The organism is Sandaracinaceae bacterium (assembly GCA_020633055.1).
GTDB lineage: Bacteria > Myxococcota_A > Polyangia > Polyangiales > Houyiibacteriaceae > JADJJE01.
Genome location: JACKEJ010000013.1, coordinates 1 through 115343, shown reverse-complemented (window position 1 = coordinate 115343; position 115343 = coordinate 1). Strand labels below are relative to the sequence as shown.

Below are 115343 nucleotides of genomic sequence, written 5' to 3'. Positions count from 1 at the left end.
CCAGGTCCCCGAAGAGGTCAGCGCCGAAGATGTCCGTGTCGTCCGAGGGGGTCGGGTCCCCGAGGCCGCTCGCGGGCAGGTCGTCCATGAGGTCCGTCAGGGGGCTGCTGCCTTGGCTCGGAGCGTCTGCTGCGGCTGTCGTCGCGGGGGGCGCGGCCGCCTTCGAGCTCTCCTCGTCGTGCGCGCGCTGGGCGGCAGTGACCGCGAGGGCCTCGGCCTCACGCTGCGCGCGTTGGGCGGCAGCGGCCTCGAGGGCCTGCGCTTCCCGCTGAGCGCGCGCCGCCGCAGCCGCTTCCCGCTCCTGCGCTTCCCGCTGGGCCCGCTCTGCACGCTCGGCCCGCGCGGCGTCCTGCTCGGCGGCGAGCGCAGCCACGCGCGCCTCGGTCTCTGCGCGCGCCGCCGCCGCCGCCGCAACACGCTCCGACGCGATGGAGGCCACCTCCGCCGCTCGCGAGGCCGCCTGCTGCTTCGCGGCGTCCAGCACGGCGTCCAGCCCTGCGACGTCGGCAGCCAGCGCCTCGAGCTCGGCGTCGACGGCGGCGAGGTCCGTGCTGCGCGCGCCGAGCACGCGGGAGCGCACGTCTTCGAGTGCAGCGGGGTCCGTGGTGAGGGCGTCCAGCTCGCTGTCGAGCTGGGCCAAACGTTCGGCGAGGGACATGGACGCACAGGGTCCCACTCTTCCCCGTTCGCGTAAAGTCGGGTGTGCATGCCGAGCGCCTTGCGCCATGCTGCGCGCATGCTGCGGTTGGTCTCGGGTCCCCTGAACTACTCCTCTTGGTCCATGCGCCCTTGGCTCGCCCTCCATCACGCGGGCGCGGCCTTCAAGACGCACACCATCCACCTCTTCACGGCCCCCGACTGGCGCGACGAGGTCCTCTCGTTTTCCGGAGCGGGCAAGGTCCCGATCCTGGTGGACAGGAACCTCAGCATCCACGAGTCACTCGCCATCTGCGAGTACGTCGCCGAGCTGCACCCGGAGGCGCAGCTGTGGCCGGCCGACCGCGCGCTCCGGGCCCGTGGTCGTGCCATCGCGGCGGAGATGAGCAGCAGCTTCGGCGCGCTGCGTGAAGAGATGCCCACCAACCTGCGTGCCCGACGCGCGGCCCCGCGTCCGCCCAGCGAGGTCGCGCAGCGCGACATCGACCGCGTGTTCGACATCTGGCGCGCCAGCCTGGCCACGTCGCCCGGCGAGTTCCTGCTGGGCGCGTTCAGCATCGCGGACGCCATGTACTTCCCCGTCTTGTCGCGCTTCCGCACGTACGGCGTGCCCCTCCCGAGCGATGTCTTGGGCTGGGCCGAGCGCATGTGGGCGCACCCCTCCGTGGTGGCGCTCGAGGCCGAGGCCGTCCACAGCGAGCCGCTCCCCCGCTACGACGCGCTGCTATGAACGCCCCTGCGGACTGTCCTTGCGGACGCGGCGCGCCCTATGCCGCGTGCTGCGCGCGCTTCCACCAGGGCGCCGAGCCGAACGAGCCGCGTGACCTGATGGCGTCACGCTACGCGGCGTTCGTGCTCGGCGATGCCGCGTTCCTCTACAAGACGCTCCATCCCCAGCACGACGAGCACGCGCATGGCCTCGAGGCGCTGGCGCGTTCCGTGCGGGCGCAGAAGCAGGTGCGCTACTTGGGGCTGACCATCCTCGACGCCCGCCCGGCGGACACAACGGGCGCGGCGACCGTACTGTTCCACGCTCAGGTGCGGGCGCGCGGGCGTGACGTGAGCTTCGTGGAGCTCAGCTACTTCCTCCATGACGGCACGGGCTGGCGCTACCTGGCGGGGGAGACGCGCCCCGCGCGCGACATGCCTCGTTGGCGCGAGGCCACCATCGACAGCTTCGCTCAGGGCTGATGCACGCGGCGCGCGCCGTAGCGTTCGCGCAGGGTGCGCTTCAGCACCTTGCCGCTCGGCCCGAGGGGGAGCGCGTCCGTGAACACGTACTCTGCGGGGAGCTTGTTCTTCGCGAGGTGCAGGCGCGCGTGCTCGGTCAGCTCGTCCGTGCTCGGCGCCTCCCCTCGCGGCACGACCACGGCCACGACCTCCTCGCCGTAGTAGTCGTCGGGCCGCCCGATGACCGCCACCTCCAGAACGCTCGGGTGCAGGCTGAGCGCGTCCTCCACCTCGGAGGGATACACGTTGGCCCCGCCGCGCAGGATCAGGTCCTTGAGCCTATCCACCAGCACCAGTTGCCCGTGCGCGTCGAGGCGCCCCAAGTCTCCAGTGCGCAACCACCCTTGCTCGAACACGGCCGCAGTCGCCTCGTCGTCGTCCAGGTACCCGGCCATCACGTTCGCGCCGCGCACCCACACCTCGCCTTCGCTGCCAGACGGCAGGTCATGGCCCTCGGCGTCTCGGATGCGCAGCTCCACTCCCCACACGGGGGGGCCCACGTGCTCGGCGTCGTCTCCCACGCGCCCGTCGTCGACGGTGGAGAACGTCGCCTCCGTCAGCCCGTAGCCCTGACGCACGGGGCAGCCCAGTCGTGCGGCGGCGCGTCGACGAAGCTCGGCTGGCAGCGGCGCGCCGGCGGAGAGCGCCGAGCGCAGGCCGCGCGCCACGGGTCCTCCTCCGGGGGTGCCCGTCCAGGCCGCAAACATGGTCGGGACGGCTGGGGCCCACGTCACGCGCCCCGCGTCGAGCGCGGCGAGCGTCCGTGCACGATCGAAGCGCGGGAAGACCAGCACGGACGCTCCCGCGTACAAGGGCGCGAGCACGCTCATGCGCAGGCCAAACGAGTGCGTGAAGGGGAGCGCCCCCAGCACCACGTCGTCCGCGCTCAGCTGCAGTGTGTGGTGCACCAGCGCGGCCGTGTGCGTGAGCAGCGAGGCGTGCGTGATGCGGGCCGCCTTGGCACCCCCGGTGGTCCCGCTGGTGAAGAGCAGCAGCGCGTCGGCGCTGGAGTCGAGATCGACCGGGACGTCGGTCGGCCAGTCGCCGTCGCGCGTGCGCGCGGTCAGGTCCGCGTTCGTCCCTGCTGCAGTCGTCACCAGGGCATCGACGCGCAGCACCCCGAGCTTCGGACAGGCCCCCTGCACCAACGGCTCGCGCGCCTCGTCCACCAGCGCCGCCGCACACGAGGCGCGCTGCACGCGCAGCGCCACCTCGGCGGGCGCCGAGAGGATGGGGATGGGCACGACCGTGCAGCCTGCGTAGCAAGCGCCGAAGAAGCCCGCCAAGAAGCCGTCCCCATTCTCGGCCGAGAGCGCGACGCGGGCTCCCTGCGGAAGACCTCGGGACAGGAGCGCGCGCGCCACGCTTCGCGAGGCGGCGTCCAGCTCGCCGTACGTGAGCGTACGGTCCGGGCCATGGCCCGCAGCGTCGACGAGCACGCAGGCGACCCGCTCGCCATGTCGCAGGGCGCCTTGGCGCAACACTTGTCCTATCTGGAAGCCCACGCGCGGAGTGTAGTGACAATCGCTGCGAGGGCGAGGGCGACGGGGGTGCCGCCCGGCACCTGCGCCATCAGCGACCGAGGAACACCAGTGCCATCCAGGTGAGCTGAGCGAGCGACAGACACACTGCGAGGAACACGGTCTGCGTCACGCCCCGTCCTGGGGTCGCCTCGCGCCGTCGGGGCGACGCTCCCAACAGGGCAGGGCGCCCCACCACGGCCAGCGCGACCAGCGCCAGCAGCACGACCCATGCGCACCGTGTGCTCGCCGTGCCGCGCAAGACGCGCTGCGCCACATCGTCGTCCAGTCGGTAGCCGTCGGGCGCCAGCGTGAGCACGTATCCGACTCCACGCCCCCTAGGCTGCGACGCCTGGGGGACGGCGTCGTCCGCACACAGGGTCACCTGCACGCGTGCGCGCTGCGACGTCACCCAGGCCCACCGCGGCTCCCGCGCGACCTCTCCGCCCAGCCCCCGGGCCAGCGCGACCGCGCCAGGACCGCCGCCATCGTCCGTCTCGAGCCACAGCGTGTCCCCCGAAGCGCGCGCGCGGAGGGGGGTCCCCACGATCGGCCCAGGGAGCGCGACCCGTGCGGCTTGCCCACGCGGAGGACACATCCCCTCGCGTCTCGCTGGCGTGGACTGTGTGACGAGGAAGAGCATCGCCGCGACCATCATCGCGGAGGTGAGCGTGGCTCCACCGAGCGCCCGCTGCGCACGTCGGCGGATCGTCCACGCCTCGTCGTGCAGCGCCTCGAGCGCCGCGGCGTGGGCCTGCGTCGCCGCGGCGACGCGCGTCCTCAGGCGCCCTGCTGCCCAAGGAGCGCCTAGCACGCCCAGCGCTGGCAACCCCCACGCGGCTCCACCCAGCGCGAGCGCGAGCGCCGCCCCGAGCGCTGGCGCCTGCAGCGCGGCATGGAGCCGGAGCGCGTCACCCAAGGCCGCCTTGCGCGCCTGCGCGTCGCGATGAACCAGGCGTGCGATGCCGAGTGCGCGCTGGCCCAGCGTCCTGGCGCCATGTTCGGCGTCCGTCGACCACAGCCACCACGGCGCCTCGGGCACGAGCCACGTCAGCGTCGCGACGACTACCGCACTCGCCACGAGGCCCAGCAGCGCAGCGTGTCCGGCGACGACCGGCCGCAAGCCCTCCAGCACCAGCGCGAGGAGCAGCCCGTGCAGTGTCCATCCCGCCACCCACAGCGCCGCACGGACAACGCGGGGGGTGCGGGCCTCGCGGCGCGGCGGTGGCTCACGGTCGGTCACTTGCGGATTCTACGGGTTCGGTCGCCGGACTCCAGCGTCGCGGCCATCGAGCCGTCGTCGTGCGCGTCGTACGACCTCGCTCAGCGTCGAATGGTCAGCGTGTCCAGGCCCGGCTCGGCGTCGACCATGCGCAGCTCCGCTTGGGCGGACCACGACAGACAGGGGGTCTCTGGGCGCAGCGGCACGACGCCCACGAACGCGTGGCACTCGAAGGCACCGTAGTGTTCCGTGTTCATGGGGACCCCTCGCTCATGAGCGGCAGGTTACCATCGTGGACCGAGGAGGTGCCGACGCGCTCAGGCGGGCGGCGCGAGTTGCCCGGACGCGTCGATCCCGGGTACAAGTGCCCCCTGGCTTCGCATGACCACTCCTGGCACGACTCCCCTCAGTACGCCGCCTGCCGGCGCCGAACCCACTCCCGAGCAGCGCCACCTGATCGAGCGCTTCGGCTGCACGTTCCAGGCTGGCGCCGAGATCTTCGCAGAGGGGGCGTTGGCCGATGCCTGCTACCTGCTGCACGAGGGCCGCGTGCGCATCCTCAAGGACGTCCGTGGCGCGCCGCGTAGCCTGTCGGTGCTGCGCGCCGGCGATCTGTTCGGCGAAGACGCGCTGCTGCCGCGCGCGCGCAGGTCGGCCTCCGCCGTGGCGCTGGTGGACGTCCAGGCGCTGCGCCTCGAGCGGGACGCGTTCGACTCGCTGATGCAGAGCGACCCCGCCATCACGCAAAACGTCCTGGCTCAGCTGGTGCGGCGCCTGCGCGACGCAGAGGAGCAGCTCGAGAACGCCATGCTGCGGGACCACCCCTCGCGCGTGGTCAACACCCTGCTGCGCATGTCCGCCAGCGCGGAGGTCGCGGCAGAGGGCCACGTGCTCCACATCTCACCGCTCGAACTCTCGAGCCGCGTGGGCCTCGATGTGGAGGCGGTCAAGCGCACCATCCAGCAGCTACGCGATGGAGCGTACCTGCAGATCGTCAACGAGCGGATCGTGCTGCCCGACCTCGAGGCCCTCGCGCAGCTCTACCAGCTGCTGGGGGTCAAGGAGGAGGTGCGCGGCGGCCCCGCGTAGGTTCACGCTGGCATCTCGCACGCCCCGGGCGTAGAACCACTGGGCCGCGCGTCGGCCCTGTCCTCCATGAAGTCTTCGTCTCCCCGCTCCCCGCTCGTGTCGCTCGTGCTCACCCTCTCCGTGAGTCTCGCGGCGTGTGGTGTCCGCGGGACGAGCACGCAGAACATCGAGCAGGCCCAGCGCGAAGTGCAGCTGGCCACCGCTCTCTACATGGAAGAGGGCCGCGTGGCGGAGGCCATCGAGCACCTGCGCGAGGCCATCGAGCTCGACCCGGAGAGCTACGACGCGTTCACGGTGCTCGGCACCATCCACTTGGGTCAGGGTGACGTCTCGGCGGCCGAGGGGGACTTCCGCCGCGCCATCGACCTGATGGTCGAGCAGCACGCCGCCGGCCACGACATCGCCACCGCGCGCAACTACCTCGGGGCCACGCTCATGGCGCAGTCCCGATTCGAGGAGGCCCTCGAGCCCATCACGCTCGCCGCGAACGACGAACTCTTCCAGACTCCGCACGTCGCGTGGGGCAACCTCGGCCTCTGCTATCTGGAGCTGCGCCGCTATCCGGAGGCGATCGCCGCTTTGGTCCGCTCGATCGAGCTCGGGCCGCGCTTCTGCACTGGTTACTACTGGCTCGGCCGAGCCTACTTCGAGACTGAGCAGCTCGAAGACGCGGAGATCGCGCTGGTCCGGTCCGTCGAAGTCGATCCCTCTTGCAGTACTTCGCCGCGTCTGCAAAATGCATGGCGGTTGCGCGGGGAAGTCCGCGCTCAGCTTGGTTATCGTGATGACGCGCTCGCCGACTTCGAGCGGTGCGTCGAGCTAGGTCCGAACAGCCCAGACGGGCGCGCGTGTCAACGTCAGCTAGACGCCACGCCGTGATGCCCCCACACTCCGAGCAACCTATGGAATCCATTGGCCAGACGCTCCGCAACGAGCGCCAACTGAAGCAGCTCTCCCTCGAGGAGCTGGCGCAGACCACGCGCATTCCAATCAAGTCGCTGCAGCAGATCGAGGCGGACGACTTCGCGCAGCTGCCGGGAGACGTCTTCGTTCGCGGGTTCGTGCGCTCCTATGCGAAGGCGCTGGGGATGGACAGCGATCCACTCCTGCAGCGCATCGAGGCGGACCGTCGTCAGCAAGACCAGCTGGCCGTCGTCGGCCTGGTCGGTGAGCCCGAGCGTGCGCGCCGTGTGGGCGTGGCCGTGGCCATGATCATCCTGCTGTTCCTGTTCACCCTGGCGCTCTCCATCGTGTTGCGCCCGCGTCGCCACGACCGCCCCGCCGAGCTCTCACAGGCGCCGGCTCAGGTGTTGGAGACGGTCGCCATCGGGTGACACCCACGCGAGACGGTGCAGTCACCACCCGCGCCGTCGTGCTCAGGCGCGTGGACTACCGCGAGAGCGACCGCATCGTCACGCTCTTCACCGAGTCGCTCGGCAAGGTGGGCGCCATCGCGCGCGCTGCGCGCAGCAGCCAGAAGCGTTTCGCAGGTGGGCTCGAGAGCCTGTGCGTGGTGGAGGTGACGCTCGAACCCGGCCGGGGTGAGCTCTCGACGCTGCGGGAGGCGCGCCCCGTGTTGCCCTGCCTCGCGCTCCTCGCCTCACTGGAACGCATCGAAACGGCAGGTGCGGGGCTCGAGCTGGTCAGGGTCTCCCTCGCCGACCGGCACCCCGAGCCCGAGCTGTTCGAACACGTGGTCCAGTTCCTCCTGGACCTCGACGCCGGCGTCAGCGTCCCGACACGCCTGCTGCGCTTTCAGCTCGACGTGCTGGACGCGCTGGGTCTGTCCCCAGAGCTCGAGCAGTGCGCCCTCTGCGGCAAGGCCGTGCCAGCGGCGAGGGTGGTCCTTTTCCGGGCGGCGGCAGGTGGGGTCGTGTGCCGCGCGTGTGGTGGTGGCGCGGTGCGCGTGTCGGCAGCCACACGAGAGGCCCTCCTGGCGCACCGGCGCGGAGACGAGGAGGGCTCGGATGCCTGGCCCTCGGACCAGCAGGCCGAGGCGCGCGCGCTCATCGCTGCCCTGCGCGAGCAGCATGGCCTGCGCGCCCACCCTCGCTGAGCAGCTCAACGAGGGAACGTGCGCGTCATGATGTCGTCTTCCCTACACGCCTCGCCCAGCGCACGCAGATAGGCGAAGCCGTACAGGCCGGTGTTGTGGCCGTCACCCCAGATGAGCTTGATGGCGTACTGACCGACCTCGCTGACGTCGACCAGCCGCAGGTCACCACCGTCCATGAACGAGATGGGTCCCGAGTGCCCCTGGCACCCCGCGCACGGGCAGAAGCCGCGTAGGTAGCGGTGTGGCAGGATGGTCGTCGCGCCGTCCTCCCAGTCGATTTCGAGCTGCACGGCACCGATGGGTGCGCGCAGCTCCACGGGGGATGTGGCGGGGGTCGGGGCGTCGGCGGTCATCTGCACCACATGCCCAAGCTCGCCGCGTGGCGCAACCCATAACGGCGCAGGCTCGGCAGGCGATCCACGGGCGCGATGGCGCCGCGAGCGCTTCCGTCGCCCGACGGCCTGGCGCGCGCGGCCTCACGCGCGCAGCCCGGCGCCCACAGGCTCCCGCAGCCTCTGGTGCCACGTGTCCCCGAACTTTGGCTCGCAAGTCGCGCTCGCCCCGCGGAGTCTGGTACGCTCGTCCCCTCGGAGCCACAGTGACCCAGCGCGTTCTCGTCGTCGAAGACAGCAGCGCCATGCGCGCGTTCGTACAAGCCGCCCTCGAAGTGTCGGGCGATGTGTTGGTGACCCAAGCCAGTAGCGGCTTCGAGGCGCTGCGCATCCTCCCGCGGGAGTCCTTCGACGTGGTGGTCGTGGACATCAACATGCCCGACATCAACGGGCTCGAGCTGGTGTCGTTCATGCGGCGCAACGAGGCGCACCAACGCACCCCCATCATTCTCATCAGCACCGAGGCGGGAGAGCGCGACCAAGCGCGTGGCCTCGCCATCGGCGCCAACGCGTTCCTGAGCAAGCCCTTCACGGCGGACGCCCTACGCGCCCTGGTGGCGGAGCTGCGCGCCAAGGCGGAGGCCTAGCGTGAGCGACAACGTCCGCGACGAGTTCCTGGCCGAGGCCCAGGAGATCATCGAGAGCCTGTCGCGGGATCTCTTGCTGCTCGACCAGGCCCAGAAGGAGTCGGGCGGCGACCCCGATCTGGTGAACGAGGTGTTCCGCGCGGTGCACACGCTCAAGGGCATCGCGGGCATGTTCGGCTACCACCAGCTCGGCGCGGTGGCCCACGCCCTCGAGGACCTGCTGGACGACCTCCGGCTGGGCCGGGTCGCGCTCAGTCAGGAAGTACTCGACGTCCTGTTCGAGGGCGTGGAGAATTTTCAGCGCCTGCTCTCCGACGAGGAGAACGCGCTGGCGGGGGTGAACCTCGACGCCTACGCCGCCAGCATCGAGCGTGTCTCCGGCAAGGGCCGCGCCGCGGTGCACGATCCGCTCTCGGACTACGACATCGATCCGGGCGTGATGGCGGTGCTCACGGAGTACGAGGAGCACCGGCTGCGCACGAACCTGCAGCAAGGGCTCACGCTCTACCGGCTCCACGTGCGCTTCTCGCTCGCTTCCATCGACACGCTGCTCGAGGACCTCAAGCGTCGCGCCAAGCCGGTGGCAGAGATCATCACCTACCTGCCCTCGATGGACGGCGGCGACGGCGACCACATCGAGCTCGACGTCCTGCTGGCGAGCGGTGTCTCCGCCGCCCAGCTGTCCGAGGTCCTGGACGCGCGGGACGAGGCGCTCCGCGTGGTGCCCCGCGTGCGCGGGGGGTCGCGCACGCAGGTGGACACGCCCGTGCCCGACGGTGGCTCGGACACGCCGATCCCCGACGCGCCCATCCCTGCCCCACCCGTGCCGCGCGAGCTCAACGACGCCGCGCGTGGCGAGGACCGCGGGCACGACCGCGACGTCACGGCCGACCAGCTCTCCCTCCGCTCGGTCGCCAACACCGTGCGCGTCGACATCCGCAAGCTGGACCACCTCATGAACGTGGTGGGCGAGCTGGCCATCGTGCGCAGCTCGGTGGCGCGCCTGACCGAGCGCATCCGCCGCAGCCCCGAGCTGCGGCACCTGGCCCTCGAGCTCCACCGCGTGAACCGGGGCTTCGAGCGGCACCTCGAGGAGCTTCAAGACGGCATCCTCGACGTGCGCATGGTCCCGCTGGGGCAAGTGTTCGACAAGCTCGCGCGCATCGTGCGGCAGGTCGCCCGCGAGCACGAGAAGGAGGTGCGCCTCGTCGTCACCGGCGCGGAGACCGAGGTCGACAAGCTCATCGTCGAGGAGCTCAGCGACCCGCTGATGCACATCATCCGCAACGCCATCGACCACGGCATCGAGCCGCCCAAGGCGCGCGAGCTGGCGGGCAAGCCAGCGACGGGCACGCTCGCGCTGAATGCCTTCCAGAAGGGCAACCACGTCCTGATCGAGATCGAGGACGACGGGGCGGGCATGGACGAGGCCAAGCTGCTCGAGGCTGCGGTGCGCAAGGGCATGATCTCGCGCGAGCTGAGCAGCGAGATCTCCCGCGAGGAGGCCTTCAACTTCATCTTCGCTCCGGGCTTCAGCACCAGCGCGGCCGTCACGGACATCTCCGGCCGCGGCGTCGGCATGGACGTGGTGAAGACCAACATCTCGCGGCTGGGTGGCGTCATCGACGTCCAGTCCGAGACGGGCATCGGCTCGAAGTTCACGATCACCCTTCCGGTGACGTTGGCCATCATCAGCGCGCTGCTCGTGCGGGTGCGCGATCGCTGGTATGCGCTGCCCATCACGTCAGTGCAGGAGGCCATCGCGTTGGACGAGCACGCCGTTCGCACCGTAGAGGGCCGCGAGGTGCTCACCTTGCGCGGTAGCACGCTGCCGATCTGCCGGCTCGAGCGCCTCTTCGATCTGGCCCACATTCCCCGTGTGGACGCCGGTCGGCAGTACGTGGTCGTGTCGGCCCTGGGCCATCGTCGCCTCGGCTTCGTGGTGGACGCGCTCGCCGGTCAACAGGACATCGTCATCAAGGCGCTCGGCCCGAGCCTGCGCGACATCCGCGGCTTCGCGGGGGCCACCGACCTCGGCGACCAGCGGGTCGCGTTGGTGCTGGACGCGCCCGGCCTGCTGGAGGAGGTGCTCTCGGGCAGTGAGGCGGCGCGCATGAGGGTGCGGGCATGAGCGACGCGATGGCGCGCAGCAAGACCATCATGCCGGGCGCGATCACGCCCAGCGCGACGCCCACATCGGATCCCGATGCGCTGCGTGAGTACCTCGCGTTCCAGCTCGCCGACGAATATTACGCTCTGCCGCTGGGCGCCATCCGGGAGATCCTCAAGCCCCCGGCCATCACGCCCGTCCCACGCACGCCGGGACACGTGCTCGGCATCATCTCGGTGCGCGGCCGCGTGACCACGGTGTTCGACCTGCGCCGCAAGCTGCGCGTGGCCGAGGCCCCCCACGACAAGCACACGCGCGTGCTGCTGGTGGACAAGGGCGACGAGATCATGGGCCTCCTCGTCGACCGCGTGCTGCAGGTGTATCGCCTTGCGCCCGACGAGATCGAGCTCTCCGGTGTCGTCGCGGGCGACATGAGCGAGTTCGTCCACGGCATCGGGCGCCCGCGGGTCAACCGCACGCGCGAGATGCGCGGCGACGTCGCCACCGAGTCCGACATCCTCATCCTCCTCGAACCCACGCCGCTGCTACGCAAATGATCGTCAAGCACACCGGACAAGCGTCACGTCGCGCCGACCGCTCCAAGAACCTCGTCGGGTTCCTGGTGGGTAGCGTCCAGTACGCCGTGTCCATCTTCGAGGTGCGCGAGATCATCAACCCCATGCCCGTCGTGGAGCTCCCCCACGCGCCGGCCGTCGTGCTGGGCGTGACCGACCACCGCGGGGAGGTCGTGCCCATCGTCGACCTGCGGCTCCGTTTCGGGCTCGAGGTCGCGGCCCGCACGCGGCGCACCAAGTGGGTGGTGGTCGAGCTGGACGGACGGGCGGTCGGGTTGGTGGTGGATGCGGTGACCGAGGTGTTCGGCACCACGAGCGCCGACGAACGCAGCGTCCCCGCGCTCGGCCGCGGCGACGACGTGCGCGGCATCGCGCAGGTGTTCAACCACGGCGGCAAGCTGGTGTTCGTCATCGACGTGGCGCGCGTGGCAGCGCCGGCCCGCGGGCTCGACATCGACAGCGCGACCCTGACTGGGCTCTCCGAGCTTCCGCCGTCCAGCACACCATCTTCCGTGGCGCCCGCCAGCTCAGCGCCGAAGACCCCAACGCCCAAGCGCGGGAGGAGCCGGCGGACATGACGGCGTCCAACGGTCGCCCCGAGCTCGCTGCCCACGAGGTCCAGCAGGAGGGGGAAGGTCAGGACGCCGAGGCCCGTCGGCGTGAGGTGATCCGCTTGGGGCAGCTGTCGCCGACGGACGCCTCCGGCATCGCGGGACTCGTCGGAGCGCTCGGCGACACCGACTGGCGCGTGCGCAAGGAGGCGGCCGCGCTGCTGGGTCAGCGAGCGGGCCCACCCGCGCTGATCGAGCGCTTGGTGGATGCGGTGGTGCAGGGGGAGAACGTGGGGCTGCGCAACTCGGCGCTCGAGGCGCTCGCCAAGCACGGGGGCACGGTGGCGGACGCGCTCCTTCGACGCCTCCCCCTGGTGGACGTGGCGGCCAAGAAGTTCATCGTGGAGGGGCTCGGCAACACGGGGGCGGTCGGCGCCGTGCCGGCCTTGGTGGATGCGGTGCACCAGCCCGACGCCAACACCGCCGCGGCAGCCGTGGAGGCCTTGTCGCGCATCGGCGGGCGAGAGGCCGAGCTGGCGCTGCGAGGGCTGCTGCGCTCCGCGGACCCCTTCCAGCGCCTGGCGGCGCTCGACGCGCTGACGCGCCTGTCGAGCGAGGTGCCGTACGACGAGCTGGCACCCCTCATGGGCGACCGCATGACGCAGCGCGTGGCCCTCGAGCTGCTCGGACGCACCGGCCGGGTCGAGGCCCTGGACCCGCTGGTGGAGGCCCTCGAGGACCGTTCGCTGACAGTGGCTGGGAGCGGGGCGGTCGGCCTCGTGCGCTTGTTCGATGCGTCTCCGGAGCTGACGCGGGCGGTGAGCGCGCGTGCGCGTCAGCTGACACCTCGGGCGCGCGAGTCGCTCCGGCTGCTGGTCGTGGAGGGCGCCCTGGCCGTCCGTCAGGCCGCCGCGCACCTCGCGATCCTGGGCCAAGATCCAGGCATCCTGGAGGTTGCGTTGGGCCTCGCCTCGGAGGGGGCGCTCCCCAGCGAGGCGCTTCAGGCGTTCTTGCACTGGGGGCCGAGCGCCATCGAGCCGCTCCTGGAGGTCCACGGTCAGACCTCGGGGCTGGTCAGCGGGCTCTCGCTGGAGCTCGCCTGCGACCTGCTGCAGCACGCCGACGCCGCGGGCGCGGCGCCATCGGAGCAGCTGACGCGAGCCGTCCGCGCCTCGCTCTCGGCCGCGCTCGACGCGCACGACGAGGCCGTGCGACGGGCGGCCGTGCGCAGCCTGACGGCGTGCCCGGAGGAGGGCGACGCCGCGCGCCTGGTGACGATGCTGCAGGCGGCGGGCGAAGAGCTCGCGACCGCCGTGGGGGTCGCGCTGCGCCACCTGCTCGCGGTGCATCCGGCGGCCGTGGGTCGCGCCCTGCAAGGCATCTCGTTCGACTGGCCAGGCGCGGCCGTCGTCTGCGACATCATCGCCGACGTGGATGACGCGCAGCGCCTCGAGGGGCTTCGCGCAGCGCAGGCCAGCGCGAGTCCGGTCGTGCGTCGCGCGGCCGTCCTCGCGCTCGCGAAGGTGCACCACGACGACTCCGCCGAGTGCGTCAGATTGTCCCTCTCGGACGACGACGTGAACGTGCGGGTGGCCGCCGCCGAGGCGCTCGGGGTCTTGGGCCGCGTCTTGGGCGCGGACAGCCTCCGCGGTGCCCTGCGCGTCGCGCTCGAAGCGGACACCCCGGCGGTGGTCGCCGCCGCCGCGCGCGCGCTCGCCCTCGCCGGAGACACCCGCTCGGTTCCGGTGTTGCGGGAGAAGCTGCAGAGCGAGCGCCCCGGGGTCGCCCTGTCGGCCCTCGAGGCGCTGCGTGTGCTGCAGGCCCCGCTCGACGATGCGCTGGCCGATCTGGCGCGCCACTCGGACGAGGAGGTGGTGAAGCAAGCCCTCTCGTTGTCGCTGCGCGGCGATCCAGAGACGGCCCTCCGCGTTGCCGGAGAAGCCCTGCGCCACGTCGCGTGGCACGTGCGCGCCGTGGCGGTCAATGCACTGGCGGATGTCCCCGGGGGCGTGGACGTCTTGCGCGCGCACGCCGACGCGGAGACCGACCCCCACGTGCGCCGCGCGCTCGACCAGCACCTGACCCCCAACCGCGTGGAGGAGGGCTGAGTGCCGCTGCTCTTCGACGACGGTCCCGGCCTCGGCGTCGAGGATTTCCGGATGATCCGGGACCTCATCAACCGCTTCTGCGGCATCTATTTCTCCGACGACGCGCGCTCCATCGTGGCGCGCCGCCTGCGGGAGCGCTTGGACGCGGTCGGGCTCAGCGACTACGGCGCGTACTACCAGTTCCTACGCTATCACCCGGACGCCGCGACCGAGCTCGAGAACGCGGTGGAGGTGCTGACCACCAACGAGACCTACTTCTTCCGCGAGGAGTACCAGCTACGCGCGTTCCGAGAGGAGATCCTGCCGCAGCTCAAGGCCCGCGCCGAGGAGCGGGGCACGCGACGCCTCGCGCTCTGGAGCGCGGGCTGTTCGAGCGGTGAGGAGGCCTACACCCTCGGCATCCTCGTGGAGGACTCAGGCCTCTTCAAGGGGTGGGATGTCCGCATCTACGGCAACGACATCTCGCGGAGGGTGCTCCACAAGGCGCGTCGGGCCGTCTACACCGAGGCCAGCTTCCGCACGACCGAGAACCGATATCTGCGCTACTTCGTAGAAGTACCGGAAGGACGTCAAGTCCACCCGCACATCCGCGCGATGTGTCACTTTGGTCACCTGAACCTCCTCGATCACAGCCGCACCGCCATCGTGGGCCGCGTGGACGCCGTGTTCTGCCGCAACGTGCTCATCTACTTCGACCCCGAGTCCCGCCGCAGGGCCATCGACACCTTCTACCAGCGCCTGGTCGCGGGGGGGTACTTGCTGCTCGGGCACAGCGAGTCGCTGCTGAACGCCAGCACTGCGTTCGAGCTGGTGCACGTGTCCACCGACCTCGTGTACCGCCGCCCCGCCCCGCACCTCTTCCGCACGCCATCCGCCACCGAGGGCTCATGAGACATCTCCGCGTCCTGGTCGTCGACGACTCGGCGTACAACCGCCGCACCATCTCCGAGCTGCTCGCGTCGCTGCCCGCGGTCGAGGTGATCGGCAAGGCGGGTGATGGTGACGAAGCGCTGCGCATGGTGGCCGAGCTCCAGCCGGACCTGATCACGCTCGACCTCGAGATGCCGCGCATGGACGGCTTCACCTTCCTGCGCCTCATGATGGCGCGCCGGCCGACGCCCGTGATCGTCGTCAGCGGGTACTCGGCCAAGGAGAACGTCTTCCGAGCTCTCGAGATGGGGGCCCTCGACTTCGTGGCGAAGCCCACGCGCACCGTCACCAGCGATCTCTCCGGCATCGGTGCCGAGCTGGCCGAGAAGGTGGAGGTGGTGCGGCAGCTGTCACCCGCTGGGCTCGAGATCAGCGCGCGCGTGCGCGGCAGCGGGGAGTTCACGCTGCCTCGTCGTGGCGCGGCCAGCGACAAGCAGCCCACCCGGCTCATCGTCATCGGGTCGTCCACGGGCGGGCCCACCGCGCTGGTCGAGGTGTTTCGCCGGCTGCCGTCGTCCACCAGTACGGCGGTGGTCGTGGCCCAGCACATGCCGGAGCGCTTCACCAAGACCTTCGCGGAGCGGTTGGACAAGGTCGGTGGGATGCGTGTGGCCGAGGCCAGCGATGTCCATCACCTCACCGCAGGGACGGCGTTCATCTGCCCGGGGGGGCGCTGTATGGAGGTCGTGCAGCTGCAGCGAGGCCTGGGAGTGAAGGTCGTCTCGTCCGACGCAGGGGACCGCTACGTCCCATCCGTCGACCGCCTGTTCGAGTCGGCCGCGCGCGTGTTCGGGGCCAGCACGGTGGGCGTGGTGTTGACGGGCATGGGCGACGACGGGGCGCGAGGCGTGGTCGCGTTGCGTGACGCGGGCGGCATCGTCATGGCCGAGGCGCCGGAGACCGCCGTCATCTACGGCATGCCAGGCGCAGCGGTGCGCACGGGGGCGGTGGACAGGAGCCTCCCGCTGCGTGCCATGGCGGAGCGCCTGGCGGAGCTGACGAGCACGTGAACGACGCTCGCAGCGTCGTCACGGCGCGCGCCTTGGGCCTTCCAATGCCGCGTTCAGGTCTGATAGTCTTTCCACAGCAAGCGAACGATGAGCGACCCTGACAAAACCCGCGCGAGCGATCTCCCCATGGACCTGATCAAAGAACGAGAGAGCTTCGTACGGTCGTTCTTGAAGAAGGGCGTGGAGTACACGGAGCACCTGCTCCAAGAGAACGCGCAGCTGCGGGAGGAGCTCGGGACCCTGCAGGAGGACAACGCGCGGCTGCGCGCTCAGATCGCCAGCGACGACGCCATCCGCGACCTGCTCCGCACGGTCGAGAAGCTGGAGCAAGAGCGCTCCGCCTTGTTGGAGCGCAGCTCCGAGCTGGAAGAGAAGCGCCAAGAGCACCAGGGCCGGCACGACGAGATCGAGCAAGAGGTCAACGACCTCGCCAACCTCTACATCGCCAGCTACCAGCTGGGCGCATCCCTCTCGCTGCGACGCGTGGTGCGCCACCTGCGCGACATGTGCGGGCAGCTCGTCGGGGCCTATGGGTTCGTCATTTATGTGCTCGACGCGGGCACCGAGACGGCCTATCCCATCGCGCACGAACAGCTAGACCCCAGCACGATCGTGCCGGTACCCGTGGGCGTGGGGCCCGTGGGAGAGGCCTGCCTCACCGGCATCCCGCGCATCCGTGAGGACGGCAGCGCGGACTTCATCCAGGGTACCCACGACGACCCCGTCGCGGTCATCCCCCTCATCTCCGATGGCAAGCCGGTGGGCGCCATCTCAGTCATCACCTTGCTCGAGCAGAAGAGCCAGTGGATGAACGTCGACCGAGAGCTCTTTCAACTCCTCGGCGCTCAGGCTGGTACCGCCCTGATCGCCGCCAACTTGTACGCCGCCGCGGCCGGGCCCATCTCGGCCCTCGCTGGGGTCCGACAGAACCTCACCGCTGCCGAGGCCGCGTCCTCCGAGAGTACCGACTGACCATGTCCGACTTTTCCTGCCTAGTCGTCGAAGATTCACCCATGATGCGGCAGCTCTTGGTGTTCGCTCTCGCACGCATCAAGAAGCTGAAGGTCACGGAAGCCGAGGACGGCGTGGACGGCCTGCGCAAGCTCGCGGGGGGCAAGTTCGACCTCGTCATCACCGACATCAACATGCCCATCATGGATGGGCTGAAGCTGGTGAAGCGCATCCGCAGCGACGAGACCCACAAGGACGTGCCGATCATCATCATCACGACCGAGGGCTCCACCGAGGACCGGCAGCGCGCCATGGCCCTCGGGGCGAACGCATACATCACCAAGCCCATTCAGGCGCCGCAGGTCATCGCGAAGGTCAAGGAGCTGCTCGCCGTCTGACGGCGTGTGCAGATGGGTGCGGGGTCGTCGACGTACCGTCGAGGGGTTCCGCCGCTGGCATTCGCTGGCGTGTGTCGCGTGGCGGCCATAGTCAATTCGTTCGCGAACGGGCCCCGAGGCGGCCCTTGCGCCGCCCGATGGCCCATACTCGACCCGTGGACAAACACAGCATCCTGGGCTTGATCGAGTTGAGCTACGCGCCGTCCGCAAACACCGGGGAGTGGTTGGCGCGCATCGGCACCCAGCTCGCGCGTCAGGTGCCCGGCGCCGTGTTGCCCTTCGGCTACATCTTTCAGAAGCAGCCGGGTCAGACGCTGCACTTCGAAGAGGCGTTCATGGAGGGCAACCCCGATGCCCTCGGCTGGTTTCGGGAGCACAACACGAACCTCGACCAGGCCATGCAGGACGCCTTCTTCCCCACCGGGACCGCCTCCTCGCTCTTCTCGGAGCGCTTCGCGTTGGGGAGGGGGAGCGGCAGCAGCACGGCGTCGGAGCCTGTGGACGACCTCATCCGCTCGGTCGACGGAGACGACTCGTGGGCCACGTACTGCGTGGATGGCGCAGGGCGAGGGGTGCTCTGCGGCGCGATCGCGCGAGGCATCAGCCTCTCGCCTCGCGACCGCGAGACGCACCGTCGGATCGCAGTCCACATGGCCTCGGGTCTGCGTCTCCGCAGCGCCTTGTCGGACGCGGCGCGCGCCGGCGGTGCGGACGCGGTCCTCCGTCCCGACGGGCACGTCGAGGACGCGCGGGGTGCGGCGGTGGAGCAGCGGGAGTGCCTCCGAGAGGCCGTCGCGCGCGTGGAGCGCGCCCGGGGCACCCACTCGGAGGGTCGAGAGACGCTGGACCTCTGGCAGGGCCTCGTCGAGGGGCGTTGGTCCATTGTCGACTACGAGGACTCGGATGGGAAGCGCTACTACCTGGCGCTCGCGAACCCGCCGCTGGCCGTGCTCGATCGCTCGTTGAGCGTGCTGGAGGCGCAGGTTGCGGCGCACGCGGTGACCGGAGACTCGAACAAGGTCATCGCGTACGCGCTGGGTCTCGCCGAGTCGACCACGGCGAACCTGCTGACGTGCGCGCTCCGCAAGCTCGGGCTCGCGAGCCGTGTCGATCTCATCCGGGTGGGTGTCACGCTTGGAATCCACGGGCGCCCGCTCGTGAAGCTGCCGTGCGACCGCTCGCGCCCGGCAGAGGCCATCCCATGAGCGACGACGGGGCGACGCTCGGCCGGCCTCCCCGCTTGTTGTTGCTGGCGGCGCCGGCGGCGTCCGGGCTCGAGCGGCTGCTGACCGACGCCGAAGCCGACATCGCGCGCCGGGTCTTCGCCGGTCACTCCGACCGCGAGATCGCCCAGGCGCGAGGCTGCGCGCTCAGGACGGTGGCAAACCAGCTCCGCACCATCTACCGAAAGCTGGGCGTGGTCTCCCGGTTCGAGCTGGTGGCTCTGCTGGCCCGCGCAGCGCTCGCGGAGGAGCGTGGCCGGCCCAGGCACTGACTCGACCGACGTCCGTTGCCAGCGCGCGTGGAGCTGCGCGGCGCGCGCTTCGACAGCCCCCTGACCTGCAACGACTGCCGCTCGCGCGGCTTGGCCTCAAGGCAACAGGTAGGCCACCCGCAGCACGAGGTCATCGCGTGACAGCAGGACGCCGTCGGCGTTCGCGTCCGTGTTCAGGTCCGTGGCCATGCGGACCCGATACTGGCTGCGGTCGCCCAGGGTCGCGCGCTCTGCGAAGTCGGTCCTGACCGCGTCGGTGACGTCCATGGACGGAACCGTGTTCTCGTCCGTCATCCACGAGCCCACGGTCGTCAGCGGTACGAGGTTGAATGCGGCGTTCACCTCTGCTTCGGTCGCGGCGGCGAACGCGTCCGTGGCGATGGTGAAGCGCGCGTGGTCGAGCAGCAGCGTGCCAAGCTCGAGGAAGGGTGCTCCGTTCGTGCCCACCGACGCAGTCTCGAGCGTCGCGGACGCGATGCCGACCGCCTCGTCGGGGATCCCCGCCAGAGTCATCGTGATGAAGCCGCGCGTGCCCTTCGCTGTGCCGCCGTTGCCGTCGTCCCCGATGTACAGCGCGCCGACGGTGCTCGCGACGGCGGTGGGATCCGTCGTCGCCGTGAGGGCTTCGACGCTGAGCAGGCTCGCAGCGATCGCACGATACGTCGTGAAGGTCGATTGAGCGCCCGCCTGCACAGTGTTGCCCGCGACGTCTTGCCCACCTGTGCCGACGATCACGGTGAATGGCAACGCGGACACCACGCCAGGGTCCGACCCCGTCGCATAGGACAGCGGGTTCACGGGGGTGATCGTGAGCCGCGTGTTGTCGGAGCTCCAGGTGTAGTCGACCGCCCCGAGGTCGGCGGCGGCGACGCTGTCCTGGACGGAAAGACGGTCCATCGGCTCGCTGAACGTGATGACGACCACCGCGTCCTCGCCGATCCCAAGCGCGCCATCCGGGGGTGAGATCGACACGATCACCGGCGCCTCCGTGTCGACCGGCACGCTTGCATCCGGCAGGCCGACGGGCGGCTGCTCACCCCCTGCGCCACAACCCACGATCATCACGACCACGGTCAACATTCCACTCGGATATCTCATTTGCGCAGTTTCTCTCTATGGGGACAGGAAGGACTGAAAGAGCATGCTGTTCCGTTTCACGAGGTGGGATCGTGTGCTCACTTGAAACGACGTATTCAATCGACGGTCACCCTAGAGGTGCGCCCACTGAGCATCCATAGTCATTTCGTTCCGGTGCGTGTCACCGGCGAATCGCCACCCCCGCTCCCGGGCCAACCGCTCCCTCGCCTGACTATCGTCGCGTCGTCGTACCCGTGCCACCCGCCCGGGAACGGAGAGGCTGAGCCGTACGGATGGTCGTGAGACCACTGCATTTCTGCAGCACCGACCTGCAGAGTTCGCTGCGGCGCGGCATGCGGCGGGCCGCCAAGGTGGACGGAGAGAGACGTTTTACCCCTACGGAGGACGATCATGACCCCCACCTCTTCGATCGCGCAGACCCCCACCATGGAGACGGACCACACGGACGTGGCCGTCATCCCCCGCATGCTCGTCACGAGCGATGGACGGCTGCTCGAGGCAGACGTGTACCGACCGCGTACCCGGCGTGTGCGCGCACAGGTGGTCCTACACGGGGCCACGGCGGTGCCGCGCAAGCACTACGCCGCGTTCGCGCGGCACATGGCCGAGGCTGGCTTCGAGATCCTGATCTACGACTACCGCGGTGTCGGAGGGTCGGTGTCCGACCACGTGAAGCACGACGACGCCACCATGTCCGACTGGCTCGAGCGGGACGCTCCGGCTGCCGTGCGAACGCTGCGTGGTGAGGGTCCGTCGAGCGTGCCCTTCTTTGCCATTGGGCACAGCTTTGGCGGTCAGATCGTGGCTGCCCTGGAGGGCGTCCCGCAGCCCGAGGCCGTGGTGACGATGGGCGCCCAACGGGGCTACTGGGCGGCGTTCGCGCCCAGCGTGCGCCCGCGTATGTGGCTGAACTGGTTCGTGCTCATGCCCATGCTGACGACCACCTTGGGCTACCTCCCGGGGTGGGCGGGGCTGGGCGTGGACATGCCCGCGGGTGTCGTCGACGAGTGGGCGAGCTGGTGCAAGCGCCCCGACTACTACCTGAGCGACCACCCGGAGATCGCCACCAGGCTCGCGTCCTATCGGGGCAAGCTGCTCGCGCTGAGCGTCACGGACGACGACTTCGCACCCCTTGGGAATGTCTCGTGGTTGATCGCGCGACACCGCCGCGCGGCCCTCGAGCACGTCCGCTTCCGCCCGGAGGACGTCGCCGTCTCGCGCTTCGGGCACTTCGGCTTCTTTCGCGTGCAGTACGCGGCCTCGGTCTGGCCCGAGGTCGTCGGCCACTTCGAGGAGGTCCTCGGCGAAGGTGTCCGCCCGCGTCGACTCGGCGCGGAGGTGGTTCCTGCCTCCGACGGAATGGTCGCGCTCGACGACGACGAGCTCGCGCTGGACCTCGACTACGGGCGCGTCTGAAGCGTCGCGGTGAACGCACCCGTTCTGCTCTACACTCGGGGCCCATGCTCGATTGGGACGACGTACGCTATCTCCTCGCGGTGACGCGGCGCGGAACGCTCGCAGCCGCAGCGCGTAGCGCCAAGACCAACCCGACGACGGTGGGGAGGCGCGTGGCCCAGCTCGAAGACAAGCTGGGCGTGCGTCTCTTCGACCGCACGGCGCGCGGCTGGATCCCGACCGAGCCGTGCAAGCGGTTGCTCCCGCACGCCGAGCGCATGGAGCTGGAGGCGCTGGCGCTCGCGCGCGCCTCCGCGGCGACGGACGCGGATCTGGTGGGCCCCGTCCACATGACGACCACAGGCATCGTGGCAGCGCGTTATCTCACGCCGCTGCTCCCGCGCCTGCGCTTGCGGCATCCAGGCATCGAGCTGCGCATCACGTGCACCGAGCGCCGCCTGCGCCTCGACCGTGGCGAGGCGGACCTCGCCTTGCGCATCGCCCGACCGGAGGAGCCGGATGTCGTCGCCCGCCGGGTCATGCGCGTTCCGCTCGCTCTGCACGGTACGAGCGAGTACCTCGAACGCAGGGGCCGCCCGAACCCAGGCAGCTCCTATGCGGACCATGACCTCGTCGCGTTCCTCGAGGGGCCCGGCAGTGAACCCGAGAACGCCTGGCTCGAGCAGAACTGCCCCGATGCGCGGGTGGTGCTGCGCACGAACAGCGTTGCCGTGTGCGTCGAGGCGTTGCGCGAGGGGCTCGGCCTCGGTCTGATCCCGCGTCTGTTGGGAGACCGTGACCCACGCCTGGTGCGCCTCGACACGTACAGCCCACCGGCCCCGCGCGAGGTATGGCTCGTCTACCACCAAGACATCGAGCCCAGCCCTCGCGTACGCGCCCTGATCGACTTCCTGGTGCAGCACCTCGCGGACTGAAGGCGGGGCGGTCGCTCGGAGCTGAACGCGGTCGCTGGCCGGCGCTCGGCGCGCAGCGTAGGATCGACCCATGAACGTCGACCCCCGCTGGCTCCTCGTGCGGACCTGCCAAGACCTCCTCGGCAAGTCGAAGTCCCCGGACTACTACGACAAGCTGCGCATGGCGGGACTGTTGAAGCACCTGTTGGTGGGCCCTCGCTCGCTGTACGCGCTCGTGGCTGGCGCCGTCGAGCAGCCCCTGGTGTTCTGGTACCGCGAGCCGAGCGACGATGTCGCGGCTTGGTCTGGTCCGTCGGGCTTCGACGCCTCGCGGCGGGAGCTGGCCAGCGGGAGCGTGCAGCGCGCAGATCGCGATGCGTTCCTCGCGGCGCGCGTGGTGCACTGCCACGAGTGGCTCACGGTGGAGCAGCTCGTCTTGACGGTAGCGCACGCCTACGGGGGCTTCGTGGCCGACGTGCCCCAGGGCCTCTCGCGCGAGGGCATCGTTTCGGTGGACGCAGCCATCCAGGAGGGCGCGGCCGGGCCCATCGCGATCGCGCTCCAGGAGATCACGGGCGTCACGCTGCGCGCGCTGATCCCCTTGGCCAATCCGAGCGGCGAGCCGAAGGTGCGGCCCGCGGTGGAGCGCGCGGCCCCCCCTCAGGCCACGGGCTGCCCGTTCAGCGGTGCTTCGAAGGGCTGAAGGGTCGAGCCAGAGCCCCAGACGGTCCGTCCCCGACCGGGGCGGCGTCACGGGGGTCCCCCGACGCTGCCCCCCGCGCGGGCTGCGTCAGTTGGCCTCGCGACGCCACGTGCGGCGGCCCGGCGCATGCGCGCCATCGTGCTTGCTGCGAAGCGCATGGACAGGCTACACACGCAGGCATCATGGTTCACTGGCTGTCGAAGCATGTCCCCTCGGCGCGCCCTCCGCTTGCATGCGTTCGTGGTGTCGCCGCAGGCTCGCGAGCGCGCGCTGGCGCTCGCCCCGAAGGGTCCACTGAGCGCCCGCGTGCGCGGGGTTCGCTCGTGTCGGCGACTCGCTCGTCCATGAGCTTGTCGTCGATGGGACTCCGGACGCTGCTCCTCGCCGGTACGCTCACCGCGCTGAGCGCGCCCTCGGCAGTGCAGGCCCAGGCGGCCCAGCTGGTGCTCACGGCTCAGAACCCTCCCGCCGAGGGCGCGGCCGTGCGCGTGGACGGCGCGGACGCGGGGAACGTGCCCGCCACGCTGAGCGTCGCTCCTGGGCGCCACCTCGTTCAGGTCGGGCGGCGTGGCTACATCACGTTCAACCAGTGGGTGGACGTGACTCCAGGGCAGACCCTGCAGTTGTCCGTGCTGCTGCGCAGCCAGGGAGGCGAGCTGGGCTCGATCCTGGTGGCGGGAGACGTCTCGGGCGCGCGCGTACTGGTCGACAGCATAGAGCGCGGCACGACACCCGCCGTGGTCGAGGGGTTGAGCGTGGGCACCCACCGCATCCGCGTCGAGGCGCGTGAGGGAGGCTTGTCTCCTTACGAGACCACCGTCGAGGTGAGGGCCGCCGAGCGCACCACCGTGCACTTCACCATGCGCCCGGCTCAGGTGACCGGCAGCCTGCACGTGGCAGCCAACGTGTTGGCGGCGCGTCTCTTTCTGGACGGAGACCCACTCGGCGTGGGCGGGCGCACCGTGGAGGACGTGGCCCCGGGCGAGCACATCGTCGAGGCCGAGGCCAACGGCTACCAGACCGCGCGCCGCACGGTGCGTGTCGAGGCGGGTCGCCGGGCCGCCGTGGTGCTCGTGATGGAGCCGGTCGAGCAGGTGCCGGGCACCATCGTCGTGCGCGCCAACGTGCGCGGGCAGGTGTTCGTCAACGACCAGGACTTCGGCCCGGCCCCTGTCATCCTCGAGGGCGCGCAGCCCGGCACCTACGCCATCCGCGTCATCGCAGAGGGCCACAGCGAGTTCCGCGACGTGTGCCAGGTGCGCCTGGGCGAGACCTGCACGGTCACCGCCGAGCTGATCCCCGAGCAGGTGCTGCTACGGGTCTCGAGCAACACGCGCGGCGCCTTCCTCTACGTCGACGACGAGTACCGCGGGCCCATCCCATTCGAGGGGATGTTCCCCGTGGGTCCCCACCGCGTCGAGGTCCGGGCGCAGCACCACACGACCCAGACCCAGCAGATCACCCTCAGCGCAGGCGGCCCGCGCGACGTCGCGGTCGACCTCGTGCGCGAGGGGCCGGCCACGCCCCAGGAGGAGGCCGAGGCCGAGCTGGCCCAGCTGGAGCAACAGCGTGCGCTGCGCAGCCACGCCGCGACGCTGACCCCCAACCGGCACGCGTACATCGAGATCGCCACCGGCTTCCCGTTCCTGCTCGAGGCGCGCGCCGGCGGCAGCGTGCATCGCTGGCTCGACCTCGGCATCTCGTTGCGCAGCTTCTTCCTGCTCACCGAGATCGAGCTGCGCTTCAAGACCGCGTATCGGCCTCTGACCTCGCTGTCGGTCGGGGCGCAGGTGCGCATCGGTGGTGGCTTTGGCGGCGCCCAGAGCTACATGGACGGCGCGATTCCGCGGGAGTCGCCCACCAACACCTTCCTGTTTTCGCTCGAAGGGTTGATCTCCGTGCACCTCGCCAGCGCCGCCACGGTCACGGCGGTGATCGGCCTGGACACCCACTCGGACCGCTATCGAGCGCCAGACCGCCGCGGGGCCGCGCGCCTTCGGATCGGTGGTGTGGCCGAGGTGGTCTTGTCGGACTCGTGGAACTTCATGGCGCGCTTCGAGGGGATCGTCGCCGGTCGCTCGCGTCCCATCCTCACCAACCTCCTGCGCGCAGGCGTGATCGACCACGACGTGCGGCTGATGGGGCAGATCGGCTTCACCTACAAGTTCGGGCTGCCGTCGTGGGCGGAAGAATGAGCGCCCGCACTCGGGCGCTGCTCGCGGTGGCGGCGGTGTGCGCGGTGGTCGTCGTCACCGTGCGCGCCCTGCGACCGACGGTCAGCGCCACACCCGTCGTGGCCACCTTCGAGTCCACGCTGAACGGCGAGAGCGTCCGGCGTGGCGCCTTCGAGCGCGGAGAGCACGTCCAGACGCCAGCAGGGGGGCGCGTGGAGGTCCTGGCGCCGGACGGTGGGCGGGTGATCGTCGAGGAGAACAGCCTCATCACGTTCATCACGCTCGCCCCGCTGGCGGTGGACGTCGCACGCGGGCGGGTCTCCGTGCGATCCGGGGACCAGGCGCTCACCGTGCGGCACGCGGGACGCGTCGTGCGGGTGGGCTCCGAAGCAGATCTGACGCTCGACACGTCGCCCCCCGAGCTCGAGGTCCGGGCTGGAGCGGTCACCCTCGACGGAGAGCGCGTGAGCGGTCGACGAGCGCTCCCCGTCCCATGAAATGGTGGTAGCTTCCGCGCCATGATCGAGGGTCTACTCATCGCAATCGAGGGCATCGACGGGGCCGGCACCACCACGCAGAGCCGCCTCCTATCGGAGACGCTTTCCGGGCGCGGACTGCCGATCCACACCACACGCGAGCCCAGCGACGGCCCGATCGGCGTGCTCATCCGCCAGATGCTCACTGGACGCGTGGTGGTCCCTGGCATCGGCGGGGCGCGTGCCCCACGCTGGACGACCATGGCGCTGCTGTTCGCGGCCGACCGGGTGGACCACCTGGACGCCGAGGTCGTCCCCAACCTCATGGACGGCGTGACGGTGATCACCGACCGCTACGACTACTCCTCCGTGGCCTACCAGTCGCTCACCGCGGGCGCCGACCGCGAAGAGACCATCGCGTGGGTGCGCACCCTAAACGCGCAGGCGCGCCGGCCGGACCTGACCATCGTCTTGGACGTGGATCCAGAGCAGGCCGCGAGCCGCCGGCAGGGGCGCTCGGGCAGTCGCGAGCTGTTCGAGGAAGAAGAGCTGCAGGCCGCGCTGGCGGCGTTCTACAAGGACATCGGGCGGTACTTCCCCGGCGACAACATCGTGCACGTGGACGGCAACGTCAGCATCGAGGAGACCGCCGAGCAGGTGCACCACGCGGTCAAGGTGCTGCGCCGCGAGGCGTAGGTCCCGACGCGCAGAGCCCCCGCGCAGCGCTCGGCTGGGCAGGGGCTCGACGACGTTCGGGGTCTCGACGGTGGTGCGCCGCTCAGCGCACCACCCAGCGCGTGACGATGTCCACGCGCCCGACCACCACGCGCTGGTCGCTGAGCGTGAACGGGATGGTGCGCGTCTCGGACGGTGTGCGGACGCGGATCTCACCCCGCACGGGTTGGTGGTCGGCGCTCTGCACGCGCGAGACCTCGATGTAGTAGCTGCCGACGCCGGCCCGCCGCAGCCCGAGCCGCTCGCGCCCGCTGCGCGCCGCGTCCTCGCCCACCACGCTGGTGCGGCCACCCATCCAGCTGAGGCGCGTGCCCTGCGGCGTGACGAGCGTGAGGTCCACGTCGTCGGCGCCGCTCCAGGTCGCGTCCAGCATGAGGTCGCCACGCACCGTCTCCGGCGAGGCCGGTTGGTCCACCGCGGTGCGCGCCCGCTCGGCGTTGCGCGGGGTGTCCATGCCCGTCAGCAGGCCCTCGCTGCCTACGCGGTCGCCCAGGCTGCGGCGGCAGCGCGCCGCGTCGGCCACGTGGTCCACGTCGTCGCTGTCGATCTCCGCCAGCGCCACGCGGTGTCCGCACGCAGCCTCCGCTTTGCCAGCGCGCTCGTAGGCCAGGGCCAGGCGCTCCTGCAGGGCCTCGTTCTCGGGGTTGAGGTCCACCACGCCCGAGAGGTAGCGCAGCGCCGCGTCCCGCTTGCCCTGGCGCCCCACCACGTCAGAGAGGTAGGTCAGCGCCTCGGTGTCGAGCGCGTCGCGGGCCACCCACTGACGGGCCACCTCCTCGGCGCGCACCAGCGAACCAGCCCGCGAGAGGGCCCGGACCAGGGCGCGGTGCCGGTCGCGGCTGTCGGGCTGCTCGCGCAGGGCCGCCTCGGCCGCGGTCACGGCCTCGAGGTCGCGGTCGCGGATGGACGAATCGGAGCGCACATAGCCTTCGCGGATGGAGACCCGGCGCATGCGGCGCATGGTGCGGCCACCACCGCGCATGAGCATGTCGTCCATCGGCGCGGCCATCGGGGCCGCCGTCGTGGTCGCCGCCGGGCGGCGTTGCTCGTTTCTCGCGAACGACGCCTCACCGAACGGCTCCCGGATGTCGGCCATCTCCATCGCTGGGCCGGCGCTCGCCCCGGCAGCCATGCGCGCTCGCGGGGCGGAGGGCGTGGGCTGCTGCATGGGCGGGCTCATGTCCACGAGACCGCTCGACGTGCCCTCCACGATGTCGTCCTCGCCCGTCCACGTGATGGCCGGGCGCGCGCGGTCCACCTCGAAGGCGCGGAACATGGCCTCGCTCTCGAGCACCAGCATGGAGGTCTGGCTGGACAACACCTGGAAGGCCTTGCTGAGCGCCACGATGCGCGCGTTGTCGTTGCTCTTGGCCGAGCGCTCTAGCTCCGTGATGGTCGTGGTCGCGTAGACCCGCGGCACGAACGCGTTGCCCGCCGAGGTGGTGGGCGTGAGCGTGACGGGGTAGCGGTTCTCGAACGGACGCCCGCCGACGCTGCCGGTCAGTCGCACCTGCCCGGTGACGGGCGTGCTGCTGGCCATGCGGCCCACCACGAGCACCTCCTGCCCGGCGCGAAGCGTGGGCAGCGACGCGGGGGACACGTCCGTGATGCCGTCCGGCAGCTGCAGCGTGGCGTCGCGCAAGGACGCGCCGTAGGTGGCCTCCAGCACCGCGATGGCGGCCTCGCCGATGCGCTGACCCGGGACGAACGGCACGTACTGACCACCGCCCGCCTGCGCCACGGCCGAGAGCACGTTCGCGTCCGCGTCCTGCCCGATGCCGAGCGTGCTGAAGGACACCCCCGAGCTCGCCAGCTCCCTGACTTGGCCCCCCACGAGCCCGGCGCGCCGGTAGCCCGTCGAGCTGAGCCCGTCGCCCACGTAGACCACGTGCGCGTCGCGCCCCTCTTGGCCACGCAGCAGGGCCGACTGCCCTTCGCGCAGCGCCATCACCACGTCGGTGGAGCCCGCCGGCTCGACCTTGTCCAGGAAGCGCGCCAGGCGCGCCACCACGTCGGCCGTCGGGGCGCTGGGCTCACCGAAGCTCTCGCAGCGCACGTCGCAGGCCAGCACCGTGAAGCGGTCGCGGCGGTCCATCTCGCCCACCACGCGCTGCAGCAGCTGCGACGCACGCTCGAAGCGCTCGCCCACCATGCTCTGGCTCGAGTCCACCACGAACGCGTAGCTGCGCGGGCGCTGCTCGTTCCAGGCCGGCAGCTCCGGCCGCAGCGCGAACACCACGTAGGGGCGCGCGTCGGCGTGCACGGCCTGCTGCAGCGCCACCGACTGGTCCTCGGCGTTCTGGCGCGACTCGCTGCGGCGCGCGCTGCGGTCCGACGAGCGCTCACCGGGGGGCGTGGTGGCGGTGCCCTGGTACGTCCAGTAGCGCACCTCGGCCTCGCCGCCGGGCAGCCGGTAGTCGATGATCAGGTCGCCCGCCGGGCGGAAGTTCTGCGCGGAGAAGCGCAGCCGGTCGGCCCCGTCCTCGGGCGCGCTGGCCATCTCGTAGCCCACGGCCTTGGCCGCCACGTCGCGCCCCGCGACGCGCACGTCCACCTCGAAGTGCCCCACGCGCGTGGAGTCGTCGTCCGCGTTGCTGTGCGCCATCGGGTACACGTAGCGGCGCTCGCCCGCCGCCGAGGGCGCGATGGTCTGCTCGTAGGTGATGCGCACGCGGCGCTCGCCGTGAGCCGGGATGGGGAAGATGCGCAGCTCGAAGCGCCCGCCGCGCTGCCACTCGAGCAGGGCCGGGTCGCGCCAGGGGCCGGGCACCCAGATCCACTCCTCTTGCTGTTGCTGCCGCTCCTGCTGGGGCGTGGCGTTGCGGATGACGCCGCGCCAGATGGCCTGCGCGCGGTCACGCCCGACGATGGCGCCCTCTTCCCAGTTGCCGTCGATCAGCAGCTGCAGGCTGGCGACGCGCGCGTCGGGGGGCAGGGGGAAGCGATACACACCCTCGAGGACGTCGTTGCCGTCGTTGCGGAAGGCCTCCTCCACCTCGGTGCGCGCGACGTTGCCGACGATGCGCACGGACACCTTGTGCTCCGAGATGGCCAGCGGGCGCTCCTGCGCCTGACGCTCACCCGGACGATGCGCGCGCAGCTCGCCGATGCCCGGCACGGGCATGTCCTCGTCGCCCGCCACGTCGCCCAGCTCCGACCAGCCCACCTGCGCCGCCAGGTGCATGGCCGGCGTCACGGTCGCGGCCTGGCCGGGACGCAGCACGCCCTCCTGGCCGGCCTTGACCTCGGTGGCGCCCGCTGCGCCGTGCGCGCGCACCTCGCCCCGCAGCACCTGCACGCTCGCCACCTGGTCGTCGGTGGTGAGCAGGAACTTGGTGCCCAGCACCTCGATGTGCCCGTGGGGCGTGTAGAGGTTGGCGTTGGGTCCCGCGTCGAGGTGCGCCACGTCCGCCAGCAGCTCGCCACGGGCGAGGCGCAGGTCCCGCGCGCCCGTGGTCTCGAGCGAGACCTCCGTGTCGCGGTTCAGGGTGAGCTCGGTTCCGTCGCTCAGGCGCAGGAGAGCGCGCGTGCGCGCGTCGGTGCGCAGCGTGGCCCCGTTACTCAGCGTCACACCCTGCGCCGCCGGGAGGAACTCGCTGGCGCCCGCCATGCGGATGCTCACGCCGCTCTCGTTCGACGGGTCCGCCGCCCGCGAGACGGTCACGACCTCGGCGCTCCAGCCCTGGGCGGCGACGACCGGCGCGTTGGACTCGCCCTCGAACATCTTGGACCCGACGAACGCCAGCGCCGCGGCGGCCGCGATGGCGAACACGGCGCCTGCCCCGACCACCAAGGCGAGGCCCGAGCGCCGCACACCCGCGTGGGGCGCGCTCTCGCGACCGCGCTCGTTTCGCATGCGCTTCTCGGGCACCGTGTCCAGCTGGCTGCTGTGCGCCTCCGCGCCTTCAGCGGCTGCCGCACGGAACGCCGCGGCCTTCTCGGCCGTGGTCCCGGGACCCCCAGCCCAGCGGCTCATCAGCGGGTCTGGCGTGGCCGCGCCCGTGCCCGTGGCGCGCGCCGACGACCCCGACGTCAGCTCGGGGTCGGTCGCCAGGCCGGGGTTCGTCGCGGTGACCGTGCTGGGGGCCATGGGGCTCGCGCTCGCCGCTGTGGGGCTCGCGCCCGGGGCCATGGGGCTCGCGCTCGCCGCCGCCACGCCCGCGACGGACGCGCTCCCGCTCGATGGGGCCGCGTTCACGGCGCTCGGCGCGGGGCCGGCGTTCGTCGACGAGGTCGCGCCCGCCTTCGGTGTCTCCGCGCCGCGCGCATCGAGCGCAGCCAGCACGCGCGCCTCGAGGTCCGGCTGCGGCACGTAGTCGCCACCAGCCTCGCGCACCTCACCCGCCACGCGGCGGGCGTCGAACAGCAGGTCGCGCGCCTCGTCCGAGTCGGCCAGCAGGTCTTCGGCCGCGCGCAGGGCGTCCGCGTCGCCGTCCACGGCGGCGGAGAGGTCGTCCAGGAAGCGCTTGTGGGCCTCGCTGATGCCTCGGGAGTCGTGTTGATGGGTCATCGGGTCACCTCGTCGTTCAGAGTCGATCGGAGCTGGAGGAGCGCACGGCTGACGCGCTTGCGAGCGGCCGCCTCGTCGATCGCCATCAGCTCGGCGATCTCCCGGTAGGCGAGCCCACTCTCGTAGCGCAGCACCACGGCTTCGCGTTCGCTCGGCTTCAGCAGCTCGAGCGCGTCGCGCACCCGCAACGCCCGGCGCCGCCGATCCAGGAGATCGGCGGGCGTCTGGGCGTCCGGGCTCGCGTCGTGCACCAGCTGTAGCCGCCGCTCACGACGCACCCGCGTGGTGAGACGCTTCGCGCACTGTCGTCGCGCGATGCCGAACAGAAAGCCGCGCACGCTGCCCTCGCCCCGATACTGGGGGAAGGCGTCGTACGCGGCGATCAGCGTCTCTTGGGTGGTCTCCTCGGCCTCTCCCACATCGCCCAGGAGGGCCATGCAGAAGCGTCCGAGGGCGGGTCCGTGGTGGCGAGCCGAGAGAGCCACCGCGTCGCGATAGGCCCCTAGGCGAATCGCATCGGCGATGGGATCAGGCTCGTTCATGGGTGTTGCGTGCGCCTCCATCGACAGGGAGTGCTCGTGAGCGCCCCCTTTGTGACCAACTATTTTCGGACGAGGTGAGAGTCATTGTTGAGCCAGGAAGGGGATCAGCCCCGACAGGCAGCAGGTGAAGAGCAGGGTGAAGAGACCGACGATGAGCCCCACCGCGCGGGCCCCAGCGGAGTTCTGCGCATGCTGCGCGCGCGCCATCGGCCCTCCCAGCGGAGCGCCCAAGCCGGTGACGCTCTCGTCGGTCTTACGCGAGCTCTTGTCCACGATGACGGCCTGCGGGATGAGCTGTGGCGTCTGGGGGCGCATGCCCTCCGGTCCGCGGCGCACGGCCGTGCCCAGCGCCACGACCTCCACCAGGCCCGAGCCGATCTCCCGGATCTGCAGGCGGTTGCCGATGACCCGCTCGGCGCCCAGCGCCTGGGCCTCTTTGCGGATGAGCTCGAGGGCGTTCTCGCGCGCCTGGTAGATGAGCTGCGTCACCTCCGGCAGCTCGCCCCGCTGGATGCTCTTGAACAGCGCCCCGATGCTGGCCGACACGCCCAGCGAGTAGACGCTGGTGGCCATGACGAGCTGGTGCGGCACGTAGCCCATCGCGGCCAGGTTCCACAGCTCCTCGCCGGTCAGCTCGCTGGTGACCACCTGCTCCTGCGGGACGGGTCCGCTCGAGAGCAGGGGGTGCCGCGAGGCCGTGCCGGTGAGCAGCAGCTCCACTGTGCCCGGCCCGTACGGGAGCATGCGCACCTGCACGTCCACCACCGCGTTCGCGTTGGCCGCCGCCGCCTCTTGGCGCAGGCGGGCGAGCGCCGTGTGGCGGATCTCGTTGTACATGGACGAGAACTCCTTCACCTCGCCCCGCGCCAGCGTGCGGACGCTGCCGCTCAGCCCGCGCCCGATGCCCAGCGCGTACGCGATGTTGCCCATGACGAACTTCACGGGCTGGTAGCCCGCGTCGAGGTGGCAGTAGAGCTCGATGCCGCTGGCCGCCGACGAGAAGAACGGCAAGCCCTGGTTCGTGTGGACGGCCGTCCCTTGCGAGAAGAACTCGGTGAAGCCCGCCATGGTGCCGAGCGTGGTCTCGACCCCGGTCACCCCCTGCGCGCCGTGCCGCTGGGCCTCCTGCTCCATGCGCGAGATGGCCGAGTGCCGGCCGTCGCTGATGAGCTCGGTGATCTGGCGGATCTCGCCGCCCGAGACGCTGCGCCCGAGGGCGCCGAGCGCGCCGCCGAGGCCCATGGAGTAGACGCTGTTGCCCACGGCGATCTCGCCGGGGGTGAAGCCCTTCTGAGCCAGGCAGTAGATCTCGTTGCCCGACATTCCGCTGATGAACATGGCTGCTCCGTTCTGTCACGCGCGCACGAACGACCCACGGGGCGCGCCGCGCGAGGGTACCCCGGGACAGCCCCGTGGGGGCGGCTCTTCGCCGCCAGAACGGTGTTCGAACCGCGTTGCCAGTCAGGGCGCACGCGTCGTCCAGTCGGTGCACACCACGAGCCCGCCCATCCGCACCAAGCGCTCTGCGCGACGAGGCCGCTCCCGCCGTCTGTCACTGATCGGTGACCACCATCCCGCCAGCTCGCATCGCTCCGTGCGCAGGTTCCTCGACCGCTGGTGCTCGCATCTGGTATGAGTCTCGTGCCGTCATTCACGGAGCGTCCTGCGCGGGCTGCAGCAGGTGTCTTGGGCGGCTCCCCCCCTTTGGCAGCCGGGCATCGCGACGCGACTCTTGGTCGTAGACCGATGACATCAAGAGGAGCCCATCATGCAGAGCCCTGCGTCGGTCGCGAGGTCGATCGCGTTCTTCTCGTGCGCATTCCTGACGACGTTCGTGGCGCCGCAACACCTGCGCGCTCAGTGTCCGAGAGGGACCCTCTACTGGGGAGAGCTCGTACCGAGCGCGACCTGCGGTCAGTTCAACACCTTCGACGTGACGTTGAATCAGTACATCCGGACGCCGCTCTTGTCCGGCGGCAGCTACTCGTTCTCGACCTGTGGTTCGAACGTGGACACGCAGCTCACTGGGTATGAGGGGGGCGCGAGCGTGCCACCGGCGGCGTTCTACAACGACGACAATGGGCCGCTGTGTTCTGGCACGACGGCGAGCGTGACGTACACGTCGACGTTCTCGGACTACGCCCGCACGAGCCTCAACCAGTACAACTGCCAGACGACGGTGACGACCGCGACGGCGCCCCTCGCGGTTCGACAGAACAACAACCTGTCCTTCACCTCCGCGTCTTCGGCCATGTGTGAAGGTCAGACGCGGACGTTGGTGGCCACCCCCGCGCGGGTGACCTCCGGCAACGTCTATCCGGGGAGCGGCGACCGCGGAACGTTCAGCGGGCCGGGGGTGAACGGCTCCATGTTCACGGCCCCCACCCCGAGCGGCTCGCTCCAGGCGGTCACGCTCACCTACACATTCGGCGTCTGCGCCACGACGCAGAGCATCTCGGTCTATCGCGACGTCGCCGCCACGGTGGGATCCGACCACGGCACCACCACCGGTCAGAGCGCGCCCTTGGGCGGAAATGCGGCGCCAGCCTCGGGAACGGGGACCTGGACGGGCCCTCCCGGGGTCACCTTCTCGCCCTCGGCCAACGCTCCGAACGCCGTGGCGCAGAACCTCCCGCCCGGGCCCTCGATCCTCACCTGGACCATCACCAACGGCCCGTGCTCGTCGAGCGCCACGGTCACCGTCACCATGACCTGCGGCAACGCGACGCTGGACATGGGTGAGGACTGCGACGCTGGCGCTGCGAACGGCGATCCGAACGGGTGTTGCGCTGCAAACTGCTCCTTCCGCGCGGGCGGGGGCGTGTGCCGTGGGAGCGCTGGCGAGTGCGACGTCGTCGAGACCTGCAGTGGGAACAGCGCGACCTGTCCTGCCGACTCCTTCCTCATGGGGGTCGAGTGCCGCCCCAGCGCAGACCTCTGTGACGTGGCCGAGACGTGTGATGGCACGGGCGCGGCGTGTCCCGTCGATCGCGTCCTGTCTGCGGCGACGGAGTGCCGTCCCTCGACGGGTGAGTGCGATGTGGCCGAAGTCTGCGACGGAAACGGTGTGTCGTGCCCGAGCGACGCCTTCGTCGCCGCGGGCGGCGCGTGCGGGGACCAAGACGTCGAGTGCACGGTCGACGACACCTGCGACGGGAACGGCGTGTGTCAGGACAATGGCTTGGCCGCGGACGGAACGGCCTGTGTCGACGATGGTCGGTTCTGCACCGGCGCCGAGACATGCTCCGCGGGCGCTTGTACCTCGGAGGGTGATCCGTGCGCCGCCGACGAGACCTGCGTCGAGTCGAGCGCGTCGTGCACGCCGTCACCAGACGCAGGCGTGCCAGGCGACGGTGGTGTCTCGGGCGACGGTGGTGTCTCAGGCGACGCCTCGGTGCCGGGCGACGCCTCGCTGCCGAGAGACGCCGGGAGGACGACCGACGCGGGGCCCGACAGCGGAGCGGGGACCAGCGGCTGCGGGTGTCGTATCGGCGGTGCGTCCGAAGGAGAGACGTCAGGGCCGGTCGCGTCGCTGTGCTTGCTGGTGCTGCTCGGGGCCATGAGGCGCGTCCGTCGTCGGCGCGCCTGACGCCTCGGGTCCCTCTGCTTCGCAGCGTCTCGTTCCACGTTGTCCCTGCGTCCGAATCGAGCGTACCCTCGACCAATGAAGCGGTCGAATGAGCACCTTCTGGTGAAGAGCGCGGATGGGCTCACGCGCTGTCCGACGTGTCGTCGGCACGTCGTCGCTGGCGCCACACCGCGGGACCGGGTGTGTCCGTTCTGCGCCCAACCGTCCGCCGCGCCGCGCTTCGGTGCGCGCGGGAGCCTGCTCGCCGCCTCGCTCGTGGGGCTTGGTGGGTGCGGTCCCTCGGCGGCCGAACAGGAACGGGTGGCCGCGGAGGCGGCCGCTGCCGACCGCGCGACCGAGCTGGCCGCCCAGCGCGCCGCGCAGCAGGCGGCAGAGGCCGAGCAAGCGCGCCTCGCCGCCGAAGCGGCCGCCGCCGAGGAGGCCGCCGCCGAAGAGGCACGCCTCGCCGCGGAGGCGGAAGCGACCGCCGCTGCCGAGGCTGCGGAGGCCGCAGCGGCCGCCGAGGAGGCCGCTGCGTCCAGCAACAGACGCAGGCGCGGGGGGCGCGCGGAGCCCACGTACACCACCATGGACGGGCGCCACGACAACCCTCTGACGTACGGGCTCGACTTCTGAAGCGTCGCCCGGCGAACACGGTCCGTGACATCGGGCCCGCCGACGTCGCGTCCCCGCACCCCATCTACGTGGTCTGGGAGCTGACGCTGGCCTGCGACCTCAGCTGTCGGCACTGCGGCAGTCGCGCCGGTGACGCGCGTGAGGGCGAGCTGACCACCGAGCAGGCGCTCGGTGTCGCCGACCAGCTGGCCGAGGTCGGGGTGCGCGAGGTGACCGTCATCGGCGGTGAAGCCTATCTGCGCCCCGACTGGCCGCAGCTGGTCCGCCGCTTGGTGAGCCACGGCATCGTCGTCGGGATGACGACCGGCGGCTTCGGGCTCGACGACGCCCGCGTGGCCGCCGCCGAGGACGCCGGCGTGCGCGCGATCAGCCTCTCCATCGACGGCATCGGCCAGACCCACGACGCCCAGCGGGGTCACAAGGGAGCGTTCGACGCGGCCCTCGCTGCCGCGCGTCGTGTCAGCGCTTCGCGCATCTACCTGTCGGTCAACACCCAGATCAACCGCCTCTCGCTGCCCGAGCTCCCAGCCCTCGCGCGGCTGATGGTCGAGCTGGGCGTGACCGACTGGCGCGTGCAGCTCACGGTGCCGCTCGGAAACGCCGCCGACCGCGCCGACCTGGTGCTCCAGCCCATCGACCTGCTGGACCTGTTCCCGCTCTTGGCGTTTCTGCAAGAGACCCTGCTGGAACCCCACGGGGTGCGGCTGCGGCCCGGCAACAACATCGGCTACTTCGGCCCGTACGAAGAGTGGGTCCGCTTTCGAGGTGCGGAGGGCGCGCACTTCCACGGCTGCCACGCCGGCGAGTATGCGCTCGGCATCGAGGCCGACGGAACCCTCAAGGGCTGCCCCTCGCTCCCCACCGCGGCCTACGCAGGCGGCGACCTGCGCGAGACGCCCCTGCGCGAGCTGCTCGCGCGCGAGCCGATTCGCCGCCTGGCCGACCGCACGGTCGACGACCTGAGCGGCTTCTGTCGCGACTGCTACTACGCCGAGGTCTGTCGCGGGGGGTGTAGCTACACGGCGCACGCGTGGCTGGGCAAGCCCGGGGACAACCCCCTCTGCATTCACCGCGCCCTCGCCTTCGAGGCCGAAGGCAAGCACGAGCGCCTCGTGCGCGTGGAGCCCGCGGGAGGTCGACCCTTCGACCATGGGCGCTTCGAGATCCGCGTCGAGCCCCTTCCCCCAAGGGACGCGCCGAGTCTCGCGGGCGTGCCTCTCGAGGCGGCGCTGCATGCGCGCGCCGAGGGCGGCAGCGTCCACGCCCTGGGCCCGCTCAGGCGTCGGCTGCGGGTGCTCTGACCCCCGCGTTCTCTGATGGGTGCGCGCCGGCTAGCACGAACCCGTGGTGCTGCCCGCCGAAGGTCCTTCATCCCTGGGCTCGTCGCGCTGGACGGGCTGCGGCCGACTTGCGACCCTCTGCGCATGACCCTCGTGTTCACGCGTTGGCGATGTCTCCAGACGGGCGAAGGGAGCGCTCCGGCGCACGCGTATCGCGCCGCCACCGCCCCGGAGCCGGCCGCGCTCCCGGCTGGCGACGCGGTGCGCCCGGCGGTCCTCGCGAAGACCGCGGACGAGCTCGACGACGTCGAGAACGCGCAGCTCCTGAATGCGTGGACCGCGGGCATGCACGCCGACATGCGGCTCTCCGAGGTCCTGACCGACCCGTGGCCCTACTTCGAAGACAACGAAGACATCCTCGAGCACCAGCTGGGTGCCCCCATCGAGTGGTGGGACGTCGTCGACGCGGACACACAGGAGCGCCGCTACGTGCTGGTGCTCTGGGGCAACGACTGCGGCGCGCTGTACCCCGAGGGGGTGGCGACGCAGGTCGCGATGGTCAGCCAGTTCGCGCTGTGGTGCCCGCACGACTGGCGGCTGTGGAAGGCGCTCTGCGTCGCGCACCGGCGCGCGCTTCGGCACTACCCCGAGTCGGAGCTGGCGCGCATGGCGTTCGCGGCCTCGTTCCGCTGTGACCAGCCGGGGTGCGCGGGCCGCACTCTGCTGTGGAAGGAGAGCGACGCGGACGAGGGGCCGTGCAGCCAGTGCGGCGCGAGCGTGCACGCGCGCGACGCGTGAGCGCACGCTGGCAGGCTCAGCCGAGCCCAGCCGCGTCCCTGACGTCCGCCGCGCCCTCCACCCGTTCGCGCAGGAACTTGTCGATGCGCAGCTGGATGATGTCCGGGTGCTCCACCGGCGCCGCATGGCTCGCGGCGCGCACGACGAAGTGCTCGGCGTCGGGGATCTGCTCGGCCATCTCGGCGGCCAGCGCGGGCGGGGTGAACGTGTCGCCGTCCGCGGCGACCACCAGCGTGGGGGTGCGCACGTGCGGGAGCAGATCCTCGGCCGTGTGGCTACCCGCCGCGTCCAGCAGCGAGAGGAAGCGGTCGGGGTCCATCGTGGCGATGTGGTCCCAGTAGCGCTCGAAGTCCGCTCGGCCGAACGTGCGCGCGTCGATCTCACCCGAGAGGGTGCCCAGGCGATACGCCACGCTGGCTGGGATGCGCCCGAACACACCACGCGCCGCGCTGCGGTGCCGCGCCACCAGCGCGCTCACGCCAGGCAGCACGCGGTGCAGCATGTCGTTGCCGCGGAAGGTGTGGGTGATGCGCCCATAGCTCCCACACAACAGCACCAGCCCGGCCACGCGCTCGGGGGCGAGCCGATAGGCCTCGAGGGCGACCTGCGTCCCCATGGAGTGGCCCACCAGCGCGGCTCGCTCGAGCTGCAGGCCGTCCATCAGGCGCAGCAGGTCTTCGGCCAACGCGGGGAGGGTCAGGCGTGACAACCCCGGACCCATGCCGCTGCGCCCGTGGGCGCGGTAGTTCCAGTGCACCACGGGGTGCCGGCGCGCGAGGTGCGGCATCAGGTAGCGCCACGCGAACCCGTCGCAGCCGATCCCATCGTTCAGCACCAACGGGAGCCCAGGCCGACCCTGACCAGCCAGTCCATAAAACAGCGGCACCCCGTCTCGATCAGGCAGGGTGCCGTGCTGCTCGTAGAGCGCGAGGTCCATGCGGGCCGTGACGCTCAGTCGTTGTCGGCTTCGTCGATGTCGTTCACGGACGGCAGCTTGCGAATCTCGGAGAGCCCGATCTTCACACAGCGCTGCACGATCCACGAGAGCGAGCGGTCCAAGCGCGCCGCCTCGTGCTGGATGTCGTCCAGCATGGACTCGGGGAAGTAGAGACTCTGTTTGCGCTTGTCGGACCCTGACATGTACCTGCCTCCAGCCAGCGCAGACGCGCTTCGAGTGTGGTATCGGTCGTCCTACCTGTAGGATGGGGAGCATGTCAATGCGCTTCGCACCCACCTTGCCGCCCACTTCGCCCCCGAACGGACCGCGTCGCACACGTTGGAGTGCAATAATCGTACTGTATACAAGACGTATTCGTCGTGTGGCGAGCTACGCGCTGGCGGCCCTGCTGGGGGGGATCTTGGCCGTTGCGGCGGTACCTTTTGCACGGGCGACGGGCCCGGACGGATCGTCTGGAGGCACACCCAGCCCCTTCGAGAACCTGGGCGTGCTGGCGCGGGCGCTGGCCCATGTCGAGGTCAGCTACGTGGAACCGGTCGACAGCGCGGTCCTCGTGCAGGGAGCCGTGCGCGGCATGCTCGCGAGCCTGGACCCGCACACCACCTACCTGGACCCACAGGAGTACGCCATGCTCCGCAACGACGCGCAGGGGCGCTTCGCGGGCATCGGGGTCGAGGTGGGCGTGCGGGACGGGTGGCTGGTGGTGCTGGGGGTGCTGCCCGACAGCCCTGCCGAACAGGCGGGGCTGCTGCCCGGGGACCGCTTCCTGGTCATCGAGGGGCGCGAAGCCCGCGACATGCGCCTGGGCGACGCCATCCGCCTGATGCGTGGTGAGGTGGGGACGCTCGTGCACGTGACGATGCGGCGCGAAGGCGACCCCAGCGATCTGCGGATGGAGCTGCGCCGGGGCTACGTGGAGGTCGACGCCGTGAGCTCGCTGCTGCTGCCCGACGGCGTCCTGTACGTGCGTATCTTTACGTTCTCGGACAACACCACACCATCGCTGCGCGAGGCCATCGACACGGCGCTGCGCGCCCGCCCCCAGGGGCTCACGGGCCTGGTGCTGGACCTGCGCAACAACGGCGGCGGGCTGCTACGCGAGGCCGTCCTCGTGAGCGACGAGTTCCTGGACTCCGGGACCATCGTGACCACCCGCGGTCGGGGTGGCGCGCTGTTGCAGGAGAGCCGCGCCCACACGGCCGGCACGCGCCCGCGCTGGCCCATGGTGGTGCTGGTGAACGGCCTCACGGCGAGCGCCTCCGAGATCGTCGCCGGCGCGCTGCGCGATCACGAGCGGGCGCTGATCGTGGGCACGCGCACCTTCGGCAAGGGCAGCGTGCAGAACGTGATCGAGCTGCCCGACGGGAGCGCGATGAAGCTCACGGTCGCGCGCTACTACACGCCCAGCGGGCGCTCCATCCAGGCGCAGGGCATCGAGCCAGACGTGGAGGTGGTGCAGCTCCCCGCCAGCGTGGTGCGCGCAGCTGGCGGGTCGGCGTTCAGTGAGCGGTCGCTCGAGGGGCACCTGGACGGGGAGCTGGAGCAGCCCGCAGACGGCACGACGCCGCGCGACGCCGAGCGTGAAGGCGGGCGTGGATCACGGATCCCCAGCTTCGAGCAGGACGTGCAGGCGCGCACCGGCATCGACACGCTGCGCGCGCTCATCCGCGCGCAGGCGGCTGCTGCGGCGCACGCGCGCTGAGCGTATGTCGCGAGCGCCTCAGCCCTGGTCGAGCGGCACCACGCGCTCGAGCCACAGGAACGTCACCCCGGGCGTCTCGCCGGCGCGCTCTTCCGCCACGCGGAACTCACCCTCGTCGTATGTGAAGAAGGTGTCCGCGTCGCTCACGTCCTGAACGACCTCCGTCAACACGAGCTGGGTAACCCGCGGCAGCGCCTGCCGATACAGCTCGCCGCCGCCGATGACGTACGGCATGGCCTCGTCGGCTACCGCCGCCAGCGCGTCGTCGAGGCTCGCGCACACGGTCACGCCTTCCGCCTGGAACGTGGGATCACGCGAGAGCACGACGTTGGTGCGGCCGGGCAGGGGGCGCCCGATGCTCTCGAAGGTCTTGCGCCCCATGAGCACCGGGTGCCCCAGCGTGGTGCGCTTGAAGTGCTGGAGGTCCTCCTTGATGCGGAACACCAGCTGGTTGCTGCGGCCGATGGCGTGGCTGGGCGTGGCGCGGGCGACCACCAGCCCCAGCGGGGGCAGGGCGGGGGCCGGCGCGCTGCTGGCGTCGGCGTCGTGGTTGGTCTCGGCCTCGGCGCTGACCTCGGCCCCAGAGGACGCCTCGCCGTGCTGCGGAGGACCCGCGCTCATACGGCGACGGGCGCCTTGATGGCGGGGTGCGGGTCGTAGTCGTCGAAGCGCACGTGCTGGGCCTCGAAGTCCTCGAGGCGCGTCACGCTCGGGTCCAGCCACAGCGTGGGCAGCGGCCGCAGACCGCGGGACAGCTGCAGGTCGGCCTGCTCCTCGTGGTTGCGGTACAGATGCACGTCGCCGAAGGTGTGCACGAAGTCCCCCACGCCGAGCCCGGTCACCTGCGCGACCATCGCCGTCAGCAGCGCGTAGCTGGCGATGTTGAAGGGCACCCCGAGGAACACGTCGGCGCTGCGCTGGTAGAGCTGGCAGCTGAGGCGCCCGTCCGCGACGTAGAACTGGAAGAGCGTGTGGCAGGGGGGCAGCGCCACCTGGTCCGCCTCGCCCGGGTGCCAGCCGCTCACGATGAGGCGCCGGCTCTCGGGGTTGCGCTGGATCTCGGCCACGACGTTCGCGAGCTGATCCACGCCGTCGCGCGCGTAGCTACCATCCGACAGGCGCGTAGCGCCGAAGTTGCGCCACTGGTGACCGTACACGGGGCCCAGGTCGCCGGCCTCGCGCCCGAAGCGGGCCGTCTGCTCGGCGGTGGCCCACTCATCCCAGATCGTGACGCCGCGCTCCTGCAGCCACTCCACGTGGGTCTCGCCCTTCATGAACCAGAGCAGCTCGTTGACCACGCTCTTGGTGTGCACCTTCTTGGTGGTGAGCAGCGGGAAGCCCTCGCTCAGGTCCACGCGCAGCTGGTAGCCGAACACCGAGCGCGTGCCCGTGCCGGTGCGGTCGCCCCGGAGCCGCCCGTGCTCACGGACGTGACGCAGCAGGTCGAGGTAGGCCTTCACGGCGTGCCCTCGGCGCCACCCACGGTGGGTGCCGGCGCGGGCTCTACGCTGTCTGCGGCGCTGCCGATCTCTCCCTCTTCGTCCAGCGCCCGCACACGGGCCGGCCGGCGCGCTTCGTCCCGGCGCACCGAGTAGCGCACCAGGGCGCGCAGGATCTCGTTGCGCTCCAGGTCACCCACCAGGCGCTTGATGTCTTCGTAGATGCTCGGGTCCTGCAGCAGGCCGCCGATGGTGCCGCGGCCGGCGCGCACGTCGGCGGTGATGGCCGCCACGTCGTCGCTGGCGCGCGTCAGGTTGGCCAGCAGCTCCTGCCCGGCGTCGCCATACACGAAGTCGTGCACGGTGCCGTCGCCGGTGCGCACGTCTTCCAAGATGGTGGCCACCTCGCCCGTGGCGCGGCCGATGTTCACGACCGCCTCGCGACCCTCGTCGCCGTAGATGAGCGCGTGGGCCGTTCCGTCGCCCCGCTCCACCTCTTCGGTCACGCGCCGGATGCTGCGGGCCGTGCGCGCGAACTCGTCGCTGGTGGCGCGCAGGTTCTGCAGGGTCGCGTCCAGCTCGGCCGCGGTGCCCTCGTCGGTCATGAGGTGCTGGATGGCGCCGTTGCCGTTGGCCAGCATGTCCGTCACCCGCGCCAGGTTGGCGGCGATGCGCGTGACGTCGTGGCTGAACGCTTGGTCGCGGAACGGGTCGGTCGCGAGGCGTAGGTTCTCGGCGGTGCCCTGCACCTCGGTCATGGCGCTGCCCGCCAGGGCCATGAGGTCGCCGCTGGCGTTCGCGGGGAGGGGCACGCTCGGGTCCCACACCGGCAGCTCGCGCCGCCCGACGGTGATCTGCATCAGCTTGTCGCCCAGCATGCCCTTGCTGCCGATGGACACGACGCTCGAGCCCTCCTCGAACTCGCCGTCGCCGCCCGCGCGCCGCCCGCGAATCAATCCGGCGGCGCTGTCGACGATGTCGAAGCGCACCTCGATGCGGCCGTCGTCGGCAAACTCCACCGAGCTCACGGACCCCACGTTCACACCCGCGACCGTGACCACGCTGCCCGGGCGCAGACCGTCCACCGACTCGAAGATGGCGACGAACTCGGTCTTCCGTGTGAACAGGTTCTGCTGCGCCCCCACCACGAACGCGAGCGTGGCGGTGATGCCGAGCGCCACCATGACGAAGAGCCCCACCTGGAGCTGGGTCTTTTTGTTGGCTTGCATGTCAGATGGCGTTCCCGGCGAGTGGCGCGTGCGGCTCGGCCGCCGCGTTCCCCTCGATGAAGTCTTTGACCCGCGGGTCCTGGCACGTGACCACGTCACGGATGCCGCCGCTGAAGATGATGCCACCGCCGTCGATCATGGCGATGCGGTTGCTGACGCGGATGGCGGTGTACATGTCGTGCGTGACCACCACCGACGTGATGTTGAGGGTGCTCTGCAGGTGCAGGATCAGGTCGATGATGCGGTTGATGTTGATCGGGTCGAGGCCGGTGGTGGGCTCGTCGTAGAGCAGCACGTCCGGCCTCATGGCGATGGCGCGGGCCAGCCCGACGCGCTTCTTCATACCGCTCGACAGGCCACCGGGCCACAGCTCGTGGCGCCCCTCGAGCCCGACGTAGCCCAGGCTCTCGTGCACGCGCTCCTGGATCTCGGCTTCGCTCAGCTCCCCGGCCGAGCGCAACCCGTAGGCCACGTTCTCACCGACCGTCATGGAGTCGAACAGGGCGGCGGCCTGGAACAGCATCGCCACCCGCCGTCGGATGGGGAGGTAGTCCGCCTCCGACAGGCCCGAGATGCGCTGGCCGTCGAAGTAGATCTCCCCCTCGTCCACGGTCAGGAGGCCGATCAGCATGCGCAGCATGACGCTCTTGCCCTGCCCGGACCCGCCGATGATGGTCAGCGCCTCGCCCGCTTCGATGGAGAGGTCGAGCCCCCGGTAGATGACCTTGGGGCCGAAGGCCTTCTTCACGCCGCGAAACTCGATGAGCGCCACGCGGGGAGGATAGCAGCTGAGGTGCGAGGCGCTTTCGCGAACGAACCGGGCGCGTCCGTGGGTGCGTCGCGTGGGCGCGCCCGCGGGCCGTCTCTGGCCCGGCCTACGTGGCCCTGGTAGGGTCCCGTCGTGACCGAGCTCGCGACGACGGCGCAGACGGCCGCCGTCACGGTACGGCGCGTGGCCGCAGGGGTCCGTGTCGCGCTCGGTCGAGCATCCGAGCGGTGGGCGCTGTTCACCGGCGCATTGCTGGTGGGGCTCGGGACCGCTCTCTCCGGCTGTGGCGAGCCTGCGGGCGACGCCTCGTCCACGGCGGCCCTACGCGCGCAGGCCGAGCCCTTCCTGCGCGACTTCGAGACGTTCGACGCCTGGGCGCGGCGCAACCTGGACGCCGACTTGGCGCTGCGTGACGAGCGCGCGCTCACCGAGACCGTCTTCGCGCCGATCCGGCGCGAGCCCCATGTGGTGGCGGCGTGGGTAGAGCGCGAGGGTGCAGACCCGCGTCGCGTCGCGCTGCGCACCGAGACGGCCCTCGACCTCGACTGGGTGGAGTTGCGTGGTGTCCCAATGCTCGCGAGCCTCGAGGCGGCGACCACGGAGTTGACGGACCCACGCTCGCGGCCGCGCGTCCCCACACCGTCGTTGGTGCTCTCTCGGCGTGTCGCCTCCGCCCGCGGTGGCGGCGAGGTGCGCGTGACCGTCGCCTACGCGCTCGACGGTGCCCACCGGGACTGAGCGCCGACGTGGGTCCCACGCTGGGGTCGCCGTACTCATCGGGTCGGCTACGCTAGGCCTCATGCCTCTCCGTCGCTCCGCTCCGCTCGTCCCACCGTTGGTGTCCGTGGGCTTGTGGTTGGCCACCCAGCTCGCCGGCTGCAAGTCGGAGCACGTCGTCGAGCCCCCGCCAGACGCCGGCCGACCCGCCAACACGTCGTGCGTGGCGTTGACGCCCCCACCGGAGTCGGGGCGGGTGCGGCTCGAGCGCGTGTACGGAACGGCGCTCTCCGGCGCGTCCGCGCAGAAGCTCACCCACGTCATCCCGCCTACCGCTGCCCACCCGGGCTTCGTCACGCGCCAGAGCGGCCGCGTGCTCGCGTTCGACGCGCAGGACAGCTCGGCCGCGTCCGTCGTGCTCGACATCGCGAGTCGTCTGGATCTGTCGTCGGCCGAGAATGGCCTCGTGAGCATGGCCCTCGCCCCGGACTTCGTGCAGAGCGGCTTCGCCTACTTCGTGTACACGGCGCCGCCCGCCGGGATGGGGCGCTACATCGCGCGCGTCGCCCGCTATCACTGGACGGGGAGCGCCTTCGACGACGCCAGCGAGCTCGTCATCCTGGAGATCCCTCAGCCGGACATCACCCACAGCGTCAACCACGTCGCGTTCGGGTTGGACGGCATGCTCTACATCTCGTTGGGGGACCAGCGCCGGACCGACGTGAACGCGCAGAGCCTGCTCACGCTCCCGGGCAAGGTCTTGCGCATCGACGTCTCGGTCGCGCAGCTGGGCGAGCCCTACCGCATCCCCATGGACAACCCGTTCGTGGGGGAGGGCGCGGGCGAGATCTACGCGCTCGGCCTGCGCAACCCATGGCGCTTCACGATCGACCCGGTGGACGGGGAGATCCTGCTGGGTGACGTTGGCCAGGATCGCCGCGAGGAGATCGACCGCATCGTGGCGGGCGGCAACTACGGCTGGCCGGCGCGTGAGGGCACGCTCTGCTTCCGCACGGACCCCTGCGTCGACGCGGCCTTCACGGACCCGCTCGTCGAGCTCAGCCACGCCGAGGCGCGGGCCGTGGTCGCTGGGTACCGCTACCGCCGGACCGACGTGGCTGGGCTGCAGGGCAGCGTCGTGTTCGCAGACTACGTCAGCGGGAACGTGTGGTCCGCCGACGCCTCGGGACAAGCGCGCCTCGAGGTGGAGGGGCGCTTCCCCATCTCGTCGATCGGCCTCGACGAGGAGGGCCGGCCTTACTTCACGCGCTATGACGGTAGCGCCGACGGCGGGCTCTACCGACTGGTGCCCAACGTGCCCGCTCCCTCCAGCTTCCCCACGCTCCTGTCGGCGACCGGCTGCGTCGACCCCGCCGACCCACGTGAGCCCGCGGACGGCATGGTGCGCTTCACGCCCACCGCGGAGCTGTGGTCGGACGGCGCCGAGAAGCTACGCGCGTTCGCCATTCCGGACGGAACCGCCATCGGCGTGGATGGGGACGGCGACCTGCTGCTCCCCGTGGGGAGCGTGCTGTTGAAGCACTTCGGGTTCGCGGGGCGCTTGCACGAGACTCGCCTCATGATGCGCACCGACGACGGCTGGACCGGCTACTCGTACCGCTGGAACGATGCGCAGACGGACGCCGAGCTGCTCCCGACGGCGGTGTCGGAGGTGCTCGAGAACGGCGTGCGATGGCAGTACCCGAGCCGCAGCGCGTGCTTCGAGTGTCACACCGACGCCGCGGGCACGACGCTCGGCTTCGAGGCTGCGCAGCTGTCGGACGCGGCGCTCCAGGGGCTGTTGGACCTCGGCTACGTCGATCGCCGTGTGACGACGGTGGGTGCGCTGCGGGGGACGTCGCGTGCGCCCCTCGTCCCGCCCTTCGGCGCCGCGCCGGTCGCCGAAAGAGCGCGCAGCTACCTGCACGTGAACTGCTCCGGGTGTCACCGTCCAGGCGGACCAGGGCGAGGCGACATCGACCTGCGCGCGGAGACGCCCTTCGGCGCGACGCGTCTGTGCAACGCAGAGCCAGGCGAAGGGCGCATCTGGGACGTGGGGGTGTGGGACGAGCAGCGCAACTTGGTCCCGGGGGAGCCGGGGTACTCGATCCTCTATCTCCGCATGAACACGCTCGGCATCTTCCGCATGCCCCCGCTCGGCACCGACGTCGTGCACGCCGAGGGGACCGCCCTCATGGCCGAGTGGATCGAGTCTCTCAGTGCGTGTCCCTGAGCGTTGGCCGACGTCTGCGTGCAGCGGGCGCGACGAAGGCGCACGGTCGCCTCACCACGCGGCTGCGGCCAGCAGTGCGCGCGACACCGCGGGGGCGTGTGTTCAGACCACGATGCCGAGGTCGCGCAGCGTCGCGACGCCCGCCTCGAGCGAGAACTTGGTCTTGCTCAGCTTGTTGTTCGCGGGGTCGACGCGGTAGTGCGTGGCGGTCGACAGGTCGGTCCGCACGAGCGTCGTGCGCGCGAAGACCGCGCCGCGTAGGTCCGTGCCGCGTAGGTCCGCGTCGGTGAGGTCTGCGCCGCTGAAGTCGACTTCGTGCGCCACGCAGTCCGTGAGCGCGACCTTGCGCAGCTTGCGGTCCACGAAGACGCCGTAGCTCAGGACACAGCCCTCGTACGACACGTCGAACAGGAGGTCGCGCGCCACCGTCCAGTCCACGCCCATCAGCTTGGTGTGGTCGAAGTGCGCGCCACGGAAGCTGCAGTCTCCGAGCGTCGCCATCGAGAGGTCGCAGCGCACGAAGACGCACTCGTCGAGCACAACGCCCTCGAGGTGCGCCTTGTCGAGGGTCACGGCCTCGAAGCGACAGCGCGTGAAGCGCTTGCCGCGAAGGTCGAGCGCAGAGCACGAGCCCCCCACGAACTCCTCGTCCTCGAAGTCCATGGCGCCTGCGAGGCGCGCTGCGACGTCACTCCCGCTCACTGTCTTGGCTCGTTCGTCATGGATGGCTGCCCTCGGTCGCCGTGCTCAGCGGGGGTCACTGACCCGCCCCAGGAAGAGGATCGCGCCGGTGCGCCGCTCCACGATGAAGAACAGGAAGGGGTGATCCGCGATGAAGCTCGCGGGGTCGGGCTGGGGACGCGCGCTGCGCGTCGCCACCACCACGCCGGTAGCCGCGGCGGCTTCGGTGCCCTCCTCCGTCACCTCGATGAAGGCCTTGTGGTAGACCTCTGCCAGGTACAGCCCCGACTGCGGTCCTGCGATGCCGCGGAAGTCGGCGGTCTCTCGGAACGCGTCGCGCATGCCCAGCGCCTGCAGCGATCCGGACAGTGGCGCAGACGGCGGCTCGAGACGAAAGCGCGGGAGCTGGACCTCCACCTCCTGCTCGGACATGGCGGCACGCCAGATCGTCAACACCCGCTCCGAGAGTGTCTCCTCCACGGCATCCACGGAACGCTCGCCGCGCGTGCTGGGCAGTACGAGCAGCATGCTCAGCTCGTCGCCCGCATAGGGGAGCTCCAACACCTGCACGCCGTCGCCGCGACCGAACGAGAAGCGGCCACGCGTGCGCATCGTGGTCACGTTGGACTCGGCGATGCCTTGCACCAGGAACGTGCGTGGCTCGGTCTCGGCTGGGTCGAAGGGGGTGCGCCAAGTGCCCTTGAAGTACACCGCGTTCACCAGCACCAGGCGCGTGAGCGGGGTGATGGCGCCGGACGGGAGGAGCTCCGGGATGCGCTGCTCCGTGCGGGTCTCGACCCAGCGATTGATCGTGCCGCGTGCGGCGTCGGGGTCGGCGCCGAAGTCGAGCAGCTCGAGGGGAGCGTCGTAGTCGTCGCGCGTGATGGCGAGGAAGGGCTCCTGGAGCGCCAGCCCCGCCTGAGCGTAGAGGCGGTCGGCGACGCGCAGCGTGGCGCTGGTCGTCGCGTTCCAGCTGCGCAGCGCGCCGCCGTAGGTGGCGTGGATGGTGGCGTCGTCGGCGTCCAGCTCGAGCGCGCTGGCCATCTGGCTCTTGGTCTCGCCGTGTGCTCCGGCGTAGGTCATGCTCAGCGCCGCGTGCGCGCTGATGGGCGAGATGACCACGTTTCCTGGGGCCACGCGGAGCCGCTGGTAGAGGTCCATGCCGAAGCGGTTGGCGCGCGCCATGAGGTCGGCCTGACGCTCGGCGGCGCCCGCACCGTCCGCGCTGGCCTCGACCGCGTCGCCACGCCCGTCCTCGGGCGCAGGGTCTCTGGCGGCGGGCTGGCGCGTGCTCGGCTCGGCGTCCGTGCCGGACCCCCCGCAACCCGTGAGTGTGGTCGCGCTCGACAGGAGGCTCAGGCACAGCAGGGGCAGAGGCAGGGGCGCGCGCACGTGTGACGTCATGGCGGGGAGGGTAGCCTCAGCCGCGTACGCTGTCGCGCGACAAGGTCAGCACGAAGCACGCGCCGGGACGCGCCTCGTCGTTGGGCTGCAGTGTGAGGGTCCCCCCGTGCGCCAGGGCGACCGCGCTGGCGATCGCCAAGCCCAGCCCGGTGCCATCTTCACTGTCGGTCGTGAAGAAGCGGTCGAAGATCCTGGCGCGGTGTGCCTCCGGAACGCCGGGTCCCCGGTCGCGCACCTCGATCTGCGCCTCGTGCGCGTCGGCCGAGACACGCACCGCGACCTGCTCGCCAGCGGGCGAGAAGCGCACCGCGTTGTCGCACAGGTTGAGCAGGGCTGTGACCAGGTCCGTCTCGCGGACGGCCAGCGTGATCGGAGCGCCGGTGTCGGCGTCTACTCGCACCACGTGATCGGGCGTGCTGGCCCGAGTCGCGACGTCGGTCACCAGCGCGAGCAGATCGCGGGATACCTTGGGCTCCTGGCTGGCCTCGATGCGGCTCAGCTCCAGCAGGCGGGAGACCAAGCGATCCAGCCGCTGGACGTCGAGCTCGATGTTGTGGAGGAAGCGCTGGCGGGCGTCCGGATCGTCGGCCGCGCCCTCGCCCAACAGCTCCGCGGCGCCGCGGATCGACGTGAGTGGAGACTTGAACTCGTGCGCCACGTCTGCGGCGAAGTCGGAGATGTAGCGCAGGCGCCCGTCGAGCTCGCGCGTCATGGTCGCGAACGACTCGCTGAGCTCGCGGATCTCACCGCTGCCCACGATGGGGACAGGCGCATCGCGGTCGCCGCGTGCGATGCGGCGCGCGGCCCGCGACAGGCGCGAGAGGGGGCGCGAGATGGTCCAGCCGAGCGCCAGGCTGATCAGCACGGTGAAGACGATGGCCACGCTCAGCACCGAGATGAGGCCGCGGCGGATGCGATAGAGCTCCAGCAGTACAGGCTGCGTGCTGCGCACCACGTAGACCACAGCCACCACGCGCCGCTCCTCGAAGACCGGCTCGGCCACGAACAGCAGCACCTCGGGGGAGCGCTCCCGCACGCGGGTGAAGCTGGCGCGCTCGCCCGTGAACGCACGCGCGACCTCGGCGCGCGCGGGGAGGTCTGGCCAGCCCTCGTCGTGGGCGTCGCTCCACTGTGCGGAGAAGTCACCCGCGCGCGCGACGTAGCGGCCGTTCGTGAGCGAGCCGGGCGCGACGCTGGGCGTGCCGAGCAGGGACGGTACGTGGGGCTCCGGGCCCTCGGGCGCACCGTCACGGTGGGAGTCGAGCAGCACGTCGCCGTCGCGGGTGATGACGCGCACACGTGTGCGCGTGTCAGCCGCCGCGAGCCGCAGGACCTCCTGCTGTGTCTCGCTCCCCAGGGCAGGGCTCTCGGGGCCGACCTCGAGCATGCGCCGGATCAACACCGCCTGGTGCCGCATGTCGCGCTCCAGCGCGCCGAGGAGCTGGCGCTCGTACAGGCGCGCGAACTCGAGGCCCGCCACGGGGACGAGCACCACGAGCAGGTTCACCAGGAGCAGCCGCAGGCCGATGCGACCGAGGAGTCGCCTGACCCACCGGCGGATGCGTTCCGGAGCCGGAGCGTGGGTGTCACGCACCGGCGGCCTTGTAGCCGACACCGTGCACGGTCTCGATCGGATCACGCCCCAGCGCGCGGAACTTGGCCCGGATGCGCCGGACGTGCGTGTCCAACGTGCGCTCGGTCACCAAGTTGTCGAACGGGTACGCGCGCTGCATCAGCTGCCCGCGAGACAGGACCACGCCAGGGCGCTCGAAGAGCGCGGCGAGGACACCGAACTCGGTCGCGGTCAGCCGCAGCACGTGCTCGCCGCAGCGCACCTCGTGGCGCGCGAGGTCGATGGTGACCCCGTCGTGCGAGAGCAGCTCGCCGTCGCCCTCGGGCTCTGCGCGTCCAGCCGAACCGCGTCGCAGCAAGGCCTTTACGCGGGCCACCAGCTCACGCGTTCCGAAGGGCTTGGTGAGGTAGTCGTCGCCACCCAGCTCGAGCCCCAGCACGCGATCGAACTCTTCGCTCTTCGACGAGAGGAACAGCACCGGAACGCTCGAGTCGCGCCGTAGCTCACGGCACACGTCGAGGCCGTCGAGCTCGGGCATCATCACGTCCAGCACCACCAGGTCGATGTCGCTCTGACGCGCGCGTTCGAGGGCGGCGCGACCGTGCGTGACGAGGGTCACGCGATAGCCCTGTCGTTCGAGGGTGTACTGCACCACCTCGCGGATGCGGGCTTCGTCGTCAGCGACCAGGATGTGGGCGGCCATCCCGCGCAGTGTACATGGGCCTCGGCGGGCGTGCGTCATGCGCGCGGCACGTGCGGAGACGGAAACGCGAAGAGCGCCCCGGAGGACGCTCTGCACGACGGGACCGCACCTACGTCACTGGAACGCGGTGGGGTTCTCCAGATGCACCAACAGGCCGTTGCACAGGATCGCCTTGCCGGCGCCAGCCGTCAGGGTGCTGCACGTGTTCGGGTCGAGCCCCAGCGGAGCCGCGCGTCCTTCGTCACCCGCCGCGATCTGCGAGCGAGCGCCATCTCCTGCGACAGCGGCCGCACCCGCGGGGAGCTGGCAGACGATGCCCTGGTAGTTGGCCCACACGCCCGGGTTGAACGAGCCAGAGGCCCCCGCGCCGCTCGCGTCGAAGCCGCAGCTGTTGGTGATGGCCTGGAAGTGCGCGCTGATGGCCAGGCGGTTCATGCTGCCCAGCACGCCGTCTCCGCCCGTTGCCTCGTCGATGACCTGGTTGGTCTTCCACCACAGGAAGCCGCCCACGCCACAGGTGGCGAGGAGGATGAACAAGCAGCAGCCACCCAGGATCATGGGCATCTTGCTCTTCGGCTTTTCGCCGCCCTCGGCCGGGGCTGCAGGCGCGCCACCGAAGCCGCCACCACCCGGAGGACTGGACGGGCTGTCACCGCCGAAGCCACCACCCGGGGGAGCCCCCGCGGGTGCGCCGAAGCCACCGCTCGCCGCCGGAGGGGGAGCGCCGAAGCCGCCGCCGCCGCCAGACGACTCGGGCATGGTCGCGCCAAAGCCGGACACCGGGGCCGGTGCGCCGAAGCCACCACCCGCTGCTGGAGGAGGCGCGCCGAAGCCGCCACCCGCTGCTGGGGGAGGCGCGCCGAAGCCGCCGCCCGCCGGGGGCGCCGCTGCTGCGGGGGGCGCTCCGAAGCCACCACCCGGGGGCGCCGCCGCGGGGGGAGCCCCAAAGCCGCCACCGGCTGCCGGGGGAGGTGCGCCGAAGCCACCGCCAGCCGAGGAGCGGCTGCCGGGGAGGTGCGCGAAGCCGCCGCCCGCAGGGGCGCCGCTGCTGCGGGGAGCGCCGAAGCCGCCGCCCGCGGGGGCGCCGCCGCAGAGCGCCAAAGGCCGGGGCCGGTGCGCCCGGAGCCCCCACGCCCGGAGGCGCCGTCATGGGCCCCAGCATGGTCTTCTGGAACGCGAGATCTTTCTTCGCCGCAGGCGGCTGGGACGCGCCGGGAGCCGCCGCGGGCGGCGCGGCGGGGGCAGCTGGCGGAGGCGCCGACGCGGGCGCGCCCGGCAGTGCGCCCGGACCGCTCATCATCATGGTGCCCTTGAAGCGAGCGGCCTTCTTCTTGGCCAGCTCGGTCCCGCAGCTGATGCAGTTGCTCGCTTCGTCAGTGTTCGGTTTTCCGCATGAGGGACAGTAGATGGTCACTCTTAGAACCCCTCCGCCCTGGGGCGGTCATGGACGCTGTGGTGCGGCCGGTGGGAAAGTGCCGCCGGAGCGGCCGGGAATGGGTCGCGGACGGCCTCAAGCCCACCCGCACCAAGGTCAGGGTGTCATACCCTGGTCTCGGCCCGGCTACCCTACCGGGTTGCAAGCGGTCTGCAAAGTAGAAAGGCGTCCATTCTGCGCCCGACCGGACACCTGCGTAGCCGACCGCCAGGCGGCTGACCCGTGCGCCACTGGACTACCCTCGACGCCGCGTGCTCGACGATCGTCTGGGGTGTCCGCGGGGGGGGGAGCGCCAGCCCCGGTCGCTCCCGCTCGTGTCCTCGGAATTGGACGTCGTGTGCGGGTCGGGCGCCCATACCGAGGAACCACCGGCCCAGACCCCGCACGGCCTTGACACGGGGCTTGCCGCGGCCTAGCGTCCCCCCGCCCAAGGCCCTCCTCGGATCCCTCCCCCGATCCCCCAGGGGGCCTTCGGAACCCCTGCTGCGTGTTGAGTTTCAACCGCCCGGATGGGCACGTACAGCGGCCCGCTAGGCAAGCCCGAGAGCACTATGGCCTTCGCCCTCACGCCCGAGCGAGAACAACAAGTCGACGACATCATCACCCGCTACCCCACTCGGCGAGCGGCGCTGATCCCGGTCCTCTGGGTGTGTCAGAAGCAAAACAGCTGGATCAGCCCGGAGGTCATCGACTACGTCGCGGCCCGGCTCGAGATCTCGGCCGCGGCCGTGAAGGGCGTCGTCACGTTCTACACGATGTTCCACGAGCACGAGGTCGGCGAGAACGTGGTGTGGGTGTGCCGCACGCTCTCCTGCGATCTGCGCGGCGCGAAGGTGGTCCAGGAGCACCTCGAGGAGCGCTTCGGCTGTCACGCCGGCGGGACGTCGAAGAACGGCAAGTTCAGCCTGTTCAAGGCCGAGTGCCTCGCGGCGTGCGGCCAGGGCCCGATGATCCAGATCAACGACCGCTACTTCGAGAACCTGGACCTCGCCAAGCTGGACCAGATCCTCGACGCGTACGAGAAGGACGGCGTCGAGGCCGCCGAGCAGCGCTTCGCGGACACCGCCGTGTACAACGGCCACGTCCCGCCTCCTGGGATGGAAGCCCCGCCCGAGCGCCCCTCGTCGATGCGGCCGAGCCCGATGTCGGCGGCTCCGGCCAAGCCCGCTTCCGTGGCACCGCCGGCCAAGCCCGCTTCCGTGGCACCGCCGGCCAAGCCCGCTTCCGTGGCACCGCCGGCCAAGCCCGTCTCGGTCGCGCCGCCAGCGGCCAGCGCACCCGCCGCGCGCCCCGCCCCGAAGGCCACCCTGGTGGGGATGCCCGCCGTGGGCACCACGCCCAGCGCCGCCCCCGCCGAGACTGCCGTCTCGAACGACGCGCAAGATGCGAACGACGCCAGCAAGGGCGAGGAGTAGGACATGGCCGAACCCCAGAAGCTCCTGACCGCGCGCTACGATCTGCCCGAGAGCTGGACGCTCGCCGTGGCCGAGAAGCATGGCGCGTACAAGATCGCTCGCCGCGCGCTGACCATGATGCAGCCGCAGCAGATCAAGGACGAGGTGAAGAACGCCGCCATCCGTGGGCGTGGGGGCGCTGGCTTCCCCGCCGGGATGAAGTGGAGCTTCCTCGCGCCCAAGCCCACCGACCAGGTGTACCTGGTGGTCAACGGCGACGAGTCCGAGCCCGGCACCTTCAAGGACCGCTCCATCATGGAGCTGGATCCCCACCGCTTGATCGAGGGCTGCATCGTCACCTGCTACGCCACCGGCGCCCACGTGGCCTACATCTACGTGCGCGGTGAGCTCGGCTTCTCCATCCAGCGCCTGGAGGCCGCGGTCGAGGAGGCGCGCAAGGCGGGCTATCTGGGCGAGCGCCCGTTCGGCAAGGCGTATCCCGTGCAGGTGCACATCCACTCGGGCGCCGGCGCCTACATCTGTGGCGAGGAGACCGCCCTGCTCAACTCCCTCGAGGGCAAGCGCGGCGAGCCGCGGCTCAAGCCCCCGTTCCCGGCCAACAGCGGCGCCTTCGGCATGCCCACGGTCGTGAACAACGTCGAGACCATCGCCTCCGTGCCCGACATCCTCGAGCTGGGCGGCGAGCGCTGGGCCAAGCTGGGCAAGCTCCCGGGCGACGGTGGTCTGCGCCTCTACGGCGTCAGCGGCCACGTGAAGCGCCCCGGCGTGTACGAGGCCCCGGTGGGCATCACCATGCGTGAGCTGATCGACCACTACGCGGGCGGCATGCTCAACGATCGGCCCCTCAAGGCCGTCATCCCGGGCGGCTCCAGCACGCCGGTGCTGCGTCCCGACTGGAAGGTGGACGCCCCGGCGGCGGACCACCCGCTGCACGCCTGGCACGGGCAGAGCGAGATCGACGTGCCGATGGGCGTCGACACCTACCGCGCGCTCGGCACCATGCTGGGCACCTGCTGCGCCATCGTCATGGACGACAGCGTCAACATGCTGGACGTCACCCGCAACCTGATGCGCTTCTACAAGCACGAGAGCTGCGGCCAGTGCACGCCGTGCCGCGAGGGCAGCGGCTGGTTCGTCGACATCCTCGAGAACCTCTGCGACGGCAACGGCAAGGTCGAGGACGTCGAGCTCATCGCGGGCATCGCGAACAACGTCATGGGCAACACCATCTGCGCCTTCGCGGACGGCATGGCCATGCCGCTGCTCGGGCTGGTCCGCAAGTTCCGCGAGGAGTTCGTGGCCGCCGCGCAGGCGGGTGGGCTCCCCGAGGGCACGCGGCACGACAACCCCACCAGGGCTTTGGTCGAGGGCAAAGCAGCATGAGCACCGCAGGTTTTCTACTCTTCCTCTTCAGCGCGGTGCTCGCCATCGTCGGCGCCGTCATCACCGTCACGTCCGAGCGCCCGCTGCGCGCCGCGATGGGCCTGCTGATGCACGTCGTGGCCCTGGCCGCGCTGTATCTCACGCTCAACTCGCACCTGTTGGCCGTGCTGCAGCTGCTCATCTACGCGGGCGCGGTGGTGGTGCTCTTCGTGTTCGTGATCCTCTTGTTGGGTCCGGCGGGCGAGTTCGCGGGCAACACCGAGCACCTCATCGGGCGCGTCATGGCGGGCTGCTCCGCTGGCGCGGTGCTGCTCCTCACGGCGTTCTCGCTGTCGCGCCACGACGCCGAGTTCGGGCCAGTGCCCATCGACTACGGCACGGTCGAAGGCCTCGGGAGCGCGCTCTACCGAGGGGCCATGGCGCCCTTCGAGATGGTCTCCATCACGCTGCTGGTCGCCGTGGTCGGCGCGGTGGCGATCTCGCGCGTGCGCACGGCCCGCGAGAAGGCATCGGACGCGGCGGACGCCGAGGCACGCAAGCTGGCCAACGCCGGCGGGAGCAACTGACATGGACGTCGGCATCGGCGAGTACCTGGCGCTCTGCTCCATCCTCTTCGGGATCGGCGCCATCGGCTTCCTCACGCGGCGCAACATGCTGATTCAGCTGATGACCATCGAGATCATGCTGAACTCGGTGGTGTTCATGCTGCTCGCGTTCAACCGCGTCCACACCGGCACGCAGGCTGGACAGGTGTTCGGGTTCTTCGTCATCGCCGTGGCGGCGGCCGAGGCCGCGGTCGGCCTGGCCATCCTGATCAGCTACTTCCGCATCAAGAACTCCGTCGAGACCGACAAGGCCGACCTGCTCAAGCACTGAAGGCGCAACGATGTTCGGAGACCTCATCTCACACGAGTCCGCCCTGCTCCTGATCGTGGTGCTGCCCATCTTGGGCGCCCTGGTCAACGGGCTGTGGCTGCGCCCGGAAGACAAGAAGTACGTCAGCATGATCGCCCCCGGGCTGGTCGGGCTCTCGTTCGTCCTGGCGCTCTACAACTTCGTGCACCTGTTCCTGCTGAAGGCGGGCGGCAACGAAGATCCGCGCATCACGTTGCACCTCTACGAGTGGTTCTCGCTGCAGCTGCCGGGTGGCTCCGATCTGCCCATCAACGTCACCTTCACCATGGACTCGCTCAGCGGGCTCATGACGCTGGTGGTGACGGGCATCGGCACGCTCATCCACATCTACTCGCTCGGGTACATGAGCGAGGAGACGTCCTACAACCGGTTCTTCGCCTACCTGAACCTGTTCACGGCGTCCATGCTCATCCTGGTGCTGGCCAGCAACCTGCCGCTCATGTTCGTGGGCTGGGAGGGCGTCGGTCTGTGCTCCTACCTGCTGATCGGCTTCTGGTTCGAGAACAAGAGCTACGCCGCCGCCGGTCGCAAGGCCTTCGTCGCCAACCGCGTGGGTGACCTCGGCGTCATCATGGGCATGTTCACGCTGGCGCTGGCCGCGGGCTCGTTCGAGTTCGAGTCCATCAACGCGCTGGCCACCTCGAACGCGGGCAGCTTCATCCGCCCGTTCCCCATCCAGGGCCTGAGCATCTCGCTCGCGACGGTGGCCTGCCTGTTCCTGTTCCTCGGGGTCACTGGCAAGTCGGCGCAGGTGCCGCTCTACATCTGGCTCCCCGACGCCATGGCCGGCCCCACGCCCGTCTCCGCGCTCATCCACGCGGCCACCATGGTCACCGCCGGCGTGTACCTGATGTGCCGCCTGTCGCCGGTGTTCCTGCACAGCGACACGGCCATGATGGTCATCGCGGTCGTCGGCACCCTCACCGCGCTCCTCGCCGCGAGCATCGCCGTGGTGCAGCACGAGATGAAGAAGATCCTGGCCTACTCCACGGTCAGCCAGCTGGGCTTCATGGTCGCGGCTTGCGGCGTGGGCGCCTTCAGCGCCGGCTTCTTCCACGTGTTCACGCACGCGTTCTTCAAGGCCTGCCTCTTCCTCGGCGCGGGCTCGGTCATGCACGCGGTCCACGCGCACGGCGACGCCGACATCTTCAAGCTCGGCGGCATGAAGAAGTACCTCAAGACCACGCACTGGACGTTCCTGGTCAGCTGCTTGGCCATCGCGGGCTTCCCGGGCTTCTCGGGCTTCTTCTCGAAGGACGAGATCCTCTACGGCGCCGCCGCCATGGCGCTCGGCGAGCACAACGTCGTGGTCGGCTGGATCGTCTTGGTGGGCCTCAGCCTGGCGGCCTTCATGACTGCCTTCTACATGTTCCGCCTGTACTTCCTCACCTTCACGGGCAGCTACCGCAGCGGCGCGCACGGTGACGACGAGCATGGTCATGGTCACGGCGACCACGGGCACGACGACCACGGCTACGACCCGCACCCACACGACGGTGGCTGGGAGATCAACGTGCCGCTCATCGTGCTCGGTGTGGGCGCGATCGCGGTGGGCTGGCTCGGCCTGCCCCACGCGTTCCACTTGCCCAACTGGTGGGGCGGCTGGATGGACGCCTCCATCGCGCACCTGCCGGGTCACGGTCCGCACGACGAGATCGAGAACTTGCTGCCGGTGTACGTGGCCATGGGTCTCGGCTCCATCGCGGGCCTCGGCGGCATCGGACTCGCCTTCGTCCTCTACAACAACAAGGAAGAGGACACCTTCACCACGAAGATCCCCACGGGGCTCTTCAACCTCATGTTCGACAAGTGGCGGGTGGACGAGCTCTACGGGGCCACCATCATCCGCCCCATCCGCGGACTCGCCCGCATCGTCGGCAACGTCGATCAGTCGTTCGTCGACGGACTCCTGGCCGGCCTCACCACGCGCGTGGTCGCGGTCACGGGCTGGCTGGCCACGCGTGTCCAGACCGGCAGCGTCCACGTCTACGGATTCGGCATGACGCTCGGGGTCCTCGGCTTGCTGCTGTGGGCAGTGACGCCGTGCGCCGAATTGACCGCGGAGGTCGAGGGCGAGCGGATCACGCTCCGGGCGACGCCGGGTCTGGGCTACACGTACGCCTTCGACGGTGACGACTTCAACCAAGGTCAGGTGGAGTACGTCGCCGCGGGCGAGACCGACCAAGACTGGAGCACCAACCCGACGTTCAACCCGCGCTACACCACGGCCGAGTACCGTCGCTTCGTCCTCGGCGTGCGCACCGAGCATCCCCAGCTGCCCACCCAGATCGACGTGGGCGAGGACTGGCAGGTGCTGGACTTCCCAGGGCTGGACTGGCGGACCGACCACAGCTCCGCCGCGGAGGGCGAGGTCCTCCCGTGGCTGTACGACGTCGCCGGGCGCGAGCAGCAGGTGCTCATCCGCATGACCGACGAAGGCATCGAGATTCGCCCCAACGGCGCGGAGGTCAGCATCAATGGCCAGCGGGTGGTGACCCCTCCGCCGGCCGCCGCCGACGACGACGACGCGGCCGCCGAGGAAGGCGGCCCGGATCACCCCGAAGAAGGCTCGGCCGGGACGCGCGTCTTGGTCGGACAGACCCTGCGCGTGGGCCACGTCGAGTTCATGGTCCACGGTGTGGTCCGCGCGACCCTCTTGGTCCGGAACGCGTTCGGCTCCATGGCGCGGGACTCGGTCGACATCGTCCTCGAGAACCCGGCCCCCATCACTCTCGGTGAACCCACCCATGCGGCCCTGAACCTTCAGGAGCCAGCGCGATGAACGACCATCTCCTCACCCTCCTCCTCTTCCTCCCTCTGCTCGGCGCATTCACCGTGCTGTTCATGCCCCGCCAGTGGGTGCAGGGGATCCGAGCCACCTCGGTGGCGTTCATGGCGGTCGAGTTTCTGCTCAGCCTGCGCCTCTTCGACGGGGACTACAGCACCGCTGCGTTCCAGTTCGAAGTCAACCGCCCCTGGGTGGAGCAGGTGGGCATCAACTTCCACCTCGGCGTGGACGGCATCTCCCTCTGGTTGGTGCTACTCACCACCGCGTTGACGCCGGTGGCCCTGTTCGCCTCGTGGACCAGCGTGGCCACGAAGGTCAAGGAGTACGCCGTCGCGTTCCTGATGCTGGAGATGGGCATGCTCGGAGCGTTCTTCGCGCTGGACGTGTTCCTCTTCTACGTCTTCTGGGAGCTCATGCTCGTGCCGATGTACCTCATCGTCGGCGTCTGGGGCGGCCCCAACCGCGTGTACGCGGCTGTGAAGTTCTTCCTCTTCACGATGGTGGGCAGCTTGCTCATGCTCGTCGCGATTCTCTACGTGGTGGCCACGTACAAGGAACTCGCGGGTCACTACACCTTCGACCTCGCCGAGCTGACGCGCGTGGCCCTGCCGCGCACGGAGCAGTGCTGGCTCTTCGCGGCCTTCGCGCTCGCGTTCGCCATCAAGGTCCCCATGTTCCCGTTCCACACGTGGTTGCCCGACGCCCACGTGCAGGCGCCGACCGGCGGCTCGGTCATCCTGGCCGCGGTCATGCTGAAGCTCGGCACCTACGGCTTCCTCCGCTTCGCCATGCCGCTGTTCCCGCTGGGCAGCCAGTACCTCGGGCCGACCATCGCGCTCCTCGGCGTCGTGGGCATCATCTACGGCGCGTGGGCCGCGTGGGTCCAGAAGGACGTCAAGAAGCTGGTGGCCTACAGCTCGGTCAGCCACATGGGCTTCATCGCGCTCGGCATCTTCGCCATGACCCGCCACGGCATCAGCGGCGCGCTCCTGCAGATGCTCAACCACGGCGTCTCGACGGGCGCGCTCTTCATTCTCGTCGGCTTCCTCTACGAGCGTCGCCACACGCGCGACTTCGAGGACTTCGGCGGCATCGCCAAGGTCATGCCGGTCTACACGCTGTTGTTCGTCATCGTCACCATGAGCTCGGTCGGCCTACCCGGCACCAACGGCTTCGTCGGTGAGTTCATGATCATGAGCGGCGCGTTCTTCTCGCGCGGCGAGGTGGGGCTCGGCGAGTACTGGTTCTCCATGACCCTCTTCTCCGCCACGGGCGTCATCTTCGCGGCCGTCTACATGCTGCACGCAGTCCTCAAGATCTTCTTCGGTCCCATCACCAAGGACGTGAACAAGAAGCTGGTGGACCTCACCCGTCGCGAGAAGCTCACCCTCGCGCCACTGGTGGTGCTCATCTTCTGGATCGGCCTCTTCCCGTCCGCCTTCCTGTCGCGCATGGACCCCACGGTCGAGGCGTTCCAGGCCGACTTCACCACACGCTACCGCGCTCAGATGAACCTCACCGAGCCGCGCCTGATGGCCCGCAGAAGCCCTGACCTCGAACCCGGCGCCGACCACCCCGGTCTGCACGCCGCGCTCGCCGCTGCCGAGGGAGTCGAACGATGATGGAACTGCTCCCCGTGGCATCCCTGCTGATGCTCGTCTCGGCCGGCTTGGCCATCATGCTGCTCGACGTCTTCGCGCGCGGCCGCGCCGAGCTGCCGTTCGTGACCACCATCGCGCTGCTCGCGGCGGCCGCCACCAGCGCCGCTGGTCTGTTCGCCCCCACTCCGACCGACGTCCCCAGCTTCATCACCGACTACCTCTCGGTCGACAAGTACGGGCTCTTCTTCGACGTCGTCATCGCGCTCGGCGCGGCGCTCGCTTCCCTCCTTGCGGGCGGGTATCTGCGCGAGCATGGCATGGATCGCGGCGAGTACTACGTGCTCACGCTGTTCAGCGCGCTGGGGGCCATGGTCATGGCGCGCGCGGTGGACCTCCTGACCCTCTTCGTGGGGCTCGAGACCTTGTCCCTCGGCGTGTACTCGCTCGTCGCCTATCGCCGCACGAGCGCTCGCGCCACGGAAGCCGCCGTGAAGTACTTCCTGCTCGGCTCGTTCGCGTCGGCCATCTTCCTCTTCGGCGCAGCGCTCGTCTACGGCGCCACCGGCCACACGGACTTCCACGGCATCGGGGAGGTCATCGACGGTGGCCACGCGCCCGTGGTGCTGGTGGTCATCGGTCTGGCCATGCTTGTCGCCGGGTTGGGCTTCAAGGTCAGCGCCGTCCCGTTCCACATGTGGACCCCAGATGCCTACGAGGGCGCCCCGACCTCCACCACCGCGTTCATGTCCGTCGTGGTGAAGACCGCAGCCTTCGCCGTGTTCCTCCGGCTCCTGGCCGTGGGCTTCGGCGGCGAGCTGCGCACCGGCATCAACGGCTGGCCTGGGCTGCTCTCCGCCCTCTCCGCGGTCACCATGGTGTACGGCAACCTCGCGGCGGTCACACAGACCAGCGTCAAGCGCATGCTCGCCTACTCGTCCATCGCGCACGCGGGCTACCTGCTCCTCGGTCTCGCGGCGGTCGCGACCCAGCCCGAGCAGGCCACGAGCGCCGTGCTCTACTACCTGGCGGCCTACACGGTCAGCAACGCGTTGGTCCTCGGCGCGCTCATCTGGTCCGGCAGCTTCGGCAAGGAGGCCACCTCCTACGCCGACCTCGCGGGGCTCGGTCGTCGTCACCCGGCGGTCGGCGCGGCGTTCATCGTCGGCATCCTGTCGCTCATGGGCTTCCCGCCAACGGCGGGCTTCTTCGGCAAGTGGTACGTGCTCAGCGCCGCCGTCCAGGCGGACATGGTGCCCCTCACCATCCTGGCCGTCCTCAGCAGCGCGGTGGGTGCTTTCTACTACCTCAAGGTGCTCGTGTTCTTGTACATGAAGTCGCCCGAAGAGGGAGCGCCCGTCGCCGTGCCGATGAAGTCGGGCTACGTCACCTTCGCGCTGGTGTTGGCCGCGTATTTCGTCATGAAGATGGGCCTCACCCCCTCCAATTACCTCGACGCCGCGCTCGCAGCCGCGTCTGGGCTGGTGAGCTAGGGGCCCTTGAGCGGCTGGCCGAGGCTCGACCGTGTCTTGCTCGCGACCGTCGGCGTCCTGGCGGTCGCTGGCTGCGGGCGTAGCGAGCCTCCCGACCCGGCGCCAGCTGCAGGTGCCAACGCCGAGGGGGATGCCCCGACCGCAGCTCCCGCCACAGTGCGGGTGCGCGGCTTCGTTCGGCTCGCCGCGGACTCCGACGACCTGCCCGGATACGAGCTCGCCGACATCGGGCGTGACGCCAGCCGCCCTGGCGTTCCGCCGGAGTGTCCACCGGCGCGGGCGAGCGACACGCGTCCGCTCTCGTTGAGCCCCGAGCGCGGCATCGGCGGGATCCTGGTGACCGCCACGGGCGACCCAGCGCTCTTCCGCGAGATGCCGACCGAGCCGAGCTCGTTTCCGCTGGCGATCCGCGACTGTCGTCTCCAGCCCACGCTGATGGTGGCCATGGTGGGGGACACCATCCCGCTCACCAACCACTCCCCCGTCGCCTTCATCACGCGGTTCAGCACGGATCCGATCAACGAAGCCATCGCGCCCAACCGCGTGCGGCAGCTCGAGGTCATCCGACCGGGCGTGCACCGCGTGGACTGCACCATGGTGGCGGGCTGCGGTCTGACCGACGTGGTGGTCCTGGCCCACCGTGTCGCGACCGTGACCGATGCCACCGGAGCATTCGAGCTGGACGTCCCAGCCGGGGCCCCGGTGGAGCTCCACGCCTGGCACCCGCTGCTCCGGAGGCGCGAGGGCACCGCGACCCTCCCGGCGGCCGACGCGGTCGCGGGCGAGACGCGCACGCTGGAGGTCACGCTTCGCATCCCGCCCCCGGGCGAGGCCAACGTCCCCGTGGCCCCGGCGCCAGACCCCGCGAGCGGCCCCGTCGACTTCCATTGACCGCGCGCGAGCGCGTCGCGCACGTGTCCCCTGCTCAGCCGCGCGGGAGCGCCGCGTCGGGGGGTCGCAGGTACTCGGGCGCGAGCGTCGCGACGTCGCGGATGCGGCCGGCGTGGACCTCTTCGAGCAGCGACGCCGCCAAGGCCGCGGGGCTCAGCGCGTCGCGCGCGTAGGGAGTCCACAACGCGCGCGCTGCTTCCGACACGGCGTCTCCTCCCAAGCGCTCGAGGTGCGTCATCCCCACCACGATGCGCGCCCCGGGACGCTCCCCCTCCGCGGCCCGCGTGAGCGTGTCGAGCGCGTCGGCGGGGCCTGCGTGAAACGGCGCGACCCGCTCAATCACCCCGCCTCCTCGCGACGGCCGAGACGACGCACTCGGCTCCTCGAACGAGTACAGCGCGGCGTACACCTCGCCTCGGTACGCCGGGCTGACGACGGCCACGGACACCGCCCCACCCGCGGAGGACGCTCCGTCCGCCATGTGTGCGCGTCCTGCGTCGTCCGTGGGACGCGCGACGTAGGCCAGCGCGCGCAGCGACGACACACCGTACAGCGCACGCCCAGCCGCCACGCACAGTCCCTTCGCCGTGGCCAGCCCGACGCGCACGCTGGTGAACCCGCCAGGACCGAGCGTCACCCCGATGGCGTCCACGCTGCGCGCGGTGAGCCCGTGCGCGGCGAGCAACGCAGCCACACCGGGCAACAACACCTCCGCGTGCTTGCCCGCCGTCTCGAGCACGTGACCGTGGACGTCGCCCCCAGGCGTGGTCAGGGCCAGCACCAGCGCCGGCCCGGTCGTGTCGATACACAGCAGATTCATCGTAGATTCCGGGTTCTGGCAGGGCGCGCGACGGGGCGCCAGCCTTGACGTGGCCGAGCGACCACATTACTACGCTTCATCGCTGCGGCCCGCCCGATGTTGAACCTACTGGAACCGACCCCGTCGCACTGGGTGGAGCACGCTTACGCTGACCTGCCCCGCCTGCTGTCCGACCACGCGCACTGCGAGCTCAAGGCTGCGCAGAGCGCGCTCAGCCTGGTGGGGCGCTATGCGGGCGAGGCCCCGGAGCTCGTCGAGCCGCTGGTCGCGCTGGCCAAGGAAGAGACACAGCACTTCAACCTCGTGCATCAGCGCATCGCCGCCCTCGACGAGCCGATGGCCATGCCCGCGTCGGACAAGTACGTCCGCGCCCTGCGCGATGCGGCCCGCGAAGACCACCGGGAGGCCCCCGCCCTGCTCGATCGGCTGCTGGTCTGCGCGTTCATCGAGGCGCGCAGCTGCGAGCGCTTCAAGCTGCTCTCCGAGCACTTGCCGGACCGCGACCTGGCCGCGTTCTACTCCTCCCTGATGGTCAGCGAGGCACGTCACTACCGCCTCTTCAGCGGTCTCGCCGAGGCGCGCTACGGCGCAGATGCGCGTCGTCGCATGCAGCGGCTCGCGCAGCGTGAGGCCGCCATCGCCACCCACCTCCCTCTAGGTCCTACGGTACACGGATGAGCCAAGACGACGCCCCGCCTTCCAAACGTCGGGCTCCGGCTCCCGACGACGACAGCTTGGCTGCCAACGTCAAGACCATCGTCGGCGCCATCGCGCTCGCGCTCTTCATCCGCATCGTGTTCTTCGAGGCGTTCGCCATCGACGGCCCCTCCATGGAGCCCTCCCTCCTCAATGGGGATCGCGTCGTGGTCGCGAAGTATCCCTACGGCCTGTTCCTGCCGTTCTCTCGGGAGGCCATCTTCACCTGGGGGTCTCCCGAGGTCGGTGACGTCGTCATCGTCAAGAGCCCGGCCGACGAAGAAGACATCGTCAAGCGCGTGATCGGCGTGGCAGGGGACACCGTGTCCATGGTGGACGGACAGGTCTTCCGCAATGGGGAGGCCGTCCCGACCACGCTCGTCGGACCGTGCGACGAAGAGTCCCAGAAGGTGGCCGACCCGGAGTGTCGGGTCTACGAGGAGCGGGTCGGCGACCGCTCGTGGCACACCAGCCACGCCAACATGGGCTTCATCAGCCGCGACCTCGCCAACTGGGCACCCGTGACCGTCCCCGACGGCCACATCGTCGTCCTGGGCGACCACCGCGACCAGTCCAACGACAGCCGCCGCATCGGCCTCATCCCGCTCAACCGAGTGAAGGGTCATGCGCTGTTCATCTACTGGTCCAACGACCCTGGTCGCGACCGCCGCTGGGGCCGGATGTTCCAGGGGATCCGTTGAGCGCCGGCGCGGACGTCGAGGCGATCCGCGCGCGCTTGCGTGACGAGCTGGGCACGCTGGTCGTGGACGCTCCCGAGAGCGTCGCGTTCGTCTATCCGAGCCCCTACCACACAGGCATGTCCTCGCTGGGGTTCCAGACGCTGTACCGCGCCGTGAACGAACGCCCTGGGCGCGCCGCGCATCGCGCGTTCCTTCCGGACGACGTGGCCGAGGCCCGTCGCACGCGGACCCCGTTGCTCACCTATGAAGCGCTGCGACCCGTCAGCAGCTACGCGGTGCTCGCGCTCTCGGTCGCGTACGAGCTGGAGCTGGCCGGGGTGGTGGAGTGCCTGGAGCTGGCGGGCCTCCCGCCGCTCGCAGCGGACCGGGACGCGCGCCATCCCATCGTGTTGGCTGGCGGTCCGCTCACGTTCAGCAATCCGCTCCCGCTCGCGCCGTTCGTGGACGTCATCCTCATGGGCGAGGCCGACGAGACGCTGCACCGAGCGCTCGACGTCTTGTTCAGCGGAGGCGACCGACAGCGTGTCCTACGCGAGCTGGCCGATCGCATTCCGTCCGCCTACGTGCCCATGCTGCATGGGGACCACATGCCCCCGGTCGAGAAGGCCGACGACGCGTGCCTACCCGCCTACTCGCAGATCCTCACGCCCCACACCGAGCTGCGCGAGATGTTCCTGGTGGAGCCAGAGCGCGGCTGTCACCGCGGCTGCGAATACTGCGTGATGCGGCGGTCGACCAACGACGGCATGCGCACCTTCGACATCGACAAGGTGCTGTCGCTGGTGCCGACCGTGGCCCGCCGCGTTGGACTGGTAGGCGCCGCCACCACCGACCACCCGCGCATCGCCGAGCTGGTGGAGGCGTTGGCCGAAGGTGGGCGTGAGGTCGGGCTCTCGTCTCTGCGCGCCGACCGCCTCAACGACCGCTTGTGTGCGGCCCTCCGCCGCGGAGGCCAGACGGTGCTTACCACGGCCAGCGACGGAGCCAGCCAGCGCATGCGCGACCGCATCCAGCGGCGCGCACCGGAGAGCGTGCTCGTCCACGCTGCCGAGCTCGCCCGCGCGCATGGCTTCAAGCGCTTGAAGCTCTACATGATGCTCGGCCTCCCCGGGGAAGAGGACGCCGACGTGGATGAGCTGATCGACTTCAGCGTGCGGCTGAGTCAGCTGGTGCCTGTCTCGCTCGGCATCGCCCCCTTCGTGGCCAAGCGCAACACGCCGCTCGACGGCGCGGGGTTCGCCGGCATCAAGCTGGTGGACAAGCGCCTCGACCGCCTGCGGAAGGGTGTGCGCGGCAAGGTCGACGTACGCGGGACCAGCGCGCGCTGGGCGTGGGTGGAGTACGTCCTCGCGCAGGGAGGTCAGGCCGAGGGCCGCGCCGTGCTCGACGCCGTGCACAACGGCGGGGCGTTCCGCGACTGGAAGGACGCGTTCGACGCCCTCCCGCTCGACCGCCCCCCGCGCGCGCTGGTGCGGCCCGGGAACAAGCTGGGGCGCGCGCTCCAGGTGCTCGGGCAGTCCTGAGCCTCTCGTCCTGTCCGCCGTCTGTCCTATTTCGCGCTACGCGGCCTCGCCCTCGACGGCCGGCAACGCGCTCTTGTAGGCGCGCACGAAGCCGTGCGCCGCGCGCGTCCAGCTGTTGTCCAGCTCCATCACGCGGCGCACCAGCGCCTTGTAGCCTTCGCGCTGCAGGTAGGCGCCCACGGCCCGCTGCGTGGCCGCCAGCACGTCCTTCGCGTCGAGCGAGTCCGACAGGAACGCGTTGCCGCTGCTGAGCGTCGCATCGCAGTCCACCAGGACGTCCGCGAGGGGGGCCTGGCGAGAGAGGATGGGCAGCGTCCCGTAGCGTTGGGCCTCGCGGGCGAACGCCCCATCGTCCGAGAGCGACAGGAGCAGGTCCGACGCGCCCATGATCGCGTGTGTGAGCGACCCGTCCGAGCCCGTGCGGACCTGGAAACGGTCCGGAAAGCGGTCCCACAGGTCTTCGAGAGCGGCCACGGCCTCGCCGCTGGCGTCTGCCTGCACCACCAGCTGCACGTCGTTGCGCAGCAGCTCCGCCGTAGCGTTCACGAACGCCGACAGGTACCGGCTGTCCTGCGCGCGCACGACCACCCCCAGCAGGGGCACCTCGGGGCGCACGGGCAACGCGAGCTCCCGCTGCAGCGCCGCCTTGCTGCGGGCCTTGCCGCTGCGGTCGATGGGGTCGAAACGCGACGCCAGGTGCGAGTCCGTCAGCGGGTTCCACAGGCTGGTGTCCACGCCCGAGCCCACCACACGCACGAACTTCCCGGCGCGGTCGTCGGCGTGGCGCGCGGCGAGCGCCTCCAGCACGCGGTCGGCCTCGGAGGTGGTCGCGGCGATGAGCGTGGTCGCGATGTCGAGCGAGCGCGTCAGCGCGTCAGCGTCGGCGCTGAGCACGCGCGGCGTGGGGTGGTCGGCCTCGGCCAGCTCGCGCAGCACGGCGGTGCCGGCCTCTCCCAGACCGTGGATGATCTCCGCGCCCACCGTGATGTCGTCACGCACGAACGCGGCTGCCGCCAGCGAGAACACGCGCAGGCGCCGCTGCACGGTAGCCGCGTCGCCGTCATCGAGATCGTTGGCCGTCGCGAACAGCTCGGGGTGCCCGATGAAGACCTGCTCCACGCCGTGGACGTTGCGCCCCGTGTACAGCTCACAGGCGTAGGGCGTGCCCTCGACTTCGACGTTCAGCTTCACCAGGCGGCGCGCCAGCGCGCGCTGCCCGGGGTCGATGCTGCGGTAGAGGGGAGAGAGCGTGGTGACGCGGTGGTCGAGGGCCCGCAGAGCCTTGGCGAGCGCTGCGGTGAAGGGGTCTTCCTCGAGTCCGCCCGTGAGGACGAGGATGTTCATCTGGCCGGGACCATACACCCGGGACGTCGGGGCCACCACCCGAAGCGCAGGGCGCGCGCGCCAGATGTGAAACGGCGGCGATGTGGCGAAGCTGCCGACATATGAGCACTTCGAAGGGACCCTCGACGGGTGGTGGTGACCGGTGCCTCCAGGCCTGGTGGGGCAGGCCTTGCATGTCCAGTCGCTGGCGGATGACGGGGCACGCGTGGTGCGGCTCGTGCGCAACAGGCAACAGGTGGCCGAGGACGGCGCGCTACTGGTCGCCCGCGAGGCGTGCTGGATCCGCAGCGCTGGCCCGACGCGGACGCCATCGTGCACCTGGCCGGGTCCAACATCGGCGACCGGCGCTGGACCGCCGCCGTGAAGCGCGACGTCCTCGACAGCCGCGTGAGCGGGACCTCGCTGCTGGCGCGCACCCTCGCAGAGGCATGTCGAGCGCGCCCAAGACGCTACTCTCCGCGTCGCCGTCGGCTTCTATGGTGACCACGGGAGCGCGCACGGTGGACGAGGCGCGCCTCGCGGGGAGGGCTTCTCGCGGATGTCTGCGAAGCGTGGGGTCAGCCTCGCGCCTGCCTGAAGCGGCGTGCGCGTGGTGGTCGCGCACGCTGGGCATCGTGCTGAGCGCCGAGGTGGGGCGCTGCGCTAGATGCTCCCCCCGTTCAAGCTCGGCCTGGGCGGCGTGGTCGGCTCGGGCACCCAGGGCTTCCCGTGGGTGTCCCTCCCGGACGTCGTGGGCGCGCTGCGCTTCCTCGTCGCGGCGGAAGACGCGGGCGGTGTGTTCAACATCGTCGGCCCCGAGCTGGTGGACAACGCGGCGTTCACGAAGACACTCGGCAGCGTGCTCGGCCGCCCCACGGTCATCCCGCTGCCCGGCTTCATGGCGCGCGTGGGGCTCGGCGGTGAGATGGCCGACGAGCTCCTGCTCCAGGGACAGCGGGTGGTCCCCAAGGCGCTGCGCGACGCGGGCTTCGCGTTTCGGCACGAAAAGCTCGAGGCTGCGCTGCGCGAGACGCTGGGACGCTGACGCTTCACACGGTCTGCCCGACGGAAGATGGCGCGGGTATGCCCGGTGCGATACACCGGGGTCGCCGCCCCGAGCGCTGGCCACCAGCGGGCGTGCGCGTGTCCACCAGCATTGCGCCGGAGCCTGCTAGACTCGCCCGGCTCCGCCCCGCTCTCCTCATGACCGCGCCCCTCGACGACGCCGCCCCCGCGCTCACCATGCGCACGTTCTTCCGCGCCCTCGGCCCCGGCATCCTGTTCGCAGGGGCCGCCGTGGGCGTGTCGCACCTCGTGCAGTCCACGCGCGCTGGCGCCGAGTACGGCTTCGCGTTCGCGGGCGCGGCGCTGGGGGCGAACGTCCTCAAGTACCCCGCGTTTCGCTTCGGCCCGGAGTACGCCGCGGCCACGGGCACCTCCCTGCTCGAGGGCTACCGCCGACAAGGCATGTGGGCCCTCTGGCTGTACGGCCTCGTCACCTTGCTGACCATGTTCGGGGTGCAGGCGGCCGTCACGCTGGTCACCGCGGGCCTCGCCATCCACCTATTCTCCCTGTCGCAGGGGCCGCTGCTCGTGTCGGTGCTGCTCACGGTGGCCTGCGTCGCGCTGTTGGGCTTCGGCCGCTATCGCTGGCTCGAGCGGGTGGGCAAGGTGGTCGTGGCCACGCTCACGGTCACCACCTTGGCGGCCACGGCGCTGTCGCTGCGTCACGTGGACTTCGACAGCGTCCAGCTCTACCCGAGCGCGGCCATGCTCGAGCGGCCGGGGACGTGGTTGTTCCTCGCGGCGCTCATCGGCTGGATGCCCTCGGCCGTGGACGTGGCCGTGTGGCAGAGCCTGTGGACCCTCGAGCGCGCCAAGGCGGCCCGCGAGAACGGCGAGCCCGCGCCCCCGCGTGCCATCGCCCTCTTGGACTTTCACGTAGGCTACGGCGGAACCACCTTCCTCGCGCTGTGCTTCCTCACGCTCGGCGCGGCGGTCATGCAGGGGCAGACGTTCGAGGCGTCACCCCATGGCTTCGCAGCGCAGCTGGTCAACCTGTACGGGGAGACGCTTGGCGACTGGAGCCGCCCGCTGCTCGCCCTGTGCGCGTTCATGGTGATGCTCTCGACCACGCTCACGGTCGTGGACGGATTCCCGCGCGCGCTCTCCGCGCTCTACCAGCGCTTCCAGCGCTCCGAACTGGACGCAACGGCGCAAGAGGAGCGCCGCGCCGACAAGGCCTACTGGGGCGCTCTGGTGGTGCTCGGCGTGGGCTCCCTCACCCTCCTGGGCAGTTTCGCCGAGCGCATGCCCGCCATGGTCACCTTGGCAACGACGGCGTCCTTCCTCACGGCGCCCGTGCTCAGCTGGCTGAACCATCGCGCCATGCACGGCGCGGAGGTGCCCGAGCGCGACCGACCGCGGCGCTGGCTGACCATCTTCTCCTGGGTCGCCATCGTCGCGCAGCTGGCGTTCGCCTTCTTCTACCTCTGGCTCAGGTTCACATTGTCGTGACTCTTCCACCGCTCGTTCTCGAAGCCCTCGCCATCGCCGGCGGGATCGCCTTCCTGGTCTGGGGCGCGGACCGCTTCGTGCTGGGCGCCGCGGCGCTCGCCAACAACATGGGCGTGTCACCGCTGCTGATCGGCCTCACCATCGTCGGCTTCGGTACGTCGGCGCCCGAGATGCTGGTCTCCGCAGTGGCGGCGTCCCGCGGCGCGTCCGGCCTGTCCGTGGGGAACGCGATCGGCTCGAACATCACCAACGTCGCGCTGGTGCTGGGGGCCGCAGCGCTCATCAGCCCGCTCGAGGTGCACAGCAAGGTCATCCGCCGCGAGCTGCCAGTCCTCATCTTGGTGTCTGCGGCGACGCTCGCGCTGCTGTGGGACGGCGTGCTCGGCCGCACGGACGGCGTGGTGTTGTTGCTCGCGCTGGTGGGCATGATCAGCTGGGTGGTGCGCGAGGGCATCGTCGAGGGCGGCGCGGGCAGCGACGACGCGCTGGGGGCCGAGATGGCCGACGAGATCCCGACCGACATGAGCACGGGCATCGCCCTCTTCTGGGTGGTCTTCGGGCTCGCCATCCTGCTCGCCGCGAGCGACCGGCTGGTGTGGGGGGCGACCGGGGTGGCGCAGTTCTTCGCCGTGCCCGACCGCTTGATCGGCCTGACCGTCGTCGCGGTGGGCACCAGCCTGCCGGAGATGGCTGCCTCCGTGGCGGCCTCGCGGCGCGGCGAGGACGACATCGCCATCGGCAACGTGATCGGCAGCAACATGTTCAACCTGCTGGGTGTGCTGGCGCTGCCTGGGGTCATCGCACCCGGGGCCATCGACGCGTCCGTGCTGACGGCCGACTACCCGATGATGATCGGCGTGACCGTGCTGCTGCTGCTCCTCGCGCGCGGCTTCCGCAACGACCGCAACCTGACGCGCGCGCACGGCGTGGTCCTGCTGCTCACGTTCGCGGGCTACTACGTGTACCTCTTCACCCAGCAGCAGGGATAGGCGGCCCATGCACGAAGGAGCGTTTCGCGTGCTGCGCGCGCTCGCGGACCGGCAGCGGCGTCGCCGTCCGGCGCTCGCGCGCGTGGCGGGGGAGGCCGAGTCGGTGCTGCGCGAGCTCCTCACGCGCTACCCGAAGTGGTTCGACGAGGACCCCGACGGAGTGCGCGCCACCGACGTGGGGCTGGCCGCGCTCGCGACCGAGTTCGCGGCCAGGCACCCCGCAGAGGGCACTCGCCCCGGCGACTCGGACGAGGCCGCGCTCGTGACGGCGTTTCAGACGCTCGCCGAAGGCCGCGCGCCCCTTCGGCCGGAGCTCGACCAGGTGTGGGCCACGGCGCCGTCCGTGCTCGCTCGCGCGCGCTACCTCATCGAAGCGGGCGAGGTGCAGCGGGGGCTCGCGTTGCTGGGGGACGACGACCTCACCAGCCTCGCGCTCGGTCTGCTGGGGGCGTCACGTGGCGCGCACGTGCTCGACGTGGACGAGGCCCTGCTGCGCTTCCTGACCGAGCGCGCCGCGCGGGAAGGCTACGGCCTCGACGCCACGCTCGCCGACGCGCGCGAGCCCCTCCCGGCTGTGCTCCGAGGCCGCTTCGGCGCCGTGTTCACCGACCCCCCCTACGCGGACGAGGGCTTCGCGCTGTTCCTCGGGCGCGCCATCGAGCTCACGCGGCCGGACGCGCGTCTCTACGTGTGCTTTGGCGCGAGCCGCCGCGCCCCGGAGCGCGCGCTCTCCAAGCAGCGCATCATCGCCGAGGCGGGCCTGGTCATCGACGCCGTGCTGCCCGACTTCCACACGTACGAGGGCGCCGAGAGCATCGGCGCGCGCAGCAGCCTGTACGTCTTGAGCAAGACACCCGGCACGCGCTCGGGGTTGGGACCAGGGTCGGTCGACGGCCCCCTCTACACGCGGCGCGCGCCCAACGCGCCGAGCGCGAGCAAGTCGCGCAGCGCGCGGAAGGGCCACGCCAAGCACAAGAAGCGCCCGCCCGGTGGAGGCACCCCGTGACCGACGCACGTGACCCGGACGCGCCCGAGCCCGTCCCGGCCCATCCTTCGGCCACCGTCGTGCTCCTGCGCGACGCGCCTGACCCCACGGGAGGCCTCGAGGTGTTGCTGGGTCACCGTGGCGCCGAGCTCACCTTCCACGGCGGCGAGTGGGTGTTCCCGGGGGGGCGCGTGGACCCGGAGGACTGCCTCGACGGTGCGCCCCCCGGCTCGCTCGACGCCGCGCGCCGTGCCGCGGTGCGTGAGTGCGCCGAGGAGGTCGGCGCCCACGTCACGGCCACGTCGCTACGCGCGTGGTCGCACTGGACCACGCCCGTGCGGTGGAAGAAGCGCTTCGCCACCTGGTTCTTCCTCGCCCCCTTCGCCGACCAGGCTCTGCGAGTGGACGGCGTCGAGATGCAGACCTGCCGCTTCATGCGCCCCGCCGAAGCGCTCGCGCAGCAGGCCAGCGGCGCGCTCGGCCTGCCCCCGCCCACGTTCGTGACGCTGGTCGAGCTCTGCGCGTTCGCGTCCGTGCACGAGGCCCTGGCCGCGGCCGAGCGGCGCGAACCGCCCGCGATCTTCCCGCGCGTTCACCGCGTCGACGACGGTGCCGTCTCGCTCTACCCGGGTGACGCAGGCTACGAGGTGGGCGCCCTCGACGCACCCGGGCCGCGGCACCGCTTGGTCATGCGGCAGAGCGGCTGGCGCTACGTCAACGAGCGCCAGCGCACCTGAGCGCGTCACCCGCGGCTTCGTCGCCGCGGAGGGTCGCGCGGTGCGGCTCGAGGGCGGTCCCCTGCGATGCGCCGCCGCTGTTCGTGGGCAGCTAGGCTCAACCCTCGGTGTTGCGGAGGAAGTTCGCCACGTGCGCGAAGCGCTCGTCCAAGAACGTGCGCAGCTCGCCCTCCACGCCGCACTCCGTCAGCGCTGCGTCCATGCAGCGCAGCCACGCGTCGCGCATGGCGATGTCCACCGGCACGCGCCCGTGGCGCATGCGCAGCCGCGGGTGCCCGTGACGCGCCATGTACTCGCCAGGCCCGCCCAGCCAACCCAGCAAGAAGAGCGAGAACCGCTCGCGACTACCGCGGTCGACCTTGCCCGCAGCGTCGCGCGCGTGCAGCAGGGTGAGGGCAGGCTCGCGCTCCTCCATGACGTCGTAGAAGCGCTGGGCGATGCGGTCCACGCAGGCGCGCCCTGCGGCCTCGATGCCCCTCGGCACGCTGGGTGCTGTCAAGCGGCATCCGAGCTCGGCGAACGCCAGTGGGTCGAACGGCGTCCGCTCGTCGTCGGGTTCAGGCAGCTCGGGCGGGGTGGCGTCGACTTCCTGGGCTGGTCAGTCGCGATCCGAGGGCTCCGTGGGGCTCTGGGGAATGCGGGGTGGCGCGCCATGCACCGCGGTCCGCAGCTGCTCGGCGCACGGCAGCATGCCGAGCCCGGGATCGTTCAAGATGCCGCTCGGCAGCTCCACCACCTGCGTGCCCGCGAGTCCGCGGCAGGCGCGCATCGTCGCGAACCCATCCCGCTGACACAGCAGCCCCCTAGTGCCCTGGTGCAGCACGACCACGTCCGGGTCCATGGCCAGCACCTGCTCGGGGGTCAGCTCCGGCCAACCGTCCATGTGGTCGAGCGCGTCGCGCAGCCCCGCAGCGATCAGCACGTCGTGGTAGCTGGTGTGCTGCGCGCCCCCGTACAGGCCGCGCCCCATGACGCCCAGGTACAACGCGCGAGGACGCCGCGAGAGAGGGATGTCGGCCGCGACCATCCGCATGCGTCGCTCGAGGGACGTGGCGAGCTGCGCGCCCGCACCGCTCGCGTCCACCAGCGCGGAGACCAGGCGCGCATCGCGCGCGAAGGTGGACAGTCCACGCATCTCGCCCAACCGGAACACCTGCACACCCGCGTCGCGCAGCTGCCGCACGTGGCCCGCGTCGGACATGCCGCTGACGATGATCAGGTCGGGGTTCAGCGCCAGGACCTCTTCCACCCGTGCGCCGTCGATGCTGCGGATGCCCTCGAAGCGGTGCGACCCGAGACCGTCGCGCATCGTCCCGGCCAGCCCGATGATGCGCGTGGGCGCTACCGTCTCCAGCAGCACCACGTCGGCGATGGGAGAGAACGACCCGATGCGCTGGTAGCTCCGCACCGGTACCACCGTGCCGTCCGCGTCCGTGACCTCGTGGGCATCCGTCTGGTGGGTGAGGGCCGCGCGCGCGGGAGCCCGCTCCGTGAGCGCGATGCCGATACACGCGAGCAACGCGGCGACGACGGTCAGCAGGTTCAGCAGCGTGATGCGCGCGCGGCTCATGCCGTGCCTCCCGAGGCGCCACCGGTGCTGGCAGTGCTGGCGGAGCCCGCCGTGTCCGCGGGGAGCGAGAAGCGTGGACCGGCGCCCACTTCGGTCTCGACGTGGTAGACGCGTCGGATCGTGGCGGGCGACAGCACCTCGGAGGAGAGGCCGATCTGATCGATGCGCCCCTCGTGCAGCAGCAGAGTGCGATCCGTGTGGCGCATGGCGTCGTCCAGCGCGTGTAGCACCACGATGACCGCATAGCCCTGGCCAGAGAGGTTCTGCAGCAGCTGCAACAGGCGTAGGCTCTGCTCCAGATCGAGCGCGGCGGTGGGCTCGTCCAGCAGCAGCACCCGAGCGCCCGTCGCGAGGGCGCGCGCCACGAGCACGCGGCGCTGCTCGCCATAGCTGAGCGCCGTGAAGGGCCGGTCGCGCAGCGCGCTGGCCCCCGCTTGGGCGAGGGCCGCGTCGATCTTCTCCCGGTCGCGTGGGCCCAGCCGCCCGAGGGCGTCGCGGAACACGTGGCGCCCCTGCTCGACCACGCGCGCCACGGGGAGCGCGGCGTTCAGGCCAGAGCGCTGCGGCACGTAGGCCACCTGCGAAGCGCGCAGGTGCGGCGGCGCGCTGGCCGGGACGCCGCGCACGGAGAGCTCACCCGTGTAGGGCCCGAGGCCCGCGATGGCGCGCAGCAGCGTGGTCTTGCCCGCGCCGTTGCGGCCGGCGATGCACAGCACCTCGCCCTCGTGCGCGCGGAAGCTCACGTCACTCAGGATTTGGCGCGCGCCGAGCCGTAGCGACACACCGACCGCCACGACCGCGGCGGTCGCCTCGGGCGCGACACGCTCCGGGTGCGTCGGGGTGCCAGCCTCGACAGCCGGCGCCTCGCCCGCCGTCGCGTCTCCATGGGCGCTCATACGTCACGCTCCGCGCGACGCTGCTTCAGCAGCAGCCACAAGAACACCGGCGCGCCGAGGAGCCCGGTCACCACCCCGAGCGGCACCTCGGCCTTCGTCGGGAAGGAGCGCGCGGCCACGTCGCACAGGACCGAGAAGGCACCGCCCAGGAGCGCCGCGGCGGGCACCAGGCTGCGGTGCGTGCTGCCCACGATGGGGCGCAGCACGTGCGGCACGATCAGGCCCACGAACGCGATGCTTCCGGCGAGCGTGACGGCGGCGGCGGTCAGCACCGAGACCCAGATCACCACCCACGTCCGGGTGGCGCGGACGTCCACACCCAACGTCTGCGCCTCTTCTTCTCCCGACAGCAGCACGTCGAGCGTGCGGCCCCACGCGAAGGCCGCGAGCGCGCCCGTCAGGACCAGCGGTGTGCACATGCCGATGACGCGCAGCGACGTCCCCGACACGCTGCCGAGCGCGAACGCCACCACGGCGCGTCCGACCTCCCAGGACTCCTGCGCGATGCTCGTGACGAAGCCCGCGATGCTGAGGAAGAGCGAGCCCAGGATGAAGCCGACCAGGAGCAGCACCACGGAGTCCGACTCTTCCCGCACGAACAGCACCAGCAGCGAAAGCGAAGCGGCGGCGCCCACCAGGCAGCCCAGCGGCAACAGCACGTCGGGGGACAGCGCGCCCTCGGTGGCCATCAGCAGCGGCTGGAAGGCCAGGATGGCGATGCGCCCGCCGAGGTTCGCGCCGGCTGTGGTGCCGAGGATGTCCGGGCTGGCGAGCGGGTTGCGGAAGAGCCCCTGCACCAGCACGCCAGCCACGCCGAGCGCGGCGCCCGCGAGCAGACACGCGAGCGCGCGAGCACCGCGCAGCGAGAGGAACACGTCGCGCAGCGCCGCGTCGCCCAGGTCACCGGCTCCGACGCGCAGGGACAGCCCGAAAGACAGGGCCGCCAGCACGGCGAGGGTCAGGTACACGGTTGCGCGACGCGCCATGCCCGGGGGGTGTCAGGCGAGCGAGGCGCGCGCAAGCCGGGCGTCAACCGAAGATGATGGTTCCGCAGGGGAACTGGATGTCGAGGTTGGACTCCCCGTCCTTCCACGTGTCGCACGCCGTGCCGTTGATCCGGATGGTCGACGCGTCGAGCAGCTGCCAGCCGTTGTCGTCTTCGAACTGCAGCGTCACGTTGCCCCCCGGGGTCATCAGGATGACGGTCCCGGTGTCGGCGTCCTCGGAGGGAACCTGCCCGTTCAGGGTCACGTCGCAAGAGATGCGGTCGCGCAGGATCTGTGTGAGCGCCGCGTTCAGCGCGGTGGTGTCGTTGGCCGAGAAGAACTGCGCCTGCGTCCCGGCGGGCTCGTTGCGAGCGAGACCCTGACCGACGTTTGCCAGCTGTTGGAAGTGCGACGAGTTGATGCTCACGCCGATCACGAAGGTCGGGATGCCCGCCGTGAACGCGGCCTCCACCGCCTGCAGCGACGCCTCCTGGCCGTTCTGTGGGTTGGGCTGCGCGCAGGTGTCCGGCTCGCCGTCGGTGGCCAGGATGATGAACGTGTCCTGGTCGGGGAGCGTCGGCACGATGCTCTGGACGACGTGGTCGATGCTCTCGCCGGTCGGCGTCTCGTCGGCCCACGTCTGCCCCTCGTACGCCGTGACGAGCGCGCCCAAGCCACCCGAGATCGGGATGTTCACGATCTGCGGGCAGGTCGCGTTGGGGTCGCCCGGCGCCTCGCCGGTGGTGTTGCAGATCCCATCGGTGCAGAGCGGGATGGGGTCGCCGCTGCCGCCTGCGGCTCGCGCGGTGTAGAGCGAGAGGATGAAGTTGATGCGGTCGCCCAGCGCGGGGAACAGGCCCGTCGCGGCGTCGCGGCCACCCGGTAGGTTCGTGGTGCGAGCGCCGAGCAGCGCGTCACGCACGGCGTCCCAGCGATTGGGCACACCTTCGCAGTCGCCCTCGGTACACGTGAAGCCGGCTGGGCAGTCGACGTTCGTCGTGCAGCTCACGGCGCAGCCCGCGGGCTGGCCCATGCCGCTACAGGGGTTGCTGCCGAAGTTCGCGTTCATGCTGCCGCTCTGGTCCACCAGGACGACGACATTGGGGACGATGCGGTCGGCCATGACGGTCTCGTCGACGCAGCCGTTGCCGTTGTCCGGCTCCGGGCCGTTGTCGGGCTGCGGCCCCTGGTCACCGCCAGCGTCGCGCCCGGCGTCGGAGGAGTCGCGTGGCACGCACTGGCCGTCCGCGGCGCACATCTCGTTGGCGCGGCACTGGTCACCCGTCGGGGTGCAGTCGGCCTCGCACACGCCCTCGCTGTCGCAGTAGAGCCCGCTCGGGCACGGGCTCCCCGCACCACAGGCGTTGCCGCAGCCAGGCAGCCCGAGGGAGCTGCAGATGGCGCGCGAGGGGGCCGGATCGCTGCAACTGCACCCGGGGGACGTGGCCCCGATGGCGGTCATCAAGAGAACGAACGAGAAGGCGGGGATAGGCAAGCGCGCATGAGACATGTCTCAGAAACTAGCACTTCTGCGAATCCAATGACAACGGAACGCTGGAACGACGCTAGCGGTCGGGGCTCGAGGGCGCCTTCTCCACCGCGCTGCTCATGCTCAGCTCGATCACGCGCGGGAGCCACGCGCGGGGCACGAAGCGCAGCAGCCACACGCTGAGCGCGTTCATGAAGCCGGTCACCACCGTGCGCCGGCCGCGGAGCATCTTGTCCACCGCGATGCTCGCGCAAGCCTCGGCGGTCATCATCGCGAACTCGCCAGACTTCTTCAGCACCTGTCCGCCGAGCTCCAGGAACTCGGTGCGCGTGCCACCAGGGCTCACCGCGATGGCGCGCACGCCGGTCTTGCGCAGCTCGTAGTCGAGCGCCTCGGTCATGTTGCGCACGTAGGCCTTGCTGGCCGCGTAGCTGGCGAAGTTGGGGCAAGGCGCGTAGGCGCCCGTCGACGCCACATTCATGATGCGGCCACGGCCACGCCCGACCATCGCCCTTGCGAAGAGGTGCGAGAGCTGCGTCAGCGCCACGATGTTCACCTGCAGCATGCGCGCGTGGCGCTCCCAGGGGATGGCGATGAAGTCGTCGTAGGCGCCGAAGCCCGCGCAGTTGATCAGCACGTCCACGGGCTTGTCCGCGCCCTCGGTCGCGTCGTACAGCTGCTGCGGGGCCGCGGGGTCCTCGAGGTCGCTGACCAGGGTCTCGACCGTGACGCCGTGCTTCGCGCGCAGCTCGTCGGCCAGCGCGGTGAGACGCTCGAGGCGGCGCGCCGTCAGCACGAGGTGGGCCCCCTCGGCGGCGAGCTTGCGGGCGATCTCCGTGCCGATGCCGCTGCTGGCGCCGGTCACGAGGGCGCGTTGGCCTGAGAGTCGCTGCATGGGAGTCCTCGTCGGTCAGGCGGCCACGCGCGCTGTGCGTGCGCGTCGGATCCGGAAACGGCGGCGCTCCGCCAGCATGGGCTGACCTCGCAGGAAGCGCAGCAGCACGCGGTTGTACTCGGCGCCGCGCTCCTGGTTGGGGGAGTGCGCCGCGTTGGCGATGACGTGCAGGCGCGCGCGCGACCCCACACGGGCCCGCAGCCGCTTGGCCACGGGGACGGTGAACACCCGGTCGTGCTCACCCCAGAGCAGCAGGGTGTCTTTGTCGATGACGCGCCCCTCCCACTCGGGCGACTCGATGCGCCCCACCAGCTGCCGCATGGTCTCGGCCTGCGCCTCGCGGTGCGTGGTGAACATGCTCTGGTAGGCCTCCTCCAGCGCGAAGCCCGGCACGGGGGGCGGCTTGTGCCACGCCACCGCCAGCAGGCGGCGGATGTCCTCGGGCCGCTCGGGCAGCAGCAGCTGGTTCATGTCGCTCACGCCGAAGTGCTCGAGCGTGGCCTGGTGATCCACGTGCAGGTACTCCGGGCCGGAGCTGTTGGAGAGCACCACGCGCTCCACCCGCTCGGGGTGGCTGGACGCCATCTCGCACGCCACCAAGCCACCGAACGAGATGCCCACCGCGTGCGCGCGCTCGACGCCATAGCGGTCCAGCAGCTGGAGGCACGCGCGCACCTGGCACTCGAGCGAGAAGTCGTCGCCGTGGCCCAGGCTCTTGCCGAAGTACAGGAGGTCCGGGACGAACAGACGGAAGTGCCGGCTGAGCGCGACCACCTGCGGGTGCCACTGCCACGCGGCGTCGCTCCCGAAGCCGTGGAGCAGCAGCAGCGCGGGCTTGCCCGGGGGGCCCACCCACACGTGCAGCTGTCCCTCGGGCACGGTGAGCAGCTCGGCCGAGAGCTTGGCGCGGCGCATCTGCCAGCGGATCCACTGCTCGGGCACGAACAGAGGCCGCGCGACGTTGCGCACCGCGGCGCGGGCGCGGTGGGTCCAGCTATCGGGTGCGACGGCCGCGCGCTGGTTGGGGGCGTGCTCGAACGCGCTCGTCTCGCGGTTGCGGGGCAGGGTCTGTAGCGCGCTCGGGGGGGACTCGGTCGGCTCCATGGACGGGGGTTGTATCGTCTTTTGGATCAGGGGTCTACGCACGTGCAGACCCGAGGCGGGGGACGGGTGTGACGAGCCGTCGGGGCAGATTTTCGTTGAAAATGAAATTGACTATCGTTTTCAATTAAGTCAGGAAGCGGGGCATGCCCCGTATCGACTTCCTCGCGCGCCCTCGGACCACCCCGTGAAGCTCGGCAGGGACACGTTCGTGCGTTACTGGGACGTCCACGCCTGGGCGGGGGTGCTGGTCAGTCTGGTGCTGTACATGATGCTTCTCACGGGGGGCATGACGCTCTTCCACGAACCGCTCGAGCTGTGGGAGGAACCTTTGAATCAGGTGTCCGTGTCCCGCGGCGACGCCCTCGGTGCGGCGGACCGCTGGCTCGCGAGCGTGCAGGACCTGCCGGACACCGCCCGGGTCTACCTGCCCCGAGGGGAAGGTCATGGGCTCGCCTCGTTCTACGCCGCGCCGCCGGGCGAGGAGAGCGAGCTGCTCTTCCTCCACGCAGACGAGCCTGGCGCCACCGCTGCGCGCGAGCACTTGGCGCACTTCACCTACCAGCTGCACTTCCTGTGGCACGACCTGACGGGGCGTCCCCTCTACTGGTTCGCGGGCTTCATCGCCTTCGTGATGCTGGTCACGTTGATCACGGGGCTGCTGATCCATCTGCAGCACCTGGCGCGCGCCTTCCACCAGTTCCGCGCGCACAAGACGCGGCGAGTGCTGTGGTCCGACATGCACAAGGTGCTGGGCGTGATGGGGCTGCCGTTTCAGCTGCTCTACGCGTTCACGGGGGCGTTCATGGTGCTGGGGCCGGTGTTGCTGGGCGCGTTCTTGGGGCCCGTGTTCGGGGGCGACCGGGCTCGCGCGTCGGAGGCCGCCTTCGGCTTGGCGCCCCCCGTGATCGACGACGCCGGCGAACGCGTGGCGGTGCTGCCCCTCGAGGCGCTGGTGGCGCGCGCGCAAGCCGCCGCGCCAGACCTCGCGATCGACACGGTGGTGCTCTACCGGCACGGGCACGAGCACGCCTTGGTGGACGTGCGTGGGCTGGTGGGGCAGGCCCCCACCACCTTCGGCGCCGTGCGCTTGCGCGAGGTGGACGGCGAGGTGATCGACGTGAACGCGCCGCGCACCCGAGGTGCCAGCGCCGAGCTCGTGCGCTTCGTCTACGGGGTGCACTACGCGCACTTCGGCGGGTGGGGGACGCGCCTCGTCTTGTTCCTGCTCGCCCTGGCCGCATGCGGGACCGTGCTCACGGGCAACGCCGTGTGGCTCGCGCGACGCGACCCTCTGGGGCAGCGAGTCGGCAACCGAGTGCTCGCGCGCCTTTCGGCGGGCGTCGGCGCGGGTGTGTGGGCGGCGCTGGGCGTCATCTTCGTGGTGAGTCGTGCGCTGCCGTTGGACCTGCCCGGGCGGGGCGGAGTCGAGGAGCTGTCGTTCCTGGGTGCGCTCACGCTGTGCGTCATCGCCGCGCTGTGCACCGAGGATGCGCGGCGCACGTGGGCTGTGCAGCTGGGTGTCGCGGCCGTGTGCTTCGCGCTCGCGCCCGTCCTCGCCCCGCTGCGGAGCGGCGCGGGCGTGCTGGGTGGGGGCGTGCGGCTCCCGTACGTGGTGGCCGTGGACTGTGGCCTCTGGCTGACCGCCGTCGTGTGCGGTGCAGGAGCGTTCGCCCTACGCCGTCGTGCGCGTGTCGCGCGTGCCCTCGCCACTCCGGACACCGAGCTGGAGGTCGCGACATGAGCGCGCTGCCGTCCCTCAGCGCCCCTGACGCCGTGTGGGAGCTGGCGGCGTGAGTGCGTTGCTCTCCGTTTCCGCGGGGTGTGCCGCGTACGCGGCGTTCGGCTGTCTGCACGCGGCGTCGTTCGAGCGCCTCGAGCGTCCGCCTGCGGTGCTACGTCGGCGTCTCGGCGCGCGACGCTGGCGCGCCTTGATGTACGTCATGGCGAGCGTCCTCTGCGTGTGGTCGCTGCTCGCGTGGCGCGCCCACGAGACCCTCTACGCAGCGGTGATCGTCGTCAGCGCGGTCCTCACCCTGGCCGGCACGTCCTTCGTCCTCTTGCGCCCCCGCTATCCACGGGTTCTCTGGGCCAGCGCGGGGATCGCGGGGCTGCTCTCGTTCGCGACCGCGGTCGCCCTGCTCGCAGGACGGGGGCCGCAATGACTTCTCGCCTGCGCCATGTCGAAGGCGGCGTCTCCGCTGACGAAGGCGCGCCTGCGTCGGTCGAACACCGCGCTCGACGGACGCGTCACGGAGCGCGGGGGGCGCGCTCGCGCTGGTCCGCCGCCGGGCTCGCGCTCACGGCGCTGCTCGGACCACTGCCCGTCGCCGCGCTCGCTGGCGTGTGCGTCGCGCGCTTCCTGCCCGTCGCCGAGAACACCCGCTTCACCGTCGGCATCACGCTCGTCATCCCGCTGTGGTTGGCGGGCACGTGCCGCGCCTTCCTCGTGCAGCGCACCTCCCGTGCGCTCTTGGCCTGTGTCCTTTCGAGCGTCGCGCTGGGCGCGCTCGCCTACGGAGTACCCTCATGAACCGAACATCCCCCTCTCGCTCTCTCCCCCTCGTGCTCACTGCCCTGTCCGCCGCCCTCGTGGTGCTGGGCTGCGGCGACGACGGTGACTCGCCCGTCGACATGGGCATGGGCCCCGTCGACACGGGCATGACCCCCGACACGGGTACCCCGCCGGACGCGGGTCCGCCGCCCCCGCAGTTCATCGTGCACTCGGCGGTGCAGACCACCGACGGGCGCAGCAACTACTTCAGCGTCGTGAACTCGGTCGCCACTGCCCAGACCCTCGACTACGCGGACTCGCTCGAGATCCCCGGGCGCGCGCGCCTGTACGCCGCGGAGGGCATCGGCTTCTTCGCCATCGGCGACAGCGAGGACGTGTCCATCACGCGCTACGAGCTGTCGGACGCGGGAGAGTTCGTGGAGGGCGACAGCATCTCCCTGCAGAGCTACGGCGTCAGCACGATGGGCGCCCAGGCGGTGCTCTTCGTGAGCGCCACCAAGGCCTACTACAAGGACCCGGCGCAGGCGCAGATCATCGTCTGGAACCCCACCACGATGACCATCACGGACAGCATCGACCTGCCCGCCGAGCTCATCGTGGCCGACTGGTCGTTGGGCTTCGGTGACTGGATCCTGCGGGGCACCGACGCCTTCCTGCCGGCGCGCTGGACCACCGCGACCTACGACCGCGTGCGCCCGGGCAGCGCGCTGATCCACCTCGACACCACCAACGACGAGGTCACCGTGACGAACGACGCCCGCTGCCGTGGGCTGAGCCGTAGCGGCGAGCTGAACGGCGACCTCTACTTCTTCAGCGAGGTCATCACCGCCTTCGGTTACGCAGTGTACGGCACGGACGGCGGCCAGCAGGACTGCATCCTGCGCGTCAACGCGGGCACGACCGTGTTCGACGCGAGCTACCTCGGCAGCGTGAACGCGCTCTTCGATGCCGACGAGCTGGGCGCCGTGATGGCGCTCACGGACGAGGGCGAGGCGTGGATCCACGTGGTGGACACGAGCGTGGCGCCGACCGCCCCGGGCACGACCTACAGCGAGTGGTACGCCACCGGGTGGACCTGGATGCACGTGGACTTCGCGACGCTCACAGGCGCCACGCGCGTCGACCGCCCGGCGGGTGCGTACAGCAGCTTCACCCTCACGGCAGAGGGCCACTTCTTCATCAGCCAGGCGGAGCCCGACTACTCCATGACGACCCTGCTGGACCTCACCAGCGGTGAGCCCGTGGCCGCGCTCGCGTTCCCCGGCTTCGTGTTGGACGTGGCGCAGGCGCGCTGAGCGGCACGGGGCGCGTCTCTGGGCGCGCCCCGCCTCTAGCCGCGCAGCAAGAACGCGGTCGTCACGCTCTCGAACGCCTGCTTCTGCTCCAGCATCACCCAGTGCCCGCAGTTGGGGAACACGTGCAGCTCGCAGGCGGGGATGAGGCGCATGGGCAGGAGCGCGCTGTCCAGCGGGTTCACGCGGTCGTCGCGGCCCCAGGTGAGCAGCGTGGGTGCTTGGATGCTCGCCAGGTGCGCGATGGCCATGGTCGTCTTCGGGCCGCGCCGGAACTTGGCCATGAACTCGAGCGACTTGCGCGAGTACATCTTGCGCATGGTGGCGGCCGTGGCGGGCTCGGTGGCCTGCTTGAAGCGCTCGTCGATCATCTCTTCGGTCACGAAGCTGGGGTCGAAGACCATCGACTGCAGCCACTGCGCGATGCGCTCGCGCGTGGGGTTCTCGGTGAACTCGGTGATCAGGTTGAGCCCCTCGGCCGGGAAGGGGCTGAAGATGTTCAGCCCGATGCCGCCGAGGCACACCAGCCGGTCCACGCGCTCGGGGACCTTGGCCGCTACGAGGGACGCTATCTGCCCGCCCAGGGAGTTGCCGATCAGGTGCGTGCGCTCGACGCCCAGCGCTTCCAGGAACTTCGGCACCGCCGTGGTGCAGGCCGTGATGGGGTCGCCCTCCACGGCGTCGCTCTTGCCGTAGCCGGGGAAGTCCAACACCAGGCAGCGGAAGTGCTGCGCGAAGTGCGGCAGGTTGCTGCTGAAGTTCGCCCACCCCGTGACCCCGGGCCCCGAGCCGTGCAGGAAGAGCAGCGTCGGGCCCTCGCCCAGCTCGTGGTAGTGCATCTTCGCGCCGTCGACGTCGACGGTGCGGCTGGTGGACTCGTAGGTCGGCGTGGTCATCGCGCGGACAGTAGCACTCCCCATGGTCGCCACCACGTGGGAGCGTGCGGACGAAGAGGTCGCCTTCCGTCGAGACATCCACGAGGCCGTGACGCCCGACCAGCACCGCGCTCGCCTGCTATCGTGGAGTTCCCTCACAGGCCAGACGTGACGTTCGACATCGCGACGCGACCCAAGGCGGAGCTGCACTGCCACATCGACGGACTGCTCAGTCCCCGTCTGCTGCGCCGCATGGCCCAGCAGGGGCACGCGATCGGCGCCCACGCGGACAGGCTGGCCGCGATTCATCCGGTCGATGGCGTGGCCGCCTGGGTGGAGCGCTACATGCCGCTCGTGAACGAGCTGTTCACGCCCAAGGACGTGTGGCTGCCGATCATCCTGACGTACCACCTGGAAGAGCTCATCGCGCAGCACACCGTCTATGCGGAGTTCTTCGTCAGCAACCTGCTGTTCGCGCGCCCCGACGAAGTGCAGACGGTGGACCTGTTTGCGTCGCTGCGCAGGCTGGTCGACGACACCACGCGCGGGCGCATGGTGACGGAGCTCGTCGTGTGCATCGGGCGTGGTGGGCGCGAGAAGGTCGCGCCGCAGGTCCCGCGCATCTTGGCGCTGGCCGAGGCGGGGCTCGTGTGCGGCGTCGCGGTCGCGGGGCCGAACGAGAGCGCCTCGCTGAAGCCCATGGCCGGCTTCCTGGACGAGTTTCGCCGCGCGGGGCTCCCCATCGAGGTCCACGCTGGAGAGTTCGAGGGTCCAGAGGCGGTCTGGGACGCGCTCGAGTTCGGTGAGCCTCGGCGCATCGGGCATGGGGTGTCGGCGTTTCGTGACCCAGCGCTCGTCCGGGAGCTGGTGGACAGAGGCATCCATCTCGAGTTCTGTCCGACGAGCAACGTGAAGCTGGGGAACGTGCGTCGCGTCGAGGACCTCCCCATCCGCGCGGCGCTCGACGCTGGCGTCTCCTTCAGCGTCAACACCGATGACCCGGGGGCCTTCGAGTGCACGCTGACGGGCGAGCTGACCGAGGTGGCGAGCCGGTTCGACCTCAACGACCGCGAGCTGGACCTCATCTTGGACGACACGCTCCGCGCCGCGTTCGGGGCGGCGCCGTCGGTCGACGTCCGACACCCCAGGTAGGCCCGACGCGAGGGGCCGACGCACGGCCCCACGAGCGCAACGAACTTCGAGGCCGGCTCGCGACGTCGCGGCTCAGACGTCGCCCAGGAGCAGGCTCGGGGCGAGGGTGGTCGCGAAGCGTCGCGGGTCGACCACGCCTTGCGCGGCGAAGTAGTCGCGCGCGGCCAGCGCCTCGGCGACGCCCACCTCACCTCCGCGCAGCACCCCACGCGCCCAGCGCGCCGCCGCCGTGCGCCCGGCCATCCCGAGGGCCTCGTAGCGCCGCACCGCCTCGTCGAGCCACCAGCTCGCGTCGGCCGCGTCGCCCTCGATGGCGCTGGCGCACCCGCGAACGAGCGCGCCCCCGGCGTTGGCCCAGCCCGCGTCCTCGCGCAGCAGCTTCTTCGCCTCGCGACGAGCCTCGCGCAGCAGCGCGGGGCGCGCGTCGGGCGGGGCCTCCACTGCGGCACGCAGCGCGAGGAGCGCGTGCGCCTGATAGGCCCCCGCCCGCATCAGCTGCACGTGGAACAACAGCGAGCGGTGGGCTCGCGGCAACGAGGCGCGAAACTGCTCGAGCGCCTGCTCTGCCTGGCCGAGATAGGAGCGGGCGAACGCGCTGTGTACCCAGAACATGTAGCGCTGCACGTCGAAGGTCTCGCCGCTCCAGTTGTCCACCACGTGCTTCGCGCCGGCGTAGCCCATCTCGGCGCGGTCCAGCATGCACTGCACCTGCATGTTGAGGCCGGCGCGGATGGTGGCCTCGGTGAACAGGTCGCCGCGCTCCTCCGACTCCTTCAGGACGCGCGCGGTCCGGCTCTGCAGCTCGCGCCAGTCGCCTTGCTCCCACAGGCAGTGGACGATGCTCGCCTGGATGGTGCGGAGCTCCGCCGGAGCCTGCGCGCACTCGCTTCGATACAAGCGCTCCGCGCGCCCGAAGCCCTCGAGGGCGTTCGTCCACTCGCCCGTCATGTAGCCACCCATGCCCTCCGAGTAGTGCACCGCGCCGCGGGCCTCTGGATGCCCCGCGCGCTCTGCCAGCTCACGCGCGCGCTGCAGGATCTTGTGGGCCCGCCGCTTCCTCTTGCCGTTCGGGGTGACCAGCTGCGCGGCCTCCATCGCGAACTCGACGGCCACGCGCCCGGGCTCGCCCAGCTGCAGGGCGAGCAGCAGCGCGCGCCCGTAGTAGTCGAAGCCGTGGATGGTGTCCGTCGCGGCGAGCCCGACCGCGACCGAGTGCGCGGTGTCCACCCGCAGGCGTTCATTGGGAGGCACCATGGACTCGTCTCGCTCCGTGAACCGCCCGCGTCGAAACAGCAGCCGCATCCGGATCAGGATGATGCTCCACACGGTGCGCAGCGGGCTCGGGTGGTAGGGGATGCCCAGCATGGCCAGCAGCGGCTTGAAGCTCTCGATGCCGCGACGGACGTGGCCGCTCAGCAGGAACTGCTCCGCAGCGCGGCGGCGCAGGTCGATCGCCAGGGCTTCGGGTGCCCCCTCGACGGCCGCCAAATAGCTCCTCCCGGCGTCGGCGCCGCGCCCAGCGTTGGCGAGCGCATGCGCGAGCTTCTCGCGACGGCCTTCGAGCCCCTCGCCCGTGCCGGGGTGCAGCTCGAGCGACCACTTGAACAGCGCCGCGGCGCGGTCGAAGGCGAGCGCCTCGTTCGCCCGCTCGGCCGCACGCACGGCGTAGCGCGCCGCCTTCTCTCGCTCGCCGGCGCCCGCCCAGTGCGTGGCCAGCGTCATCGGGTCGGGGTCACGGTCCACCTCGAGCGTGCGCGCGATGCGCTCGTGACCGCGCGTGATCTCGTCGCCTGCGAGTCGCTGACGAAGCGCCCGCGTGATGCGGTCGTGGTAGAGTTCGACCGTGTCGTCGTGGCGCACGCCGCTCATGCGCACCAGCCGCTGGATACGACACACGCTCGCGGCCCGCATGACGCGCTGGTTGTCACGCTGCGCGGCCCGCGCGAGCACGTCCAGCGTGATGGGCCCACCGGCCACGGCCAGCACGTGCAGCAGCGCCTCGGCGTCCTCCCCCAGGGCGGCCACGCGGGCGCGGATGGCGTCCTCGAGCTGGAGCGCCCCGTGCCCCTCCGGCGCGGAGGCGCCCGTGTGGCGCGCCAGCTCGTCGATGAACAGCGGGTGCCCATGCGACTCGCGCACGATGGCCAGCGCGCGCGGCGTCGCGGACTCGTCGCCACCCAGCAGCGCGCGCGCCAGCTCGAGGGCGTCGTCGTCCGAGAGAGGGTGGAGCGGCACGGACTCGAAGGGCAGCCCGCCCAGCAGGTTCGGGTCGCTGCCCGACTGCGGCGCGTTCGCCGCGGCGCGGACGGTGCGCACCGTCCCCACGAACAGCAGCGCAGGCGGCTGCGGTTCGCGCAGGAGCTCACCCAGCAGGCTGCGGCTGTCGTCGTCGAGCCACTGCAGGTCCTCCATGAACACCACCAGCGGCGTGGTGGACGCGAGCCGCGTGAACAGCGTGCGCACCGCGGTGAACACGCGACCGCGCTGCTCCTGTGGGTCGCGCACCTGCTCGCGCGCCTGGCGCGGGTCGGTGAACAGCTCGACGCGCTTGAGCACGGGGAACGCGCGCGCCAGCAGCTCGTCATGGCGCGGCACCATGCGTCGCTGCTCGTCGATGGGCATCCGCGCGAGGAACCCGCTCAGGCCGTCCATGATCGCGTCGAACGACTTGTAGGGGACCGCCTCGCGCGCGAAGCAGCGCCCCCGCAGCACGGCGACCTCCGGGCGACGGCGGCGCAGCTCCCGCTCGAATTGGTCCAGAAGCTCCGACTTGCCGACGCCCGACTGTCCCTCGATCACCAACGTGACGGGCTCTCCCTCCTCGGCGCGCGCGAGGGCGGCGTCCAGCTGAGCGAGCTCGGCCCGGCGCCCCACGAACGTGCTCGCGTGGGCTCCGGTGGTGTGCGAGGTGCTGGAGATCGGCTCGCCCATGCCGGGCGCGCCTGCGCGGCTGAGCACCTCTTGGGCGGTGGGACGCAGCACCGGGTCACGGGCCAGCAGCTGGTTGCACAGCTGCACCAGGTCGGGCGGCAGCCCATCCACCAGCCGTGACGGGTCTGGTGCGTCCACGTGGATCTTCGCCATCAGCGCGCTCACGCCCTTGCCCGGGAAGGGGAGCTCGCCGGTCATCGATTGGAACAGCACCACACCGACGCTGTACATGTCGGAGCGTGGGTCGAGCGGCAGCCCCGCGGCCTGCTCCGGGGACATGTAGGGATACGTCCCGTAGGCGCCGACGTCCGTGACCTGCTGCCCGTCGTGAACGTCGGTCACCAAGCCGAAGTCCAGCAGCACGGCGCGTCCCTCGGGGGTCACCAGGATGTTGGAGGGCTTGATGTCGCGGTGCACCTTGTGGGCGGTGTGGATGGCGGTGAGGCCAGCGGCCAGCTGAGCGAGCGCCGCGCGCAGCCGGGCCTCGTCGAAGTTCGCGACGCCACCGCGTGTCCGGGCTCGGGACGCTGGCGCGACCGTGCCCTCCTCGTCCCCGCGAGCAGCCTCTGAGCTCATCACCAAGGGGGCCATGGACGCGGTCGGAGGGTCGTTCGCGGCGCCGTCGTTGCATGCGTCCGCAGCACGCCCGTCATCCCGCGGCGCGTCCCCACCGCGGCTGCTCGGGGCGTCCTCGTCCGGTCGTGTGGGGGCCCCGACGTACGGCGTGTTGCGCACGTACTGGAGGAAGTTGACCCCCTCGATCAGGTCCATCGTGTAGAACCACTCGCCCTCGTTCTCGAACAGCTCGCCGTAGCCGATGATGTTCGGGTGGTTCAGGTCCTGCAGCGCGCGGAACTCCCGCTTGAAACGCAGCAGCATGTCGCCGTCCACGGCGCCCACCGTCTTCAGCGCCAGACGCGTGCCGCGCTCCCGATCGAGCACTTGAAAGACGGTGCCCATGCCGCCGGCCCCCAGCCGGGACACGACCTCGAAGCGGCCACCCTGCCCGAGTCGTCGTTGGTCGTTGAGCATCGACCTGCACACGCTAGCACCACTCGGGGCGCCCAGATCACCAAGAATTGCGCTTGTGTGCGATTTTTGCACAAGTGCGGTGATCCGCGCGTCCGGCAGCCACGGCGGCCACTGGCCCCAACGGGTCGCAACACGCCGCAGCTCGTCAGGCGCCATGCTCACGGGCCAGCTCGACCAGGCGAGCTGCGTCGTTCTGCTCGTGCGCTACACCGCGGTGTGCCCAAGACCGAGCTCCCCGAGACGCGCCCCCTCGCCATCCCCCTTGGACCTCGCCTCGAGGCGGTGCTGGAGGTCGCCTACCGCGCGCGCCGTGCCGTGCTGCTCGAGGGGCCCACGGGCATCGGCAAGAGCGAGATCGTGCGCCACGTGGCGGAGCGGCTCGGCGTCGCCACGGTCGTGCTGGACCTGAGCCTGCTGGAGCCCCCCGACCTCGTGGGGCTGCCCGTCGTCGCGAACGGTCGCACCACCTACGCGTTGCCCCAGATCCTGCCCGAGGGGGGCGCGGGCATCCTGATGCTGGAGGAGCTGAACCGGGCCGAGCGCTACATCCAGCAGCCCGCGCTGCAGCTCCTCACGGCGCGTCGGCTGCACGAGTACGTGCTGCCCGAGGGGTGGGTGTGCTTCGCCGCCGTGAACCCCGAGACCGCCGACTATCAGGTCACGCCGCTCGACCGGGCGCTGCGTGCGCGCTTCATGAACCTCTCGGTCTGCGCCGACCGCGCTGCCTGGCTCGCCTGGGCCCAGGTGAGCGGCGTGCACCCCGCCATCGTCGAGCTGGCGCAGTCCCATGCGCGCATCCTCGACGAGGTGCCGCCGCGCACGTGGGTGTACGCGTCGCAGGTGCTCGGCGCGCTGACCCCCGCCGAGGTCGCGGACGGGGGGCTGCTGCGCGACGCGCTCGGTGGCTATCTGCCCGGGGCGTGGGTCGAGCTGCTCGTGGCGGGACGCGACAAGTGGTCGAGCCCGCTGCCGTTCGACGTGCGCGCGCTGCTCTCCACGTACGAGCCACGTTCCCCGCTGGCGCGCGAGATCAAGGGCTACCGCGAGGGCGGTCGGACGGACCTGCTGGACGAGCTGACCACGCGCCTCGAGCGCCTGCTCGCCGGGCCCGAAGCGGGCGTGCTCGTCGCGCAGAAGCGCCTCTCGCTCGCGTCCTTCGAGGCGCTGTTGGCGGACCTGCCAGGGGATCAGCGCGAGCGCCTCCAGGATGCCCTGGGGCACAACCCGACGGCCACGGCCCTCGTCGCGGTCACCCCGGCCGAGCTGCTGCACAACTACGCCGGGAGCGCGGCAGAGACGAAAATGCTCGCGTGGTGCGCCAACCCGCTCGAGCAGCACCGCGCGGGGCTGGCCGTGACCGCGCTGCGGGCGCACCTCGAGCAGCAGGCGTCGGCCACCGAGCTGCGCAAGAGCAACGTGGCCCGGGCGTCGCTCGGGCAGCTCCTGCTGCAGCTGAAGGAGCGCTGGGCGCTGCCGCTGGTCGACACCATGAAGAAGCTCGGCATCACCCCCATTCGCCCGCGATGACCCCGCGCAGCGACATCGACGTGTGGCTCGACGCGTTCGTACGCGCGCCCGTGTTCCTCGCGCGCTACCCGTTCTACGCGGCCGTCCTCGGGCAGCTGACGCCCGTCGCCGACCCATCGGTGAAGCGCATGGCGGTCTCGCTCGAGGGCGGGGGCTTCTACCTGCACGTCAACGTGGACGCCTTCCTGCGCGAGCCACAGTACCTGCTCGGTGTGCTGCTCCACGAGGTGCATCACGTGGTGCTCGGGCACCTGACGCACCCACGCTTTCACGGTCTGTGCGACGTGGAGCTGATGGACCTCGCCATCGAGATGTCGGCCAACGAGTACATCGAAGAGCCGCTGCCCGACCCGATCACGTGGCGACCCTACGCGTCGATCGGGCTGCGCGCGGGGCAGAGCACCCTCGAGCGCTACGAGCGGCTGGTTGCCGCGTTCGGGGAGGGGACCGCGCCCGCGTCAGGGGGGAGCGGGCGCGAGCAGGGTGCCGGAGAGCGCGCGGACGACCACCGCTACTTGCGCCGCGGCGACACCCAGCCGGGCGCCCTCGAGCAGACACGTCAGCTCATCCAACGCGCCGCCGTGGAGGCGGGTGAGCTCCGGGCGGGGGACGGCGACGACACGCCCGGCGTGCTGTGCGCGGGGAAGGACCCCGGCAGCCTGATCGAGGCGCTGACCGGCGTGCTGGGCCGCGCCGAGCGCTACCTCGACTGGAAGACCGCGCTGCGCATGTTCGTCGCGCGGGCGCGGGCCCCGGTGCACACCTACGCCCGACCCAACCGCCGCTTCCCGGGTCGTGTCGGTGAGGTCCCAGGCAGGACGTACTCGCCGCGTGTCCTGGTCAAGCCGCGGCTGCTGGTGGTGATCGACACGTCCATGAGCATGACCGGGCCCGAGCTGGCGGAGATCGCGCGACAGCTGGGGGAGCTCGCGCAACACGCCACGCTCACCGTGGCCGAGTGCGACACGCGGGTCGCGCGCGTGTACGCGTGGGACGGCGGGCTGACCAACGTGATGGGGCGCGGCGGCACGGATCTCCGACCCGTCTTCGCAGGACCGCTGCTGGCCGCGCACGGCGTCGAGGGCGTCATCTACTTCACGGACGGAGACGGCCCCACACCGGACGCGCCGCCGCCCGTGCCCGTGCTGTGGATCCTGACCAAGCCCGAGGCCTTCACGTGCCCCTGGGGCGAGCGGGCGTGGCTCGGGCGAGCGCCGCTGCAGCGTACGCCAAAGAAGCGTGCCACGCGCGGCGGGGTCGCACGCGGACGAAGCACACCGGGCTGAACGGGAACGCACGCGGCAGCGGCTCAGCGCGGTGATGGGGAACACACCCGTCCGCGTCCCGATGCTCGGTGGTCGCTCGTCCGCCCACGAAACCCAACGTGCCTATCTCGAGCGCTCTGCGTCGGCCTGTCGATCCGGCGGTCCGTCGAGGGCATCCGTCGCGGCACAGCGCGGGAGAGTCACCCGGACCGTCGTCCCCACGCCCAGCGCGCTCTCGAGGCTCAGCGTGCCCGCATGCGCGGCGACGACGCGGTCGACGAGCGAAAGGCCGAGGCCCACGCCGCCGGTGCCCCGCGAGCGGCTCCGGTCGGCGCGGTAGAAGGGCTCCCGCACCCGCGTGAGGTCCTCGGGCGCGATGCCCATGCCCCGGTCGCGCACCTCGATGCGGAGGTGGGCGGCGTCGGCCGCGATCGAGACGTCGATCGGTGAGCCTGCGTCAGGGGTGTACTTGTGCGCGTTGTCGATCAGGTTCTCGAGCGCCCGCCGGAGCAGCCTCTCGTCGGCGAGCACCTCGGGAGCGGCAGCGCCGAGGACCGTCGGATGGAGCGCGATCGGACGCTCCGGGTAGCGGGTGCGGCAGCGCCGCACGGCGTGCTCGACCACGTCCACGAGTGGCACGCGGCGGCGCTCACCGATGGGAAACGCACCCTCTGGGCCCAGCGCGTCCAGCCGCGCGGTCATGAGGACGTCGCCCACGATGGACTCGAGCTCGTCGAGGTCCACGGCGATGTCCGAGAGGGTCTCGCGCGTCTCCTCGGCGTCGCCGCGCCCCTCCGCCGCGAGCTCGACGGCGACGCGGATGCGCGCGAGCGGTGTGCGCAGCTCGTGCGAGACGTTCGCCATCAGCTCGCGCTCCACGCGTAGCAGGTGCGCGATCCGATCGGCCATCTCGTCGAAGCTCTGGGCGACCTCCCCGAGCTCGTCCTCCCGCTGCAGGTTGGCCCGCGCACCCAGCTGGCCCGCGCCGAACGCTCGCGCGGCGTCGTTGAGCCGCCGGAGGGGACGCACGATCCACCGCGCTGTGAGGAACCCGCCCGCCGCGAACACGACCGCGCCGGCCAGCAACGTCAACAGTGGACCCATGAAGAGGGGCGTCGGCGGCCGCGTGCGCGCCTGCGGGGGACGCTGGGGGTCGGGCGCGGGAGGCGCGCCACGGGGAGGGCCATGGAGCGGCGGCTCGTGCTCGCGCCAGCCCTGGTGCGGCGGAGGGCCGTGTGGCCGGGGTCCTGGCTGCGCGGACGAGCTGGGTTCTTCGTGACCGTCGTGACCGTCGTGGTCGGGTCGCGTGAGGAACGCGATGTACAGCGCCACACAGGCGAAGACCGCCAGCTGTGCCAGCGCCAAGAGGGCGAACCGGGCTCCCAACGACCTCATCCAGCACCGTCCGCACCGTCGACCAGGGCGTAGCCCACCCCACGGATGGTCTTCAGCCAGCGGGGGTTGCGCGGGTCGTCGCCGAGCTTCTGCCGCAGGCGCGAGACGTGTACGTCCACCGTCCGCTCGAAGGCCTCGTCAGGGGCGCCGCGCACCAGGGTCATCAGCGTCTCGCGGGTGAGGACCCTCCCGGCGCGTTCCGCCAGCGCACGCAGCAGGTCGAACTCGTAGGTGGTCAGTGTGATCTCCTGACCCGACAAGCTCGCGCTGCGCGTCCCCGTGTCCACCTCGAGGGCGCCGACCCGAATCCTCGCCGGCCCTGGTCCGACCTTGCCGCGGGCCCTCCGCGCTTGGGCGCGGACGCGGGCCAGCAGCTCGCGCGGCGAGAACGGCTTCGTCACGTAGTCGTCGGCCCCGCCCTCGAGCCCCAGCACCCGGTCGACCTCCTCGTCGCGCGCCGTGACCATGACGATCGGCGTGTCGACCTTCTGCCGTAGCCGTCGACACACCTCGAGGCCATCTACTCCAGGCAGGCTCAGGTCGAGCAGGACCACGTCTGGCCGCAGGGCGAGGACCTCACGCTCGGCCGCGTCTCCGCGCGTGACGACGTGCACCAGCACGCCGTGAGAGCGCAGGTAGCGTGCCGTCAACGTCGCGAGGCGTTCGTCGTCCTCGACGAGGACGACCGAGAGATCGCTGCCGGTGGCGTCGGTCACGTCTCCACCATGGCCGGGCGCGTGCGCGTTGGGAAGGACGGAAACATTCCGCAACATGCGCGCAACGGGAGCAGCACGTGGGCGCGGCAGCGTGGTGGTCATGGATTCGCCTCTCGAAAGGACCGCCCGCATGACTCGCCACGCCCCTCTCCGCATCACCCGCCGTGAAGCCCTCCGCCGCATCGGCGCCGGTGTCGCGGCCGTGCCCCTGCTCTCCACGCTCGGGTGCGCCGTCAGCCACGACGAGCCCGACGGTGGTGGCTCGGGCTCGGACTCCTCGACCCCTCAGGATGGCGCCGCGTCCTTCGGGACCTGGGCGACGGGCGGCACCGCCGCGATGACCGACGCGGCGAGCTACCCCGACCCCTTCACGGCGGCGGCCTCCGCGTGCGTGATGACCTGCCAGGCCACCATCGGCCCTTGCCACACGACCTCGCCCGAGCGTGCCGACGTGAGCGACGGATGGGACGGCATCCCCGTGCGCCTCGCGCTCCGCGTGCTGGACGAGGCGTGCCAGCCCCTGGAGGACGCCATCGTGGAGATCTGGCACACCAACTACCGCGGCGTGTACTCCGGGCAGATCAACGCCGCATGCAACGAAGACGAGGTCGACCGTCAGGCCGGCTACTTCCGCGGCTATCAGCGGACGAGCGCCGACGGGCGCGTGGACTTCGATACGGTCTTCCCGGGCTGGTACTCCGGGCGCTGCGTCCACATCCACTTCCGCATCATGACGGGGACCTACGACGCTGCAGACGGGGCGGCGGCCACGCTGGTCTCCCAGCTGTTCTTCAGCGACGCCCTGGTCGCCTCGATCTTCCAGAGCGAGCCGCTCTACGCCGACTACGGGCAACCGGACACGACCGTCGCCACCGACGGCGTCGTCGGCGGGGAGGACGACCCCTCGCCCTACGTGTGCGACGTCGCCCAGATGACCGACGGCGCGATGCTGGCCTCGAAGACCATCATCGTGCGCTCGAGCTCGGCCAGCGTCTGCAGCATGCAGGGGTCTGGCATGGGAGGCCCCATGTAGTACACGCATCCGCGACGGCGACATCCGCGCCGTCGCGTGTCGCCCGGCCGCATGCGGTGTAGGCTTGGCATGCCCAGACGCGCTCGAGGTGGAGCCCGAACGTCGTACGGGTCCATCTGCGAATCATGACCCCACCGCCTCGCACCGTGCCACCCACGGGTACCGCCACGTTCCGACACCGCGCGGACCTCACGCGCTTTCCGCTGGTAGTGGTGTCTGCACCCGCGGGTGCGCCCCCGGAGGCCATCGACGTGGAGAGCTTGTTCGAGGCGTTCGAGCGGGCGCTCGCCATGAAGAAGCGCCACGTCACGCTGCACGACCTGCGCGGGACGCGCCCCGACGCGGCGCGTCGCCAGCGCTTCGTGGCGTGGTTCCGCAGTCGTGAGGCGGACGTGCGCGAGCTGCTGGTCGCGTACGCCGTGCTGCTCGACTCCTCGCTGCACCGGCACATGTTGACGGCCATCCTGTGGGCCGCGAGCCCGCCGTGCCCGACGCGCGCGTTCACGAAGCGTGAGGACGCCGAGGCGTGGCTGCTCGAGATGTACGCGCGCGGCGGGGGCGAGGCGGGGTTCATCGACGACACGGGCGGTTGACGGCTCCGCGGCGCTACGGTGTCGTCGGCGGGTGTGACCAATGTGCGTGCGCGTGCCGCGATTTTCGCTACCATGCCGCGCATGGAGCTGAGGACGACCCACGGGTGCACCGAACGGGCAGCGGCGCTCGCACGCGGTTGCGCGGCGAACACGCTCTGGCGTACGAGCGCTCCTGGCCACCGCCTCGGGATACGTCTCGGTGTACTGCTGGGGGTGATGTCGGTCTGCACCCGCGTCGACGCTCAGACGAGCGCCGAAGAGGCAGCTGACGCCGAGCGCGCCGCTGCGCGCTCAACTTGGAGGTGACGGGCTGGCTCGTCATCGCCAGCACGGTGCCCGCCATCAGCTTCGCGGTCGCCCCCGTCAACTGCCGGCGCTTCGAGAGCGGGCGCGGGTCCCGAATCACGCCGGGGGCCGGGGCCTTCATCGCACTCGGGGTGGGGACAGCCATCGCCATCGTCGGCTCGGTCTTGCGTGCGCGCCGCATGCGAAACGTGCCGCGGACCACGCTGCTCGAGCGCCAGGCGCTCTTCAGGGCGCCGTGGGCGCGGGGGGTCGGTCTCACGGCCTTGGTTGTGGGGACCACCTTCGCCACGTCGTACGGCACCGTGCTGCGCATCGGCGGTCAGTGCCTCGACTAGAGCGCATGGAGCTGAGGACGACCCACTGGCACACCCAACAAGCGGCCTGGCCCGCGCGCGGCCGGCACATCCTCGCGCAGCACGACGAGCATCATGTCGTCGTGTATCAGGCCTTTCGCCGCGACATCGCGGACTACGCCGTGACGCATCAGCGCCTCGGAGGGCCGTGGAGTGCGGAGCGCATGACGTGGATCAAGCCCAACTTCCTCTGGATGATGTACCGCTGTGGCTGGGCCACGAAGGCCGACCAGGAGCGCGTCCTCGCCATCTGGCTCGACCGCTCGGCGTTCGAGGAGCAGATCCTCGCGTGCGCCGTCCCCAGTCAGTACGACCGAGACACCTACGCAACCCGTGAGGCGTGGCAGCACGCGGTGAAGCGTTCGGACGTGCGACTGCAGTGGGACCCCGACCACGGGCCCAGCGGCGCTCCCCTCGAGCGGCGCGCCATCCAGCTGGGGCTCCGCGGCGTCGCCACACGTGCATACGCTGAGTCGTGGGTTCGCGAGATCCAGGATGTGACCGACTTCGTCGCCACCCAACGCGAACACCGCGGCTCGCGGGACCTCCTGCTCACGCCGGAAGAGACGGTGCTGTCCGTGCTTGACGGCGCGACCCGGTCTCGCCTCGGGCTACCCGCTCTCGACTGACCGTCGCCGACGTCCCGCCACAGTCTCCGCTCGTCGCGCGACAACGGTCGTCTCGGAGAACGGCTACATGCTCGTGGTGGGCACACAGGCGCCCGCCGCGCATGTGTGGGGACTCGACGACTCGCCGAGGCACGGGAGGCCATCTCGAATAGAGAAGTAGCGGCACTCGGTCCCGCCGTGCGGCTCCGCCCTGAGACAGGGCCCGTGCGGGCACACGACGACAGTCGTGTTGCACGTGCCGTCAGCCGCGCACGGCTGATATCTGGTACGTAGTGTGCTGACCGCGGCCCAGCACCAACCGGCCGAGTCGTCCGCGAGGCATGCGGGGCATGGCAGCGAAGGAACGGTGCAGGCGCCCCCGAAGGCGTCCAACGTGCCCCCGTCGGTGGGCTCTGCGCCCGCATCGGTGCGCTCGGTGCCCCCGTCGGCGGGGTCGGTGCCCCCGTCGATGGTGTGGGAGTTGGCGCACCCGGACGCGAGGAGCGACAGCGACACTACGAGCATACGAACCACGAACTCACCTCCTTCGCGGAACCGCCAGCGCGTGCGCCTCCACCTGGACGCATGCCTAGCACAGTCAGCGAAGTCTGCGCCAACAAGGAGGCTTCAGGGCGCGTGGCGGTCGGGCAGACGACGACGTTGACGAACCACGTCCGGACCTACCAAGCTTCCCCCATGAGCGACAGCGACATCGGCCAACAGAACAGCGCAGCCCTGGGTAGCCACGGAGCTGACGGCGACCAGACCCGCCACGGCGCTGGTCGCCTGCGCGCGAGCGCGCGAGCGCTCCGTGCACCCCTCGCGCTGTGCTGCCTCTCGCTGCTCGCAGGTTCGTGCAGCGAGGCCACCATCGATCCCCCGAACTATGCGTTCGTGATGACCGAGGTGTCGCTCATCTCGACCGCCGAGCCGGACGGCTCGGTCATCGGGCTGAACCTGGACGGCCGCGTCGATGACGAGCCGTCTCTCGAGACGTGCAACAAGATCGACTTCACCGCACCCGACGGAACGCCAGGGATCGACAACCAGGTGTCGTTGTTCGGGGCGGTCTTGGGGCTGTTCGGCGGCGACCCGGAGGCGCTCGTCCAGGGCGCCATCAACGAAGGGTCGCTGCTCGTGTTGCTCGAGTTCGAGGGGCTCGACAGCTTCGAAAACGACAACGACGTGACGGTGCGAATCCACTTCGGCGAGGGACCCACCGACGTCGGGAACGACGGTCGCTTGGTGCCGGGACAGTCCTTCGACATCAAGCCTGGGACGACGTCGGTCGAGGTTCGCAACGTCCGGGTGGTCGACGGCCACGTGGACGTCGTCGGATTCGAGACGGTCCTGCCGGTGTCCATCCTGGACCAGCGCTTCGACCTGCCCATCTTCTCGGGGCAGTTGTCCCTCGACTTCGACGCAGAGAACGGCGAAGTCGACGGCCTCCTTGGCGGCGGGCTCCCCACGCGGACGCTCATCGACGACCTCATCCGCATGATCCCCGGGGGTCAGGACGTGGAGCCCATCGCCACACTCGCGCTGACGCGCTTGGCGGACCTCAACCCCAACGAGCTGGGCATGTGCGACCAAGTCTCCACGGCGTTGACCGTGCATGCCGTCACCGCCTTCCTGCTGCCGCCCGAGGACGCGCCCGTCGAGTGACACCTCGCAGGTGGGGGTACGAGCCGGTCAGCGCGTGAAGCGCACCCGGATGGGCGGGGAGGTGGCCACGTACGGCTGGCCCGACGCGTCCAGCGCGGCTTCGAAGCGCGCGTTCCGGGCGCAGGGGAGGGCGGCGGCGCCGAAGCCGTGCCCCGGGTCGGCGAGGATGTCCACGGAGAGGGCGCGCCCGTCGGCGCCCACGACGGCGCGCAGGACGACGGTCTGGGCGTCGATGCCCAGCGAGTCGGCTTCGGTGGGCCAGGCGCAGCGCCAGTTGCGGGCGGGCAGGCGCACGGGGCGGGCCTGGCTCGCTGCTCCCTGCGCGCCGTCGGGGCGCGCGTTGGGGTCCACGGCGGCCGCGTGCACGGCGCGGGTGTTGGTCCCCGAGGAGGCCGTGATGCCGCCCGCGTAGCGTTCGGCCGCCCCGGTGGTCATGTCGAAGCCCGTGAAGTCCACGGGCGCGCTGGGCGCCTCGGCGGCCACCACGGACGCGGCCTGGGCGGGCGGTGGCGGGTTGCCGCTGGGCTCGCTGGGGGCAGAGGCGCTGGGGGCCGGTGCGGCCGCAGCGCGCGCGGTGGGCGCGGCTACCGGTGAGGGCTCGGGGGCCGACTCGGGCTCGTGCGGGGGCGGGGGCTCGGGCTCGGGCTCGAGGGGAGCAGGCGCCAGGTCGATCTCCTGCTCCGTCATCACCAGCGGTGCGGAGAGCGTCGCCGGCGGTTCCGCGCGACTCCGGGGCAGGACGCTCAAGGCGCTCGCGTACGCCGCCATGAGGCACAGCGCGCCGGCGCCGCGCAACGCGCTCGCACGGCCAGCGCCGCGCAGGTCGGGGAGCTCCCACGCGATGCCACCCGGGGTCACGGCGTGCGTTCGCCGTGCACGCGCGGGAGGCTCGTCGCTCGCCGCCCACGCTGGCACCACCGCGGCGCCGACCGATCCCGGAGCCACCGTGGGGCCGACAGATCCCGGAGCCACCGTGGCGCCGACCGATCCCAGCGCGACGGTGGCGCGACGCGGGGCCCGGCGTGCGCCGACCGATCCCAGCGCGACGGTGGCGCGACGCGTGGCCTGGCGTGCGCCGACCGTCGCCCCGGCATCGTCCGCGCGGTCTGCTGGCTCGCCGCCATCTCGCGACACGTGCCGTTGCGCGGTCTCAGCGCTCACGGTGCGTCTTCCCCAACACGCGCATCCGTGGCGGCCCTCTCCTCGCTCTCCGGGCTTCCCGTCGATGGGGCGCCTTCCGGCGGGCGCACCGACGCGTGCTCGTCCGCCGCAGGTCGCACGGTCGCGAACGCCACGCGGGTCACCCCGTTGGCCTTGAGCGTGTCCAGCACCGCGACCACACGCCGGTGACGCGCGTCGCCATCGGCGTGGATCACCGCGCGCACCGCGCCATCCTCTGCCAGCGCGGCACGGGCCCGTGCGGCGAGCCCCGCGTCGTCCAGGGCTTGCCCGTCCACCGACACGGCCCCGTCGGCCGTGAGTGTCACGGCCAGCACGGTCTGCACCTCCTCGCTCTGCGACGCCTGCGGCAGGTCCAGCGGCACCGCGGGTGTCACCACGAACTTGGCGGTGACGATGAAGATGATCAGCAGCACCAAGACGATGTCCACCAGCGGCGTCACGTTGATGCCCTCGATCGAGCCGCCGCGCGACGGTCCCATCCCAGCCATGGCTACTCGGCTCCTTCGGGGGCTGCGCCCTGCGCCGCCGCGTCTTCGAGGTAGGCCACCACCAAGCAGGCGAGGGCCTCGGCGTCGGTGAGCATGGCCGTCAGGCGCTGGTGGAAGTAGTTGTTGAAGGCCACGGCCGGCAGCGCCACCGCGATACCGACGGCGGTCGCGACGAGCGCCTCGGCGATGGCGCTCATTACGGCCGCCGACGCGACCTGGCTGTCTGCCGTGCCGCTCACCGCGCCGGCTTGCCCCAGCGCCTCGAACGCCAGGATGACGCCAATGACCGTCCCGAAAAGCCCAATGAAGGGCGCGTTGTTGCCCAGCGTGCCCAGGAACGAGAGCCGTGCCTCGAGCCCCTTGCGCTCGATCGCCAGCGCGCTCTCCATGCCCTTCTCGGCCGCGCGCGCGCCTCGACTGGCGAGTCGCAGACCCGCCGCCGCGACGGACGCGCCGACCGAGCGCGACGCGTTCAGCTCGGCCAGCGCCGCCTGGTGCGCGCCCGCCCGCAGGTGCGCGTCGAGCGTGCCCACCAGCCCGCGCAGATCGTCGCTCTTCTGCCGGAACAGGATGAACCGCTCCAGCGCCACGCCCAGGCTCAGGCACGAGAGCGCGAACAGCAGCCACAGCACCCACTCGGCCCCCGAGTGGACGAAGAATTCTTTGATGGTCTCGACAGTGCTCATGGGAGTGGCTCCTGCGCGCCGTGGCGCGCTGCGTACGCGCCGGTCAGAACTCGGCCGTGGTCTTGAAGTAGAAGGCGCGCCCCGGACGCTGCACGCCGAAGAAGTCGAACGCCGGGGCGTCGGTCAGGTTCTGCACCTCGCCCGTGAAGGACACCGTCGCCACGTCGCCGCGCACCACGTAGACGAGCCCCAGCGAGTGCAGCACTTGCGCCTCGATGACCTGCTTGAAGTCGCGCAGCCCCACGCTCTCCCAACCTCGAAAAAACGCGTGCACGTAGCGGGTGCTCCAAGTCAGCGCGAGCTCGTCGTTGGGGGCCGCCACCCCGCGTACCTGCAGGCGCGCCGTGCCGTTGGCGAACAGGTAGGGGCGGTTGGGGATGCGGTCGCCCGCGAAGTCTCCGAACGTGCCGTTGCGCGAGGTGTTGCGCATGTCGACGTAGGTCACGTTCCCGTCCAGCACGACGTACTCGCCCGGCGAGGTCCAGCCGGCCGAGGCCTCCACGCCCATCGAGCGCGCGCCGAACACGTTCTCGTAGCTGAACGTGCGGTCGTTGCCGAGCAGCACGATCAGCTCCGAGGCCCGTCGCAGGAAGAGGTTCACGTCTGCGCGGAAGGCCCCCGCGGGGCTCTCTTCCACGTTCAGCGTGAGGCCCAGGTTCACGTTGTGGCTCTGCTCGGGGCGCAGCTCGAGGTTCGCGATGACCAGCACGCCGTCGCCAAAGATCTCGTCGGGGCGCGGCAGGCGTGTGGCCCACTCGTACGAGCCCTTCGCGTACAGCCACTCGGCGAAGCGGTAGCGCAGCGCGCTGCCGAAGCCCACGCGGTGCGTGTCGCGGTCGTAGCGACGGAACGTGCCCCCGGGGATGGCCTCCTCCGAGCGCGTGCGCTGCACGTAGTCCTTCACGAACAGCACGCCCTCGAAGCGCTCGTCCAAGAGGTCCGCTTCGTACTCGAGGCCGGTCACCAGCGTGGTCAGACGGCGCTCGGCGGTCAGGGGATCGCGCGCGTCCGGGTTGGTCTGCTGTCGATCGTGCCCCGTGCGGGTGGCGTAGGTGGGCGAGAGCGACAGGCGCAGCGTGTGCCCCAGGCGCGGCCGATACTGGACGTTCGCGCGCGCGAACGCGTTGTGCTCCCAGCGCCGCTGGTCTCGCCCGGGAGTCTCGATCTCGCCGGCCTGGCGCCGCTCGCGCACACACTGCCCAAACCAGTTGTAGACGCACGTGCCCACGTCCACGAACGTGGCGCTCGTGTAGGCGTAGCCCGCGACGGCGTCGAGCGAGACCCGCTCGCTCAGGCGATGCTCGAACCGCAGGCTCGCGCCCGTGGTCACCTCGCCGTAGGTCACGTCCCCGTACGGCACCGTCATCACCACGTTGTTCTGCAGCTCCTTGTCGTAGTCGGTGACGAACGCACGCAGCAGCAGCCGGTCCGCCCAGGGGCGGTCCACGAAGCCCAGCTCGAGGTTCGCACCGCGCGCGCGGTAGCCGTCGTGGAAGCGGTGCGCGCGGGCGGGGATGGGCCGCCCGCTGCTGTCGGGCACCGCCACGTCGACGGGGTAGTCGTTCTCCGCGTAGTCCAGGAACGCGCCCACCCGCGTGAAGAAGCCGCTCGGCGCGTGCAGGTGGTGCCCGCCCAGCGAGAGCCGGTGCGTCCCGAACGAGCCCGCCTGATACGACGCGGCCACGTGGCTGCCCTCGACCTCGGTCTGACTCACCAGGTTGACCGCCCCGCCCAGCGCGTCGGCCCCGAAGCGGATGGGCACCACGCCCCGGTAGACCTCCACGCGCTCCACCAGGTTCACTGGGATGTTGGAGATCCCGAACGGATACCCCGCGAACTCCAGCGGGACGCCGTCCACGAAGAAGCGGATCTGGTCGTCGGTCAGCCCGTTGAGCGAGAAGCGCGTGCCGGACCCGAGCCCACCACCGCGCCGCACGCCGATGCCCTGGCTGCGCGCCAGCACCTCGCCCAGGTCGGCGGTCTGCTGCTGGGCCTGCTCCGTCTCGATCACGTGTACCGCCTGGGCGGACTCACGCATGCGCTGCGCTTCGGACGCGCCGCGCACCGTGACCTCGATGGGCGCCTCGTGCTCGTCGCGCAGCAGCCGGAGCGACGGCGTAGCGGGCTCGCCCGCGGCCACGAACACACTCAGCTCGGCGTGGCCCAGCCCGTCACCGTGTGCCTCGAGCTGGTACTCGCCCACCGGCAGCGCGTCGAAGCGGAACGCGCCCTCGGTGTCCGTCCGCGTGTGGTACGCATGACCTTCGGCCGTCCTGAGCGTCACCGACACGCCCACCGCGGCCTGCGCCGCCGTGCCAGGCAGCTGCACCTGGCCTCGCACGTCGCCCACCTCGGGCGCGGCGGGCAGGGTGAACTCGTACGCGTACAAGATGCGCGACGCGACGGTGACGCCGTGCTGGCGCGCGGGCTCGAAGCGGAAGCGCAGCGCCGCGGCCTGCGCGGCCTCGGACAGCCCGTGACCCATGGGCACCATGATCTCGGCCTCGGTCACGGTACCCTCGGCGTCGATGGTCAGGCGCAGCACCACACGTCCCGCGACGCCTGCCGCGAGAGCCTCGGGTGGGTAGTCTGCCTCGACGAACTGGATCAGCCGCGGGGGGACGACGGCAGGCTCGGGTGCGGCGGCAGGAGCCTGCTCGTCCGGGGCGGGCGCCGGCGCCTCCTCGGTCGTCTCGGGTGCTGCCTCGGGCGCAGCTTGCGACGGCGTCCCTTGCGCCAAGGCGGGGGCCGGCGCGCGTGGGCTCAGCAGACTGAGCCCAACGGTCAGCGCGGCCATGACGCGTGATGTGCGGGGGGGATGCATGGGGTGTCCGGGGGCACCGCTGGTGGGGGCCAACGGGAGCGACGCGGGGGCTCGATGCTCCGCGTCCTGCAAGATGGTGAAATTGACTTTCATATGCAAGTTCAATCTCGCCGCGGAACAGAACCCACGAATTCACGTGTTTTTGGCCGCACCGAGGTGGGCTTGGGGCTCTTCATCGTGCGCACGCGTCTAAATTGATTTTGACTTGCATTATCATTAAGTCATACCCGGGCATCTTGCCCGGCGCCACGCGCACGCACGCCGGGCTCTCCCCTCGCCAAGAGAGACCCCGCCCATGCATCCCTTCCGCGTTTCTCCGCCGCCCCCGTCGGCCGGCCCCTCGCGCCAGCTCCGCACCTGCCGCCGCATGCACCATCCAGCCTCGGCGTTGACGCTTGCGCTCGCCTTCGCCACAGCCCTCGGCTGCAGCGGCGGCAGCGATGGCCCGCGCACCTTCGACCCCGACGCGCCCCTCTACGCCATCATGTACGAGGTCTACGACGACTCGGGCTCCAACAGCTACCTCAGCTTGATCTCCGACCTGGACCTCGAGCGCGTGGACCCCGCGGAGTCACGCGAGTTCGGCACCGGCCGAGCGTTCATCCAGGCCTACGGCGACTGGCTCTTCGTGGGCGACGCCGACGCGCCCACCGTCACGCGCTACGTCGTGTCCGACGAAGGCGAGCTCGTGGCGGACGGACCCCAGCTCAGCTTCGCCAACTACGGCCTCACACGCGGCCAGTTCGACTCGTGGAACGTCAGCTTCATCAGCGCCACCAAGGCCTACCTGATGAACTTCGACGACGGCACCACCATCCTCTGGAACCCCACCACGATGGCCACCACGGGGGACATCCCGCCGCCCGACGAGTTCTTCCGCGAGGGCTGGTCGTTCGAGAGCTCGCCCGCGGCCATCCGCGGCAACCGACTCTTCCGCAGCGTGAGCTGGGCCGACTACAACACCGCCACGTACTCCAGCGACTACCTGCTCGCCGTGTACGACCTCGACACTGACACCCTCGTGGACCTGGTGCCCGAGACGCGCTGCCCCGTGCCCGGCAACCTCGTGTCCAGCGACGAGGCCGGCAACATCTACTTCAGCAACTGGGTCTGGCCGGTGGCCAGGGCCATCTTGGCGGACGCCCCCACGCCGTGCGTTCTGCGCATCGCGCCCGACGAGGAGGTCTTCGACGCGGACTGGACGCTGGACTACGGCGAGGTCGCTGACGGGCGCTACGGCGCCATGTTCTCTTACCTGCACGACGGGCAGGCGCTCATCTCCGTGTTCCACGACGAAGAGACCAGCTTCGACGCCGAGACCGACCCGTGGGCCTACGTGGGCAGCAACCACTGGAGCATCTGGCGCATGGACCTCGACACCCAGCAGGGCGCGCCCATCGAGGGCATCGCGCACAACGGCGGGGCGTTCACGCCGCTGCAGTTCGACGACCGCTTGATCCTCATGGTCCCGGGCGGCGACGAGGTGGGCTACGCCACGCAGCTCTACGAGGTCGTCGACGGGGTGGCCACGCCGCGCGTGAGCCTCCCCGGCTGGTCGTATCAGTTCGTCAAGCTCCGCTGACGTCCGCGTCGCCCTCGGACTCCGCGTCGGGCGTCGGCTCTGGCTCGGCCGGGACAGCCTCCGCGGGGCCCGTGGCTGGCGCGGGCGCGGACTCACACATGGGGCGGGTGTCGAACGGGCTCTCCTCGTCGCCCGCTGGCCGGCAGCCGCGAGACGCGTCGGGGCCGTCCAGCTCGGGTCCGATGTCGTCGCCGACGACCGGCGCGCGCACGTTGCTCTGGGGCACGAACGCGAAGCCGCCGACCACGCGGAACACCGGCACCCCGACCCCACCCAGGATCCCGGCGCCGCCCGCGAGCGTAAAGCGGAACGAGCCGTGGTCGATGAGCGCGCCGAGGCGCCCTTCGAGCGGGTTCTCGTCGTAGTCACCGCTCAGACCCGTGGCGCCGCTCACCTCCGCGAAGAGCAGCACGTCCGGGTGCACCTCGTAGCCGATGGCGCCGCGGTAGTAGATCTCGGGGCCCTGCGTGGTGCTCAGGAGCGTCTGCTCGTCGCGCCACAGGCCACCCACGTTCAGGCTCAGATGGAAGCCGTTGGTGACCACCTGCGCGATGGCGTGGCCACCCACACTCGCGCTGGCGTTGCCAATGAAGCGCCCCTCCTGGAACACATCGCCAAGCGGCAGCGCGACCCAGACGGCCGCGGCCAAGCGGAAGGTGTCGCTCTCCTCGCCCAGGATGCGCACCTTCGCGCCGAGGCGCGGGTCCCCAAGGCCCACCGCGGACCCGCCCTCGATGGTGACGTTGTCGGGGCCGCGCCCCAGCTCCATGAACCCGTCGCCGCTCGAGAACGTCAGCGGCAACACCAGGCTGATCTGCAGGCGGTCAGCCAGGGTGAGCGCCCCCCACAGGCTGGCCGTCAGGCTGTAGCTCACCAGCTCGGAGCGCACGCCGTCGACCTGGCAGCCGGTCCCCGCGACGGGGTCGGTGCATGTCACGCTGTGGATGACCAGCGGCTGGTGGGCGTAGTCCAGCGTCAAGCCCACGCTGCCCTCGAGGTGCGAGTGCACCGCAGCGCCGTCCACCTCGAGGTAGTTGCCGCTTCCTGCGGCGGGGCTGAAGCGGTTGGCCGTGAACGTGCCTTGGGGGGCCTGCGCTGCGCCGCTGCTGGTCGAGAGCGCGAGGCTCGCGAAGGAAGCGATCCCCAACAGCGTCTGCAGGGCCGGGCGGATGTGTCGACGAGTCCGAGTCATGGTGCCACGTCCGAGCAGCAGCGGAAGCCGAGCGTCGCCTGGGCGGTGTCCGGCAAGGCCTGGGAGAGGGTGGTCTGGCACGTGAGCCCCAGCTCGGGGGACTCGAACGAGCCTCCGCGAATGACGAAGGTGGCCGGTGGCCCGGTTCTCGGGTCCTCGGTCCACTCCTTGACGTTGCCGGACATGTCCAGCACGCCGTCCGCGCTGACACACGCGGCGAGGGCACCCGTCGGCGCGACGCTGTGGTTCACCATGCCGCCCGGTATCGCGTCGCGGTCGCCGCCATTGCAGGTCATGGGCGCGTACGCGTTGCCGTAGGGGTAGGTCGTCGCGGTCGCGGCCTCGCACGCCGCCTGCCACTCGGGCCCCGTGCACAGCCGGAAGCCCGCCGCGCTGCAGGCCGCAGCGGCCGCGCTGTGGGCCACGGTCGTCCATGGCAGCACGTTCGCGTTGCTGCACGCGCGCTGGCTCGCAGCGCCCGCGTCCGCGTCGCTCGCATCGGGTCGCGAGGCCTCGTAGCGGTAGATGTAGAAGTCCATCCCGCCGTGCGTGATGTGGACCATGTCGTCGATGACGCGGTCCGGGTCCATGGGGTCCGAGTTGTCGATGACGCCGTCGCAGTTGTCGTCGATCCCGTTGCACGCTTCGGCCATCGGAGCGCCGGGGACGGGGTTCGGGCCCTGCGTGAAGTCGCACATCGTGGCGCTGGTGTCGGTGGGGTCGCACACCACGCGCCCTTCGTCGCGGCAGGCGCCGAGGTCGCCGTTGTCGCAGTCGGTGCCCAGCGTGGGGAACGCGTCATCCGCGACACCATCGCAGTCACCGTCGAACCCGTCGCAGCGCTGCTCCTGCAGCACGACACCGCTCGGGATGTCCGGATCGAACTCCACCTCGGGCGCGTAGTCGCAGTACCACGTGCCGATCCCGTTGCGCGTCTCGCACACGGGCACCGTGCCTTCGCACGGGGTTCCTGGCGTCGTGCGGCACAGACCCGCCGGGGGTGGCGGCAGGTCCACCGCTTCGTCCACGCGCCCGTCGCAGTCGTCGTCGATGCCGTTGCAGTCCTCACTCGTCGTGGGGAACACCGGGCACCGGTACTCGCACCCGGGCGCTGCGCTGCTCGTGTCGATGTCGGCGAAGCCGTCGAAGCAGCCGTCCTGCGTACACTCGCCCTCCTCGCACGCGACGTTCGCGTTGGGCCGCAGGCAGCTGGTGTCGCAGTCCCCGCAGTGCAGCGCGTCGGTCTGCAGGTCGAAGCCCTCGTCCACACGGGTGTCGCAGTCGTCGTCCTGCTCGTTGCAGGTCTCGTCCTCGCCGGTGGGCACGCACACGCCGCGGTCCATGCGCTGGTCGGCTACGTCCATGTCTCCCGGGAGCACCATGCCATCGCGGCCCTGATCGACCGAGGCGTCGCCTTCGACGCAGTCGAGGCAGTAGGGGTCCACGCCGCAGCCCGCAAAGATGGCCGACAGCGCGACGGCGCACAGCACGGGCCGGGCCCGCATCATGACGGTAGCGCGCATCACTTGGCCCCCCGACGACGCAGCAGGGCCAAGCCGACGAGCAGCACGCTGGGTAGCCAGGCCGGCCATGGCGGCGCATCCCCGCCTCCACGCGCACCCGGCATGGCCACGCACCCACTCGCGCCGCCGTTGCCCGACACCAGCACGTTCGTCCCGCCGGGCGGCGGCGAGACTTCACCGGCCACGCGGCACTGGGCGAGCCCGGCGTCGGTCACCTGACACACGCGACCCGCGGCGCACGTCACCATGACGCACGGGTTGGTGATGCAGCCGAGCGCGGGCACGCACACGTTCCCGGTGGGGCACAGGATGTCCGTGCACTGGTCGTCGCGGCACGACCCGCCGAGACACACCTGATTCGCGTCGCAGCTGACGTCGGCGCAGGGGTCGTCGGTGCAGGCCCCCGTGGGATCGCAGGCCTGGCCCACCGGGCAGGTGCGGTCGTCGCAGCTGGGTCGGCAGTCGCCGTTGAAGCAGCTCTCGCCCGTGGCGCAGTTCGCGAGGGCGCACAGGTCCGTCACGCAGACCGCGTCGACGCACAGCTCGCCCGTGGCGCAGCCCTCCGTGGTGCAGTCGCGGCAGGTGCCGCGCACGCAGGTCTCGTTGCTGTCGCACATGACGTCTGCGCAGCGGTCGACGCAGACGTTGTTCACGCAGGCCTCGGCTTGCGTGCACACGGAGCAAGCGGTCGGGATGCAGTATCCGCCCTCCGGAAGCTCCACACACTCGAGGCCCGGCGCGCAGCCGAACTCGGCCAGACAGCGTGAGCGGCAGCCTCCCTCGGCGCACAGCGTGTCGGGCGGGCAGACGGCCTCGTTGTCGTTCATTCCGTCGCAGTCTTCGTCGAGACCGTTGCACACCTCCATGCGTGGGCCCTGGGCGCCGATGCACTCCAGCATCCCCGCGATGCACCGCAGCGTCCCGGCGCGGCACTCGCCTTCGTCCATGCCACACGCCGTGCCGAGCGCGGGGTCGGCTTCGTCCACCAGGCCGTTGCAGTCGTCGTCGATGCCGTTGCAGACCTCGGCGCCGGTCGGCGTGCAGTTGCCCGTGCACACCAGCATCTCGTCGATGCGGCCGTCACAGTCCTCGTCGCCGCCGCCGCAGGCCTCGGTGCCGGCCATGCTACCGGGCGACGTGATGTCGCACTCGGTGCCGCCAAAGTCGTCGCGGCAGGCGATGACCCCCGTGCCGCGACACGCGCCGATCAGGCCGTCGTTGCAGGCCGCGCCCAGCCCCACGAAGCCCTCGTCGACGACGCCGTCGCAGTCGTCGTCCGCTTCGTTGCACGACTCGAAGCGAATGGACCCGCCCACGATGCTGGTCAGCGTGGGCACCAGGTCCGCGGGGTTGCTCACGAACGTGGCCGCCGTCGTGCCGCCCGCCGCTGCGATGGCGTTCAGCGCCGCCTGCTCTTCGGCCAGCACGCTGACCGCGACGACGTACACGTCCACGCCCGCCGCCTGCAGCAAGGCCGCCTCGGCGGGCGGGTTGCCGTTGCAGCTCTCGTCGCCGTCCGTCACGAGGATCACGCTGTAGCCCCGGCACGACGTGCACGGGTCGGTCGCGATCAACGGCAGCATGTAGTCCTGGATGGCCTGCAGCGAGCCCGCCAAGGGCGTGGGGCCCGTGGCGCGGATCTCACAGTCGTTGCCCGAGCTGTGCGCGCAGAAGTCCCCGGGCGTCTCGCTGGCGTCGAAGGCCGTCTCGCGGCTGTCGAGCCAGCGCACCACGTCGATGGTGTCGCTGCCGAAGCCCGCCAAGATGTCCGCGCCGCGCCGCGGGCCGCCGCAGCTGCCGGCGTAGTTGATGCATTCCTCGCCCGTGCTGGTCTCGCGGACCTGGACGGTCGTGGTGCCGTTGATGTTCACGTTGCAGATGACGTTGCCCGTGTTGTCCGTCGGGTTGTCGTACGTGGCGAAGATGCCTGCGCACTCGATCCACTTCGCGATCTGACAGCTCTGGTCGAGCGCCGTGTCCTGGTGGTAGCGCGCCAGGGCGAAGTCGATCTCCGGGTAGCTGCTGATGACCTGCGCGAGGGCTTCCTTGGCCAGGTACATGCGCGAGTCGTCGGGCTGCATGTTGCCGTCCGTGTCGAGGCCGGGGTGCTCGAGCGATCCGTCGCCGAACGTGGCGAAGCCCGCGAGGTTCTGCAGCATCGACGCGGAGGTATCCAGAATGACCGCGATGCGCGGCTCGTTGCACACGGGCGGCTGCTCGCAGTCGGGGCCACTCACGACCGGCGTGCACGTGGTGGGGGTGCCGCTCATGCACGCGGGCATGGTGGTGGTGCACGACCCGAGGCCGCAGGAGACCGTCCCCAGCCCCTCGTCCACCATCCCATCGAAGTCGTTGTCGAAGCCGTCGCAGAACTCGCCGATGTAGCGCGCGTTGATCTGGAGCTCGCCCGCCCCGCCGCCCGCCTCGCCGCTGCAGATGGGGCACACGCCGCCGAGCGCGGCCGAGACGTCGAAGGTGGCGCCCGATGCGATGTTGGACGTCACGGACAGCACGCTGACGATGCCACCGCCGCCGCCGCCGCCGCAGTCGTCGCACGTGCCCGAGGTCTGTGACCCGGCTGGACAGTCCTGGGAGTCCGGTTGGCCCATGGCGCCCGCGCGCGTGTCGCCGCCCAGGCCGCCCGCCGCAGAGACCACCGCGTTGGCGCCGATGGTCACCGACATGCCCGCGATCATCACCGTGCCGCCCGCGCCGCCGCCGGCCGAGTCGTTGCCGATGCCACAGCCGCGCTTGCCGTCTGCGCGCACCGAGCCCTGCACGTCGATGGTGCCGTTGGGAGCCGCCAGCACGATGCGGCCGCCGCCGGGGCCGCCCACGCCGGGGTCCGTGTCGAAGCCGTCTCCGTCGCGGCAGCCCTTGTCGCCGCCCGCGCTGCCGAACTCCACCTCGTAGATGGAGTGCCAGAACGGGATGCCCGCGGTGGACGGAAGGCCGTCGTTGTTGCGGCAGTTGGACGTCGTGCTGCACATCAGCCCGGCGCCGTTGAGCGAGTTGCCGCAGTCCTCCTCCCAGTGCAGCGGGAACGTGCAGCCGGCGGCTGCGCAGTCCTTGGTGCCGCGCCCACCGCGGCCGAAGTGCGCGCCGCCGCCACCCGAGTCGCGCACCGCGCAGCCGCCCACGCCGCCGCCGGGTCCGCCGCCGTTGCCGCAGCGCGCCGTCTGGTAGCCCGCGCCGCGCGCGAGGATGGACGACGTGGCGTCCACCAAGATGCTGTCCGCGATCAGCTCGAGGTTGCCGCTGCCGGGCGTCATCGGGTCGAAGGGCGTGACGTTGATGCGCCCCCCGTTGATGACGCGCACGGTGTCGAAGCGTTGGACGCCGTGCATCGTGATCGTCATGTTGTCCACCACGAGGTCTTGAGCGTTGGCGCGTGGGCGCCCACCACACAACGCAAAGACGAGCGCGATGGGGGCGAGCCACCGCGCGGAGACACGGGCCGAGGGGAAGCGCATCCCGGAAGGATACCCCTGTCTGGGTATCAGCGACAGCGGGTGCGCATCTTTCCGCTGTGTCTTGCGTATGCAGGCGGGCTTTCGGGCGCCTACAGCAGCACGTGCCCCAGCAACGGCACAGTCCCCACCCGCACGCTCGGGTCGATGGCCGTGAGGCCGTCCACCAGGCGCGGCAGCTGCATGGCGGGCAGCGCCTTGGCGCCTGCGCTCATGGGCAGGAAGAAGTTGTCCCAGTGCGAGAGCAGCACGGCCCCGGGGCGCAGCGCGCCCATCACGCGCGGCACGAAGCGCGGGGTGGTCGTCCAGCCCGCCACGCACATCAGCAGCAGGTCCACGTCGCGCTCGGGGTGCGCGTCCAGCAGGTCGGCGCTGCCCAGGTGATACAGGCGCTTGCCCGCCACGCGGATGTCCACGCCGAACACCGCGCCGCAGCGATACTGCTCGGTGCGCAGCGGGATCTGGTCGCAGTCGGCGATGTCGCCTGGCATCGGCACGCGCCCCAGCAGAAACGCCGAGTGCGCGCTGGGCACGAAGCGCAGGTGGAAGGGGCCCACCTCCGCCTCAGCGAAGGGGCCGCGCCGCGACTCCACATCCACCACCTGCGCCTCGGGGATGCCCGCCATGCGGCACAGCTGCACGCACGAGCGCGAGCCGTAGACGGTAGCGCCCGTCGCGCGCGCGATGTCGGGCACGTCCAGCGCGTGGTCGAAGTGGGTGTGCCCCGTGATGATGGCGTCCGCCTTGGGCACATAGCGCTGCACCGCGACGGCGTCGCTCACGAGCGGCGCGCGCACGCAGTCCAGCAGGGACGAGCGCGTGACGTAGGGATCGATCAGCACCGTGTAGCCGGCGTGCTCGATCGCAAAGCCGGCCGTGCCGAGCCACGTCACGCGGACGGGCTCGCGGTCCGCGGCTGGGGACAGAGACGAGGGGTCGTAGACAATGTCTTCGGGGCGCATCGCGCTCAGCGTACACGTGTGCGAGGATGAGCGACGCTGTGGAGGTTCGCGGACGAGTTGCGCACCGCAGGCTCCGTGCCAGACCGCAGCGCCCGAGAGCCGCCATGACCCCTTCGACCGCACCGCACAGCCCCACCCGCGAAGGCTTCAGCCTGGACGTCTCGCGCTTCCCCAACGTCCTCGTCACGCTCAGCGGCGGCATGTCGCTGCCCGGGGCGCGCGTCGTGACCGAGGCGCTGCAGGACAAGGTCTTTGCCCGCCGCGAGCCCTACACGCTGGTCATCGACGCCACCTACGCCAGCGTGCCCGACGCGGCCGCTCGCCAGCACTTCGCCGAGTTCTCGAAGCGCAACAACGCGCACACCAAGCGCTACTGCCGCGCCGAGGCGTACGTGCTCCCCTCTGCGGTCCTGCGCGGCGCGCTCACCGCCATCATGTGGTTCTCGCCGTTCGAGTACCCGCACAAGGTCTTCGCCACCGTGGACGAGGCCCGCGCCTGGGTGGCGCAGGTGGCGCTCTGACTCCTTGGTGGGCGTGCGCGGGGCTCTGCGTGGGCTCGGCGCTCGTGGGCTGCAGCGGCGACTCGGGGGCCAGCGAGGCCACGCCAGTGCGGCCCAGCGAGCGCGCCGCAACGGCACCCGCCAGCACGGCGACCACCGAGCCTGCGGCGCCCCCCAGCGCACCCGGCGTGTGGGTGGAGCGTCCGGCCAGCGTGTGCGGCGAGACGCGCGTCACGCGCTGGGAGGGCACGCACCGCTTCACCGTCCACCGGGGGCGCGTCTTCGCCGCCGGGCGTACTGGCGTGCGCGAGTGGGACCTGCGCGGCGGGCGAGAGCGCCTGCTGTCCGCGGCGCCGCTGAACACGACAGGGCTCACGGCGGACGACACGCACCTCTACGCGTTCAGCGCCAACCCCATCACGCGTGGGCGTGACAGCGTCCAGCGCCTGGACCTCACCACGCTCACGCTGACCCCCGTCGCCGAGGGGCTCTCCGGGCTCGCCGTGTCGGGGCTGTTTGCCTCGGACGGCGCGCTCTACTGGATGGACACCGACCCCAACGTGGGCGAGGCGCGGCTCATGCGCCTGCCCGGCGTGGGCGGCGCGCCCGAGGTGGTCCGGACCCTGCCGCGCTCGCAGTTCCGCCTGGGGCGCAGCCAGGCCGGGCACCTCGTCCTGCGCAGCGCGTTCGAGACCGCCTACGTGGACCAGGCCGTCCAGCAGGCCGAGGAGCGGCGCGTGCCCGTGGGCGCCGACGAAGCCACCGCGGACGGCTTCTACGAGCTGCGCCGCGCCGGCTACCCGCGCGAGGTGGTGTTCCGCCCCATGCGCGGCCCCGAGCGGCTGGTCGGGACCGTGCCCCTCTCCGGCGCGCTCTCGCACGCGGCGGACGACGAGCTGATCATCGTCGCGTTCGAAGACGCGTTCCTGGGCGAGCTGCACGCGCTCCCCACGGCCGGCGGCGAGGCGCGCCGCGTCGCGCACCGGTTGGTGTTGCCGCAGCGGCCCGCGCTGGTGGAGGGCTGTGTGTTCTTCAATCAGGGCGCGGAGCAGGCGGGCGAGACGGTGTCGTTCACGCGGGTGCATCCGGCGCGCTGAAGGTCTTGGACAGGGGCCCGTCGGCGCGCGGCGGACGGGGCACCCGGCACCGAGCAGGTGTGGAGAGGCTGTCTCGGAAGCAATGACTGTCCCGAACTAGGGCACTTCGGACTGGAGTGGCTGTCTCAGAAGCGCTGAACGTCCACAATTGGGGGCATCCCGGACTGAAGGGGCTGTCTCGGAAGCAGCGAACATCCATGAATAGGGGCACCCCGGACTGAAGGGGCTGTTTCAGAAGTGCTGTCTGTCCCTAAATTGGGGCACCCCGGACTAAAGTCCGGGGCAGCGATCTTGGTGATCGCGCGCTCAAAGTCC

Annotated in this window: 103 protein-coding genes and 1 pseudogene (1 of these 104 running past the window's edge); 62 read left to right on the top strand and 42 right to left on the bottom strand. The window is 70.9% G+C overall.

Going from position 1 to position 115343, the window contains the following annotated elements; translation table 11 throughout:
* A protein-coding gene (locus tag H6726_28515; protein ID MCB9661623.1) for a hypothetical protein crosses the window boundary here: on the bottom strand, positions 1-658 show its 5' portion. Its footprint begins 539 nt before the window's first position; the window shows 658 of its 1197 coding nt (coding positions 1-658); it begins with the start codon at positions 656-658; its stop codon lies beyond the left edge, outside the window.
* Positions 659-736: 78 nt separating this feature from the next.
* Here H6726_28515 and H6726_28510 point away from each other — a divergent pair, with 78 nt between their 5' ends.
* Together H6726_28510 and H6726_28505 are read left to right on the top strand one after the other, a co-directional pair.
* Positions 737-1387, top strand: a complete 651-nt coding sequence (locus H6726_28510; GenBank protein MCB9661622.1) for a glutathione S-transferase — start codon at positions 737-739, stop codon at positions 1385-1387.
* The gene (locus H6726_28505) at positions 1384-1848 is read left to right on the top strand and encodes an SEC-C domain-containing protein (protein ID MCB9661621.1); all 465 of its coding nucleotides are present in this window, start codon (positions 1384-1386) and stop codon (positions 1846-1848) included. The genes H6726_28510 and H6726_28505 overlap by 4 nt, the downstream gene beginning before the upstream one ends.
* On the opposite strand, the gene H6726_28500 is transcribed toward H6726_28505, so the two are convergent.
* The 3 genes from H6726_28500 to H6726_28490 all read right to left on the bottom strand — a co-directional run bounded on the left by H6726_28500 (position 1839) and on the right by H6726_28490 (position 4886).
* A complete protein-coding gene (locus tag H6726_28500) occupies positions 1839-3392 on the bottom strand; it encodes an AMP-binding protein (GenBank protein MCB9661620.1) in 1554 nt (517 codons plus the stop codon). The two genes, H6726_28505 and H6726_28500, sit on opposite strands and share 10 nt — an antisense overlap.
* A 67-nt stretch (positions 3393-3459) precedes the next feature.
* Positions 3460-4650: a hypothetical protein gene (locus tag H6726_28495; protein ID MCB9661619.1), complete on the bottom strand. Its 1191-nt coding sequence runs from the start codon at positions 4648-4650 to the stop codon at positions 3460-3462.
* An 80-nt stretch (positions 4651-4730) separates the two neighbouring features.
* Positions 4731-4886 carry a hypothetical protein gene (locus H6726_28490; GenBank protein ID MCB9661618.1) on the bottom strand — a complete coding sequence of 52 codons (156 nt, stop codon included), beginning with the start codon at positions 4884-4886 and terminating at the stop codon, positions 4731-4733.
* 124 nt (positions 4887-5010) lie between these two features.
* Here H6726_28490 and H6726_28485 point away from each other — a divergent pair, with 124 nt between their 5' ends.
* From H6726_28485 to recO, 4 genes are all read left to right on the top strand, one after another.
* Positions 5011-5718: a Crp/Fnr family transcriptional regulator gene (locus H6726_28485; GenBank protein ID MCB9661617.1), complete on the top strand. Its 708-nt coding sequence runs from the start codon at positions 5011-5013 to the stop codon at positions 5716-5718.
* Between the two features lie 66 nt (positions 5719-5784).
* Positions 5785-6597: a tetratricopeptide repeat protein gene (locus tag H6726_28480; GenBank protein ID MCB9661616.1), complete on the top strand. Its 813-nt coding sequence runs from the start codon at positions 5785-5787 to the stop codon at positions 6595-6597.
* Between the two features lie 23 nt (positions 6598-6620).
* Positions 6621-7052 carry a helix-turn-helix domain-containing protein gene (locus H6726_28475; GenBank protein ID MCB9661615.1) on the top strand — a complete coding sequence of 144 codons (432 nt, stop codon included), beginning with the start codon at positions 6621-6623 and terminating at the stop codon, positions 7050-7052.
* On the top strand, positions 7049-7774 hold the full coding sequence (recO, locus tag H6726_28470; protein ID MCB9661614.1) for a DNA repair protein RecO: 726 nt from the start codon (positions 7049-7051) through the stop codon (positions 7772-7774). Before H6726_28475 ends, recO begins: the two co-directional genes overlap by 4 nt.
* Before the next feature lie 5 nt (positions 7775-7779).
* Here the strand turns inward: recO and H6726_28465 are convergent, their stop codons facing one another.
* Positions 7780-8127: a DUF971 domain-containing protein gene (locus H6726_28465; protein ID MCB9661613.1), complete on the bottom strand. Its 348-nt coding sequence runs from the start codon at positions 8125-8127 to the stop codon at positions 7780-7782.
* On the opposite strand from H6726_28465, the gene H6726_28460 reads away from it, so the two are divergent.
* The 11 genes from H6726_28460 (at position 8097) to H6726_28410 (ending at position 18881) form a co-directional block, all read left to right on the top strand.
* Positions 8097-8753 (top strand): response regulator, encoded by a 657-nt coding sequence (locus tag H6726_28460; GenBank protein MCB9661612.1) that lies wholly within the window; start codon positions 8097-8099, stop codon positions 8751-8753. The two genes, H6726_28465 and H6726_28460, sit on opposite strands and share 31 nt — an antisense overlap.
* A gap of 1 nt (position 8754) precedes the next feature.
* Complete coding sequence (locus H6726_28455; GenBank protein ID MCB9661611.1) at positions 8755-10884, top strand: chemotaxis protein CheA; 2130 nt, start codon at positions 8755-8757, stop codon at positions 10882-10884.
* The gene (locus H6726_28450) at positions 10881-11420 is read left to right on the top strand and encodes a chemotaxis protein CheW (GenBank protein MCB9661610.1); all 540 of its coding nucleotides are present in this window, start codon (positions 10881-10883) and stop codon (positions 11418-11420) included. The genes H6726_28455 and H6726_28450 overlap by 4 nt, the downstream gene beginning before the upstream one ends.
* A gap of 62 nt (positions 11421-11482) precedes the next feature.
* On the top strand, positions 11483-12016 hold the full coding sequence (locus H6726_28445) for a chemotaxis protein CheW (GenBank protein ID MCB9661609.1): 534 nt from the start codon (positions 11483-11485) through the stop codon (positions 12014-12016).
* A complete protein-coding gene (locus H6726_28440) occupies positions 12013-14097 on the top strand; it encodes a HEAT repeat domain-containing protein (protein ID MCB9661608.1) in 2085 nt (694 codons plus the stop codon). The genes H6726_28445 and H6726_28440 overlap by 4 nt, the downstream gene beginning before the upstream one ends.
* Positions 14098-14148: 51 nt before the next feature.
* A complete protein-coding gene (locus H6726_28435; protein MCB9661607.1) occupies positions 14149-14988 on the top strand; it encodes a protein-glutamate O-methyltransferase CheR in 840 nt (279 codons plus the stop codon).
* Positions 14985-16037 carry a chemotaxis-specific protein-glutamate methyltransferase CheB gene (cheB, locus tag H6726_28430; GenBank protein ID MCB9661606.1) on the top strand — a complete coding sequence of 351 codons (1053 nt, stop codon included), beginning with the start codon at positions 14985-14987 and terminating at the stop codon, positions 16035-16037. Before H6726_28435 ends, cheB begins: the two co-directional genes overlap by 4 nt.
* 87 nt (positions 16038-16124) lie before the next feature.
* The gene (locus H6726_28425; GenBank protein MCB9661605.1) at positions 16125-17009 is read left to right on the top strand and encodes a GAF domain-containing protein; all 885 of its coding nucleotides are present in this window, start codon (positions 16125-16127) and stop codon (positions 17007-17009) included.
* Positions 17010-17011: 2 nt separating this feature from the next.
* Positions 17012-17386: a response regulator gene (locus H6726_28420; protein ID MCB9661604.1), complete on the top strand. Its 375-nt coding sequence runs from the start codon at positions 17012-17014 to the stop codon at positions 17384-17386.
* A gap of 155 nt (positions 17387-17541) precedes the next feature.
* Entirely contained in the window at positions 17542-18591 is a 1050-nt protein-coding gene (locus tag H6726_28415) for a helix-turn-helix transcriptional regulator (GenBank protein ID MCB9661603.1), read from the top strand.
* Entirely contained in the window at positions 18588-18881 is a 294-nt protein-coding gene (locus tag H6726_28410; protein MCB9661602.1) for a helix-turn-helix transcriptional regulator, read from the top strand. Before H6726_28415 ends, H6726_28410 begins: the two co-directional genes overlap by 4 nt.
* A 96-nt stretch (positions 18882-18977) precedes the next feature.
* On the opposite strand, the gene H6726_28405 is transcribed toward H6726_28410, so the two are convergent.
* The gene (locus H6726_28405) at positions 18978-19961 is read right to left on the bottom strand and encodes an Ig-like domain-containing protein (GenBank protein ID MCB9661601.1); all 984 of its coding nucleotides are present in this window, start codon (positions 19959-19961) and stop codon (positions 18978-18980) included.
* 408 nt (positions 19962-20369) lie between these two features.
* Between H6726_28405 and H6726_28400 the strand changes: the two genes are divergently transcribed.
* The 6 genes from H6726_28400 to tmk all read left to right on the top strand — a co-directional run bounded on the left by H6726_28400 (position 20370) and on the right by tmk (position 26337).
* Positions 20370-21395 carry an alpha/beta fold hydrolase gene (locus H6726_28400; protein ID MCB9661600.1) on the top strand — a complete coding sequence of 342 codons (1026 nt, stop codon included), beginning with the start codon at positions 20370-20372 and terminating at the stop codon, positions 21393-21395.
* A gap of 44 nt (positions 21396-21439) precedes the next feature.
* A complete protein-coding gene (locus tag H6726_28395; GenBank protein MCB9661599.1) occupies positions 21440-22309 on the top strand; it encodes a LysR family transcriptional regulator in 870 nt (289 codons plus the stop codon).
* A 70-nt stretch (positions 22310-22379) separates the two neighbouring features.
* Positions 22380-22991, top strand: a complete 612-nt coding sequence (locus tag H6726_28390) for a hypothetical protein (GenBank protein ID MCB9661598.1) — start codon at positions 22380-22382, stop codon at positions 22989-22991.
* A 344-nt stretch (positions 22992-23335) separates the two neighbouring features.
* Entirely contained in the window at positions 23336-25186 is a 1851-nt protein-coding gene (locus H6726_28385; GenBank protein MCB9661597.1) for a PEGA domain-containing protein, read from the top strand.
* Positions 25183-25662, top strand: a complete 480-nt coding sequence (locus H6726_28380) for a hypothetical protein (GenBank protein MCB9661596.1) — start codon at positions 25183-25185, stop codon at positions 25660-25662. Before H6726_28385 ends, H6726_28380 begins: the two co-directional genes overlap by 4 nt.
* 21 nt (positions 25663-25683) lie before the next feature.
* Entirely contained in the window at positions 25684-26337 is a 654-nt protein-coding gene (gene tmk / locus H6726_28375; GenBank protein ID MCB9661595.1) for a dTMP kinase, read from the top strand.
* Positions 26338-26419: 82 nt separating this feature from the next.
* Here tmk and H6726_28370 read toward each other — a convergent pair whose 3' ends face one another.
* From H6726_28370 to H6726_28360, 3 genes are all read right to left on the bottom strand, one after another.
* A complete protein-coding gene (locus H6726_28370; protein MCB9661594.1) occupies positions 26420-30886 on the bottom strand; it encodes a FecR domain-containing protein in 4467 nt (1488 codons plus the stop codon).
* Positions 30883-31428: an RNA polymerase sigma factor gene (locus H6726_28365; protein ID MCB9661593.1), complete on the bottom strand. Its 546-nt coding sequence runs from the start codon at positions 31426-31428 to the stop codon at positions 30883-30885. Before H6726_28365 ends, H6726_28370 begins: the two co-directional genes overlap by 4 nt.
* A gap of 81 nt (positions 31429-31509) precedes the next feature.
* Positions 31510-32766 (bottom strand): heavy metal-binding domain-containing protein, encoded by a 1257-nt coding sequence (locus H6726_28360; GenBank protein MCB9661592.1) that lies wholly within the window; start codon positions 32764-32766, stop codon positions 31510-31512.
* A gap of 430 nt (positions 32767-33196) precedes the next feature.
* Between H6726_28360 and H6726_28355 the strand changes: the two genes are divergently transcribed.
* The 4 genes from H6726_28355 (at position 33197) to H6726_28340 (ending at position 37710) form a co-directional block, all read left to right on the top strand.
* Positions 33197-35017 carry a hypothetical protein gene (locus H6726_28355; protein MCB9661591.1) on the top strand — a complete coding sequence of 607 codons (1821 nt, stop codon included), beginning with the start codon at positions 33197-33199 and terminating at the stop codon, positions 35015-35017.
* A gap of 75 nt (positions 35018-35092) precedes the next feature.
* Positions 35093-35632, top strand: a complete 540-nt coding sequence (locus tag H6726_28350; protein MCB9661590.1) for a hypothetical protein — start codon at positions 35093-35095, stop codon at positions 35630-35632.
* A 68-nt stretch (positions 35633-35700) separates the two neighbouring features.
* A complete protein-coding gene (locus tag H6726_28345; protein MCB9661589.1) occupies positions 35701-36933 on the top strand; it encodes a radical SAM protein in 1233 nt (410 codons plus the stop codon).
* Positions 36934-37056: 123 nt separating this feature from the next.
* A complete protein-coding gene (locus H6726_28340) occupies positions 37057-37710 on the top strand; it encodes a hypothetical protein (protein ID MCB9661588.1) in 654 nt (217 codons plus the stop codon).
* Positions 37711-37726: 16 nt separating this feature from the next.
* Here H6726_28340 and H6726_28335 read toward each other — a convergent pair whose 3' ends face one another.
* Both H6726_28335 and H6726_28330 read right to left on the bottom strand, forming a co-directional pair.
* Positions 37727-38647: an alpha/beta hydrolase gene (locus H6726_28335; GenBank protein MCB9661587.1), complete on the bottom strand. Its 921-nt coding sequence runs from the start codon at positions 38645-38647 to the stop codon at positions 37727-37729.
* Between the two features lie 14 nt (positions 38648-38661).
* Positions 38662-38850: a TIGR04563 family protein gene (locus H6726_28330; protein ID MCB9661586.1), complete on the bottom strand. Its 189-nt coding sequence runs from the start codon at positions 38848-38850 to the stop codon at positions 38662-38664.
* A gap of 179 nt (positions 38851-39029) precedes the next feature.
* Here H6726_28330 and H6726_28325 point away from each other — a divergent pair, with 179 nt between their 5' ends.
* On the top strand, positions 39030-40370 hold the full coding sequence (locus H6726_28325; GenBank protein MCB9661585.1) for a S41 family peptidase: 1341 nt from the start codon (positions 39030-39032) through the stop codon (positions 40368-40370).
* An 18-nt stretch (positions 40371-40388) separates the two neighbouring features.
* On the opposite strand, the gene H6726_28320 is transcribed toward H6726_28325, so the two are convergent.
* Genes H6726_28320 through H6726_28305 form a run of 4 tightly spaced genes read right to left on the bottom strand, consistent with a single transcriptional unit; the run spans position 40389 to position 43810 of the window.
* Complete coding sequence (locus H6726_28320; protein MCB9661584.1) at positions 40389-40991, bottom strand: dihydrofolate reductase; 603 nt, start codon at positions 40989-40991, stop codon at positions 40389-40391.
* Complete coding sequence (locus H6726_28315; GenBank protein MCB9661583.1) at positions 40988-41830, bottom strand: thymidylate synthase; 843 nt, start codon at positions 41828-41830, stop codon at positions 40988-40990. The genes H6726_28320 and H6726_28315 overlap by 4 nt, the downstream gene beginning before the upstream one ends.
* On the bottom strand, positions 41827-43038 hold the full coding sequence (locus tag H6726_28310) for an MCE family protein (GenBank protein MCB9661582.1): 1212 nt from the start codon (positions 43036-43038) through the stop codon (positions 41827-41829). Before H6726_28310 ends, H6726_28315 begins: the two co-directional genes overlap by 4 nt.
* 1 nt (position 43039) lies before the next feature.
* The gene (locus H6726_28305) at positions 43040-43810 is read right to left on the bottom strand and encodes an ATP-binding cassette domain-containing protein (GenBank protein ID MCB9661581.1); all 771 of its coding nucleotides are present in this window, start codon (positions 43808-43810) and stop codon (positions 43040-43042) included.
* 129 nt (positions 43811-43939) lie between these two features.
* Between H6726_28305 and H6726_28300 the strand changes: the two genes are divergently transcribed.
* Positions 43940-44545 carry a hypothetical protein gene (locus tag H6726_28300; GenBank protein MCB9661580.1) on the top strand — a complete coding sequence of 202 codons (606 nt, stop codon included), beginning with the start codon at positions 43940-43942 and terminating at the stop codon, positions 44543-44545.
* A 61-nt stretch (positions 44546-44606) separates the two neighbouring features.
* Positions 44607-46757 (top strand): PQQ-dependent sugar dehydrogenase, encoded by a 2151-nt coding sequence (locus tag H6726_28295; GenBank protein ID MCB9661579.1) that lies wholly within the window; start codon positions 44607-44609, stop codon positions 46755-46757.
* Positions 46758-46859: 102 nt separating this feature from the next.
* Here the strand turns inward: H6726_28295 and H6726_28290 are convergent, their stop codons facing one another.
* The 6 genes from H6726_28290 to H6726_28265 form a co-directional block, all read right to left on the bottom strand.
* Entirely contained in the window at positions 46860-47459 is a 600-nt protein-coding gene (locus H6726_28290; protein ID MCB9661578.1) for a pentapeptide repeat-containing protein, read from the bottom strand.
* Positions 47460-47504: 45 nt separating this feature from the next.
* Entirely contained in the window at positions 47505-48842 is a 1338-nt protein-coding gene (locus tag H6726_28285; GenBank protein ID MCB9661577.1) for a serpin family protein, read from the bottom strand.
* 16 nt (positions 48843-48858) lie between these two features.
* The gene (locus H6726_28280) at positions 48859-50403 is read right to left on the bottom strand and encodes a HAMP domain-containing protein (protein MCB9661576.1); all 1545 of its coding nucleotides are present in this window, start codon (positions 50401-50403) and stop codon (positions 48859-48861) included.
* A 25-nt stretch (positions 50404-50428) separates the two neighbouring features.
* Positions 50429-51118, bottom strand: a complete 690-nt coding sequence (locus H6726_28275) for a response regulator transcription factor (GenBank protein MCB9661575.1) — start codon at positions 51116-51118, stop codon at positions 50429-50431.
* A gap of 114 nt (positions 51119-51232) precedes the next feature.
* Positions 51233-51682: a hypothetical protein gene (locus tag H6726_28270; protein MCB9661574.1), complete on the bottom strand. Its 450-nt coding sequence runs from the start codon at positions 51680-51682 to the stop codon at positions 51233-51235.
* A gap of 85 nt (positions 51683-51767) precedes the next feature.
* The gene (locus tag H6726_28265) at positions 51768-52532 is read right to left on the bottom strand and encodes a zinc ribbon domain-containing protein (GenBank protein MCB9661573.1); all 765 of its coding nucleotides are present in this window, start codon (positions 52530-52532) and stop codon (positions 51768-51770) included.
* Between the two features lie 572 nt (positions 52533-53104).
* Between H6726_28265 and H6726_28260 the strand changes: the two are divergent.
* The 8 genes and pseudogenes from H6726_28260 (at position 53105) to H6726_28225 (ending at position 63036) form a co-directional block, all read left to right on the top strand.
* Positions 53105-53578: pseudogene (locus H6726_28260) on the top strand (NAD(P)H-dependent oxidoreductase subunit E).
* A 393-nt stretch (positions 53579-53971) separates the two neighbouring features.
* Positions 53972-55351 carry an NADH-quinone oxidoreductase subunit NuoF gene (gene nuoF / locus H6726_28255; protein MCB9661572.1) on the top strand — a complete coding sequence of 460 codons (1380 nt, stop codon included), beginning with the start codon at positions 53972-53974 and terminating at the stop codon, positions 55349-55351.
* Complete coding sequence (locus H6726_28250) at positions 55348-55917, top strand: NADH-quinone oxidoreductase subunit J (protein ID MCB9661571.1); 570 nt, start codon at positions 55348-55350, stop codon at positions 55915-55917. The genes nuoF and H6726_28250 overlap by 4 nt, the downstream gene beginning before the upstream one ends.
* 1 nt (position 55918) lies before the next feature.
* Positions 55919-56227, top strand: a complete 309-nt coding sequence (gene nuoK / locus H6726_28245) for an NADH-quinone oxidoreductase subunit NuoK (protein MCB9661570.1) — start codon at positions 55919-55921, stop codon at positions 56225-56227.
* Positions 56228-56237: 10 nt separating this feature from the next.
* Positions 56238-59048 carry an NADH-quinone oxidoreductase subunit L gene (gene nuoL, locus H6726_28240; protein ID MCB9661569.1) on the top strand — a complete coding sequence of 937 codons (2811 nt, stop codon included), beginning with the start codon at positions 56238-56240 and terminating at the stop codon, positions 59046-59048.
* Entirely contained in the window at positions 59045-60676 is a 1632-nt protein-coding gene (locus H6726_28235; GenBank protein MCB9661568.1) for an NADH-quinone oxidoreductase subunit M, read from the top strand. The genes nuoL and H6726_28235 overlap by 4 nt, the downstream gene beginning before the upstream one ends.
* The gene (locus H6726_28230) at positions 60676-62145 is read left to right on the top strand and encodes an NADH-quinone oxidoreductase subunit N (protein ID MCB9661567.1); all 1470 of its coding nucleotides are present in this window, start codon (positions 60676-60678) and stop codon (positions 62143-62145) included. The genes H6726_28235 and H6726_28230 overlap by 1 nt, the downstream gene beginning before the upstream one ends.
* A 6-nt stretch (positions 62146-62151) precedes the next feature.
* On the top strand, positions 62152-63036 hold the full coding sequence (locus H6726_28225) for a hypothetical protein (GenBank protein MCB9661566.1): 885 nt from the start codon (positions 62152-62154) through the stop codon (positions 63034-63036).
* Positions 63037-63070: 34 nt separating this feature from the next.
* Here the strand turns inward: H6726_28225 and tsaB are convergent, their stop codons facing one another.
* Positions 63071-63856, bottom strand: coding sequence for a tRNA (adenosine(37)-N6)-threonylcarbamoyltransferase complex dimerization subunit type 1 TsaB (tsaB, locus tag H6726_28220; GenBank protein MCB9661565.1), 786 nt, complete (start codon positions 63854-63856; stop codon positions 63071-63073).
* 96 nt (positions 63857-63952) lie between these two features.
* Here tsaB and H6726_28215 point away from each other — a divergent pair, with 96 nt between their 5' ends.
* The 3 genes from H6726_28215 to H6726_28205 are packed head-to-tail and all read left to right on the top strand — an operon-like array spanning position 63953 to position 66776.
* The gene (locus H6726_28215; protein ID MCB9661564.1) at positions 63953-64534 is read left to right on the top strand and encodes a hypothetical protein; all 582 of its coding nucleotides are present in this window, start codon (positions 63953-63955) and stop codon (positions 64532-64534) included.
* On the top strand, positions 64531-65253 hold the full coding sequence (gene lepB / locus H6726_28210; GenBank protein MCB9661563.1) for a signal peptidase I: 723 nt from the start codon (positions 64531-64533) through the stop codon (positions 65251-65253). Before H6726_28215 ends, lepB begins: the two co-directional genes overlap by 4 nt.
* On the top strand, positions 65250-66776 hold the full coding sequence (locus H6726_28205; protein ID MCB9661562.1) for a radical SAM protein: 1527 nt from the start codon (positions 65250-65252) through the stop codon (positions 66774-66776). The genes lepB and H6726_28205 overlap by 4 nt, the downstream gene beginning before the upstream one ends.
* Positions 66777-66812: 36 nt before the next feature.
* Here H6726_28205 and H6726_28200 read toward each other — a convergent pair whose 3' ends face one another.
* Positions 66813-68120: a glycogen/starch synthase gene (locus tag H6726_28200; GenBank protein MCB9661561.1), complete on the bottom strand. Its 1308-nt coding sequence runs from the start codon at positions 68118-68120 to the stop codon at positions 66813-66815.
* Between the two features lie 273 nt (positions 68121-68393).
* On the opposite strand from H6726_28200, the gene H6726_28195 reads away from it, so the two are divergent.
* The 6 genes from H6726_28195 (at position 68394) to H6726_28170 (ending at position 73327) form a co-directional block, all read left to right on the top strand.
* Positions 68394-68603: a hypothetical protein gene (locus tag H6726_28195; protein ID MCB9661560.1), complete on the top strand. Its 210-nt coding sequence runs from the start codon at positions 68394-68396 to the stop codon at positions 68601-68603.
* A 163-nt stretch (positions 68604-68766) separates the two neighbouring features.
* Positions 68767-69144 (top strand): DUF1731 domain-containing protein, encoded by a 378-nt coding sequence (locus tag H6726_28190; protein ID MCB9661559.1) that lies wholly within the window; start codon positions 68767-68769, stop codon positions 69142-69144.
* Positions 69145-69302: 158 nt separating this feature from the next.
* Positions 69303-70616: a divalent metal cation transporter gene (locus H6726_28185; GenBank protein ID MCB9661558.1), complete on the top strand. Its 1314-nt coding sequence runs from the start codon at positions 69303-69305 to the stop codon at positions 70614-70616.
* Complete coding sequence (locus H6726_28180; GenBank protein ID MCB9661557.1) at positions 70613-71605, top strand: calcium/sodium antiporter; 993 nt, start codon at positions 70613-70615, stop codon at positions 71603-71605. Before H6726_28185 ends, H6726_28180 begins: the two co-directional genes overlap by 4 nt.
* A gap of 7 nt (positions 71606-71612) precedes the next feature.
* Positions 71613-72611 carry a bis-aminopropyl spermidine synthase family protein gene (locus tag H6726_28175; protein ID MCB9661556.1) on the top strand — a complete coding sequence of 333 codons (999 nt, stop codon included), beginning with the start codon at positions 71613-71615 and terminating at the stop codon, positions 72609-72611.
* A complete protein-coding gene (locus H6726_28170; protein ID MCB9661555.1) occupies positions 72608-73327 on the top strand; it encodes an NUDIX hydrolase in 720 nt (239 codons plus the stop codon). The genes H6726_28175 and H6726_28170 overlap by 4 nt, the downstream gene beginning before the upstream one ends.
* A 97-nt stretch (positions 73328-73424) precedes the next feature.
* On the opposite strand, the gene H6726_28165 is transcribed toward H6726_28170, so the two are convergent.
* The 7 genes from H6726_28165 to H6726_28135 all read right to left on the bottom strand — a co-directional run bounded on the left by H6726_28165 (position 73425) and on the right by H6726_28135 (position 80267).
* Positions 73425-73742, bottom strand: a complete 318-nt coding sequence (locus tag H6726_28165) for a cyanoglobin (GenBank protein ID MCB9661554.1) — start codon at positions 73740-73742, stop codon at positions 73425-73427.
* A gap of 183 nt (positions 73743-73925) precedes the next feature.
* The gene (locus tag H6726_28160) at positions 73926-74897 is read right to left on the bottom strand and encodes an ABC transporter substrate-binding protein (GenBank protein MCB9661553.1); all 972 of its coding nucleotides are present in this window, start codon (positions 74895-74897) and stop codon (positions 73926-73928) included.
* On the bottom strand, positions 74894-75793 hold the full coding sequence (locus tag H6726_28155) for an ABC transporter ATP-binding protein (protein MCB9661552.1): 900 nt from the start codon (positions 75791-75793) through the stop codon (positions 74894-74896). Before H6726_28155 ends, H6726_28160 begins: the two co-directional genes overlap by 4 nt.
* Positions 75790-76779 (bottom strand): iron ABC transporter permease, encoded by a 990-nt coding sequence (locus H6726_28150; GenBank protein MCB9661551.1) that lies wholly within the window; start codon positions 76777-76779, stop codon positions 75790-75792. Before H6726_28150 ends, H6726_28155 begins: the two co-directional genes overlap by 4 nt.
* 43 nt (positions 76780-76822) lie before the next feature.
* On the bottom strand, positions 76823-78274 hold the full coding sequence (locus H6726_28145; protein ID MCB9661550.1) for a hypothetical protein: 1452 nt from the start codon (positions 78272-78274) through the stop codon (positions 76823-76825).
* A gap of 70 nt (positions 78275-78344) precedes the next feature.
* A complete protein-coding gene (locus H6726_28140) occupies positions 78345-79163 on the bottom strand; it encodes an SDR family oxidoreductase (GenBank protein ID MCB9661549.1) in 819 nt (272 codons plus the stop codon).
* Between the two features lie 15 nt (positions 79164-79178).
* Complete coding sequence (locus tag H6726_28135; GenBank protein MCB9661548.1) at positions 79179-80267, bottom strand: alpha/beta hydrolase; 1089 nt, start codon at positions 80265-80267, stop codon at positions 79179-79181.
* Positions 80268-80451: 184 nt separating this feature from the next.
* Between H6726_28135 and H6726_28130 the strand changes: the two genes are divergently transcribed.
* The 4 genes from H6726_28130 to H6726_28115 all read left to right on the top strand — a co-directional run bounded on the left by H6726_28130 (position 80452) and on the right by H6726_28115 (position 84074).
* The gene (locus tag H6726_28130; protein ID MCB9661547.1) at positions 80452-82008 is read left to right on the top strand and encodes a PepSY domain-containing protein; all 1557 of its coding nucleotides are present in this window, start codon (positions 80452-80454) and stop codon (positions 82006-82008) included.
* Between the two features lie 49 nt (positions 82009-82057).
* Entirely contained in the window at positions 82058-82429 is a 372-nt protein-coding gene (locus tag H6726_28125) for a hypothetical protein (GenBank protein ID MCB9661546.1), read from the top strand.
* Between the two features lie 143 nt (positions 82430-82572).
* Complete coding sequence (locus tag H6726_28120; GenBank protein ID MCB9661545.1) at positions 82573-82797, top strand: hypothetical protein; 225 nt, start codon at positions 82573-82575, stop codon at positions 82795-82797.
* Positions 82794-84074 carry an MxcI gene (locus tag H6726_28115; GenBank protein ID MCB9661544.1) on the top strand — a complete coding sequence of 427 codons (1281 nt, stop codon included), beginning with the start codon at positions 82794-82796 and terminating at the stop codon, positions 84072-84074. Before H6726_28120 ends, H6726_28115 begins: the two co-directional genes overlap by 4 nt.
* 35 nt (positions 84075-84109) lie before the next feature.
* Here H6726_28115 and H6726_28110 read toward each other — a convergent pair whose 3' ends face one another.
* Complete coding sequence (locus tag H6726_28110) at positions 84110-84967, bottom strand: alpha/beta fold hydrolase (protein ID MCB9661543.1); 858 nt, start codon at positions 84965-84967, stop codon at positions 84110-84112.
* 147 nt (positions 84968-85114) lie between these two features.
* Between H6726_28110 and H6726_28105 the strand changes: the two genes are divergently transcribed.
* Positions 85115-86098, top strand: a complete 984-nt coding sequence (locus H6726_28105; protein MCB9661542.1) for a hypothetical protein — start codon at positions 85115-85117, stop codon at positions 86096-86098.
* A gap of 72 nt (positions 86099-86170) precedes the next feature.
* Here the strand turns inward: H6726_28105 and H6726_28100 are convergent, their stop codons facing one another.
* Positions 86171-90061, bottom strand: coding sequence for an AAA family ATPase (locus tag H6726_28100; GenBank protein ID MCB9661541.1), 3891 nt, complete (start codon positions 90059-90061; stop codon positions 86171-86173).
* Positions 90062-90244: 183 nt separating this feature from the next.
* Between H6726_28100 and H6726_28095 the strand changes: the two genes are divergently transcribed.
* Positions 90245-91588 (top strand): AAA family ATPase, encoded by a 1344-nt coding sequence (locus H6726_28095; GenBank protein MCB9661540.1) that lies wholly within the window; start codon positions 90245-90247, stop codon positions 91586-91588.
* The gene (locus H6726_28090; protein MCB9661539.1) at positions 91585-92874 is read left to right on the top strand and encodes a hypothetical protein; all 1290 of its coding nucleotides are present in this window, start codon (positions 91585-91587) and stop codon (positions 92872-92874) included. The genes H6726_28095 and H6726_28090 overlap by 4 nt, the downstream gene beginning before the upstream one ends.
* Before the next feature lie 102 nt (positions 92875-92976).
* Here the strand turns inward: H6726_28090 and H6726_28085 are convergent, their stop codons facing one another.
* Both H6726_28085 and H6726_28080 read right to left on the bottom strand, forming a co-directional pair.
* A complete protein-coding gene (locus H6726_28085; GenBank protein MCB9661538.1) occupies positions 92977-94248 on the bottom strand; it encodes a HAMP domain-containing histidine kinase in 1272 nt (423 codons plus the stop codon).
* On the bottom strand, positions 94245-95021 hold the full coding sequence (locus tag H6726_28080; GenBank protein ID MCB9661537.1) for a response regulator transcription factor: 777 nt from the start codon (positions 95019-95021) through the stop codon (positions 94245-94247). The genes H6726_28085 and H6726_28080 overlap by 4 nt, the downstream gene beginning before the upstream one ends.
* Positions 95022-95094: 73 nt before the next feature.
* Here H6726_28080 and H6726_28075 point away from each other — a divergent pair, with 73 nt between their 5' ends.
* From H6726_28075 to H6726_28055, 5 genes are all read left to right on the top strand, one after another.
* Positions 95095-95997, top strand: coding sequence for an intradiol ring-cleavage dioxygenase (locus tag H6726_28075; GenBank protein ID MCB9661536.1), 903 nt, complete (start codon positions 95095-95097; stop codon positions 95995-95997).
* A gap of 125 nt (positions 95998-96122) precedes the next feature.
* Positions 96123-96590 carry a hypothetical protein gene (locus tag H6726_28070; GenBank protein ID MCB9661535.1) on the top strand — a complete coding sequence of 156 codons (468 nt, stop codon included), beginning with the start codon at positions 96123-96125 and terminating at the stop codon, positions 96588-96590.
* Between the two features lie 302 nt (positions 96591-96892).
* Positions 96893-97231 (top strand): hypothetical protein, encoded by a 339-nt coding sequence (locus H6726_28065; protein ID MCB9661534.1) that lies wholly within the window; start codon positions 96893-96895, stop codon positions 97229-97231.
* 5 nt (positions 97232-97236) lie between these two features.
* Entirely contained in the window at positions 97237-97878 is a 642-nt protein-coding gene (locus H6726_28060) for a DUF4291 domain-containing protein (GenBank protein ID MCB9661533.1), read from the top strand.
* Positions 97879-98553: 675 nt separating this feature from the next.
* Positions 98554-99522 (top strand): hypothetical protein, encoded by a 969-nt coding sequence (locus H6726_28055; GenBank protein MCB9661532.1) that lies wholly within the window; start codon positions 98554-98556, stop codon positions 99520-99522.
* 27 nt (positions 99523-99549) lie between these two features.
* On the opposite strand, the gene H6726_28050 is transcribed toward H6726_28055, so the two are convergent.
* The 4 genes from H6726_28050 to mxcH form a co-directional block, all read right to left on the bottom strand.
* On the bottom strand, positions 99550-100380 hold the full coding sequence (locus H6726_28050; protein MCB9661531.1) for an energy transducer TonB: 831 nt from the start codon (positions 100378-100380) through the stop codon (positions 99550-99552).
* 299 nt (positions 100381-100679) lie between these two features.
* Positions 100680-101192, bottom strand: a complete 513-nt coding sequence (locus H6726_28045; GenBank protein ID MCB9661530.1) for a biopolymer transporter ExbD — start codon at positions 101190-101192, stop codon at positions 100680-100682.
* A 2-nt stretch (positions 101193-101194) separates the two neighbouring features.
* Positions 101195-101878: a MotA/TolQ/ExbB proton channel family protein gene (locus H6726_28040; GenBank protein ID MCB9661529.1), complete on the bottom strand. Its 684-nt coding sequence runs from the start codon at positions 101876-101878 to the stop codon at positions 101195-101197.
* Positions 101879-101921: 43 nt separating this feature from the next.
* Positions 101922-104675, bottom strand: a complete 2754-nt coding sequence (gene mxcH, locus H6726_28035; protein MCB9661528.1) for a TonB-dependent siderophore myxochelin receptor MxcH — start codon at positions 104673-104675, stop codon at positions 101922-101924.
* Between the two features lie 394 nt (positions 104676-105069).
* On the opposite strand from mxcH, the gene H6726_28030 reads away from it, so the two are divergent.
* On the top strand, positions 105070-106284 hold the full coding sequence (locus H6726_28030; protein MCB9661527.1) for a hypothetical protein: 1215 nt from the start codon (positions 105070-105072) through the stop codon (positions 106282-106284).
* Here the strand turns inward: H6726_28030 and H6726_28025 are convergent.
* The 4 genes from H6726_28025 to H6726_28010 form a co-directional block, all read right to left on the bottom strand.
* Positions 106271-107476 (bottom strand): transporter, encoded by a 1206-nt coding sequence (locus H6726_28025; protein ID MCB9661526.1) that lies wholly within the window; start codon positions 107474-107476, stop codon positions 106271-106273. The two genes, H6726_28030 and H6726_28025, sit on opposite strands and share 14 nt — an antisense overlap.
* Positions 107473-108999: an SUMF1/EgtB/PvdO family nonheme iron enzyme gene (locus H6726_28020; protein ID MCB9661525.1), complete on the bottom strand. Its 1527-nt coding sequence runs from the start codon at positions 108997-108999 to the stop codon at positions 107473-107475. The genes H6726_28025 and H6726_28020 overlap by 4 nt, the downstream gene beginning before the upstream one ends.
* Positions 108999-112472 (bottom strand): hypothetical protein, encoded by a 3474-nt coding sequence (locus H6726_28015; GenBank protein ID MCB9661524.1) that lies wholly within the window; start codon positions 112470-112472, stop codon positions 108999-109001. The genes H6726_28020 and H6726_28015 overlap by 1 nt, the downstream gene beginning before the upstream one ends.
* Positions 112473-112561: 89 nt before the next feature.
* Positions 112562-113431, bottom strand: a complete 870-nt coding sequence (locus H6726_28010) for an MBL fold metallo-hydrolase (protein MCB9661523.1) — start codon at positions 113429-113431, stop codon at positions 112562-112564.
* Between the two features lie 104 nt (positions 113432-113535).
* Here H6726_28010 and H6726_28005 point away from each other — a divergent pair, with 104 nt between their 5' ends.
* Together H6726_28005 and H6726_28000 are read left to right on the top strand one after the other, a co-directional pair.
* Positions 113536-113952 carry a hypothetical protein gene (locus H6726_28005; protein ID MCB9661522.1) on the top strand — a complete coding sequence of 139 codons (417 nt, stop codon included), beginning with the start codon at positions 113536-113538 and terminating at the stop codon, positions 113950-113952.
* Positions 113953-113981: 29 nt separating this feature from the next.
* Positions 113982-115028, top strand: coding sequence for a hypothetical protein (locus tag H6726_28000; protein MCB9661521.1), 1047 nt, complete (start codon positions 113982-113984; stop codon positions 115026-115028).
* Positions 115029-115343 lie beyond the last annotated feature (315 nt).

Excerpts from the sequence above, each read along its gene's own strand:
- H6726_28460 (MCB9661612.1), top strand. The coding sequence starts at position 8,097 with ATGTGGCGGGGGTCGGGGCGTCGGCGGTCATCTGCACCACATGCCCAA.
- H6726_28310 (MCB9661582.1), bottom strand. The coding sequence starts at position 43,038 with ATGCAAGCCAACAAAAAGACCCAGCTCCAGGTGGGGCTCTTCGTCATG.
- lepB (MCB9661563.1), top strand. The coding sequence starts at position 64,531 with ATGAGCCAAGACGACGCCCCGCCTTCCAAACGTCGGGCTCCGGCTCCC.
- H6726_28030 (MCB9661527.1), top strand. The coding sequence starts at position 105,070 with ATGCACCATCCAGCCTCGGCGTTGACGCTTGCGCTCGCCTTCGCCACA.
- H6726_28020 (MCB9661525.1), bottom strand. The coding sequence starts at position 108,999 with ATGCGCGCTACCGTCATGATGCGGGCCCGGCCCGTGCTGTGCGCCGTC.
- H6726_28070 (MCB9661535.1), top strand. The coding sequence starts at position 96,123 with ATGACCCCACCGCCTCGCACCGTGCCACCCACGGGTACCGCCACGTTC.
- H6726_28055 (MCB9661532.1), top strand. The coding sequence starts at position 98,554 with ATGAGCGACAGCGACATCGGCCAACAGAACAGCGCAGCCCTGGGTAGC.
- H6726_28425 (MCB9661605.1), top strand. The coding sequence starts at position 16,125 with ATGAGCGACCCTGACAAAACCCGCGCGAGCGATCTCCCCATGGACCTG.
- H6726_28270 (MCB9661574.1), bottom strand. The coding sequence starts at position 51,682 with ATGCCCATGATCCTGGGTGGCTGCTGCTTGTTCATCCTCCTCGCCACC.
- H6726_28275 (MCB9661575.1), bottom strand. The coding sequence starts at position 51,118 with ATGGCCGCCCACATCCTGGTCGCTGACGACGAAGCCCGCATCCGCGAG.
- H6726_28505 (MCB9661621.1), top strand. The coding sequence starts at position 1,384 with ATGAACGCCCCTGCGGACTGTCCTTGCGGACGCGGCGCGCCCTATGCC.
- H6726_28395 (MCB9661599.1), top strand. The coding sequence starts at position 21,440 with ATGCTCGATTGGGACGACGTACGCTATCTCCTCGCGGTGACGCGGCGC.
- H6726_28060 (MCB9661533.1), top strand. The coding sequence starts at position 97,237 with ATGGAGCTGAGGACGACCCACTGGCACACCCAACAAGCGGCCTGGCCC.
- H6726_28090 (MCB9661539.1), top strand. The coding sequence starts at position 91,585 with ATGACCCCGCGCAGCGACATCGACGTGTGGCTCGACGCGTTCGTACGC.
- H6726_28175 (MCB9661556.1), top strand. The coding sequence starts at position 71,613 with ATGCACGAAGGAGCGTTTCGCGTGCTGCGCGCGCTCGCGGACCGGCAG.
- H6726_28230 (MCB9661567.1), top strand. The coding sequence starts at position 60,676 with ATGGAACTGCTCCCCGTGGCATCCCTGCTGATGCTCGTCTCGGCCGGC.
- H6726_28040 (MCB9661529.1), bottom strand. The coding sequence starts at position 101,878 with ATGAGCACTGTCGAGACCATCAAAGAATTCTTCGTCCACTCGGGGGCC.
- H6726_28250 (MCB9661571.1), top strand. The coding sequence starts at position 55,348 with ATGAGCACCGCAGGTTTTCTACTCTTCCTCTTCAGCGCGGTGCTCGCC.
- H6726_28350 (MCB9661590.1), top strand. The coding sequence starts at position 35,093 with ATGAAGCGGTCGAATGAGCACCTTCTGGTGAAGAGCGCGGATGGGCTC.
- H6726_28075 (MCB9661536.1), top strand. The coding sequence starts at position 95,095 with ATGACTCGCCACGCCCCTCTCCGCATCACCCGCCGTGAAGCCCTCCGC.
- H6726_28340 (MCB9661588.1), top strand. The coding sequence starts at position 37,057 with ATGACCCTCGTGTTCACGCGTTGGCGATGTCTCCAGACGGGCGAAGGG.
- H6726_28295 (MCB9661579.1), top strand. The coding sequence starts at position 44,607 with ATGCCTCTCCGTCGCTCCGCTCCGCTCGTCCCACCGTTGGTGTCCGTG.
- H6726_28080 (MCB9661537.1), bottom strand. The coding sequence starts at position 95,021 with ATGTTGCGGAATGTTTCCGTCCTTCCCAACGCGCACGCGCCCGGCCAT.
- H6726_28435 (MCB9661607.1), top strand. The coding sequence starts at position 14,149 with ATGATCCGGGACCTCATCAACCGCTTCTGCGGCATCTATTTCTCCGAC.
- H6726_28320 (MCB9661584.1), bottom strand. The coding sequence starts at position 40,991 with ATGAGCGCGGGTCCTCCGCAGCACGGCGAGGCGTCCTCTGGGGCCGAG.
- H6726_28190 (MCB9661559.1), top strand. The coding sequence starts at position 68,767 with ATGCTCCCCCCGTTCAAGCTCGGCCTGGGCGGCGTGGTCGGCTCGGGC.
- nuoK (MCB9661570.1), top strand. The coding sequence starts at position 55,919 with ATGGACGTCGGCATCGGCGAGTACCTGGCGCTCTGCTCCATCCTCTTC.
- H6726_28360 (MCB9661592.1), bottom strand. The coding sequence starts at position 32,766 with ATGTTCATCAGCGGAATGTCGGGCAACGAGATCTACTGCCTGGCTCAG.
- cheB (MCB9661606.1), top strand. The coding sequence starts at position 14,985 with ATGAGACATCTCCGCGTCCTGGTCGTCGACGACTCGGCGTACAACCGC.
- H6726_28450 (MCB9661610.1), top strand. The coding sequence starts at position 10,881 with ATGAGCGACGCGATGGCGCGCAGCAAGACCATCATGCCGGGCGCGATC.
- H6726_28355 (MCB9661591.1), top strand. The coding sequence starts at position 33,197 with ATGCAGAGCCCTGCGTCGGTCGCGAGGTCGATCGCGTTCTTCTCGTGC.
- H6726_28440 (MCB9661608.1), top strand. The coding sequence starts at position 12,013 with ATGACGGCGTCCAACGGTCGCCCCGAGCTCGCTGCCCACGAGGTCCAG.
- H6726_28410 (MCB9661602.1), top strand. The coding sequence starts at position 18,588 with ATGAGCGACGACGGGGCGACGCTCGGCCGGCCTCCCCGCTTGTTGTTG.
- H6726_28475 (MCB9661615.1), top strand. The coding sequence starts at position 6,621 with ATGGAATCCATTGGCCAGACGCTCCGCAACGAGCGCCAACTGAAGCAG.
- H6726_28380 (MCB9661596.1), top strand. The coding sequence starts at position 25,183 with ATGAGCGCCCGCACTCGGGCGCTGCTCGCGGTGGCGGCGGTGTGCGCG.
- H6726_28085 (MCB9661538.1), bottom strand. The coding sequence starts at position 94,248 with ATGAGGTCGTTGGGAGCCCGGTTCGCCCTCTTGGCGCTGGCACAGCTG.
- H6726_28330 (MCB9661586.1), bottom strand. The coding sequence starts at position 38,850 with ATGTCAGGGTCCGACAAGCGCAAACAGAGTCTCTACTTCCCCGAGTCC.
- H6726_28285 (MCB9661577.1), bottom strand. The coding sequence starts at position 48,842 with ATGACGTCACACGTGCGCGCGCCCCTGCCTCTGCCCCTGCTGTGCCTG.
- H6726_28115 (MCB9661544.1), top strand. The coding sequence starts at position 82,794 with ATGAACCGAACATCCCCCTCTCGCTCTCTCCCCCTCGTGCTCACTGCC.
- tmk (MCB9661595.1), top strand. The coding sequence starts at position 25,684 with ATGATCGAGGGTCTACTCATCGCAATCGAGGGCATCGACGGGGCCGGC.
- H6726_28510 (MCB9661622.1), top strand. The coding sequence starts at position 737 with ATGCTGCGGTTGGTCTCGGGTCCCCTGAACTACTCCTCTTGGTCCATG.
- H6726_28390 (MCB9661598.1), top strand. The coding sequence starts at position 22,380 with ATGAACGTCGACCCCCGCTGGCTCCTCGTGCGGACCTGCCAAGACCTC.
- H6726_28015 (MCB9661524.1), bottom strand. The coding sequence starts at position 112,472 with ATGCGCTTCCCCTCGGCCCGTGTCTCCGCGCGGTGGCTCGCCCCCATC.
- H6726_28400 (MCB9661600.1), top strand. The coding sequence starts at position 20,370 with ATGACCCCCACCTCTTCGATCGCGCAGACCCCCACCATGGAGACGGAC.
- H6726_28110 (MCB9661543.1), bottom strand. The coding sequence starts at position 84,967 with ATGACCACGCCGACCTACGAGTCCACCAGCCGCACCGTCGACGTCGAC.
- H6726_28185 (MCB9661558.1), top strand. The coding sequence starts at position 69,303 with ATGACCGCGCCCCTCGACGACGCCGCCCCCGCGCTCACCATGCGCACG.
- H6726_28150 (MCB9661551.1), bottom strand. The coding sequence starts at position 76,779 with ATGGCGCGTCGCGCAACCGTGTACCTGACCCTCGCCGTGCTGGCGGCC.
- H6726_28235 (MCB9661568.1), top strand. The coding sequence starts at position 59,045 with ATGAACGACCATCTCCTCACCCTCCTCCTCTTCCTCCCTCTGCTCGGC.
- mxcH (MCB9661528.1), bottom strand. The coding sequence starts at position 104,675 with ATGGCCGCGCTGACCGTTGGGCTCAGTCTGCTGAGCCCACGCGCGCCG.
- H6726_28480 (MCB9661616.1), top strand. The coding sequence starts at position 5,785 with ATGAAGTCTTCGTCTCCCCGCTCCCCGCTCGTGTCGCTCGTGCTCACC.
- H6726_28485 (MCB9661617.1), top strand. The coding sequence starts at position 5,011 with ATGACCACTCCTGGCACGACTCCCCTCAGTACGCCGCCTGCCGGCGCC.
- H6726_28165 (MCB9661554.1), bottom strand. The coding sequence starts at position 73,742 with ATGGAGGAGCGCGAGCCTGCCCTCACCCTGCTGCACGCGCGCGACGCT.
- tsaB (MCB9661565.1), bottom strand. The coding sequence starts at position 63,856 with ATGAATCTGCTGTGTATCGACACGACCGGGCCGGCGCTGGTGCTGGCC.
- H6726_28420 (MCB9661604.1), top strand. The coding sequence starts at position 17,012 with ATGTCCGACTTTTCCTGCCTAGTCGTCGAAGATTCACCCATGATGCGG.
- H6726_28370 (MCB9661594.1), bottom strand. The coding sequence starts at position 30,886 with ATGACCCATCAACACGACTCCCGAGGCATCAGCGAGGCCCACAAGCGC.
- H6726_28405 (MCB9661601.1), bottom strand. The coding sequence starts at position 19,961 with ATGTTGACCGTGGTCGTGATGATCGTGGGTTGTGGCGCAGGGGGTGAG.
- H6726_28010 (MCB9661523.1), bottom strand. The coding sequence starts at position 113,431 with ATGCGCCCCGAAGACATTGTCTACGACCCCTCGTCTCTGTCCCCAGCC.
- H6726_28365 (MCB9661593.1), bottom strand. The coding sequence starts at position 31,428 with ATGAACGAGCCTGATCCCATCGCCGATGCGATTCGCCTAGGGGCCTAT.
- H6726_28215 (MCB9661564.1), top strand. The coding sequence starts at position 63,953 with ATGTTGAACCTACTGGAACCGACCCCGTCGCACTGGGTGGAGCACGCT.
- H6726_28140 (MCB9661549.1), bottom strand. The coding sequence starts at position 79,163 with ATGCAGCGACTCTCAGGCCAACGCGCCCTCGTGACCGGCGCCAGCAGC.
- H6726_28200 (MCB9661561.1), bottom strand. The coding sequence starts at position 68,120 with ATGAACATCCTCGTCCTCACGGGCGGACTCGAGGAAGACCCCTTCACC.
- H6726_28135 (MCB9661548.1), bottom strand. The coding sequence starts at position 80,267 with ATGGAGCCGACCGAGTCCCCCCCGAGCGCGCTACAGACCCTGCCCCGC.
- nuoL (MCB9661569.1), top strand. The coding sequence starts at position 56,238 with ATGTTCGGAGACCTCATCTCACACGAGTCCGCCCTGCTCCTGATCGTG.
- nuoF (MCB9661572.1), top strand. The coding sequence starts at position 53,972 with ATGGCCGAACCCCAGAAGCTCCTGACCGCGCGCTACGATCTGCCCGAG.
- H6726_28385 (MCB9661597.1), top strand. The coding sequence starts at position 23,336 with ATGAGCTTGTCGTCGATGGGACTCCGGACGCTGCTCCTCGCCGGTACG.
- H6726_28490 (MCB9661618.1), bottom strand. The coding sequence starts at position 4,886 with ATGAACACGGAACACTACGGTGCCTTCGAGTGCCACGCGTTCGTGGGC.
- H6726_28465 (MCB9661613.1), bottom strand. The coding sequence starts at position 8,127 with ATGACCGCCGACGCCCCGACCCCCGCCACATCCCCCGTGGAGCTGCGC.
- H6726_28025 (MCB9661526.1), bottom strand. The coding sequence starts at position 107,476 with ATGACTCGGACTCGTCGACACATCCGCCCGGCCCTGCAGACGCTGTTG.
- H6726_28160 (MCB9661553.1), bottom strand. The coding sequence starts at position 74,897 with ATGAGCCGCGCGCGCATCACGCTGCTGAACCTGCTGACCGTCGTCGCC.
- H6726_28335 (MCB9661587.1), bottom strand. The coding sequence starts at position 38,647 with ATGGACCTCGCGCTCTACGAGCAGCACGGCACCCTGCCTGATCGAGAC.
- H6726_28100 (MCB9661541.1), bottom strand. The coding sequence starts at position 90,061 with ATGCTCAACGACCAACGACGACTCGGGCAGGGTGGCCGCTTCGAGGTC.
- H6726_28155 (MCB9661552.1), bottom strand. The coding sequence starts at position 75,793 with ATGAGCGCCCATGGAGACGCGACGGCGGGCGAGGCGCCGGCTGTCGAG.
- H6726_28005 (MCB9661522.1), top strand. The coding sequence starts at position 113,536 with ATGACCCCTTCGACCGCACCGCACAGCCCCACCCGCGAAGGCTTCAGC.
- H6726_28045 (MCB9661530.1), bottom strand. The coding sequence starts at position 101,192 with ATGGCTGGGATGGGACCGTCGCGCGGCGGCTCGATCGAGGGCATCAAC.